The organism is Rhodovulum steppense (assembly GCF_004339675.1).
Taxonomy (GTDB): domain Bacteria; phylum Pseudomonadota; class Alphaproteobacteria; order Rhodobacterales; family Rhodobacteraceae; genus Rhodovulum; species Rhodovulum steppense.
This window is the reverse complement of the sequence record NZ_SLVM01000010.1, coordinates 1-110028: the sequence shown is the minus strand read 5'-3', so window position 1 is coordinate 110028 and position 110028 is coordinate 1. Positions and strand designations below refer to the sequence as shown.

Sequence of the window (110028 nt, the reverse complement as noted above, 5' to 3'; positions counted from 1 at the left end):
GAACGGAGGGAGATGTGAGCGCCACGCCCCTCTTTTATTGCGACGACGAGACCTACGCAGTCGAAATGTTCGATCGGGTCGAGTTCCGGCATGTCGATTGCGGGCGGCTGACCCATGCAGGTGTGGTGACTGCGATCTATCCGCGGAAGCGCTCGGTGAAGGTGCGCTACCAGGACGGCGGCGACTGGAACAAGCAGGGTGAGCCGAGGGTAAAGGTCGCCATCGTCCCGCTGTCCTGCGTCGAGCTCGTCGGGAGGGACTATTGATGGCCCAGAATACCAGCAGCGCGGTCATGCAGCAGCGGCGCGAGCCGAAGGATGCACTGGACGATTTCCCGACGCCGCCCTGGGCGACCCGGGCGCTGTGCAACTGGCTGCGCACCTGGGCGGTCATGGATACCTGCCGCGAACCGGCGGCGAACCGGGGCCACATGGTCCGTCCGCTGCAGGAATACTTCCGGCAGGTGGAGGCCAGCGACGTCCACGATTACGGGGCGGGCTTCCCGGTGTTCGACTTCATCGGGATGGAGAAGCTGCCGCCCGCCGACTGGACGATCACCAACCCGCCCTTCCGCCTCGCCGAGGCGTTCATCGAGCGGGCGCTGGAGACCAGCCTTCAGGGCGTGGCGATGCTGGTCCGCTCCGCCTTTCTGGAGGGGGTGGGCCGTCACGACCGGCTCTTCAAGCCGCACCCGCCCGCCTACATCCTTCAGTTCAGCGAGCGCGTCGTGATGCACAAGGGGCGGCTGTCGCCCGATGGCAGCACGGCGACCGCCTATTGCTGGGTCATCTGGACACACGATTTCGACCCGAATTGGGGCACCCGCTTCGGCTGGGTCGCGCCCTGCCGGAAGCGCCTCGAGGCTCCGGGCGACTATCCGGAGGATCCCGGCCTCCAATGACCCGCGCCCCCGCCTCCACCGACGGCCTGCCGGAGTCGCTGATCGACGTGGCCGAGACGCTCGGCCTGCGGGTCGCGCTGCGGCTGATCGAGGTCTGTGGCGGGCAGGAGGTGAAATTCCCCAAATCCCCGCCTCCGGATCACCCGATCATCAAGGCGCTTGGTGAAGAGGACGGGTTTGCGCTATGCAGGTTCCTGGGCGGCGGCATGATCTATGTGCCCCATGCCCGGGCCCGCGCGGTGCGCCACCAGGTGGGCGCGCTGGAGGGCCAAGGCCTGAGCCGGGCCCAGATCGCCCGCCGCCTGGGGATTTCGCAGCGCCACGTGCGGCGCGTGGCGAACGGGCGGACCGCCCGAAACCCCGACCAGCCTGATCTTTTCCACGACTAGACCGCGCAGGCCGGACAGATGTCCGGACTAGGCAACCATGGCGAGCGGGCATCCCTCGGGAAACACCATTGCCCGGGGCCGACCAATGCAGACCAGTGAACAGGGACGCGCGTTCCTCGAAGGCCATGAGGGTGTCGCCCTGCGGGCCTATCGCTGCCCGGCCGGCAAATGGACCATCGGCGCAGGCCTGACCGCCGCCTCGGGCGTCGTCGTGCCGAAGGCGGGCATGGTCATCACCCGCACGGAGGCCAACCGGTTGCTGGCGCTGGCACTCATGCGGAACTACGAGCCCGCCGTCGGGGCCGCCATGCCGGGGGCGAAGCAACACGAGTTCGATGCGGGCGTGTCGTTCCATTTCAACACCGGGGCGATCGGGCGGGCGACGTGGGTCAAGCGCTGGCGCGTGAAGGCGCCGGTATCGGAGATCCGGGCGGCGCTGGGGGAATGGCGAAAAGGCGGTGGCAAGGTCTTGCCGGGCCTCGTGCTGCGCCGCGCGGAGGAATTCGAGATGCTCGCCTACGGTCGCTACGCGGGCATCGACCGCGTGGCGACGGTGCCCGTGCGGGCGGATGGCCTTGCGCGCTTCGCGGTCCCGGTCAGCGAGGCCGAGATCGCCGAAATCCGCAAGGGCTTCGCCTCGCTGGGATTCGATCCCGGAACGAATGCCCACGGCGTGCTGGCCACCACGGCCCGCGAGTTCCAGCGCCGCTACGGCCTGACGGTCGACGGCATCATCGGGCGGGCCACGCTTTCGGCGCTGCAGCGCGCGCTGGATGCGCGGGTCAAGGTCCAGGCGGGCGTCGTCGGTGCGGGCGGTTCGGCCGGGGGTGTCACTGCCGCCCGCGAGCTGCCCGAGGCCGCGCCCGCCGGGCTGGCCGACGCGCTGAGCGCTGCACCGTGGATCGAGCCCATCATCCTCGGCCTCGGCGCGATCTGGCTGGCCTGGCTCGCCTGGACCTATCGTGATGCGCTGGCCGCACGGCTCGATCGCCGTTTCCCGCGCATCGCCGCCAAGCTTCGGAGTATCTGATGAGCGCTGCCCTGGTTTCCATAGCCGCCCAGGTGGGCGCGCCCGTCGTGCGCAAGATCCTCGAACGCCGGATTGGCGCCGCGAATGCCGAACTTGCGGAGCACGTTGTCGCTGCCATCGCCCGTCAAGCCGGGGTGCGCTACGACGAGGTGGAGCAGCTGGCAACCTATCAGCCTGATCGCGTCTCGGATGCGATCCTGGCCGTCGAGAGCGCAAGCCCGGAACTGCTGGCACTCTACACCGCCGAGCTGGAGGCGAAGGCCGCGATGCTCGCGCGCGAGGACGAGGGGCACTGGCTGCGCTGGCTGTGGCGTCCGTTCTGGATGTACCTGCTGGCCTATCTGTGGTGGTGGAACATCCAGGGCGCGCATGTCGCGAACGCGATCTGGAAGACCGCGATCCCGACCGCCCCGTTCGAGGTCCTGCTGGGTCTGACCGTGTCGTACCTGACGCTCTACATGGGCGGCCATACCGGCAAGGCGATTGCCGCCAGTTTCGGGAAGGGTGCCTCGAAGTGAGCGATTTCCATGCCCAGGCCACGCGGGACGAAGCCGCTCACCAGCGTCTGAACGTGCTCGAACCCCGGGTCGCCAAGCTCGAGGTCGACCGTGCGGTCGGCGAGGAGCGGTTCAAGCACATCCAGACCTCGCTCGACCGCATCCAGTCGTCGACCAGCAAGGTCGTCTGGATCGTCCTGACGGCGATCCTTGGCGGGATCATGGCGTTCATCATCAATGGGGGCCTGAATGGCGGCCAGTGACGATACCCGCCGCAAGGCCAGGTCGGACTATGTCTATCGCCGGATGACGGGGGCCACGATCGCCACCGCCTACGGGATCAACCAGGCCACTTTCGGCCGCTGGAAGAAGACCGCCAAGGCCGCCGGTGATGACTGGGACCTGGCGCGGTCGGCCTCGATCATCGCGGGCGAAGGGATCGAGACGGTCGTGTCCTCGGTGCTCGAGGACTTCATGATCATGGCCCAGTCGCTGCTGGACGAGATCAAGAACGGCGAATTGCCGATGGACCAGAAGGTCCGGCACCTGGTCGCGCTGGCGGACGCGATGACCAAGATGACCGCCTCTGCCGGCAAGCTCGCGCCGAAGATCTCGGAGCTCGGGGTCGCCCAGAACGTGATGCACCACCTTCTGGACTTCGTGCGTCAGCACTTCCCGCAGCACGCCGCCGCGATCCTCGAGATCATCGAGCCGTTCGGGGAACGCCTGACCGGCCTCTATTCGTCATGAGCAAGCGCCCCCAGCTGAAGGCCGCCGTCTCGGCCCGGGACTTCCGGGACTCGCTCGCCACCATGGCGGACGAGTTCGCGCGCTGGATCGAGCTTTCCGTCGATGCCTTCCCGGCCGATCCCGATGCCCGGGCGGCGCGGCTGGCGCGCGTGGCCGATCCCGCGGCCGGATTCCGGTTCTTCATGGAAACCTACCTGCCGCATTACGTGAAGGGCGAGCCGAGCCTGTTTCACGAGCACATCTTCGCGCGGGTGCCCGAGATACTTGCGTCCGAGGCAGGCGTCAGGGATCTGTTCATCGCGCCGCGCGGTTCGTCGAAATCGACCCATCTCTCGCTCGGCTTCGCGCTCTACTGCATCGTGCGCGGGCTGAAGCGCTACATACTTGAGGTCTGCGACGTCTACGCCCAGGCCGCGCTGCTGATCGAGGCGATCAAGGCGGAGCTGACCACGAACCCGCGCCTGCAATACGATTTCCGCGAGGCCTGCGGCGAGGGGCGGGTCTGGCGCGAGGGCGAGATCGTCACCCGCGGCAACGTGCGCGTCGAGGGGCTGGGCGCAGGCCAGAAGATCCGTGGCCGGCGCCACGGCCCCCATCGGCCGGACCTGATGTTCCTGGACGACCTGGAGAACGACGAGGGCGTCCGTTCGCCCGAGCAGCGTCAGAAGCTGCAGCGCTGGGTCGAACGGGCGGCGCTGAAGGTCGGCCCGCCGGACGGGTCGATGGACGTGGTCTGGGTCGGGACGGTCCTGCATTTCGACGCCGTGCTGGTGCGCGCCGCGAAATCACCGGTCTGGCGGGTGACCGAGTTCCAGGCCATCGTGAAATGGCCGGACCGGATGGACCTGTGGGACCAGTTCGAGGAGGTCTTCACCAATGAGGGCGAGGCCGCCGCGCGCGCCTTCCATGCCGCGCACAGGGCCGAGATGGATGCCGGCGCCGTGGTCAACTGGCCCTCGATCCAGCCGCTGCTGTTCCTGATGCTGGAACGCGCGGCGAGCCACGACGCCTTCCAGACCGAGTACCAGAACAAGCCCATCTCGGACGGCAACCCGTTCGGCAAGCTGGTCTTCTGGACCAACAGGCTGCCCGACCTGATCTATTTCGGGGCGATCGACCCCTCGCTGGGCAAGGCGGGCGGCAAGGCACGAACGGTGCGCGACCCGTCCGCGATCCTGATCGGCGGATTCGACCGGCTGACGGGCCGGATGGACGTGGTCGAGGCCTCGATCCGCCGCCGGCTGCCCGACGTCATCATCGCCGACACGATCGCGCTGCAGCGCGAGTACCGCGCGCTGCTGTGGTTCGTCGAGGCGGTGCAGTTCCAGGAGTTCCTGCGCACCTCGCTGATGACCGAGGCGGCGAAGCAAGGCGTTGGCCTGTCGGCCGTGCCGATCACGCCCTCGGCCGACAAGAACCTGCGGATCGAGCGGTTGCAGCCGCCGGTGGCCGCCGGCCTGATCCGGTTCCATCCCGCGCACACCACCCTGATCGACCAGCTGCAACAATGGCCGAACGCAGATCACGATGACGGACCGGACTGCCTGGACATGCTCTGGCAGAACGCTTTGCACTTTGCCGGGGGCGGGGGCGCCGGTATCGGCGGCGGCGTAATGACCGCCGCATCCGACCATATCGACGGCTTGGAGGGCTACAGGCTATGAGCAGACGACGTCGCCGCAGCGCATCCTTCGCCGAACCCGGGCGCCGGAACCTTCCGGCCGAGTCCCGCACGCTGATCGCGAATGCCCGCAACGACATCACGATCCCCTTCTACTCGGGGGTGCTGCAGCACGCCGACGACACGCTGATCCAGCGCGGCGGCGGCAAGGGACTGAAGATCTATGACGAGATCGAGCGAGATACCCATGCCTGGGCGATGCTCCAGAAGCGCAAGAAGGTGCTGACCGCCCGCGAATGGGTCGTCGAGCCGGCCTCGGACGCACCGCGCGACGTCGAGGCGGCCGAGCTGGTGCGCGGCGCGCTCAAGGCGCTGCCATTCGACCGGGTATGCGAAGACCTGCTCGACGCGACGCTGAAGGGCTTCGCCGTCTCGGAGATCGTCTGGGCCCGTCAGGGCTCGCGCATCTTGCCCGAGCGCATCGTGACGCATGATCAGCGCCGATTTGCGTTCGACGAGCAGTGGCGGCCGCGGCTTCTGACCTGGTCGAACATGCGCGAGGGCATCGATCTGCCCGAGCGCAAGTTCATCGTGCATCGACATGGTGTGCAGGGGAACAACCCCTATGGCCTGGGACTGGGAACGCGGCTGTTCTGGCCGGTGCTGTTCAAGCGCGAGGGCGTCGCGTTCTGGCTGCACTTCGCCGAGAAGTTCGCAGGCCCCACGGTCGTCGGCGAGACGCCCTATGGCACGATGACCGAAGAGCAGCGAAAGCTCCTGGGCACGCTGAGGGACATCCGGACGTCTTCGGCCGTGGTCGTGCCGGTGGGCACGGGCGTCAGGTTCCTCGAGGCGGCGCGGTCCGGATCGGTCACCTACCAGGATTTCCTGACGTATTGGGACAAGCAGATTTCGATCTGCGTGACCGGCGAGACGCTGACCACCGATATCGGCGATACAGGATCGCGCGCGGCGTCCGAGACGCATGCCGACATGCTGGCGATGCTTGTCGACGGAGACGGCGACCTGTTGTCCGACACGCTGCGCGAGCAGCTCGTGACCTGGATCGTGGACTACAACCTGCCGGGCGCGGGCGTGCCCAGCGTCTGGCGCGTCCGCCCCGAAAGCGAGCGCGAGAAGGCCGACACGCGCCGCGCCCAGGCCGAGGCCGCGTCCGCCGCGACGGCGGCCCTGCGCGAGGTCCTGTCGCTGGCCGCGTCGATCGAGGACGATGAGGCCGCCCGGGCATTCGTGGTGGCATCGGGTGTCGTGCCCGATCTGTCGGAGGACGAGATCAACGCCCTGGTGGTCATCCGGGCGACGGTCGCACCTCCCGCGGCTCCGACCGTGCCGGGTGATCCCGCCTTTGCCGCCCCGCCTAAAAAAAAAGTCCCTGACCATGTCTGCCTTGCCGCCGGGCCGGGGCCGGCCGAACGGGTCCGCGACCAGCTGACCGAGGCCGTCCGACCGCATTTCGCACGGCGGCTGGCTGCGATCCGCCAGGCCATCGCCGACGCGCCCGACGTCGAGGCCGCGGCCCGATCCCTGCTCGAGCTCGGCGCGCGCTGGACGCCGGATGCGCTGGCCCGGCCGCTGGGCGAGGCGATGGAGCTGGCGATGTACGAGGGGCGCGAGACCGTGTTCCGGGATCTCGGCGGCGAGGTGGCCGACAATGCGATCGAGGTCGCGCCGCAGGCGTTTCGCGAGCAGATCGCGTTCCAGCGCCAGAAACGGCCCGCTCCCACGAAATCCTGGACCGACGCGCTGCGCGGCGTCCACGACCGGAAATTCGTGATCGCGGGGGCGACCGACATGGCGATGCTGGAGGATTTCCAGGAGGCCATTCTCGACTACCAACGGAACGGCCGCTCGATCGAGCAGTTCGGTCAGGACTTCGACCGGATCGCGGCGAAATACGGCTGGGAGTATCGCGGCGAACGGAACTGGCGCATCCGCACGATCCTGGAGACGAACGTGCGCACCAGCTTCATGGCGGGCCGGCTGGCGCAACTGCGCGATCCCGACATGGTCCGGCTGCGCCCCTATTGGCAGTACGTCCACGGTGACAGCCGCATTCCCGCCGAGCCGCGCCCGCAGCATCTGGCCTGGCACGGACTGGTCCTGAGGTGGGACGATCCCTGGTGGGACACCCATTTCCCGCCCAATGACTGGCTGTGCAGCTGCGGGGTCCGGCCATTGTCGGAGCGCGACCTGCGCAAGCTCGGCAAGACCGGGCCGGACACCGCGCCGATGGATGCCACCGTTCCGGTCATCGACAAGGCCACGGGCCAGATGGTGATGAAGCCGCAGGGCATCGGCGCGGGCTGGGACTACATGCCGGGCGACCGGTGGGAACGGGGCCTCGTGCCGTCGGCGCTGATCGAGGAGGCGGGCGGTGTGGCGGCGGGTCGGCAGCTGGCCCTGATCGACACGCCCGATCCGCTGGACGAGCTCCTGGCTGCGGCGCGGCCTTTCGATGGGCCGCTTCTGGACGGCGATCTCGATCCCGACGGGATGATCGCGGCCTTCCTGGAGATGTTCGGCGCCGAGCCGGGGCGCGCGGTGCTGCATGTCGACCAGGCGGGCGGCCGGATGCCCGTCTCGGACGAGTTGTTCCGCGATAGCCGCACCGGCTGGTTCAAGGGCGACAAGCGGAGCCGGGGCCGCTTCATGCTCTGGTTCGCCGAGACCCTGCTCGAGCCCGACGAGATCTGGATGGGTGTCATTGCCAAGCGGGACAACAATACCGGCGCGATCGTCGATGTTGTCGTCGATCGCCGTTACTTCCGCACGGACGGAACGCACGGGCTGATGGTGGTGTTCGAGGCCGGGACCAAACTCTGGGACGCGGTGACGGCCTACGACACGACGGATGCGAAGGGCCGCCCGTCGCTCAGGCTCTGGGACCGGCGCCGCGGCGGCAAGCTGCTCTGGAAACGAAAATGACGGCCGGGGTGATCCGACCGTCATGCCGGGTCCCTTGCAGGAGCATCACCGCTCTTCGGGTTCCCGGACACAGAGAATGTAGGCGTTTCAGCGGGGGTTTTCAATGACCGGCGTCACGATGGCCGTCACGATCGACGACCTGGAGGCGCAGGAGCGGCTGCGCACCCTGGTCGAGCGGATGGACAATCCCGCCGGGTTCTACAAGCAGGTTGGCGAGGAGATCGTACAGTCGACGCAGCGCAACTTCGCGTCCGAGTCCGCGCCGGACGGCACGCCCTGGGCGGCGCACGCCCCCTCGACCATCCGCCAGCGCATCCGGCGCGGCCAGGTGCCCATCACCAAGCTGCGCCGCAACGGCTTCGGCCAGACCCTCTACAACTCGCTGAACGCGCGCCCTTCGGCCGAGGGCGTGACGGTGGGCACGCCCATGCCCTATGGGGCCATCCATCAGCTCGGCGGCACGATCCGGCGGGAGGCGCGCACGGGCCGCCTGTTCGGGCGCGAGAATGTCTCGGTCCGCGCCTACACGATCACGATTCCCGCGCGTCCCTATCTCGGTCTCTCGGCCGAGGACGAGGAGGCGATCATCGAGCTGGCCGACGCCTGGTTGCGCGGCTGATGAGCGCCCTCGCTGAGCGGGCCGGAGAGGCCCCGGGATGGTCCGGGCGTCCCGACGCCCGTCGAAACCCGTGGAGGGCCGTTAACCCCCCGTTAGAATCGCGCTCCGCACCGATCCGGCGGCATCGGTGCCGCATGGCCGCATTCCGCGCTTGAGCGGCAGGCCGATACGGCGCATGCTCTGACCATCGGGAGACCAGGAGGGGCCGGACAAACGTCCGGTCTTTTGCGTTTCCGGGCTGCGCCATGGTGCCACCCAGCAACCACCTGGATGGACCCTGATGGCCCCTGCCGCCCGAACCGCGCGCATCGAAGTCTTCCGCCCCGGCACCTTCACGCCGATGCAGGGCGATGCGCTGACCTATTCCGCCGCCGATCTGAAGGCCGTGGCCGACGCCTACGACCCCGAGACGGCGCCCGCGCCCATCGTCGTCGGCCACCCCGCGACCGACGCCCCGGCCTTCGGATGGATCAAGGCGTTCGAGTACGACGCGACCGAGGGCCGGCTTTTTGCCGAGGCCGACGAGATCGACCCCGCGTTCTCGGACGCCGTGAGGGCCGGGCGCTACAAGAAGGTGTCGCTCAGCTTCTTCCGGCCCGACCATCCGGCGAACCCGGTGCCTGGCACCTGGTACCCGAAACACGTGGGGTTCCTGGGCGGCGCCGCGCCGGCCGTGCCGGGGTTGCGCAACGTGAAGTTCGCGATCCCGGCCGACGAGGCCGCGACCTTCACCGGCGAATTCGCCTGCCGCGCCGGGGACGAGGCCGCGGGCATCCTGCGCGGTCTGCGCGACTTCCTGATCGAGAAGTTCGGCCTGGAGGATGCGGACAAGGCGCTCCCGGCCTATCGGCTCGAATGGCTGGAAAGCATCTCCGCCGATCCGGGCGACAAGCCCGTGGTCGCCGCCCCCGACACCCCGGCCGTCCCCCCTGACCAGAAGAAGGAGCCCGCTGTGAGCCAGCAGCCCGATCCCGCCTTCGCCGAGCGCGAAGCCACCCTGACCGCCCGCGAGGAGCAGCTGAAGGCGCGCGAGCGCGACCTTGCGCATGCCGACAACGTCGCCTTCGCCGAGGGCCTGGTGACCGAAGGCCGCCTGTTGCCGGCCTCGAAGGACAAGGTCGTCGCGATCCTGGACGCGCTCCCGGCCGAGACCTCCGTCAGCTTTGCCGCCGGGGAGGCGATCACTCCCGCCGCCGCGATCCGCCAGGTCCTGGCCGAGCAGCCCAAGGTGGTGAGCTTCGGCGCGCTCGACCTGCCGGAGGCGGGCCAGAGCGACGGGGCCAGCTTCGCGGCCGACGGCAAGCCCGTCGATCCCGCCGGACTCGAGCTGCACCACAAGGCGCTGACCTTCCAGCGCGCCAACCCCGGCACGGCGTATATGGACGCCGTGCGCGCCGTTTCCTGACCGGAGGCCCCCATGCTGCGCACCTATCATTCCATCCTGTCGCTGACCGCCACGGCATCCGCCCTGGTCGCGGCCGGCGATCTGGTCGGGTTCAACGACGCCCCGATCGTTCTCGAGGATCAACCCGTCAAGGGTGTGGCCCAGAACCCCGCAACCGAGATCGGCCTGGACGTGGCGCTGACCGCCATCGGCTTCGAGACCGTGACCGCCTCGGGGCCGATCACGCCGGGCGCGAAACTCGTGTCGGCCGCCGGAGGGGGCGTCAAGGTCGCCGGTGCCGGTGCCGCCAACATCTTCGCCACCGCCCTGACCGCCGCTGCGGACGGGGAACTCGTCCAGATCCTGATCCGCTGAGGAGCGACACAGTCATGAACCAACCCGTCAACCAGCGCACCGCGGCGGTCGTCGATCCGATCCTGTCGACCCACGCCCGCGGCTACCGCAATCTCGAGTTCATCTCGCACCTGCTGTTTCCGCGCGTGACGATCCCGAACCGGTCGATGCGGGTCATCAAGTTCGGCAAGGAGAGCTTCCGCAAGCTGAATACCCGCCGCGCGCCCGGCGCCGACAAGAAGCGCATCCAGTACGGCTATGCGTCCGACCCCGTCGCGCTGATCCAGGATGCGCTGGAGGGCGTGGTGCCGATCGAGCACCAGGAAGAGGCGATGAGCGTGCCGGGCATCGACCTGGGCCAGGGTGCCGTCAACATGGTGCTCGACGTCGTCGATCTCGGCCACGAATACGAGGCCGCCCAACTGGCCCGCAACGCCGCGAACTACGATTCGAACCACAAGCTGCCGCTGGCGGGCTCCGCGCGCTGGACGAGCCCCACATCGGTGCCCTCGGAAGACATCGACGAGGGCAAGGAGGCGATCCGCCGCTCGATCGGGCGCTATCCGAACACGCTGGTTCTGGGCCCCACGGCGTTCAACGGGCTCAAGCGCAATCCGAGCGTCAAGGAGCAGTTCAAGTACACGTCGAAGGAAAGCATCACCGCCGAGATGCTGGCAGCCTATTTCGACATCAAGCGCGTGATCGTCGGCAAGGCGGTCTGGCTGCCCGAGACTGCGGATGACGCGACGCTGGCGACCGATGTCTGGGGCGACGACGCGATCCTCGCCTATGTCCCCGAAGCGGGCGACACGTTCCAGGTCCCGTCCTACGGCTATACCTACGAGCTGCGCGGCTATCCCCAGGTCGAGCAGCCGTATTTCGAGCGCTCGAACGACAGCTGGATCTACCCGATCAAGGTCGAGCGCCGGGTCTACCTGACCGGCGCCGAGGGCGGGTTCCTGTTCCAGGGTGCCGGCGGACCGGCGGCGTGACGATGGCCGAGCGGGTCTCCATCACGCTGATCGGGCGGGCCAAGGTCGACGGCCAGCTCCACCGCGCGCTTGACGTCATCACGGTCTCGCCCGTGATCGCCGCGCAGCTGCGCGCGGCGGGCGTGGTGGCGCCCGAGCAGAATACCCAGCGAGGCGGCGAAGACAGCCCCGAGCCGCAAGGCGCCAGGGCCGAGCCGCGCCTTGAGGCGACCGGCGAAGAACCGGCGCCAGCGGGGGAGGCCGCGGCCTCCCCCGCACCGAAATCCCGGCCCCGCAAGGCCCGGGCGACGAAGGGCTAGCCCTTCCTGCCCGGGGGCGGTCCGCCGCCCCCGGGATCCCGACCAGACAGGACGAGGTACAAGCTGATGAAGCTTCTGAATGAAGAACAGGCGAATGCCATTCTGGCGTTTTTCGAAAGCTTCGACCTTCGCGTGACAGGCGCCTGGGCGCAGGTCGAAGAAGGCATGCGGGAGGATTTCGGCATCGAGGACCCCGAAGCGGCAATCGAAGATGCAAAGGTGGCCCTGCAATGAGCAAGCATGCCGGCCTGCCCGTCCAGGGCTACCGCCCCCAAAGTGGCGATGCCGTCGAGACGGTGAATGTCAACAAGACCTTGGAAGAGCGCGTGTTGCGCCAGCTCGACGCGCTCGCCGCCGATCCCGCGACCGACAAGCGCTGGCTCGCGATCGGTCGCACCGCGATCGAGCAGGGCTTCATGGCCGTCAACCGCGCGGTGTTCCAGCCCGGCCGCATCCCGCTGCCCGAGGACGAGGCCTGAGCGATGGCCCGTCCCGCCCCGATCACCGCCGCCGACCTGCGCCGGGCCGCCGCCCGGGTCCGCGCCCAGGCCGCCCTGGTCGCCCGTGACGGCGGGGCGATCGACGCGGGCGCCTTCAATGTCCGGGTGCGCCAGTCGTCTGGCACGCATGTTGTGCGCGGCGCGGGGATCGTGGCCTCCTGCACGGAGGGCTATCTTCGCGCGTTCCGTGTCTGGGCCGACAAGGCCGAGGCCCGCGCCGTCGAGATGGAGGCGGGCGGATGAGCTATGCCGTCCTGGCTGACCTGATCGCGCGGGCCGGTCACGTCGAAATCCTGCAGGTCGCGGATCGCGACGGTCTGGGCGTCCCCGATCCGGATGTGATCGCCGCCGCCCTGGCCGATGCGGACAGCACCATCAACGGCTATGTCCGCGTGAAATACGCCCTCCCGCTGCCCGGCACGCCGAGGTTGCTGAACACCTGGGCGGTCTCGATCGCGCGGTACGTGCTGCACCGCGACGGCGCGCCCGACCATGTCACCGCGGATTACAAGGATGCCATCGCCGGGCTGAAGGACGTTGCGCGCGGCCTGATCACCTTGCCCGACGCCGCCGGAGAAACCCCGGCCGAGGTTGCCGGCACCCATGTCGCCGCCTCGCCGCGCGAGGTCTTCACGCGCACCCATCTCAGGGGGTGGCGATGATCGGGGCGGTCGTCCAGCGCCTGGTCTCGGCCGCACCGGAGCTGGCCGGGGTCGAGGTCGCCGAGGATGTCGAGGCGCTGGCCAAGGGCACGGCTGCCGCGCATGGCACATGCTTCGTGATCCCTTACCGGGAACGGGCCCGGCCAAACCAGATCGCAACCGGCGGGTATCGTCAGCTCGTCCAGACGCAGATCCTGACTGCCTTCGTCGTGCGCCACCACAACGACGCCCGCGGGGCCGAGCGCGCAGCCATGTTCGACGGGCTCAAGCGCGCGGTCGAGGTTGCGCTGGCCGGCTGGCTGGCCGACGAGTGCGAAAATCCGTTCGAGCTGGTCGGTGGCGAGAGCAGCCCGCTTGCCACAGGCGTCAGCATTTACGTCCAGACGTGGGAAACCACGCGATTTCTGACGGGGGAATGACATGGGCACGACTACCGACCCGACGAAACCGACAAGCGGAGGCAGCTATGTCCGCGATCCCGATACGGGCGCGCTGAGCCGGGAGGGCTCTGCTGCCGCCCCGTCCAATACCGATGACGCGCCGCAGCCGATCCGGCGCATGCCCCGGAAAGGAACCTGACCATGGCCATTCGCCGCCACCGCAAGCTGGCCATCCTGCACAAGATCGAGTCGGGCTACGGCGTCGATGCCGCCCCGGCTGCGGCCGATGCCATCATCGCGACCAACGTGACCATCACGCCGATCGAGGCGGACGAGGTCTCGCGCGACCTGATGCTGCCCTACATGGGCCAGCAGGGCATCACGCTGGAGGGCCAGCACGCCAAGATCGAGTTCGACGTCGAGATCGCAGGTGCCGGTGCCGCGGGCACCGTGCCGCGCTACGGCTCGCTGCTGCGGGTGTCGGGCATGGCCCAGATCATCGATCCCGGCGTCAAGGTGACCTACCAGATCGTCGAGGACGACACCGAGTCGGGCTCGCTCTACTTCGTGTCGGACAAGGTCCAGCATGTGATGCTGGGCTGCCGCGCGACCTGGACGATGTCCTTCGCGCCCAAGGCCATCCCGCGCTTCCGCTTCTCGATGATCGGGATGCTGGGCACGATCACCGACCTGGCGGCAATGCCCGCGGTGACCATGGCGGGCTGGACCACGCCGGCGACGGTGTCGAAGGCCAACACGACGATGACGCTGCATGGCTGGTCCTCGGTCGCCGAAAGCCTGAGCCTCGATCTGGGCAACACGCTCGTGCCCCGGTTCCTGATCGGCGACGAGGAAATGATGATCGGCGACCGCTCGAGCTCGGGCAGCGCGGTTGTCGTCGCCCAGCCGCTGTCGGTCGTGAACTGGTTCGAGCGGGCACAGGCCCGGACGCGCGATGCCCTGTCGCTGGTGCATGGCAAGACGGCCGGCAACATCGTCGAGGCCGCCTCCCCTGCCGTCGAGATCGGCAAGCCCACCCAGGGCGAGCGCGACGGCATCGTCAACTATTCGCTGCCGCTCTCGCTGTGCCCGCTGACCGGCATGGACGAGATCGCGCTGATCGTCCGCTGAGAGGTTGCCATGAAGTTTCGCCTGTCCAGCACCGCGCCGCGCTACTGGTGGCCCGTCAAGGTGCGCATCCCCGATCCTGATCGGCCCGGCGCCGTCGTCACGCAGGAACTGAAGGTCCAGTTCGAGGCCCGCACGCGCGAGGCGACGCTGGCCGCGCAGGAAGAGTACGCAGCACTCACGACGGATCGGGACCGCGCCGCGCATGAACATGCCGAACTGCGCGGCATCGTGAAGAACTGGGACGATGTCGTCGACGACGAGGGCGGGGCCGTCGCCTTCAGCGACGAGGCGTTCGAGGCTGCGCTTCAGCACGTCTGGTTCCGCACCGCGCTTTACCGGGCCTTTGTCGAGAGCTCGGCCGGCGAGGAGGCGCGTCTGGGAAACTGAGGGAGGCGGCGCGCGCCTGGGCGCGCGACCGCCTCGGGATCGCAGACCCGGCCAGACCCGCGTCGATCGACGCCGATCTGGCCAGCGATTTCGCGGCGATGGGCGTGGACCTGGCCGAAACGGGGATCGAGACGGAAGAGGACGAATTCGAGGTGTGGCAGTCGAACTGGGACAGCGTTGTGGCATTTCTCGCCTGCGAGACCCAGTGGCGTCTGGCCGCGGGTCTGGCGGGCGCGGTCTGGCTCGGGCTGGACTATGGCGCGGTCGACATCGTGCTGCGTCACCATCACCTGCCCTCCGGCGTGTTCGTGGACATCCAGTTCATGGAGCGCGCGGCGATGGCCGTGCTGAACGGGGCGCGCGATGGCTGAGAAGCTGGTCTATTCCATCTTCTTCACGGCCAAGGCCGACCAGGTCAAGGCGGCCGCCAACGATGTGAAGCGCGACCTGGCCGCCGTTGCTGGAGAGGCGCGCGGCTCGGCCGAGGCGGCCCGCCACTATTCGCAGGCCATCGAATCCAGTTCGGCCGCAGCGCGTGCGGCGGCCGTCGCCACCCAGACCGGGGCGGGCGCGGTGAAGCAGATCGGCCAGGCCAGCGCGCTCAGTGCCGGACAGGTCGCAAACCTGGGCTACCAGTTCAACGATATCGGCGTGATGCTCAGCGCCGGGCAATCGCCCCTGATGCTGGCCATGCAGCAAGGCACGCAGGTCGCCCAGATCCTGGGCCCGATGGGGGCGGCCGGTGCTGTCAGGGCGCTCGGGGCCGCATTCGTGCAGGTGCTGAGCCCGGTCAACCTGGTCACCATCGGCACGATCGCCGCCGGCGCGGCGCTGGTGCAGTGGATGACAGGCGCGCGCGACGAGGCACTGTCGCTGGCCGACGCGGTCGACCGCCTGGCCGACACGACCAAGTCCTGGCGGGACGCCGTCGATCAGGGCGGTCTGGACAAGCTGTTCAAGCAGTTCGGCGACGTCACCCCGGACATCATCCGGATGAATCGCGAGTTGCAGGATCTCCGCCTGCGCCAGCTGGCGCTCGATGCGGCCGAGGCGGCCAAGACCCTCTCGGACGTGTTCGAGCGCGACGGCTTCCTGAAGACCGGCGCCCGGCAGCTGCAAGACCTGTTCGGACTGTCGCTGGGCCAGCTCGCCCAGATGCAGGCGCTGATGCGGCGGATCGGCGAGGCCGACACGATCGAGGCACAGATCGCCGCGATCGACAGGATGCAGGCCGCCATTCTCGGGGCGACCGGCGGCGTCGAGAACATGACGCGAGAGCAGGCCGAGTTCTATTCCGAGACGCTGAGGGCTGAAGAGGCGCTGCGGGCCGCGGCCGCCGCGACAAGCGGTGCGATCGGACAGACGGACGCCTGGGCCTCGGCGATGGCCGGTGTCAGGTCCGAGGTCGATGCCATCCTGGCCTCGCTGTCGAGCCTGGGCGGCACCGCCCTGAGCAATGCCTCGAAACAGGCGGAGCTGCAGGCACTGCAGGCCGGCAAGAGCGTGCGGGAGGCGGCGCGCGCGGCCCAGGAGTTCCGCCGCGAGGCCGAGTTCGACGCCCGGGCGCAGGGTGCCAACTGGTTCGAGCGCCAGGTCATCGAGTTCGAGCGCGGCGTTGCGCGATACGGCGATGCGCTCGACCGCCAGCTCGACCAGGAGCGCGAGGCCGCGCGCGAGCGGGATCGTCCGGCCCGGTCCGGCGGTGGTGGCGGATCGAGCGGGGTCGATCTCGGACTCGCCGACGCACAGCGCCTTTACGACCAGACCCGGACGGCGGCCGAGCAATACGCCGCCGAGGTCAAGCGCATCAACGACCTGCACCGTCTCTTCCCATCCATCGTCACCGAAGACGTCAAGGGGCGCGCGCTCGACAAGCTGAAGGAGGATTACACGGAGCTTGGCCAGTTGGGAAAGGATGCCGCGGCCGCCATCCGTCAGGCATTCGACGGCATCTTCGACGATCCGAAACGGGCGGCGCAGGACCTGGCCGCCCAACTCGCCAAGATGGCGCTCTTCCAGCAAATGGCCACCTGGTTTCCGTCCGTCTTCGGGGCCAGCGGCGCGGTGCCGCTGGTCTCGCGTGCCGGGGGTGGCCCGATCTCCGGGCCCGGCACGTCCACCTCGGACAGTATCCTGATGTTGGCCTCGGATGGCGAGTACATGGTCAATGCCGCCTCTACCGCGCGGTATCGTCCGCTGCTCGAGGCGATCAATTCCGACCGGACCGGCCAGATGCTGCATGCGCTGCCGCGGCGCGCGGCGGGCGGTATCGTTGGCGGTGGGGCAGCCTGGGCGGCACCCGTGGCCGCGCTGAGAACGGCCTCCGGGCAGACCGCGGCCAACGCCGGACAACGCGGAACCGTGGTGCAGGTGAACAACTACGGCACCGATCCGGCCACAACCGAACGCCGAACGGGACCGAACGGCGAAGAGCTGATCGAGGTGGTCGTCGGACGGCAATGGGCGCGCGGGCGCTATGACAAGGCCGCGCGGTCCCGGCACGGCGTCGCGCCCGAACCGGTGCGGAGGTAAGGGATGGCTCTGCCCCTCTGGCCCGTCGACCTGCCCCAGGCCCCCGAGCGCCGCTCCTGGAGCGGCGGACCGCGCGAGGATCGCGCCGTTTTCGAGCCGGACGTGGGGCCCCCTTTGCTGGCAGCGCGTACCACGGCCGATACCTGGGAGTGGAACGGTACGTTTCCGATGCTGACCCGCGCTCAGGTGCAGATCTTCTACGCCTTTTGGGGGGTGGACCTGCGTCGCGGAACGTTGCCGTTTCTGTGGATCGACCCGGTCCTGCACGACGAGGCCCGCTGGATCTTCGGGGCGGCACAGGATCGTGCCTGGTCGATCATCGCAAGCGGCGGGCGCCATTTCGACCTGTCGCTGACGCTGATCCGGTTGCCGGGGTGACGCCATGAGACCGATCCCCGCGACCATCCGCGAAACCCTCGAACGCTCGTCGATTCCTGACGCCCTGCTCGCGTTCCTGACGATCGAGCACGAGAACCTGCCCGAACCGATATTGGCCGTCAGCGATGTGCTCGACTATGTGTGGCGCGGGCATGTCTTCCAGGGCGTTCCGTTCGGTTTCAGGCTGGCCTCGGACAACGATGCCGCGCCGACGGCCGAGCTGCGCGTGAAGAATGTCGACCGCGTCCTGGGCGAGGCGGTGCGCAGGCTGCCCGGCCGGGCGCGGATACGGGTCGAGCTGCTGTCATCGGCCGATTTCGACCTGACCGCCGTGCCCCGCACCGAAATCGGGACCGCGACACCGATTTACGCCATGCGACATTTCGAGCTGATCGACGTAACCGGCCAGCCGATCGAGGTGACGGGGACGGTGATGCTGCGCGACTATGCGCAGGAGCCGTGGCCGGGCGTGTCAGCCACGGCTTCGCGCTGCCCGGGGCTGTTCCGATGAGCTGGTGGGCAGGATATGTCGGGATCCCGTTCGAGGACGGCGGGCGCGGGCGGTGCGCCTGCGATTGCTGGGGTCTGGTGCGGCTGGTCCATGCCGAATGCCTCGGGGTCGAGCTGCCCTCCTATGGCGAGATCAGCGCGCGCGACCTGGTCCGCGTGGCGCGCGCGATCGGGGCCGGGCAGGCCGATCCGTGCTGGGAGGTCGTGGACATCCCGGCGGCATTCGACGTCGTGCTGATGCGGGCGCGGGGCGATTCCCGATCCGTCGCGCATGTCGGCATCGCCGTCGATGCCGACAGGCTCCTGCATACCGAGGCCGCGACGGGCTCGGTTGTGGTGCCGCGGTCGCATCTGTCGGTCGCCGGGCGGGTCATGGGCTTCCGGAGGTACCGGAAATGACCGTTCTGGCCGTTCACCGCCCGCCCTTCGCCTTCGAGCCGCAGGTCGCCTGGCTGCCCGAGGGCCTGAGCCTGCTCGAGATGGTCGGGCGCATGCGCGGTCTGCCTGAGGATTTCAGCGAGCGCGGGATCATCTGCATCAACGGCCACCCGGTCCCGCGCGCGGCCTGGGCGCTGGTGCGGCCCAAGGCGCAGGCCAATGGCCGGCCGGTCGAGGTGACCTTCCATGCGGCGCCAATGGGCGGGGGGCGGGACGGCAAGAACGTCTTTGCCGTGGTGGCGAGCTTCGCGCTGATGGCCGCCACGGGCTGGATCGCGGCGGGCGGGTTGAAGACCGCCGGGGGACTGTTCGCCGCGGGCAGCCCCAGCGCAACGCTTCTCGCAGCGGGCGTCAGCTATGCCGGGTCGCTGCTGCTGTCGTCGCTGGTGTCGACGCCCATGGCGCGCCAGCAGCAACGCAAGACGCGCAATCCGGGCGATGCCGGTGCGGCGGGCAACCTGCTGGAGGCGAACGCCCCTGTCCCGCGGGTCGTCGGCGAGATGAAGGTCTTTCCGCCGCTGGCCGCCGAACCGCTGGTCTATTTCGACGGCCCCGACGAGGTGGTCGAAGCGGCATTCGTGCTCGCCGGGCCGCATCGGATCGAGGATATCCGCGTCGGAACCGCCGCAATCGGCACGCTCAGCGGTGTGGATTACGAGGTGCGCGAAGGCTGGCCGGGGGACTCGCGCATATCCCTGCTGCGTCGCCAGGCCCGGACCGAGGCGCTGCAGACCGAACTGCGTGGTCACCAGGTGGGCGACGACGGGCTGACGCTGGACAGCGCCACCGGCGATACGGCCAGTGCGTTGCCGCAGGCCGTGGCATTCGCCACGCGCGATGCGCCGGACGAACACTGGCTGCACCTGGTGTTCCCGGGCGGGCTGCATCGCAACGGCGACGATGGGCTGGCCCTGCGCGTGCCCCTGCGGCTCCGGATGCGGCGGCTCGGCACCGAGAACTGGATCGAGCTGCCCGAACTGCATTTCCAGGGCTCGGATGTCCGGCAGATGCGCAGCACGATCCGACTGATCTGGGCCGATGACGCCACGACCTCGCCTGGCGCCTCGCCCGGCGAAGGCTGGGTCCATGCCCGCGTGACGGCGCCGGGCCAGACGGTTGCGCCCGCCTCGGACGACTGGGCAGCGCATCCGTATTTCGCGGGCGCGGGCGATCCGTGGCTCGATGCCGGCAATATCGGCGGCACCGGCGTCCGGCATGTGATCATGTCGCGCTACGAGGCACGGATCATGCTCGATCCTGCCGTGTTCCCGAAGGGGCGCTACCAGATCGAGATCCGCCGCGGGGCGGCCTTCCGGGCATCGACCTTCTCGGCCGCGGGCTACACGGTGGACGGGTCGGTGTGGGATTTCTGGGGCGTCAGGGGGACGCCCGGGAAGATCGTCTACAACCGGAACGGCGTCATGGATACGCTGCAGCTGGTGCGCTCGGTCTCGGTCTGGAACGAGCACCCGCTGCCCACCGATGCCCTGGCCATCGTGGCGGTGCGCGCACGCAACCGCAATCTCGAGTCGCTCAGTTGCCGGGCGGGCGGCTATGTGCGCGACTGGAACGGCTACGCCTGGGCCGACTGGACGGTGACCGACAACCCCGCCCCGCACCTTCGGGCGATCTGGACCGGCGCGCAAAACCTGGACCCGGTTCCGGCCGACATCATCGACGATGACGACCTCGTCCAGTGGCGCGCGGCCTGCGACGATCTGGGCTACCGTTGCAACGCGATCTTCGACGGGCAAACCGTCATGGAAGCGGCCGAGATCGTCGCAGGCTGTGGCTATGCCAAGCCCCGCATGTCCGAACGCTGGGGCGTTGCGCGCGACCTGGACCGCTCGGCCGAGGCCCCCGTCCAGATCTTCACGCCCCGGAATTCCTCGGGCTTCGAGTGGACGAAGGCTTTCCCGCGCCTGCCGCACGGGTTCCGCGTCAGCTTTTCTGACGCCGAGCGGGACCATGACACCCGCCAGATCATGGTGATGCGGCCCGGCTACAGCGACGATTCCGGGCTGGTCGAACAGGTGCGGTACGCCGGGCTGGTCACCGAGGCCGAGGTGCGCAAGCGCGCGAAATACGACCTCGCCCAGGCCGACATGCGCGGGGTCTATTACACGCTCTCGGCACCGGCCGAGGCAATCGTCTGCAGGCGCGGCGACCTGGTCGGTGTCGTGCATGACACGCTCTCGGCGCAGGCCGGGGCCGGTCGGGTGATGGATGTGGCCCTCGACGGGGGCAATGTCGCCGCGATCCGCCTGGACAACCCTGTGCCCGTCTCGAACGAGCCCGACCTGCTGGCTGTCACGGACATGCTGGCTGTCACGGACATGCGGGCCATCGGCCGGCGCACCGGGGCCGCGATCCGGCGCACAACCGGCACGGTCACCGTGCATGCCGTCGCGGGCGGCACCGGCGAAACGGATGTCCTGGAGTTCGACCCGCCGATACCGGCCGCCGGGATCGCAGAGGACGTGCTGGTCGCGGTGGGCGATCTGGGGCGCGAGATGCTGCGTGCGGTGGTCTTCGCGGTCGAGCCACGGGCGGATTTCATGGCCAGCCTGACGCTGGTCGACGAAGGAAAGGAGCTGTGGGCCTGATGGGAACGCGCGACATCTTCTCCGGGTCTTCGGCCGGACCGATTCCCGGCCCGAGCTTCCTGGATCAATACGCGATGCACATGGCGGCGCTGTACCGCGCCAGCTGCTTCCCGCTGACGGGGGTGGCGGGGGTGAACACCATCACGGCCACGCTGGAGCCGCCGCTGGGGGCCAGCGGGCTGATCGACGGCATGCGGTTCGGGATCAGCTGGGCGTCGGTCAACACGGGCGGCATGACGCTGTCGATCGGGGGGCTGCCGCCGGTGCCGGTGCTGGATGCCGAAGGCGCGACGCTTCTCCCGGGCTCCGTCAGCGCGGGGCTGCGCAGCACGCTGGAATATGTCGGCGGGGCATTCCGGGTGCAGAGCCCGTTGTTGGCCGGTGCGTCAGCCGACGCGGGCTCCTTCTACTGGCAGTTCGAAGTGTCCGGGACGTGGACCAAGCCGGGCGGGTTGCACGATAATCGGTTGGTGCGGGTGCACGCGATCGGTGCGGGTGGCGGCAGCAGCGGCTATACTCCGGGAGGTGGCGGCGCGTGTGCGATAGGGATTTTCCGTGCGGCGGAGCTTCCCGGTACGGTCAGCATATTGATAGCCGCTGGTGGCGTTGGGCGCACAGACAACAACCCTGCGGGCAGCGCAGGCGACACCACTTTCGGATCGCTTTTGACGGGCTACGGCGCTGGGGCGATGGCCTCGGGCTCCTCGCAGCCAGCCACTCCAGGGGGGATGTTTGCGCGCGGCTTGGGCGGTGGCTGGAACGCCTATCACTGCGGCGGATATTCCGATCCGGCGGATGAGGGCAGGAAGCATAGCTGGTGGGGCGGGGCCGGTGGGGCGCGCGGGACCGATGGGGGTGGCCTATCCGCATTCGCCGGGCGGGGCGGCAACCTCAACGAGGGCGGAGTCGCGCCCGGCGGTGGCGCGGGGCGGCGCACGTCGGGCGGGCCGTATAACGGCGCGCGTGGCGAAGTGAGGATCTGGATATGAGGCTGGCACAGGTCGAGGCAGGCGTCGTTGTCAACGTGATTGAGGCTGCACCCGGCGCGGTGCCCGACTGGGCCGCAGGCTGGCCCGAGGCGGGCGAGGCCGGGCCGGGCTGGTCCTATGCCGACGGCGTGTTCACGCCCCCGCCTGAACCCCCGCCCGCGGTGCCCGAGACGATCCGGGTGATCCAGTTCGTCCGGGCGATGCGGCTGACGCGCCCCGACGGGTCCGAGATCGACCCGGACACGGGATATGCGGGCCCGACCGCCTGGGACACACATCGCGCCACGATCGAGGCGCATCCGGACTGGGGCTACATCACCGATATCCCGCGCCACGACCCGCTGACGCTGGCCGTCGCGGCGACCATGGGGGCGTCGGCCGAGCAGATGGACGCGATCTGGATCAGGGGGGCGGCGCTGTGATCCGCACCCCGCCTGAAAACCTAGCGACAAAGGAGACCAACAGATGACCACCTATTCCAATGGCCTGTACGACGCGGGGCTTCAGGTGCTTCGCGATGCCGTGACGCCTCGTCTGCACCTGTGCAGCCAGGAGCCGACGACCTATGCGCAGGCTGCGACCACCTACAAGCTGGGGACCAAGATCGCCCCGTCGATCAGCGCACAGGCGAACCGGACCGGCGGCGGGCGGAAGGTGGACATCGCCACCTTCACGGACGGGACCATCGACGCGACCGGCACAGGCACCCATTGGGCGCTGGTCGATGCCTCGAACAGCCGTCTGCTGGTCACGCTGCCCGTCCCGGCGCCCCAGGAGGTGACCGAGGGCAACCCGATGGCACTGACCAGCGCCATCGAGATCGGCTTCGCACCGGCGGCGTGATGACGAATCCGCGGGCGCCAGTCGGGACCGGCAGGCCGGGTCGCGCCCGCGACCCGGTGGCCGCTTTCCGCGCCACGCTCGAGGATATGCGCCCGCGCGACGCGGTGGACCACGCCGTCCACGTTTTCGCAGAGCTGACCGGGCAGGCCAGCGCGACCGTCGGGGTCTGGCCGGACCGGCACCTGCCCGGGATGGAGCGCGCCCTTTTCTGTCTGCTCTATCGCCGCGAGGGCCGGATCGTGTCGGGCGAGGCGCTGCGCGCCGCGCTCTGGCCCGACAGAGACGACGGCGGCAGCGACAACGGGCTGCGGGTGCTGGCCCACTACCTGAAAAAGCGAATGCGCGGCGTCGCTGTCATCGAGTGCGTCATTGGCGAGGGATACCGCCTGGTGCGCGCCCCCGGAACCCTTTTTCCATGGGAGACTGACCTATGAGCCTATCGAAATTCCCTGCCGTCATGCCGCAGGCCGCGGCGGCCGTGATCGAGGCGGCCGATGCGCTGCGCTATATCCAGTCCAGCACGGGCGATCTGCGACTGCGGGACATCGACCGGGCCAATGACGCGATGCGGGCGGCGAAATCCCTGTGTCTGTCGGCTCTGGTCGAGGGGCAGAAACAGCCCGCCGCGAGCGCGGCGTTCATGGCCAGCATCGGCGGCCCGGGCACGCTGGCCGAGTTCGCCGGGCATCTGGCGCAGATCGACGCGGCCGCGACCACCTGGAATGACGCATGGTCGGGGTGGCTGGACACGCTGGAGGTCAGCGACCTGATCCAGTCCGCCACGCTGGATCGCGACGGGATCGAGACGCGCTATATCGCCCGAACCGAGGTGATCGGGGACGCCAAGGCCGCGCCTCTGCGCGGGTCGCAGGCGCTGGCCGATCTGGTGGCCGCGCTGGCGGGGGTGGGGGCGTGAAGGATAGCCTGCCCGCCCCTGTCGCTGCGCTGGTGCGGATCATGCCGCCGTGGCTGCGCGGCCTGTTCCTGACGCCCTCGGCTTTCCCGGACGATCCGCGGAAATATGCCCGCAATCAGGTGCTCCACTTCGCCCTGGTGGGCGCCCTGCCCGTGGCCCTGATCGGCGCGTGGTTCGCCCCCGTCTCGCTCGCGCTCTATGCGGGCTGGGAGTGGCTGCAATGGCGCTATCTGGGCGGCGAACTGTCCGATGGGCTGGAAGACATGGCGTTCCAGAGCGCAGGCGTGATCCTGTGCGTCACGCTGGTCTGGCCGCTGCTGGTGCCGATGGGGCTGATCCTCGGCGCGGGCGTGGCGCTGCGACGGGGGCTGTAATCCATGGCCTATGCCGTAATTTCCGGGTTCTCTGGCGTCGGGGCCAGCAAGACGACCGTCGAAATCGGCGGTGTCAGCTACGATGTCTATGAGTTCCCGGCCGATGGCTCGGTCGAGGTCGAGACGCCGGGGGACGTGGATTACCTGATCGTCGGCGGTGGTGGTCGCGGCGGGGTTGGGCGCTACGGTGCTGGCGGGGGCGGTTCGGGCGGGGATGTCCTGACGGGGACGGTATCCGTATCGCAAGGGGCGCACTCGCTGATTGTGGGTGCCGGTGCTGCTGGCGCTGGGTCGCTGACGCTGGCGACAATCAAGGGCGGAAATACCTCTGCATTAGGCATGACCGCGCTGGGGGGTGGTTGGGGAGGCGGTGATCCAAACCTGCCATCAGCGCATCAGGCGCCATCAGACGGTGGTGGCGGTGGTGCCCGTAACGACAACGCCAGCCTGTACGGGGCCGATCATCCGACAGGATTTTTTGGTGGCGACGGTGCTCGCCCCGCGGTCAGTGGACGGGGCGCCGACCCCCAGCGGGCAAGCGGCGGAGGTCGCGGCGCTGGCGGTGATGGTGGCGATGGCATCGTCGGCATTTCTGGGGGGGCTGCTGGTCCGGGTGTCGTCAGCACGATCAACGGCCTGACGATAGAGTATGGTCGAGGGGGTGCCGGGAGGATCTCATCAGAGCGGGATGTGGGCGCCCCCGGCGCTACTCCGGGTAGCGGCGGGGGTGGAGGAGCACACGACCTTGGTGTGGCTGAAGTGCGACAAGGCGGCTCCGGCGCAGATGGCATCGTCATCCTGCGCGTTGCCACGCCGAGCGGCGAGACGACACCCGACGAAATCGGCGGCGGATCGGTCGCATCGGCGGCGAGCGTCGCGGGCGGATCGCTGGGGCAGACCCATCTGATCGCAGGTGCAGCTATTGCCGCGCTGGCGGTCATTGCTGGCGGCGGGCTTGGGCAGTCGCACGCGGTCGCTGGCGGGGTAGTCTCGTCCGCCTCTGCTGTAGCGGGCGGCGGGCTTGGGCAATCCCACCTGATCGGTGGGGGCGCAGTCGCGGCCGCCGCAGCATCATCCGGCGGGGCAATCGGAGCCATCGACGAAATCGACGGCGGGGCCGTGTCCTCTGACGCTGTCGTGGCGGGCGGCGGGCTTGGGCAGACCCATCGGATCGGCGGGGCCGATGCCGTGGCGCGGGCTGCTGCTGCTGGCGGCGGGCTGTCGCCCATCGACGAGATCGACGGCGGGGCGATTGCATCGGCGGCGAGCGTGATCGGCGGTGCGCTGGGGCAGGTGCATGCCTTTGCCGCGGCGGTCGCAGCCTCGCCCATCGCAGTCGCGGGCGGCGCGCTGGGTCAGGTGCACCGGATCGGTGGCGCAGCAACCGCAGCCCCGGCCTGGGTCGCGGGCGGCGCGTTCGCCGTTGGCGCTCTGTCCGCCCGCCGCTGGGCCCAGCCGGGCCAGACCGGCGGCATGGGATCGGTCCGCGGATACAGGAGCTGAGATGACCACGACATTCGAGATCAAGCGCGGCGATACCAGTCCGGGGTTGGAATACAAGCTGCCGATCTATTCCGAGGGCAGCGGCGTGCTGACAGGCGCCAGCGTGCGGTTCCTGATGCGTGATCGGGGGTTCAACCAGGTGGTCGACGCCCCCGCAGACATCCATGACGAAGGTGGCGTGGTGCGCTACGCTTGGGCCGATGGCGACACCGACGCCTCGGGCGTGTATTTCGCCGAATTCGAGGTCACCTATGCCGACGGCGCGGTCGAGACATTCCCGGCCGGGGGTTGGCTGACGGTGACAGTCATGCCTGATCTTGGAGGGGCGGCGCCGTGACCTTTTTGCTCACGGCGCCCAGGTTCGCGTCGCGCAGTCACCCGTTCAGATACCCCTGCACGACCGCCTCTATCGCTGCGGCATGCTTGTAGAGATCAGACGGCCCCTCGACGCGCACCTTCGTCTCGGTCTTCCCGGCGTCGAACAAGCCGACGTTCTTGGTGGTCGGCGAGTTGAAGTAGAGACGACAGATCGGGCGGCGGTTGTTGTCGTCCATCAGGATGGCGCAGTAGCTTTTGGCGTCCCGCATCGTGATCCGCTCGATCGGGGCGATCCTGGCAGCAATGGCTCGGACGATCATGAAGCCCTCGCGTTCTTCGTCGGTCGTCTCGATGTCGGCATCGTCCAGCACCCGCACGGGCTCAGTCTTCTCGGCCGAGGGAGAGTGATCGCCCCGCAGCTTGATGCTCAGGGTGTCCTGGATGCGATCACGGACGATCTCGTCGAGGGCCGCCTGGATCGCGGGTTTCAGCTGCTCGGAAACGGTCTTGGTAATCGAGCCGTCATGGATTTGGCGCCCGACGAGGCGCACGAACTCGTCGTCGGGGTTGTCCATCTGCTTCTTGAGATAGGTTGCTGCGGCGCGTGTATACTTGAGGTTCGAGGCTGCCTCGATGATCGAGTCGATGGCGAAGCAGCTCTTCTGAAAGCGGGCGAGTTCCTGCACCTGCGCCTTGTCATGCTTCTGGAAGTCGAAGGTGAAGAACGGCCGCTTATCCATTTTGTTCGGCTCGTCGGTATCCGAGAAGAACCAGGCTTCCTTGCCATTTGTGAGAATGGCGAGCCGCGCCTCGGTGACATGGAAATAGCGGAAGAGCTGGTTGAACTGCGTGTCACCGAGCTTGCTGTTGATCGGCTTGGCCTCCACCAGCATGGCGATCTTGCCATCGATCCTAATCGCGAAGTCGACCTTCTCGCCCTTCTTCATGCCCACGTCGGCGACGAATTCGGGCATCACCTCTTCGAGGTTGAAGACATCGAACCCGAGCGTCTGGATAAAGGGCAGAACGACGGCGGTCTTCGTGGCCTCCTCGGTAAGTGCCTGGCGTTCGGCTGCTCTGGACCGAGCCGCCAGCGCATCAATCTTTTCGAGGAATTCGACCATAAGACCCTCCAATCGCAGTTCGATTCGCGCAATGGGGTGAGCGTGGAGCAGGCCAACGAAAGGAGTCCAGCGATTTCCCCCGAAGCGTCAGCCACGCCAGTCGGTGCGATATTCCTGACGCCCTGCGAAAATTGCCGTGCAGAAGCTGCTGCCAATCCGTGCAAAAGCTGGCGCCGCGCTACAGGATCGCGGTTCTGTTTTTGCACCGAACCCGATGCACTCGGCTAGAAATGATACCCGACTGATACCCACGCGGCAGAACGGGTAACTCACGAGCGCACAAAATGCTATTAAGTCATTGTATTTATTTAGTGTTTATGGTGCCCGGGGGCGGAATCGAACCACCGACACGAGGATTTTCAATCCACTGCTCTACCCCTGAGCTACCCGGGCACGGGTGAAGCGGTGTCGCTTCGGGTGGCGCGTTTCTAGACGGGCGAGAGGGGGCTGTCCAGAGGGTTCGGGCAGAAAATCAGTGCGGTTTCGGGGGAAGCTCGGACAGGGCGCGCGCGGCCTCGTCGCGGTCGTCGGGGCTGTCGGAGGGCACCGCGTAACTGCCCGAAAGCCACTTGCCCAGATCGACATCGGCGCAGCGGCGCGAGCAGAACGGGCGATAGGCGGGGTCGGCCGGTTTCTTGCAGATCGGGCAGGTCATGGGGCAAGCGCCTCGGAAAGCGGCAGGCGTTCGCGCTTGCGCGTCAGTTCGGCATGGCCGAGCGGGGTCCAGCCGATCAGCGTGGTCTCGACCGGGTCGGCGCGGAAGGCGGCACTCAGCACCTGTTCCAGGGCGGCGCGGTCCTTCTTGGCCATCGGCGCGAAGTCGATCACGATCTGGCCCGCAAGCCCCCTGAGCCGCAACAGGCGCGGCAGGGCGCGGGCGGCGGCGATATTCGCCTTGAGCCCGGCGGCTGGCGAGGTGTCGGGGCCGGTATTCACGTCCACGGCCACCAGCGCACGGGTCGGCTCGACGAAGATCGTCCCCCCGCCCGGCAGCCGCTCGGGCCCGGAAAGCGCGGCAAGCGCGTCCAGAACGCCGGTTTCTGCAAAGCTGCCGGGGCGGTCGATCACCTCGTCGGGGTCTGGATCGGCCCAGTCGCGCCAGGCGCGGGTATGGGCGTCGGGCGCGTCGAGCAGAAGTTCGGGTGCGCCATCTACGGGTTCGGCCAGAATGTCCTGGGCCAGACCGCGCATGATCGCGATATCCTCGGCGATGGCCGCATCGGCAACACCGGCGCAGGCCGATCGCAGGATCACGCCCAGTTGATCGGCCGCCCCCGCCATCGCGTCATGGAGAATCTCCAGCAGGCGGTCACGCTCGTCCTCGTCGCGGATCGTGCGCGAGACGTTGAAGCCGGGCGCATCGGGGGTGACGATGGCATAGCGGCTCTTGAACAGAAGGCGGGGCGTGACGGGCACGGCCTTGCCCGGTTCGGCATGGCCCGTGACCTGCACCAATAGCCCCTGACCGGGACGCAAACCCTTGGCCTGGCGCAGAAAGGCCGATCCGCCCGGCAGCCGCAGGAATACCCCGCCCTGCCCCTTGACCTGCCGATCGACCACGGCACGCAGGATCGCGCCCGGCGCGGGGCTGTCGCCGGGCGGGTCGATGAACAGATCGTCCAGCCGCCCGTCGACCATCAGCGCAGCCGCCTTGCGGCCCGCGATCTCGTCCAGGATGACGCTGCGCCCCTTCATGCCTGCCCTCCATGCAGCGGATAGCCCGCCCCCGCCAGCAGCGCCGCGGTCTCGGCCAGCGGCAGCCCCACCACGGCCGAGAACGAGCCGTTGATCCAGGGCACGAAGGCCCCGGCCATGCCCTGGATACCGTAGCCGCCCGCCTTGCCCTGCCATTCGCCCGAGGCGAGATAGGCGTTGATCTCGGTATCCGACAGCCGCTTGAACCGGACCGCACTCACCACGTCGCGCTCCCAGATCCGCTCGCCCAGACGCAGCGCGACGGCGGTGATGACCCGGTGACGGCGGCCCGACAGGGCCAGCAGGAATTCCGCCGCCTCGCCCGCGTTTTCCGGCTTGCCAAGGATGCGGCGGCCAAGCGCCACGGTGGTATCGGCGCAGAGCACCAGTTCATCCGGCGCGGCCGCGACGGCGCGGGCCTTTTCGATGGCCATGCGCGCGCAATAGGGGCGGGGCAACTCGCCCCGGCCGGGGGTCTCGTCGATATCGGCGGGGCGCACCTCGTCGGGCACGACCCCGATCTGCGCCAGCAGGTCCCTGCGGCGCGGGCTTGCGGACCCGAGGATCAGCCGCAAGCTACTTGAAGCGATAGTTGATCCGACCCTTGGTCAGATCATAGGGGGTCATCTCGACCTGAACGCGGTCGCCGGCCAGAACGCGGATGCGGTTCTTGCGCATCTTGCCTGCCGTATGCGCGATGATCTCATGGCCGTTCTCAAGCTCGACCCGGAATGTCGCGTTCGGCAGGAGTTCCTTCACGACGCCGGGGAATTCGAGCATTTCTTCCTTGGCCATGAACACTCCATCGAAGGTTACCCGGCTTTTCGCGGGCGCCAAGTAGATGCGCCCGATCCGTTCATATTTCAAGTCGTAAATGCATCGAACGGCGCGGAAACGACAGGCGCCGTGCGCGCGTCCTGCTCGGGCCAATGCGCGGCATTCAGCACCGCCCCTTCGGCGCGGACCCGGGCGATGGCATCGCGGTCAGCTTCGCCATAGACCCAACCAGGGGCGTTCAGGGCCCCCTCGGCCAACACGCCGGTCGGCGGAAAGCCCAGGTCGGGCGGGCCGTAAATCGCGGCTGCGCCGACATTTTCGTCGACGGCCGGGCACCAGGCGGCGGGGCCCACGGTGGGGGCCTGCACGACGACGCACTGCCCTTCGAGGGCGCGCGCCATGGCGCCCACGCGCACCCGCCAATACCCCGCCAGCGCATCGGTGCAGGACGGCACCAGCAGGATCTCGGCCTCCGCCGCGACAAGGGCGCGCGCCAAGAGCGGGAATTCGGAATCATAGCAGATCAGCACGCCGATCTTTCCCAGCCGGGTCTCGAACAGCGTCAGCGGTCCGCCGGGGTGGACATCCCAGGTCTCGCGTTCGAAGCGGGTCATGATCTGCTTGTCCTGATGGCCGACCTGCCCCTGCGGACCAAAGAACCGCGCGCGGTTCACCGGGCGCGCGCCGCGCCAGACCGGCGCGCTTGCAGCCAGGATATGCACGCCATGCGAGATCGCCAGCCTTGCATGCAGCGCATCCGCAGCCTCGACCCGATCCGCGACGGCGCGCAACGAGCGTTCCAGATCCCCGGCCGCCTCCGCCCCGGCAAGCGAGGCCAGTTCCATCGCGCCATATTCGGGGAAGACCAGCAGTTCCGCCCCCTGCCCCGCGGCCTCGTCCACCCAATGGGACAGCTTGTCCTCGTAGCTGGCCCAGCTTTCGTGCCAGTCGAGTGGCCAGGCGGCGGCGGCGATCCTCATAACGGCTTGATCCAGAATTGCAGGTCGTGGCTTGTGGCGCCGGGCTGGTCGATATCCTTCCACTCGAACTGCGCGACCACGGCATCGAGCCGCTCATAGCCGCGCTTCGTCCAGAAGGCATCGAGCGGGCTATAGGCGGCGGACTTCAGCGGGTGATCGGCCGGGCGCAGCACGCTGCAAAAGGTGCAGAAGCGTCGGCCCAGGCGGCGACCGTGATCCTCGCGCGCAGCGAAAAAGGCATGCCCCGCCCCCTGCCCGCGATACTCGGGCAAGAGCACGCTTTCGGCACAATAGAAGATCTCGGCCAGATCGTAGCCCGTGCCCGCAAAGGCGGCGGCGAAATCGTCGGCATGATCCTCCAGCGGCGTGCCGGTCGAGGCGCCGACGATCCGGCCGCCATCGAAGGCCACAACGAGGATCGCGCGCGGATTGTCGCGATAGCTGGCCAGATAGCGCCGCTCATAGGCCGGATCGCCATCGTAGAGATAGGGCCAGTCGCGAAACACCCGGATGCGCAACGCGGCCAGATCGTCGAGGGCGGCCTCGACCTCCGGCCCCGTCAGCACCCGGAAGTCCAGGCTCATTTCACCTGCCTCAGCCAGTCGGCAAGGTTGTAATAGGTGGTCACGCGGGCGATCTTGCCATCCTTCAGCGTGAAGAACGACCCGGCGGGCAGCACATAGGTCTGGCCACGCGCTTCGGGCAGGCCCGAATCCGTCTCCAGATAGGTGCCGTTCACGACATATTCGGCAGCTGCCCGCGTGCCGTCCTCGGTCGCGAAGGTCACCATGTCGGTCAGGGTCTCGCGGTAGCAGCGGGACATATGGGCGCAGAACTCGGCAAAGGCGGGCTTGCCGCGGCGGATCACGCCCTCGTTGACATGATGTTCGACATCCTCGGCCAGTTCGGCCAGCATTCCCTGGGTATCGCCCGCGTTGAAGGCGGCGAAATAGCGTTCGATCACGTCCCGGCTCATGGTTCTCTCCCTTGCATAGGCGGGCCGAAGCGGCCGATCAGCCGCTCGACGATCTGGTCCCGTGTCTGGCGATAGGCGGCAAGTTTCGCCTCGCGTGTCTCGCCCAGGCCGGTCGGGTCCAGTACCGGCCAGTATTCGACGTCAAGATGATAATAGCGCGTCAGTTCCTGCGCGCGCCGCAGGCTGGCAGGACTCATCGCGATGATGAGGTCGAAGCCCGACAGATCGTCCCCCCATTCCTCCATCTCGTCGAAGGAGCGGGTCTGGTGGCGGTCGATCTCGACCCCGATCTCGTCGCAGACGGCCACGGAAAAGCCGTCCACCTCGCGGTCGTTGCGCACGCCCACGGACTGGACGTAGGTGTCGCTTCCATAGAACTTCTTCGTGATCCCCTCGGCCATCGGTGAACGGACCGAGTTGTGATCGCAGCAGAACAGGACCGACGAGGGAAGCGGCCCGCTCAAGTCAGCCCCCGAAATGCAGGACGCAGACCAGGGTGAACAGCCGCCGGGCGGTATCGATGTCCAGCTCGGCCTTGCCGTCGAGACGCTCCTGAAGGATGCGCGCACCCTCGTTGTGGATGCCGCGCCGGGCCATGTCGATGGCCTCGATCTGGCTGGGCGGCAGGCGCTTGACGGCGTCGAAATAGCTTTCGCAGATCTGCCAGTAATCCTTGACCGCCTGTCGGAAGGGCGAAAGCGACAGGTGGAACTCGGCCGCGGGATCGCCGGTTTCGGTGCGCACATCGAAGACCAGCCGCTTTTCCCGGATCGACAGCACCAGCCGGTAGGGACCGTCCGGCGCAGGCCGGTCGTCGCGCCCGGGCAGCGCGAAGGAATTGTCCTCCATCAGGTCGAACAGCGCGACCTTGCGTTCCTGCTCGATTTCCGGCGTCGGCGGCGGCAGGTTCGAATCGTCCAGTTCCACATGGATCAGACGGGCGAGGGTCATGGCTGGTCCCCGTTCAGGCGGTCAAGCCGCGCGCGGACGGAAAGCCCATGCGCCTCAAGGCTTTCCGAAATGGCAAGCGTCTCGGCGGCAGCGCCAATCGCCTTGAGGGCGGCGGGCGTCATGCGGGCGATCGTTGTTCGTTTCATGAAATCCAGAACCGACAGCCCGGACGAGAAACGGGCCGAACGCGCGGTGGGCAGGACGTGGTTCGGGCCGCCGACATAATCGCCGATCGCCTCTGGCGTCCAGGCGCCGAGGAAGATTGCACCGGCATGTGTGATCTTCGCCGCCAGCGCATCGGCGTCGGCCACGCAGAGTTCCAGATGCTCGGGCGCGACGCGATTGGACAGCTCGGCCGCTTCGTCCAGGTCGCGCACGGTGATGATCGCACCGAAATCGCGCCAGCTTGCCCCGGCGATGGCGCGACGTTCCAGCGTTTCCAGCCGCTTGTCCACCGCCGCGGCGACCGCCCGGCCGAACGCCGCATCGTCGGTGACCAGGATCGACTGGGCGCTTTCGTCATGTTCGGCCTGCGACAGCAGATCAAGCGCGATCCAGTCGGGATCATTTTCGGCATCGGCGATCACCAGAATCTCGGAGGGTCCCGCGATCATGTCGATGCCGACCTTGCCGAACACCCGTCGCTTGGCCGCCGCCACATAGGCGTTGCCCGGGCCGGTGATCTTGTCGACGGGCCGGATCGTCTGCGTGCCATAGGCCATCGCCGCAATCGCCTGCGCGCCCCCGATGCGATAGATTGTGTCAACGCCCGACAGCCGCGCGGCCAGCAGCACCAGCGGGTTGACCTTGCCATCCGGTGTCGGCGCGCAGATCACCAGCCGCTCGACCCCCGCTACATGGGCGGGGATGGCGTTCATCAGGACCGACGAGGGATAGGAGGCCAGCCCCCCCGGCACATAAAGCCCCGCGGCCGAGACCGGAGTCCAGCGCCAGCCCAGCATCGCGCCTTCGGGATCGGTCCAGTGCACATCCTGCGGCATCTGGCGGACGTGATAGGCGCGGATGCGCTCGGCCGCGCGTTCCAGCGCGTCACGCTCGGCGGCGGGCACCTTCGTACATTCGCGCTCGATCTCTTCGGGGGAAAAGGCCAGCGTCTCGGGGCTGAGCGCCAGCCGGTCGAAGCGCGCGGTCAGTTCGATCACCGCGGCATCGCCCAACGCGCGCACATCGGCAATGATCTCGGACACGACGGCATCCACATCGGGGCTGTCCTCGCGCTTGGCGGTCAGAAGTGCCGCGAACTCTGCCTCGAACGTCGCCGCCGTACTGTCCAGGAAAACCGGCATGTCGTCCCCCATGAGCCTCACGCGCCCGTGTGTAGCGGCAATCCTTCGCCGGGGGAACACCCCAAAGGGGATGCGTGCATCGCCCGGCGACAACGGCGGACAGGCCGGTGCAGGGAGTCAGGGATGGTCGGGCGCCTTCCCCGAGGGCGCCTCGTAGGGGCGGGTGACATCGTAGAGCGACACCTCCAGGCACTCGACCTCGACCGCGACGGCGCCGTCACCCGCCAGCGTCAGCAACACCCGGCCTGCGCCGTCCTCGCCCGGCTCGAAGCCGATCGACAGAAACGACAGCACGAGATCGGGATCGGTCCGCTCGACGCCCTGGCTGGCCACGCTGCGCACATCCTCGATGCTCAGCACCGATTGCACCCGTTCATAGGGGCGGCCGCGGCGTTCGGCGGCCTCGCGGTTCTCCCAGCGAAAGCGGTTCAGCAGCATCGCCAGCCGCCGCCCGCGCCGGTCCCAGCGCATTTCGGTCGCGGGCAGCACCGCATCCTGCACCAGTGCCGAGATCACCTGCAGATCCTCGGGTGCAAGGGCCAGAAGGCGCAGCGGCCGTTCCGTCCCGTCGGCAAAGCGCGCGTCGTCGCCCGGCCCGGTCATTGACCGCTGACCCTTTCGATATGCACCCCGCAGGCGCCAAGCTTCTGCTCGACCTTCTCGTAGCCGCGATCCAGGTGATAGACCCGGCTGACCAGCGTTTCGCCCTCGGCCGCCAGCGCCGCGAGGATCAGCGAGACCGAGGCGCGCAGATCGGTCGCCATCACCGGCGCCCCCTTCAGCCGCTCGACCCCGCAGACGGTCGCGGTGCCGCCATGCACCTCGATCCGCGCGCCCATCCGGATCAGTTCGGGCGCATGCATGAAGCGGTTTTCGAAGATCGTCTCCTCCAGTCGGCTTTCGCCCGACGCCGTGCACAAGAGCGCCATCATCTGCGCCTGAAGATCGGTCGGAAAGCCCGGGAAGGGTTCGGTGCGCACATCGACGGCCTTGACGGCGCCATTGCGGCGGCTGACGCGGATACCGGCCGGGGTTTCCTCGCAGGTGACCCCCGCTTCTTCCAGCTTGTCGGCAAAGGCACGCACCAGATCCAGCCGCCCGCCCAGGCAGGTGACCTCGCCGCCGGTGATCGCGGGCGCCAGCATGTAGGTGCCCAGTTCGATCCGGTCGGGCACGACCGCATGCGTGGCCCCGCCCAGGCTGTCGACCCCCTCGATGGTGATCGTGCCCGTCCCCTCGCCCTCGATCCGCGCGCCCATCGCGCGCAGGCAGCGGGCCAGTTCCACGATCTCGGGCTCGCGCGCGGCATTGCGGATCTCGGTGGTGCCGCGGGCCAGCGTGGCCGCCATCAGCGCGTTCTCGGTCGCCCCGACCGACACTTGCGGGAACGCGATCACAGCGCCCTTCAGCCCGCCGGGCGCACGCGCGTGGACATAGCCGTCGCGCAGGTCAAGCTCGGCGCCCATCGCCTCGAACGCCCTCAGATGCAGATCGACCGGCCGCGCGCCGATGGCACAGCCGCCGGGCAGCGACACCTCGGCATGTCCGCAGCGCGCCAGCAGCGGCCCCAGCACCAGGATCGAGGCGCGCATCTTGCGCACGATGTCGTAATCCGCCCGCGTGCCGGTCAGATCATGCGAGGACAGCGCCAGAACCTTGCCCCGGTGCAGTGCCGAGACCTCGGCGCCCAGCGACTGCAACAGCGTCGTCATGGTGCGGATATCCGACAGCCGCGGCGCGTTGGTCAGCGTCAGCGGCGCGTCCGTCAACAGCGTCGCGGGCATCAGCGCAAGGCAGGCATTCTTGGCCCCCGCGATCGCGATCTCGCCATGGAGCGGCCCGCCCCCCCGGATCAGTATCTGGTCCATCAGCCCTGCTCTTTCTGCCCTTCGGCCTTGTCGGCCCCGCGCGCCTTGGCCTGCGCCTTGCGCCGGGCGAGGTTCGCCCTGAGCGCCTGCTTCAGCCGTTCCTCACGCGCGGCGGCAGCCTTGTCATGGCCGGGTCTCGGGGTTTTTCCAGTCATGCCGCCCTCTCTAGCGCAGGGGCGAAAATGCGTCCAGATAGCGCTTGCGTCGCGGGGCGAATGCGTCTAATCAGCCGCCGACGCAAAGGCCGCACGGGCTCGACGGCGGAACATACCTGCGGCGATCAGGGGTTCTGACCAAGGGAGCGGCCGGAGCGAGGGGCATTTCCAGGGCCCACCCGCTTCGGGGCAACACCCGGGGCAGAGATCTGGAAACGGTAGGCTGTGGTAGCTCAGTGGTAGAGCACTCCCTTGGTAAGGGGCGGCTCTACCGGGCGACGGCGCTGAAACTAAAGGGCTTTTCCAGAGCCCGCTTGACCCGGGGTAACGCCCGGGGTAGCTATCTGGAAGGACATAGGCTGTGGTAGCTCAGTGGTAGAGCACTCCCTTGGTAAGGGAGAGGTCGAGAGTTCAATCCTCTCTCACAGCACCATCTTTCCGAATGCAGAAAACGAGGTCGGCACCGCTTGATGCCGCCCCTTGCCGATCCCGGGTGATCCGCAAACTCGCAGGGTTTTGCCCGCCGCCGACGTCAGGATGCGCGTGTCGGCGACGGGAGGACGATCATCTCAGAACGTGAAGGTGGTCGAGATGTTGAAGCTGCGGCCCACCTGTTCCAGCCCGTTGGGATAGATCGTGTAGGCCCGGTCGAACAGGTTGTCGACGCCGACCCGCAGCACCATGTCGCCCAGCGGCCCCGCCCCCGGTGCCCATGTCGCGTAGAGGTCGAGCAATTCGTAACCCGCGCCCGGCGTGCCCGCCGCGGGCACCCTGTCCTGCCGTTTGGCAAAGGTGGCCCGCGCCCCCAGTTCCAGCCCCGCCACCGGGCGCAGCCCGAAACTTGCGGTCAGCCGATCCTGCGGGATCGAGCCCAGCCATTGGCCGTCCTCGCGCTGGCCCCGCGCGATGCCGAGCCCCGCGCCGATGAACCAGTCCTGCGCATCGTAATCCAGTTCCGCCTCCAGGCCCCAGAGCTTGCCATCCACATTGCCGAAACTCGTGGTGCCGCCGGGAATGTTGACCACCTGCTCGATGTAATCGTCGACATCGGCGTGATAGGCGCTGACCGAGAAGGCAAGCCGGTCGCCCTCGCGCCACAGCCCGCCACGCTCGAACCGCGCACCGATCTCGACCTGGGTCGAATCCTCGGGGTCGAGATCGGGGTTCGGCACGAAGAAATTGCCCGGGAAATGCATCCCGCTGTTGTAAAGCTCGGTCAGCGACGGCGCGCGATAAGCCCGTGCGATATTGCCGTAGATCTGCCAGTCGGCGGTGGGACGGTAGCTCAGCCCGATCCGCGGCGACCAGAATTCGTTGCTGACATCCTGCAATCCGGCGTCGTCGGGCCTGCGTTCGTAACGGTCGAAGCGCAGCCCCGCGATCAGGTCGAGACCGGGCGTCAGGCTGGCCGTCGCCTCGGCGAAGGCGCCGAAGGTTGTCGCCTCGGCATCGGGGAAGGCGGGGCGGGGCGCGCCGTCGCGCAGCCCTTCCTGGGTATCGCGGAGCGCCGACAGGCCATAGACCAGATCGACCGGCAGGCCAAGGTCCAGCTTCGAGCGGTTGGTGATCTCCAGCCCCAGCGTGTCATAGCGCGTCTCGTCGCGGCGCGGTGCGGACACGCGGTCTTCGGTGATCTTCAGCCAGTCGGCATGGAACAGCACCGACAGATCCACCAGGTCCGAGCCCTCGGGCGCGTAATCCCAGCTCAGCCGCAGGTTCCGCGTCCGCGCCTCGCGGTCGACCAGCGGATTCGATGCGTTCGGGATGCCATTCGAATTCGCCGCGGTCTGGCCCTCGTCCTCGAAGATCGAATAGCTCAGTTCCAGCCGGTTGCCCTCGGTCGGCTGATAGCCGAGTTTCAGCATCCCGCTGGCCTGGTCGATCTGCGAGAACGGGATCGCGCCGCCCGAGCCGTCCTCGAGGTCGTCGCCGATATTGCGCCCGCCGAGGAACAGCAGCGCGTCCCAGTCGCCCCAATCGGCAAAGACCGTGGTCGAACCGGACCATTGCGCGCCATTCGAATCGTAGCCCAGCTTGATCCGCGCGCCCATGGTCTGGCCGGGCGCCAGCAGGTCGGCGGCATCGACCGTCTCGAACGCGATCACCCCGCCCAGCGCGCCCGAACCGTAAAGCGTGGAGCCGCCGCCGCGCACCACCTCGACCCGGCGCAACAGGTCGGGGTCGATGAAGAACCGGCCGCGATGGCCCTGGCTGTAGTTGAACCGCCCGCCATCGAAGCGCAGCACGATCTGCTGGTCGCGGAAGCCACGGATATTCGGCTCCTGCGAGATCGCGCGCGGCCCGCCATAGATCGTGACCCCGGGCATGTCGCCGATCAGGCCCTGGATGTCGCTGGCCTGCCGGTTCTGAAGCTCCTCGCGGGTCCGGACCGAGGCGGAAACCGGCGTGTCCAGCAACGCACGCTGGTCGCGGAAGGCCGTTTCCAGAAAGATCGGATCGAGGACAAAGGTGACGTCCTGGGCCGCGGCCCCGCTGGCGGCAATGGTGGCGGCAATCGAAATGGCGGTCCGGCGCATGGTCCCTCGCGTTCTGGCTGGTTGCGCGTGGCCTGCCGACGGGTGGGACGCTGATCCTGATGCTGTTAATATACCCTACCGAAAGCGTCAAGTATCGCCAGCCCCTCACATTGCCGCCAGCCCCCTTGCGCGGGCGGCGCGTTCGGCCGACAGCTTGGCGGGCAAAGGGGGGATGGCGATGCTCGACGGGATCATGCGCCGGTGGATCGACCCGCCGCTCGACCGGGCGGGGCGGGCGCTGGCCGCGCGCGGGGTCACGGCGGATGCGGTGACGCTGGCCGGGCTGGCGCTGGGGCTGGCGGCGGCGGGGCTGATCGCGCTGGGGCTGACGCTTCTGGCGCTGGTCCCGCTGCTGGCCAGCCGTCTGGCCGACGGGCTGGACGGCGCGGTGGCGCGCGCCAGCCGCAAGACCGATTTCGGCGGCTTTCTCGATATCGTCAGCGATTTCCTGTTCTACGGCGCGGTGCCGCTGGGCTTCGTGCTGCTGGACCCGGCCGCGCACGGGGCGGCAGGCGCGTTCCTGCTGCTCAGCTTCTATGTCAACGGGGCCAGCTTTCTGGGCTTCGCCATCCTGGCCGAGCGACGAGGGCTGGAAACCCGCGCGCGGGGGGTGAAATCGCTCTATTTCACCGGCGGGTTGCTGGAGGGGACGGAAACCATCGCCTTCTTCGTCGCGCTCTGCCTCTGGCCGGGCTCGTTCGCGCCGCTGGCCTGGGCCTTCGGCGCGCTGTGCTTCGTCACCGCGGGGGCGCGGGTGCTGCTGGCGCGGCGGGTCTTTCCGCCGGAAGACTAGCCCCCCGGGGTCGGGCGGGCCGGGTCATAGCCGATCGGATGGGCGTCCAGCGCGGCGCGCTGGCTGTCCGTCAGGCTGTCGAAGGCGACGACCCAGGTATGGATCGAAAAGACCACGGCGCCTGTCACAGGCAGCCGGACCAGCACCTGCCGCTCGCTGCGCAGGAAGGGCGCGGGCCCCTTCACCTTGGCGCGCGGCGCGGATTCGGGGCGCGGCTGGAACAGCGCGGGGTCGGTATAGTAATGCGCGTTCGCCCGCCACAGGGCACGCCCCGGGCGCAGACCGGCGAACAGCCGCTCGACCCGCGCGGCAAGGGCGGCATCATATTGCGGCACCGGGGCATGGATCGGCCCCAGCGGGCGGCCGAGCTTTTCCGCCAGCATCCAGCTTGCCGGAAAGCACAGGATCGCGCCGCTCAGCACCGGCAGCCCCCCCTCCCCCGGCTGCAAGAGGCAGAAATCCTCCTGCACCAACCGGCCCAGCGTCAGCAGCGGCGCCGCCCGGTCGAGCGGCACGCGGACGCCATCGGGCCGGGTCACCGCGTCGCGCGCGACCGCGAAATCGCCGCGCCCGGCCAGCAGGGCCAGAACCGTGTCGAGCAGTTCCCCGGCCGCCGCCCGCGCGCCTTCGGTCAGCGCATGAACCTCGGCGGGCCGTGTCGCGATCAGCCGGTCGCGCGCGGCCATCTGCCCGGCATGGGCGTCGTCGATCACCAGCCAGTCCGCCATCTCCAGCGGCTGGATGCCCGGCAGGCGCCGCATGGCAGGCTCGGCCCAGGGCGTATGCGGCAGGTGGCTCTGCAGGATCGGATCGGCGGCGGACATGGGCCGATCAATCCCGATCCCGGCCGCCGACGCAAGGGCCATCGGGGCCGATCAAGGGCACCGCCCTGTGCTTCTTCTTGGCAAAAATACCCATGGCACCACGGTCCCGACTGTCCCGAACGTCAAGGGGGCGCGGCCCGGTCGGCCACGCCCCCCCTGCATGTCGGTCGGGAAAGATCAGCCGCGCGCGCGGCCGATCAGCGCCCAGAGCCCCGGGATCAGCAGCGCCGCCAGACCCAGCTTCAGCGCATCCCCGATCAGGAAGGGCGTCAGGCCCCAGGCCAGGATCGGCTGCTCCCAGCCATAGAGGTGGCCCAGCCACAGCAGGCCCGGCACATAGATCAGCGCGTTGCCCAGAAGCAGCGCCGCCGCCATCCGGCCCGCCGAACGGTCCCATCCGGCGCGCGCCGCCATGCCCAGCGCCACGACCGCCAGCACATAGCCGACCAGATAGCCGCCGGTGGCGCCCGTCATGTAGGTCAGGCCCGCCACCTCGGCGCTCGATCCCACGAACACGTCATAGCCCAGCGCGCCGACCAGCATGTAGCCAAGGATCGTCACCAGACCCAGACGCGGTCCGTAGGCCGCACCGATGGTCAGCACCGCAAAGGTGCCCATGGTGATCGGCACCGGCCACATCGGCACCTTGATCTTCGCGGCGATGGCAAGGGCGGCGATGCCCGCCACCACCAGCAGCGCCTGTTTCACGCGCAGCGCAACGCCGCCTTCGGGCAGCAGGGTTTCGGCAAGAACCTTGCCGGTCAGGGCCTTGGCCATCTCGGTCTCTCCGTTCGGCTGGTTTTTTCTCTTCATTCGACTTCTGCCCCAGCCCCGCCCCCCGCGCAAGCCCCGAGCCGCGTATGGACCGAGCGCATGGCATAGTCCTTGCGCGGCCCCGTGACGCGCCAGAGGCTGGACCAGTCGGGCCAGCGGGCGAAATCATAGCCGACCTCGTAACGGTCGGGCGGGCAGTCATGCAGCGCCTGCGCGCGGGGGCCGGGCGCGATGGCGTGAAAGAACCGCCCGTCCTCGAAAAAGACCTCGATGCCTGCGGCGCCCTGCCGCCAGAGATAGCGCCGCTCGGCCATCATCGGCGCCTGCCCCGGCAGATGCAGCCGGCCACTCTCGGCATGAACCAGCCCCGCCGCGTCCGGGGAAAAGACCGCTCGCCCCTCGAACCGGGCGACATGGCCCGCCCGGGCATCCTCGATCACCCGCTCGATCCGCCATTCCCCGGCAAACGCCTCCAGATCCGGCATCCCCGCCCCCGCTTCTTGTCGCGCCCCGCCCCAACGGGTATCAGACCGCGCATCCCCAGTCCAAGAGGCCGCCCATGATCCCCCGCTATGCCCGCCCCGAAATGACCGCCATCTGGGAGCCCGCGACCCGGTTCCGCATCTGGTTCGAGATCGAGGCCCATGCCTGCGACGCCATGGCCGAACTGGGGGTGATCCCCAAGGAAAACGCCGAAGCCGTGTGGAAGGCCAAGGATGTGGAATTCGACGTCGCCCGCATCGACGAGATCGAGGCCGTGACCAGGCATGACGTGATCGCCTTCCTCACCCATCTGGCCGAGCATGTCGGCAGCGAGGAGGCGCGCTTCGTCCATCAGGGCATGACCTCGTCGGACGTGCTGGACACCTGCCTGAACGTGCAGCTGACGCGCGCCGCCGACATCCTGCTGGCCGATCTGGACAAGGTGCTCGCCGCGCTAAAGCGTCGCGCCTACGAGCACAAGGACACGGTGCGGATCGGGCGCAGCCACGGCATCCATGCCGAACCCACCACCATGGGCCTGACCTTCGCGCGTTTCTACGCCGAGATGGACCGCAACCGCGCCCGCCTTCGGGCCGCCCGGGCCGAGATTGCCACCGGCGCGATTTCCGGCGCGGTCGGCACATTCGCCAATATCGACCCGCGCGTGGAAGAGCATGTCTGCAAGATGCTGGGCCTGACGCCAGAGCCGATCTCGACCCAGGTGATCCCGCGCGACCGGCATGCGATGTTCTTCGCCACGCTGGGCGTGATCGCCAGTTCGATCGAGAACATCGCCATCGAAGTGCGCCACATGCAGCGCACCGAGGTCCTGGAGGCCGAGGAATTCTTTTCCGCCGGCCAGAAGGGCAGTTCGGCCATGCCGCACAAGCGCAACCCGGTGCTGACCGAGAACCTGACCGGCCTTGCCCGGCTGGTGCGCGCCACGGTGATCCCGGCGCTGGAGAATGTCGCGCTGTGGCACGAGCGCGACATCAGCCATTCCTCGGTCGAACGCGGGATTGCGCCCGATGCGACCGTGACGCTGGATTTCGCGCTGAACCGGCTGGCGGGGGTGATCGACAAGCTGGTGATCTATCCCGAGGCGATGCTGAAGAACATGAACAGGTTCAAGGGGCTGGTCATGTCCCAGCGGGTGCTTCTGGCGCTGACGCAGGCGGGCGTCTCGCGCGAGGATGCCTATCGGCTGGTGCAGCGCAACGCGATGAAGGTCTGGGAGGAAGGCAAGGATTTCCGCGAGGAACTTCTGGCCGACGCGGAAGTGACCGCGGCGCTGAGCCCCGCCGAGATCGACGAGAAATTCGACCTCGGCTATCACACCAAGCATGTCGACACGATCTTTGCCCGGGTTTTCGGCGAACCGGCATAGCCTTGCGCATGATCGGTCACGCAGGTTTGGAAATCGCGTGGGCTGTGCTACATTGTGCCACACCTCACCAGGGAGATGCACCATGACCTTCAAGACGATCCTTTCGGCGGCGGTTCTGACGCTGGCCCCGACTCTGGCGCTTGCCAATGGCTGCGGCTGGGAAAAACGGATGAACGCCAGCCAGTGCGCCGACGGCAAGGTGTTCGATTCGGCCTCGGGCACCTGCGTCGATCAGGCGACGAGCTGACGGGCCGGACATTCCCGGACCGGACGCGGCGCGGGTCCAGACCGCGCCGCTTTTTTGATGCCGGTGGGCGGCCATCAACCCCGGCTTAACGCTCCTGCGCCAATCTGGCGCCGTTGCAGACGGAGCGTGGTGTGACCAGCCTTACCCCCAGCCTTCCCGGGCATATCCGGTCGGCCGTCGGCCTGACGCGTCGGCGCAAGGCGGCGATCATCGTGCGGCTGCTGCTGAACGAGGGGGTCACGCTGCCGCTGGGCGATCTGCCGGCCGAGCTTCAGACCAGTCTGGCCGACGAGATCGCGGCGCTTCGCTATATCGACGCGCCGACGCTGGAATCGGTGGTCGAGGAATTCCTGGCCGAACTGGAACTGGCCGGGCTTGCCTTCCCCGGCGGCATCGACGGCGCGATCGAGTTGCTGGGCGAGCATCTCAGCCCCGAGGCCGCGGCCGCGTTGCAGGCCCAGCTTGCCGGGGACCGGCCGACCGATCCCTGGGTGCTGCTGTCCGAACAGGACCCGAAGAAGCTGGCCGAGCTTCTGATGTCCGAAAGCCCCGAGGTGGCGGCGATCGTGCTGGCCAAGCTGCCCAGCCAGATCGCCGCCGCGGCGCTTGGCCAGATGCCCGGTCCCGAGGCGCGGCGCATCGCCTTTGCGATCTCGCGCACCTCGGGCGTGCCGCCCGCGGCGATCGCCCGGATCGGCGCGGCGCTGGCGCGCCGCCTGCTCGATGCGCCGGTGCGGGCCTTTGAAATGCCGACGGAAAAACGCATGGGCGCGATCCTCGATGCCGCCCCCGCCGCCACCCGCGACGACGTCCTCCAAGGTCTGGCCGAGACCGATGCGGATCTGGCCGAACGCGTGCGCCGGGCGGTCTTCACCTTTGCCGACATTCCCGCCCGGCTGGCGCCGCTGGATGTGCAGGCGCTGACCCGAACCGTGGATCAGCCCGTCCTGATCACGGCGATGGCCGGGGCCGACGAGAAGAACGCCCCGACGGTGGAGTTCATCCTGTCCAACATGTCCCAGCGGATGTCCGCCCAGCTGCGCGAGGAGATCGCCGAGCGCGGCCCCCCCTCGACCGAAGAGACCGAGGCCGCCATGTCAGAGATCACCGCCGCGCTGCGCGGGCTTGAGGCCGCGGGCGAGATCAGGCTGAAGGCGGCCACCGGCCAAGGGTAGGACCGCCCCAAGCTGCGCAAGGCGGGGCCGGGGCGTCCTGCTTGTGATCGCGGGGCGCGGGTTCTATGTCTGCCCACGCGCCGCGGCGGGGCGCGGACAGGGGAATGCAGGGGGCCATGGCCAGCGGCGGCAGGACATCGGACAAGGGAAGGCGGGGCGCGACGGACTGGCTTGCCGACCGCGCGATCCGCGCCGTGATCGCGCTTGCCCTTGCCCTGCCCTATGAGCGGCGGGTCCGGTTCGCGGGATGGGTCATGCGCCGCCTGATCGCGCGCCCGGCGGGCTATCTGGCCCGCGCCGAGGAGAACCTTGCCCTGATCTGGCCCGACATGCCCCCCGCCGAGCGGCAGCGGATCGCCCGGGCGGTGGCCGACAATGCGGGCCGCACGCTGATCGAGAATTACTCGACCCGGGATTTCCTTGCCCGCATGGCCAGCGCCGAACCGCGCGGCCCCGGCCTTGCGGCGCTCGAGGCGGCGCATGCCGCCGGGCGTCCGGTGATCCTGGTGACCGGGCATTTCGGCAATTACGAGGCCGCCCGCGCCGCCCTGGTCGCGCGGGGCCATGCGGTCGGCGGGCTGTACCGGCCGATGCGCAACCGGTTCTTCAACGCCCATTACGTCCGCACGATGGAGGCGTTCGGCGGCCCCGTCTTCGCGCAGGGCCGCCGCGGCACCGGCGGCTTCGTGCGGCACCTGAAATCGGGCGGCGTGCTGGTCCTGCTGATCGACCAGCATCACCGGCGGGGCGCGTCGCTGGATTTCATGGGGCAGCCCGCGCTGACCTCGCTCTCGGCGGCCGAGCTTGCCCTGCGCTACGGGGCCGAGCTGATTCCCTTTTACGCGACGCGCCGCCCCGACGGGCTGAGCTTCGACATCGCGCTGGAGGCCCCGGTTCCGGCCGGGACGCCCGAGGCGATGACGCAGGCGCTGAACGACAGTCTTGCCGCGCGGGTGCGTGCCCATCCCGAGCAATGGTTCTGGATCCACCGCCGCTGGAAGGCCCCGCGCCCGCGCGGGCGGAGCCGCGCCGGGACCGCCTGATCAGCGCAGCCGCGCCGCCGCCAGGATGCGCCCGGGCCCGGCCTTCTGGATCAGCGCGACGATCGGCTGCTCGCCCTCGATCTGCACCGTCACGACCAGCGGCAGCGCGCCGTCCCAGCGGGCGACCGCGTTCCAGGCATCGACGATGTTGGTATAGACATAGCGTTGCCCGGAATTCTCGCCCCGCGTGATCTCGACCGCTTCGGACGGGCGGTAGCGCACCACCTGAAGCACCACGTCCTCCTCGAAGGCGGTCTCCGAGCGGGCCCGGATCGTGACCGTATCGCCCTGCCGCTCCATCGTCAGGGTCACGGGGCTGGGTGTGCCGCGATGCGCCTCGATCAGGCGGACCACGTCCATCGGGCTGTAGCCGACGACGTGATCCTTGCCGCCCACGATGATCTGCGGGGTATAGACCGACCGCTGGCCCGCCGCCCTTGCATAGGCCTTCTGGCGCCGGGTGAAGGCGGGATCGGCAAAGACATCCTTCCAGCCGATATAGTCCCAGTAATCCACATGCAGCGCCAGCGGGATGACATCCTCGCGCTTGGCCAGTTCCGCGATCAGCGCGTCGGCGGGCGGGCAGGAGGCGCAGCCCTGCGAGGTGAAAAGCTCCAGCACCACCGCCCCCCCCTCGGCCCGGGCCGTTCCCGAAAGCGCCAGCCAGGCCGAAATCAGAACCGTGATGAAAGCCCGCATATGCCCTGCCCTGTCCGCCTTGTCCCCGACCTTCCTACAGAACCCGCCCCTCCCCTGCCAATCAAGGATTCGGGAGGGTGCGACAGCTTGGCCTCCCCCGGGATCCGCAATCTGTGCACCACGGTATACTAAAAAATACCGTGCCCCCTTGATCGCTTGCGGCCGTTAGGGCAAGAGCATCCTGAAGAGATGCGCTGAGCCATGGAGACCGCCCCACATGCCGATCGTCGTTGGACAGGACACCGCCCGCACCCGCCGCACGCTGACCGCCGGCGGGGCAAGCGTTGCGTATTACTCGATCCCGGCCGCCGAGGCCGCCGGGCTGGGCCAGTTCGCCCGCCTGCCCGCCGCGCTGAAGGTGGTGCTTGAGAACCTGCTGCGCTTCGAGGATGGCAAGACGGTCAGCGTGGACGACATCCGCGCCTTCTCCGACTGGGCGACGAATGGCGGGCGGTCGGATCGCGAGATCGCCTATCGCCCGGCCCGCGTGCTGATGCAGGATTTCACCGGGGTTCCCGCGGTCGTGGACCTGGCCGCGATGCGCGACGGGATCGTGGCGCTGGGCGGCGACGCGCAGAAGATCAACCCGCTGAACCCGGTCGATCTGGTGATCGACCATTCCGTGATGATCGACGAGTTCGGCAATCCGCGCGCCTTCCAGTTGAACGTGGACCGCGAATACGAGCGCAATATCGAGCGCTACACCTTCCTGAAATGGGGCCAGAAGGCGTTCGACAATTTCCGCGTCGTCCCGCCCGGCACCGGCATCTGCCACCAGGTCAACCTGGAATACCTGGCCCAGACCGTCTGGACCGATACCGACCAGAGCGGGGAAACCGTGGCCTATCCCGACACGCTGGTCGGCACCGACAGCCATACCACCATGGTCAACGGGCTGGGCGTGCTGGGCTGGGGCGTCGGCGGCATCGAGGCCGAGGCCGCGATGCTGGGCCAGCCCGTGTCGATGCTGATCCCCGAGGTGGTGGGGTTCCGGCTGACCGGCGCCATGGTCGAGGGCACGACGGCCACCGATCTGGTGCTCAAGGTCGTGGCGATGCTGCGCAAGAAGGGCGTCGTGGGCAAGTTCGTGGAATTCTACGGCCCCGGGCTGGATCATCTGCCGCTGGCCGACCGGGCGACCATCGCCAACATGGCGCCCGAATACGGCGCCACCTGCGGCTTCTTCCCGATCGACGACGAAACGCTGCGCTATCTGCGCCAGACGGGCCGCGACGAGGGCCGCATCGCGCTGGTCGAGGCCTATGCCAGGGAAAACGGCCTGTGGCGCGGGCCCGATTACGCGCCGGTCTATACCGACACGCTGGAACTGGACATGGGCGAGGTCGTGCCCGCGATCTCGGGGCCGAAACGGCCGCAGGATCACACGCCGCTGGATCAGGCCGCCGACAGCTTCTTCCGCGTGGTGGCGGAATATCGCGGCGAGGACGAAAGCGCCGCCGCCCATGACATGAGCGCCGAAGGGCCGGTGCCCGACACGCTGCTGGACCCGCGCCGGTCGGCCGCGGTGGCGGGGCAGGATTACGCGCTGCGCGACGGCTCGGTGGTGATCGCCTCGATCACCTCCTGCACCAATACCTCGAACCCCTATGTGATGATCGGCGCGGGGCTGGTGGCGCGCAAGGCGCGCGCGCTGGGGCTGCGCGCAGCGCCCTGGGTCAAGACCTCGCTCGCGCCCGGCTCGCAGGTGGTCAGCGAATATCTGGAAGCGGCGAACCTGCAGGAGGATCTGGACGCGCTCGGCTTCAACCTGGTGGGCTATGGCTGCACCACCTGCATCGGCAATTCCGGGCCGCTGGCCGAGGAGATCTCGAAGACGATCCATGACAATGACCTGATCGCGACCAGCGTCCTGTCGGGCAACCGCAATTTCGAGGGCCGGATTTCCCCCGACGTGCGGGCGAACTACCTGGCCTCGCCGCCGCTGGTGGTGGTCTATGCCATCGCGGGCGACATGAATGTGGACCTGACCCGCGATCCGATCGGCACCGGCAAGGACGGCAAGCCGGTCTTCATGAAGGACATCTGGCCGACCAGCAAGGAGATTGCGGAACTCGTCGAACAGACCGTCACCCGCGCGGCCTTCCTTAAGAAATATGCCGATGTCTTCAAGGGCGACGAGAAATGGCAGGCGGTCGAGACCACCGACAGCGAGACCTATGACTGGCCCGCCGCCTCGACCTATGTGCAGAACCCGCCCTATTTCCGCGGCATGGCGACCGAACCGGGCGTGATCGCCGATATCGCGGGCGCCCGCGCGCTGGCGATCCTGGGCGACATGGTGACGACCGACCACATCAGCCCGGCGGGCAGCTTCAAGGACAGCACACCCGCGGGCCGCTACCTGGTGGACCGGCAGGTGCCCGTGCGCGAGTTCAACTCCTACGGCTCGCGGCGCGGCAATCACGAGGTGATGATGCGCGGCACCTTCGCCAATATCCGCATCCGCAACGAGATGCTGCAAGGCGTCGAGGGCGGCTATACGCTGGGCCCGGACGGCGCGCAGACCTCGATCTATGACGCGGCGATGGCCTGGCAGGCGCAGGGCGTGCCGCTGGTGGTGATCGGCGGCATCGAATACGGCGCGGGCAGCTCGCGCGACTGGGCGGCCAAGGGCACGGCGCTGCTGGGCGTCAAGGCCGTGATCGCCGAAAGCTTCGAGCGCATCCACCGCTCGAACCTGGTGGGGATGGGCGTGATCCCGTTCGAGTTCACCGGCGGCGACAACCGCAAGACGCTGGAGCTGAAGGGCGACGAGAGCTTCTCGATCAGCGGTCTGGCGGGCGACCTGAAACCGCTGGCCGAGGTGCCCTGCACCATCCGTTCCGCCGATGGCCGGGAACGCACGATCACGCTGAAATGCCGGATCGATACCGCCATCGAGAAGGAATATGTCGAGCATGGCGGCGTGCTGCATTACGTCCTGCGCAACCTCGCCCGCGCGGCCTGACACCCGCATCACGGCACGACAAGACGCCCCCGTCCGAAAGGCGGGGGCGTTTTTCATGGCAGCGCGGCGGGTTTACTCGGCGGCGGCGGCCCGTTCGATGGCCGGGCGCAGGCTTGTTTCGATGACCGCGGCGGTCAGCGGGCCGGGATGGCGCAGCACGACGCGGCCCTGCCCGTCCAGCACGAAGGTTTCCGGCACGCCATAGACGCCCCATTCGATCGCCGTGCGCCCCGCCGGATCGGCCGCGATGCCCGCATAGGGATTGCCCAGCTGGTCGAGGAAGCGCAGCGCGTTCGCGGGCTTGTCCTTGTAGTTGATGCCGTAGATCGCCACGCCCTCGGCGGCCAGCGCCTCGAGCAGCGGATGCTCGTCGCGGCAGGGGCCGCACCAACTGGCCCAGAAATTCACCAGCGTCACCGCGCCCCCGCGCAGCACCCCCTCGTCGAAGATCTCGCCATACAGCGGCTCGACCGCCAGCGCGGGCGCGGGCTTGCCGATCAGCATGGAGGGCAGCGCATCCCGGTCTTCGCGGCCGACGCCGATGAAGAACAGCGCAGCAAGGCCGAGAAAGATCACCGGCGGCAGGAACATCAGGGGAGAGACGCGCTTCTTGTCAGCCATCGGACGTCCTTCGGGATTCGACCTCTTCGAGTTGCCGACGGACCCGCGCGGCGCGCCACAGCGACAGCACGACGAGAACCGCCAGCAGCGCCAGCGAGATCGCGTAGGACGAAAGCACCGCGCCCGCGTATTTGCCCAGATCGGGGATCATGCCATCCGCTCCCGCGCGATCAGCGCCTTGATCCGGCGGGCGCGAATCTCGGTCCGCGTGCGTTCCAGCACGAGCGCCACGAACAGCAGGATGAAGGCCCCCATGCAGACCAGAAGCGGAAACCAGAACACGTTGGCGATGTTCTCCTGCTTGTCGAGCGACAGCGTCGCCCCCTGGTGCAGCCCCTGGTTCCAGAAATTCACCGCGTAGCGCGACAGCAGCGCGAAGACCGAGCCCACGATGCACAGCACCGAGGTCAGATCGGCCGCGGCGTCCGGGTTCTCGATCGCCTCCCACAGCGCGATATAGCCGAGATAGAACAGGAACAGGATCAGGAACGAAGTCAACCGCGGATCCCAGGCCCAGTAGGTGCCCCACATCGGCTGGCCCCAGATCGCGCCGGTGACCAGCGCGATCACCGTCATCGTCAGCCCCACCGGGGCCGCGGCCCGCGCCGCCAGTGCCGAGACGTGGTGGCGCCGGATCAGCCAGATCAGCGAGGCCACCAGCATCATCACCCAGGCATTGATCGCCATCATCGCGGCGGGCACATGCAGGTAGATGATCTTGACCGTCGAGCCGAAATTCTCGGCCTCGGGCGTCAGGAAGAAGCCCCAGACCAGACCGACCACCATCGACAGCGCCGTCAGACCCCAGATCACGGGCAGAACGGCCTGCGAGGTCTGCATGAACTTTTTCGGATTGGCATATTCCCAGAGCGACATGAGCGTTTCCTAGAGGGCTTTTCCCGAGGTCTCAACTGAATAGCGCGTGAACCCTAGCGCAGGTTGATGCGGATCGCCGCAGCCGCCGCAAAGGGCAGAAGCGCGAGCGTGGCCAGCGTGATCCCCGCCAGCATCAGAAGCGGCGTCGCATTGGACTGCCCGGCCGCGCCGCGCACCACCGCCTCGGCGCCGAAGATCAGGGTCGGGACGTAAAGCGGCAGCACCAGCAGCGACAGCAACAGCCCGCCGCGCTTCAGCCCCACGGTCAGCGCCGCGCCGAAGGTGCCGATCATGCTGAGCGCGGGCGTGCCGAGGGCGAGCGAGAGCACGAGCCAGCCATAGGCGGCCGGATCGAGGCTCAGCAACAGGCCAAGCCCCGGCGCGGCCAGGGTCAGCGGCAGGCCGGTCGTCACCCAATGCGCGGCGGCCTTCATCGCCACGACGCCTTCCAGCGGGATCGGCGCGGTGGCCAGCAGGTCGAGCGAGCCATCCTCGAAATCCAGCGCGAAGATGCGGTCGAGCGACAGGAGGCAGGCCAGCAACGCGCCCACCCAGAGGATGCCGGGCGCGATCCGCGACAGGATCGCGCTTTCGGGGCCGACGCCGAAGGGCACCAGCACCACGACGATCAGGAAGAAGGCCAGCCCCAGCCCGAATCCCCCGCCCGCCCGGATCGCAAGGGCAAGATCGCGGATCAGCAGCGCGATCATGCGAAGGCCTCGTCGAACCGGTCCATCGCACGGGGACGCGCGCGGAAGGGGGTGAGGTCAAGCTCTTCGGCCTCGAATCCCAGATGGATATGGGTGGCGATCAGTGCGGCCCCGCCCATGCGCAGGTGATGCGCGACGGCCGCCCCGAACAGCGCGACCGAGGCGGTATCGAGCGAGACGGTCGGCTCGTCCAGCACCCAGATCGGCCGCCCGGTGACCAGCAGGCGGGCAAGGCCCAGCCGCCGTTTCTGACCGGCCGACAGGTTCTGCGCCGGGCGGTGGGCGAGGTCGGCCAGGTTGAACTCGTCAAGCGCGCGGGCGATGTCGCGCTGGCCAAAGACCCGGGCCCAGAAGCGCAGGTTCTCCTCGACGCTGAGCGTCGGCTTGAGCCCGTCGGCATGGGCGGCATAGGCCATCGCCTCGGGCGGGGCCGAGATGGTTCCGGACAGGGCGGGTTGCAGCCCCGCGAGCGTGCGCAGCAGCGTCGTCTTGCCGATGCCGTTCGGCCCGCGCAGCATCAAGGCCCGGCCCGGGCGCAGGGTGAAGCCGACCCCTTCGAGCACGGGCAGGCCGCCGCGGGCACAGGCGAGGTCTTGCACGGTCAGATCCATGCGTTTCGCATAGCCGATCGGCGGGCGGGCGGGAAGCGGGAAAGGGGGCACTCCCGCCCCCGGCCGGCGCAGGGCGCAGGCGCCCCGCTTGTCCGGGGTTGGGCCTGGCCGCGCGCGTGCCGCGCGCGGCGCCTCCGGCGGGGGTATTTGGACCAAGAAGAAGGCTCAGGGCGGCGGGACGGCGGAGACGGGGATCAGGGCGGCGGCGACGCGGCGGCCTTCGGCGAGCAGGATGTTGTACCCGCGCGCCGCCGAGGGGCTTGACATGATCTCGACGCCGAGCCCGGCCGCTTCGAGCCGGGACTGGAGAGCACCCGGCAGCGGCAGGAGGCTGTCGCCGGTGCCAATGAGCAGCACGTCGATGCGGCCGACAAGTGCAAGGAGCGGCGCGGGGTCTTCGGGGCCGGTCCAGGCGAGCGCCCGGCCCTCGGCGACGAGCACCGCCCCTTCATGCACGCTGCCCGCGATGCGGAAGAAGCCGGGGCCGTAGCCGTCGACGGGAAGGCCGGCGGGCGGCTGGATCTCGGTCAGGCGCATCGGACCCTCCCTCCGGTCGCTGGGGGTCGGTTCCCCCGTGATGGCAGCGCGCGGCGGCGGATCAGCCCTCGGCCCTGGCGAATTGCGTTCCCGCGCCACCGTCCTGATCCTTGGACCAGTCGCGCTTGACGCCGAGGAACAGAAGGATGTTCGAGGCCACGAAGACCGAGGAATAGGTGCCGACCACGATCCCCCAGATCATCGCGAAGACGAAGCCCCGGATCACGTCGCCGCCCAGCACGAACAGCGCGATCAGCGCCAGCAGCGTGGTGACCGAGGTCATCACCGTGCGCGAGAGCGTGTCGTTGATCGAGAGGTTCAGCAGATCCCGCAGCTCCATCTTCTTGTATTTGCGCAGGTTCTCGCGCACCCGGTCGAACACCACCACGGTGTCGTTGAGCGAGTAGCCGACGATGGTCAGCAGCGCCGCGATGATGGCCAGGTCGAAGCGGATCTGGAGGGCCGCGAAGACCCCGATGGTCAGCGTCACGTCATGGACAAGTGCGGCCACCGCGCCCAGCGAGAACTGCCATTCGAAGCGCAGCCAGATATAGACCAGCACGGCGAGGATCGAAAACGCCACGGCGAGGATCGCGGTCCGCACAAGCTCGGCCGAGACCTTGGGGCCGACGCTTTCCACCGAGGGGAAGGTGATCGAGGGATCGACGGTCTTCAGCGCGGCCTCGACGGCGTTGATGACCTGGGGCGTGATGCTTTCCTCGCCGTCCTGGGCCTGGATGCGCACCTGGGCGACGTTGCGTTCGGGGCCGAAGCCGGGGTCGAAGACCTGGGAAATGGCCACATCGCCCAGATCGAGCGCGGAAAGCGCGGCGCGATAGGCGGCGACATCGACGGGCTGGGTGCTTTCGGTGCGGATCGTGGTGCCGCCGCGGAAGTCGATCCCGTAATTCAGCCCCATCAGGAAGAACAGCACCACCGAGGCCACCATCGCCACCACCGAGGCGCCGAAGGTGACGGTCGCGAACCGGAAGAAGTTCCAGTTGGTGTCCGAGGGAACGAGTTTCAGGCGCATGCGGATCCCCTCACACGATGATGGTCTTGGGACGGCGGCGTTCCATCCACATCACGACCATCAGCCGGGTGACGAAGATCGCCGTGAAGACCGAGGTCAGGATGCCCAGCCCCAGCGTCACCGCAAAGCCCTTGACCGGGCCCGAGCCCATGGTGAACAGGATCGTCGCGGTGATGAAGGTTGTGATGTTGGCATCAAGGATCGCCGACAGCGCCTTTTCATAGCCAAGCTCGATGGCGCGGGCCGGGCCGCGGGCGGATTTCAGTTCCTCGCGGATCCGCTCGAAGACCAGCACATTGGCATCGACCGCCATGCCTATGGTCAGCACGATCCCGGCGATGCCGGGCAGCGTCAGCGTGGCGCCGATCAGCGACAGCAGGCCGAAGATCATCGCCACGTTCACGATCAGCGCGATATTGGCGAAGATCCCGAACAGCCCGTAGCTTGCCGCCATGAAGAACAGCACCGCGACGAAGGCGACGATACAGGCGATCTTGCCCGCGGCGATGCTGTCGGCGCCCAGTTCGGGGCCGATGGTGCGTTCCTCTAGGAAAACCAGTTCCGCGGGCAGCGCCCCCGCCCGCAGCAGGATCGCAAGCTGGGTCGATTCCTCGACATTGAAATTGCCGGTGATCTGGCCCGAGCCGCCCAGGATCGCCTCGCGGATCACGGGGGCCGAGATCACCTCCTCGTCCAGAACGATGGCGAAGGGCGAGCCGACATTTTCCTGCGTGTAGCGACCGAACTTGCGCGCACCGGCGGGGTTGAAGCGGAAGGTGACCGAGGGCAGCCCGTTCTGGTCGAAGCCGGGCTGGGCATCGGTCAGTTCCTCGCCCGAGACGACGGGCGTGCGTTCGAGGATGTAATAGACCCCCGCATCGTCCATCGAGGGGTAGATCACGTTGCCCGCGCCGGGCGCGTCGTTCGGGTTGTCGGTGCGCGAGACGACCGGGTGGAAGGTCAGCCGCGCGGTGGTGCCGATCAGCGCCTTCAGTTCCTCGGCCGAGCCGATGCCGGGCACCTGGATCAGGATGCGGTCGGTGCCCTGGCGCTGGATCGTCGGCTCGCGGGTGCCGACCTCGTCGACGCGGCGGCGCACGATTTCCAGCGATTGCTGGATCGTGCGGTTGTCGGTGGCCTGCTTCTCGGCCTCGGACAGTTGGACGATCAGCAGATCGCCCGCGCCGCGCACCTCGATATCGGAACTGCCCACCCCGGTCAGCGTCACCGTGGGGCGGGCGATCTCGCGCACGGCGGCGAGGGCGGCGGCCATGCCCTCGGGCCGGGTAATGTTCACATGCAGTTCGGCGGGCGGCGAGTCGGCGCGCCGGATCGGCCCCACCTCGTCGCGCACCGCGCGCAGCGCGTCGCGCACATCGGGCCAGAGCGCATCCATGCGGTCGGCATAGACATCCTCGACCTTGACCTCGGCCAGGAGATGCGCGCCGCCGCGCAGGTCGAGGCCGAGATTGACCAGCCCCGAGGGCAGCCAGCCGGGCCAGGCGTCCCGGTCGGCCACAAGCTCGGGCATCGCGCCCCGGAGTTCGATCGCCTGAACGGCGTCGTTATGCCGTTCGACCCGTTCGTAGAACAGGTTCGGCATGGCCAGAGCGAGGCCGATCAGGACAAGCGCCCAGATCGTGGCCCGCTTCCAAAGCGCGAATTGCAGCATCTGCGGTTATGCCTTCTCGGCGGGCTCGGTCTTGTTCAGCACCTGGACGATGGTGTGGCGGACGACGCGCACGCGCACGTTCTCGGCGATCTCGACCTCCAGTTCCTCGTCGTCCTTGACCTTGGAGACCTTGCCGATCAGCCCGCCCTGGGTGACGACCTGGTCGCCGCGGCGCAGCGCCTCGACCATCTGCTTGTGCTGCTTCATCTTCTTCTGCTGGGGCCGGATCAGCAGGAAATACATGATCAGGAAGATCAGGATCAGCGGAAGGAAGGTCGCAAAGGCGCCCCCGGCGCCGCCGCCACCGGCCGCTTGCGCAAAGGCAGGCGTGACAAACATCGTGAGAATCCCCGTTGTTCTGCGGGCAGGTGCGCTGCCCGGGTCCTTGGTCGCGGCGCACCCTATTCGGTGCCCCCCTGCTTGGCAAGGCGAAGCCGCGCGGCTTTGACCTCGGGCGGGTCCGGCGCATATCTGGGGCATGAAACGCGCGTTCCGCCTTGTCGTGCTGCTGCTGGCCTGTCTCGCGCCCGGAATCGCCGCCGCCGACGGGGGCGCGCCGGTGCGGCTGAGCGATGCCGAGCACCAGCCCTGGCGCGCGATCGGTCGCATCAATGTGACCGGATTCGACACGGGCGGCATGTGCACCGGCACGCTGATCGCGCCCGATCTGGTGCTGACCGCGGCGCATTGCCTGTTCGCGCTGAACCCCAACCGCGTGGTCCGGCCCGGTCAGGTGCATTTCCTCGCGGGCTGGCTCAAGGGCGGATATGCCGCGCACAGGGTCGCCGCCGAAATCAGGCTGCATCCCGATTACGATCAGGCCAACGGCATCAATTTCCAGACCCTTGCCACCGATCTGGCCGTGCTGCGCCTGGCCGAGCCGATCCCGCCCGGCGAGGTGCCCCCCCTGCCCGCCGATCTCGGCGCGGCCGATGGCGGCGCGCTGTCGCTGATCGGCTATCGCCGCGACCGGACCAGCGCGCTCAGCCGACATGACGATTGCCGGGTGCTGAACCGCTGGCCCGGCATCCTGGGCCTGGACTGCCCGGTGGTCTTCGGCACCTCGGGCGCGCCGGTGCTGGTGCAGACCGCGGCGGGCTGGCGGGTGATCGCGGTGGTTTCGGCGGGCAGCACCGGGCCGGGCCGGATTCGCACCGTCGCCGCCCGCCCCGACGCGGCCTTCCTGACGCCCGAGTGACCGGCGCGGCGATTCCCGGTTCAAAACGCCGTGCGGCTGGGGCATACGGGGCCGAAGACGGTCCCGCCGCCCTGCAACGGAGCCCCCATGCACGACATCCGCGCCATCCGCGAAAACCCCGACGCCTTCGACGCCGCGCTGGCCCGCCGGGGCCTTGACCCGGTCTCGGCCGGGATCCTTGCCATCGACACCGCGCGGCGGGCCCGGATCCAGGCCGCCGAAGAGGCGCAGGCCGAGCGCAACGCCGCGTCCAGGGATGTGGGCGCCGCCAAGGCCGGCGGCAACGAGGCCGAGTTCGAGCGGTTGCGCGCGCTGGTGGCCGAGAAGAAGGACGAGATCGCCCGGCTGGAGGAAGAGGCCAGGGCCGAGGATGCCCGCCTTGCCGACCTGCTGATGCGCCTGCCCAACCTGCCGCTCGACGACGTGCCGGACGGGGCCGACGAATCCGACAATGTGGAACTCCACCGCTGGGGCAGCCCCCGCGCCTTCGATTTCGCGCCGCGCGAGCATTTCGAGATCCCGGGCGTCCTGCCGGGGATGGATTTCGAGGCGGCGGCAAAGCTTTCGGGCGCGCGCTTCGTGGTGCTGAAGGGCGCGGTCGCCCGCATCCACCGGGCGCTCGCGCAATTCATGCTGGACACCCATGTCACCGAGAACGGCCTGACCGAGGTCAACGCGCCCGTGCTGGTGCGCGACGAGATGATGTATGGCACCGGCCAACTCCCGAAATTCGGCGAGGACAGCTATCAGACGCGCGAGGGATGGTGGCTGATCCCCACCTCCGAGGTGACGCTGACCAATACCGTGGCGGGCGAGATCCTCGACGCCGCCGACCTGCCCCGCCGGATGACCGCCCATTCGCTATGCTTCCGCTCCGAGGCGGGCAGCGCGGGCCGGGACACCCGCGGCATGCTGCGCCAGCACCAGTTCGAGAAGGTCGAGATGGTCTCGATCGTGGCCCCCGATCAGGGTCGCGCGGAACTCGACCGGATGACCGGCTGCGCCCAGGGCATCCTTGAACGGCTGGGCCTGCCCTACCGCACGGTCGTGCTGTGCACCGGCGACATGGGCTTCGGCGCGCGGCGGACACATGATATCGAGGTCTGGCTGCCCGGCCAGAACAGCTATCGCGAGATCTCGTCCGTGTCCCTTTGCGGCGATTTCCAGGCGCGGCGCATGAACGCCCGCTTCCGCCCCGAGGGCGGCGGCAAGCCGGAATATGTCCACACCCTGAACGGCTCGGGCCTGGCGGTGGGGCGCTGCCTGATCGCGGTGCTGGAGAACGGCCAGCAGGAAGACGGCTCGGTGACGCTGCCCGCGGCGCTGGGGCCGTATCTGGGCGGCCGGACCACGCTGACGGCAACGGGGGAACTGGCCTGATGGATCCGGTCAAGGCGATCCTCGTCTTCGTCGCGACGCTGTTCTTCGTGCTGTCGCCGCTGATGTCGGGCGGCTTTTCGGGCTTCGAGCCCGGCCAGTTCCCGATCCCGCAGGACGACCCGCCGGTGCAGCCGGCGGGCTATGCCTTCGGCATCTGGGGGCTGATCTATGTCTGGCTGATGATCTCGGCCGGGATGGGCCTGTTCCAGCGCGCCAAGGACGAGACATGGGAGCCCGCGCGCCTGCCGCTGATCCTGTCGCTGGCGCCCGGCGCGGCATGGATCGGGGTCGCGCAACTCTCGCCCCTCTGGGCCTCGGTTCTGTTGTGGTGGATGCTGGCCATGGCGCTCTGGGCGCTGGCGCGCACGCCCTTCACCGACCGCTGGACCCTGCAGGCGCCGGTGGCGGTCTATGCGGGCTGGCTGACGGCGGCAAGCTGGGTCGCGGTGGGCCTTCTGGGCGGGGGCTACGGGCTGTTCTTCGGCCCGGTGGTCTGGGCGCTGATCGCACTGGCGGGCGCGCTGGTGACCGGCGCGCTGGTGCTGCTGGCGCTGGACCGCGCGCCCGAATATGGCGGCGCGCTGATCTGGGCGCTGGTGGGCGTGATCGTGGCCAATGCGACCACGACGCCGATCGTCGCCTTTGCCGCCATCGCGGGCGCGGTGCTGATCGGGCTGCTGACGGTCCGGACGGCGACCTAGCCGCCCAGCGGCCCCTTGCCCAGATGCTTGCGCAACCGCGAGGGCGTCTTTTTCTTCTTTGTCCGGAACGGGTTCTGGTCGCCCTGCCCGCGGAAGGTTAGCCGGATCGGCGTGCCCGGCATGGCGAAATCCTCGCGCAGCCCGTTCACCAGATAGCGCCGGTAGCTTTCCGGCAGCTTCTCGGGGTTCGAGGCCATCACGACGAAGCCCGGCGGCCGCGTCTTGACCTGGGTCATGTAGCGCAGCTTGATCCGGCGGCCGCCCGGGGCGGGTGGCGGGTGCAGTTCCAGCATGCCCGCGAGCCAGCGGTTCAGCTTTGCCGTGGAAACCCGGCGGTTCCAGACCGCATAGGCCGACATCACCGCCTCGTTCAGCCGGTCGAGACCCCGGCCGGTCAGCGCCGAGACGGTGACCAGCGGCGCGCCCTTGATCTGGGGCAGCGCGCGGGCGAATTCCTCTTTCAGTTCCTTGAGCTTGCCCTGCCGGTCCTCTTCCAGGTCCCATTTGTTGACCGCCACGACCACCGCGCGGCCCTCGCGCTCGGCCAGATCGGCGATCTTCAGATCCTGCGTCTCGAACGGGGCCTGCCCGTCCAGCAGCACCACCACGACCTCGGCAAACTTGATGGCGCGCAGCGCATCGCCCACCGACAGCTTCTCGACCTTGTCCTGCACGCGCGCCTTCTTGCGCATGCCCGCGGTGTCGAAGACGCGCATCGGCACGCCCTGCCAGTCCAGCACCACGGAAATCGCGTCGCGCGTGATCCCGGCCTCGGGGCCGGTCAGCAGACGATCCTCGCCGAGAATCGCGTTGACCAGCGTGGACTTGCCCGCGTTCGGGCGGCCCACCACGGCGATCTGCAAGGGTTTCGCGCGGGTCGGCACGCGGGGGCCGGTCTCCTCGTCCTCCTCGCCCACATCGACATCGGTCTCGGGCGCGGCCTCCTCGATCTGGCGGGTCTCGGCCTCTTCGACCAGGGGCGCGAGGGCTGCGTAAAGATCGCCCATCCCCTCGCCATGCTCGGCCGAGATGCGCACCGGCTCGCCCAGGCCCAGCGCATAGGATTCGATCACTCCCGCGTCGGAGGCAGCCCCTTCGGCCTTGTTGGCGGCCAGAATCACATGGGCCGACTTGCGGCGCAGGATCTCGGCAAAGATCTCGTCGCTGGGCAGCACGCCCGCCCGCGCGTCGATCACGAACAGGCAGGCATCCGCCATGCCGACCGCGCGCTCGGTCAGCTTGCGCATCCGTCCCTGAAGGCTTTCGTCGGTCGCCTCTTCCAGACCCGCGGTGTCGATCACGGTAAAGCGCAGATCGCCCAGCCGCGCCTCGCCCTCGCGCAGGTCGCGCGTGACGCCCGGCTGGTCGTCGACCAGCGCCAGCCGCTTGCCGACAAGGCGGTTGAACAGCGTGGACTTGCCCACATTGGGTCGGCCCACGATGGCGAGGGTAAAGCTCATCTTTCCCAACTCCGGACGGATCGAACCGCCCGCCTACACCAATCCCGCCTCAGCGGAAAGCGTGGAGTTGCCCGCGCGTCGAGACGACGTAAAGCGTGCCACCCGCCACAACGGGACGCGAGGCCGCACCGCCGGGCAGGTCGACCGTCTGCACCAGCGCCCCGCTTTCCGGGCTGAAGGCGCGCAACAGCCCGTCATCGGAGGCCACCCACAGCCGCCCACCGGCCAGAACCGGCCCGTAATGGGCATGGATCGCCTTGAACCGCTTGGGCTTTTCCTTGGTGAAATAGGGCAGCTCCACCGTCCAGACCGTGGCGCCGCTTGCAGCATCCAGCCGCACCAGCCGCGCCTGATCCGAGACAAGGAAGACCGAGCCCCCCACCGGCAGCACCGCGCCATAGGCGCCTTCCTCGGCGGTCCAGAGCCGTTCGCCCGAACTGGCGGCCAGCGCGACCGTCCGGCCCGACTGGTTGCCGACGTAAAGAACCTCGCCCGCGATCACCGGATCGGCGACCAGGTCGGTCACATTCGCATAGACAAGGCCGCGGCGCTGGCCCGCCACCGTCGCCTGCCAGACCCGCACGCCCGACTGGCGCAAGGTCGCCACCAGTTCGGCCGAGCCGAAGGGGAAGACCGCCAGCCGGTCGGACACCGCGGGCGCCGCGGCCCCGGTCATGCCCGCGGGCGAGGGCGTTCCGGGCAATTGCCATTGCACGCGCCCATCCTCGGCCCGGACCGCCCAGGCGCGGCTGTCGCGGCTGACCACATAGACCAGCCCGTCGCGATAGGCCGGCGCGCCCGAAACCGGCGCGTCGGTGCGTTGCGTCCAGAGTTGCGCCCCGGTGGCGGGATCGAGCGCGACCAGCGAGCCGAAGCCCGTCGTCGCGAACAGCCGCCCGTCGCCGAAGGCCAGCCCCCCGCCCGTGGCCGAGCGCGCGCGCTCCGAGGGCGGCGTCAGATCGGCCGCCCAGAGCACCTGCCCCCCGGTCGAGACGGCGGTGACCCGGCTTTGGGCGTCCAGCGTGAAGACCCTGCCCCCCGCCACGACCGGGCTGGCGGTGATGCGGTGGCGGCGCGTGTCGCCCTGCCCGATACTGGCCGACCAGATCCGCGCAGGTGCGGCCGAAAGCGCCGCATGTTCGGGCAGATGGGTGGCACTGCCGCCGGGCTGGGTATGATCGGCGCGGGACACGGGCGCGGGCAGCGTGATCGCGACGGCGACCGGGGCCGCCGGGGCGCTGCCGCCCTCTTCCAGGCCCAGCGCCTCGCGCACGCCAAGCCGCTCGCCCGGCAGGATCGGCTCTTTCTGGCCGCATCCGGCCAGAAGCGCGACCGCTGTCAGGGTTCCGATTGCAGAAGCGAATTTCACCGCGCGAGTCCCCTCGTCAAACCAGAAACCGGGCCGTCAGCCCTCGTCGGACCCGCCGCCGAGCGCCACAATCAACTGAGAGGCGCGCTGACGCAAGCCCGCGCTCGCGCCCGCATCCTCGACCAGCGCGCGCAGATGACCAAGCGCGGCGGACGTATTGCCCGCGTCGATCTCGGCCAGCGCCATCTGTTCCAGCGCAAGCGGGCGGAACGGCCGCCCCGGTTCGGCCAGCGGCGCAAGGCTTTGCAGACGCGCATCGGGCGCGGCGCCGCGCCCCTCGATCATCACCAGCTTGAGCGCGGCGAGATGGGTGTAATGCAGCGGCAGCGACGGATCGTCCGCCATCGCCCGCAATTCGGGTGCCGCCTCGGCGCCGATCTCGCCCGCGATCAGCAGCTTGACCAGCCCGCGCGCCTCGCCCGTTGCGGTCAGCGCCTCAAGTGCGGCCACCCGCGCGGCCGGATCGGGCAGTTCCAGCGCGGTCAGGATGCCATCGCCCAGCGCCTCGGCCGCGGCCCGGTCCTGCGCGGCGCGCCATTCCCGCCAGCTTGCGCCGCCCACCAGCAGCAGCACCGCCAGCACGGCGATCCAGCCATAGCGGCGCATCAGGCGGAAAAGCCGGTCGCGGCGCACCTCTTCGGTGACTTCCTCGATGAAACTGTCGGGGTTGCTCATCCTGCCTCGCTCGGCCCGCTCGATCTGGCGTCGGGCCTGTCATACCCCAGCCCGGACGGGATTGCAAAGCCCCGCCGGAACGCGCGTCCAAGGCTTGAATGAATGCAGTTTGCGCTATAATCTGAACCGATTGGTTCACCCGATTGAAACCACCCCGTCCGATGCCGGGCGGCGGCGTCGAGCGCGGGGAGGAATGCGCTCGACGCGGGAAAGCGACGGAAGAGGCAAGGACCGGATGCGTTTGATCCCCATGCTTACCGCGGTGCTGGTGAGCGTCTCGCTCTATCTTCTGCTGATGCAGCGCGACCGGGTGCTGGCCTTCGCGGGCGCCGAACCCGTCGCCGCCACCGCCGAGGACACCGTTTTCGAAGCGGATCGCCGGGTCTCGGTCGTGGTGCAGAAAAGCCGCGCCGAGACGGTGCAGGGCGCGGTGCGCGTGCGCGGCGAAACCCAGGCCGCGCGCCAGGTCGAGGTCCGCGCCGAAACCGGCGGACGGGTGATCTCGGAGCCCTTGCGCCGCGGCGCGACCATTGCCGAGGGCGCGGTGCTGTGCGAACTCGATCCGGGCACGAGGGCCGAGACGCTGGCCCAGGCCGAGGCCGCGCTGGCCGAGGCGCGGGCGCGCCTGCCCGAGGCGCGGGCCAATGTCGTTCTGGCCGAGGCGCGGCGGTCCGAGGCCGAGATCAACGACCGCGCGGCGCAGCGGCTGGCCGAGGGCGGCTTTGCCTCCGACACCCGCGTCGCGGGCACGCAGACCGCCGTCTCGACCGCCGAGGCGGGCGTGGCCTCGGCCCAGGCCGGGCTGGAGGCCGCCGAAGCCGCGATCCGCGCGGGCGAGGCCAATGTCGCCGCCGCAAGGACCGAGATCGGGCGGCTGAAGATCGCCGCGCCTTTTGCCGGGCTGCTCGATGCGGACACGGCCGAACTGGGCACGCTGATGCAGCCCGGGTCGCTTTGCGCGACGGTGATCCAGCTCGATCCGATCTACCTTGTCGGCTATGTGCCGGAAACCGAGCTTGACCGGATCGAGATCGGCGCGCTGGCGGGGGGGCGGCTGGCCTCGGGCCGCGAGATCGTGGGCCGGGTCAGTTTCGTCGCCCGCACCGCCGATCCCGCGACACGCACCTTCCGGGTAGAGATCGCGGTCCAGAACGAGGCGGGCACGATCCGCGCGGGCCAGGCCGTCGAGATGATCATCGCGGTCCCGGGCCAGAGCGCGCATCTGGTGCCGCAATCGGCGCTGACGCTGGACGATGCCGGGCGGCTGGGGCTGCGGCTGGCGGATGCCGACGGCACCGCCCGCTTCTTCGCGGTCGAGATCCTGCGCGACACGCCGGACGGGTTCTGGGTCGCGGGCCTGCCGGACGAGGCCGAGGTGATCGTCGTCGGCCAGGAATTCGTCACCGATGGCGTGCCGCTGGCCGTCAGCTATCGCGGAGCGGCCGAATGACCGGGATCATCGACTGGGCCGCCAGCCGCGCCCGGATGGTCGTGGCCTTCGTCATCATGTCGATCGTGGCCGGCACCATGGCCTATGTCGGGCTGCCCAAGGAGGGCGAGCCGGATATCGAGATCCCCGCCCTGTTCATCTCGGTCCCCTTCCCCGGCATTTCGGCCGAGGATGCCGAAAAGCTGCTGGTCAAGCCGATGGAGACCGAGCTTTCCGATCTGGACGGGCTGGACAAGATGACGGCGACGGCGCGCGAGGGGTTCGCCGCGGTCGCGCTGGAATTCGAGTTCGGCTGGGACAAGACCAAGATCATCGCCGACGTGCGGGACCGCATGAACACCGCCGAGGCCAAGTTTCCCGAGGGCTACGAGAAATACGCGATCACCGAGATCAACTTCTCGGAATTCCCGATCATCATCGTGAACCTGTCGGGGCCGCTGCCCGAACGGACGCTGCTGCGCGTCGCCAAGGACCTGCAGGACCGGCTGCAGGGCCTCGACCCGGTGCTGGATGTCGTCCTGAGCGGCCATCGCGACGAGATGGTCGAGGTCATCATCGACCCGCTCCGGCTGGAATCCTACAATGTCACCGCGGGCGAACTGATCGAGGTGGTGCGCAACAACAACCGCCTGATCGCCGCGGGCGAGGTCGATGCCCCGCTGGGCACGTTCTCGGTCAAGATCCCGTCCTCCTTCGAGGGCGTTCAGGACATCTATGCGCTGCCCGTCAAGGTGAACGGCAACCGGGTGGTGACGCTGGGCGACCTGACCGAGATCCGGTTGACCTTCGAGGATCGCAGTTCGACCGCGCGCTTCAACGGCGAGCCGACGGTCGCGTTGCAGATCGTCAAGCGCAAGGGCTTCAACATCATCGACACCGCCGACCTGATCCGCCGCGAGGTCGCAGCCGCACGCGCCGCCTGGCCCGAGGATCTGCGCGACGCGGTGACCGTGGGCACCTCGAACGACCAGTCGCATACGGTCGACTCGATGGTGCGCCAGCTCGAAGGCTCGGTGCTGACCGCCATCGCGCTGGTGATGATCGTGGTGCTGGCCTTTCTCGGCACGCGCTCGGCGCTGCTGGTGGGCTTCGCGATCCCGACCTCGTTCCTGCTGTGCTTCGTGCTGTTCGGCGTCCTGGGCGTCGCGATCAACAATATCGTGATGTTCGGGCTGATCCTTGCGGTGGGGATGCTGGTCGATGGCGCCATCGTCGTGGTCGAGAATGCCGACCGCCGGATCTCGGAAGGGGTCGGCCCGATGACCGCCTTTTCCGAGGCCGCCAAGCGGATGTTCTGGCCCATCGTCAGTTCCACCGCGACCACGCTTTGCGCCTTCCTGCCGATGCTGTTCTGGCCCGGCGTGGCGGGCGAGTTCATGGGGATGCTGCCGATCACGCTGATCTTCGTGCTGTCGGCCAGCCTGATGGTGGCGCTGGTCTACCTGCCGGTGGTGGGGGGCGTCGCGGGGCGGTTCTCGCGCATCCTGTGGCGGATCACCGCGCGCGTCCGTCCCTGGCCGCTGGCCGCGCGGGCCGGGCTGATGGCCTTCGCGCTTGCGCTGACCTTCCTTGCGGCGCTCAGGATGCTGAACCCCGCCTTCCCGGCGCCCTCGACGGGGCCTTCGGGGCTTGCCGACACGCTGCCCGGCGTGGCGCTGTTCATGGCCGGGCTGGTGCTCTGCTCGATCGGCGTGAACGCGCTGAAGACGCCGCGCCGGGCGCCGGTCCGCGCGGGCTATCGCCGCACCGCCTTCGGCCATGTGACCCGGGCCATCGTCGGCAATCCGGTCATGCCGATCGTCACGGTGGCCGCCGTCATGGCCTTCGTGATCGGCGTGTTCCTTTATTTCGGAAAGCATAACAACGGGGTGGAGTTCTTCGTCGAGAGCGAACCCGAACAGGCCATCGTCTATGTCCGCGCCCGCGGCAACCTTTCGCTCGACGAGAAGGACGCGCTGTTGCGCCAGGCCGAGGCGGTCGTGCTGGCCGAACGCGGCGTGCGCAACGCCTTCGCCTTCGCCGGCGAGGGCGGGCTGAACTCGAACACCGCAGGCGCCAGCCCGCCGCTGGACACGGTCGGCCAGATCCAGATCGAACTGGTCCCCTGGGAGGACCGCGCCGACATGCCCGAACTGGACGGCAACCGCGTGCTGGACCGCATCATGCAGGGGCTGGCCACGATCCCGGGCATCCGCGCCGAGATCCTGGACCTCGCGATGGGGCCGTCCTCGCCCAAGCCCGTCCATCTGCGCCTGATGGGCGAGGATTGGGACAGCCTGACCGCCGCCGCCCGGATGGCCATCGCCCGGTTCGAGACGACCGAGGGGCTGCGCGACATCGAGGACACGCTGCCCCTGCCCGGCATCGACTGGCAGATCGACGTCGATGTGGAAACCGCCGGACGCTTCGGCGCCAGCGCGTCCAGCGTCGGCGCGATGGTCCAGCTTGTCACCCGCGGCATCCTGCTCGACACGATGCGCGTGCCCAGTTCCGACGAGGAGATCGAGATCCGCGTCCGCCTGCCCGACCAGGACCGGCTGCTGTCCACCCTCGACACGCTCAAGCTGCGCACCTCCGAGGGTCTGGTCCCGCTTGCGAATTTCATCACGCTGACCCCGGTGGAGAAACTCGGCCGGATCAACCGCGTGGACGGCAAGCGCTATTTCGACGTCAAGGCCGCGGTGGCCAGCGGCCTGACCAACGAGGCAGGCGCCCCGATCAATGCCAATGAACGGATCGCGACCCTGACCGAATGGCTGAACACCAACCCGCTTCCGGCGGATGTGACATGGGAATGGACCGGCGACCAGGCCGACCAGCAGGAAAGCTCGGCCTTCCTGTCCAAGGCCTTCGCCGCGGCGCTGGGGCTGATGTTCATCATCCTGCTGGCGCAGTTCAACAGCTTCTACAACGCGGTCCTGGTGCTGCTGGCGGTGGTGCTGTCGACCACCGGCGTCCTGATCGGGATGCTGGTGATGAACCAGCCCTTCTCGATCATCATGACCGGCACCGGCATCGTGGCGCTGGCGGGCATCGTGGTGAACAACAACATCGTGCTGATCGACACCTACCAGGAATATTCCCGTTACATGCCCCGGATCGAGGCCATCGTGCGCACCGTCGAGATGCGCCTGCGCCCGGTCCTGCTGACCACGGTGACGACCATGGCGGGGCTGTCGTCGATGATGCTGGGGGTCAGCTTCGATTTCGTGAATGGCGGCTATACCGTCGACAGCCCGACCGCGCTGTGGTGGAAACAGCTTGCGACCGCGGTGGTCTTCGGGCTGGGGATCGCGACGCTGCTGACGCTGGTCTTCACACCCTCGCTGCTGGCGATCCGCGAATGGTTCTGGGCCGGAGTCTACGGCTCGTTCAGGCGCTTCCGCGCCGCACTTGGCGGCCCCGACAGCCAGGCCGCGCGCGAACTGGCGCTGAACCACGCCGCCCGCGGCGTCGGCTCGCCCCAACTGTTGTGGTCGGACCTGCCCCCCGACGGCCCCGAGCCGGAAGTCCAGAGCACCGACCCCGAACGGCCGCTTCGCGCGGCGGAGTGAGCGGCGTCACCGGCCGCCCGCTGGCGCCGCTCGCCATATGGCCCTGGTAGCCGCGTCCGGGGGCGCCCCGCCTTCACCCGCTCGGGCGCGTCCGGGCTCGGCCACCGCGACGCGGCACGATCCCCGCGCCGCCTCCCCGGCCTGGTGCCGCTGCATCCCCGCGCCGCGCACGGCCCGCGCGACTGCGCCGATGCCCGAACGCATCGCGCGCGCGCCTGAAAAACAGGCAGAAAAAGTCATATGGAATTCATATGGAAATCATATGGAATTCATATAGCGGAAATCGCGCCTCAGGCCGCCTCCACGTCCTCGTCCTCGCCCGCCTGCTGGCGTTGCCACATCGCAGCATAGCGCCCGGCCCGGGCGACCAGCCCCTCATGGGTGCCGCGCTCGACGACCACGCCATCCTCCAGCACCACGATCTCGTCGGCATCGACGATGGTGGACAGCCGATGCGCGATGGCGATGACCGTGCGCCCCTCGCCCATCGCCTTGAGCTGGGTCTGGATGTCCGCCTCGGTCTCGCTGTCCAGGGCCGAGGTCGCCTCGTCCAGCAGCAGAATCGGCGGGTTTTTCAACAGGGTACGCGCGATCCCCACGCGCTGCTTCTCGCCGCCCGACAGCTTCAGCCCGCGCTCGCCCACCATCGTCTCGTAGCCCTTGGGCAGGCCCGCGACGAAGTCGTGGATCTGCGCGGCGCGCGCGGCGGCCTCGATCTCGGCGCGGCTCGCCTCGGGGCGGCCATAGGCGATGTTGTAATAGATCGTGTCGTTGAACAGCACCGTGTCCTGCGGCACCACGCCGATCTGTGCATGCAGGCTGTCCTGCGTGACATCGCGCAGATCCTGCCCGTCGATCAGCACCGCCCCGCCCGTGACGTCGTAGAACCGGAACAGAAGCCGCCCGATCGTGGACTTGCCCGCCCCGGACGGCCCGACAATGGCGACCTTGCGCCCGGCGGGCACCTCGATCGTCACGCCCTTGAGGATCGGCCGATCCGGGTCATAGCCGAAGCGGACATCGCGGAACGAGACCGCGCCGCCCGTCACCGCCAGCGCGGGCGCGCCGGGCTTGTCCAGCACTTCGGCGGGCTGTTCCAGCAGGGCGAACATCTCGCCCATGTCAACAAGGCTCTGGCGGATCTCGCGATAGACCGTGCCGAGGAAGTTCAAGGGCATGGTGATCTGGATCATGTAGGCGTTGACCATGACGAAATCGCCCACGGTCAGCTTGCCCGCCTGCACGCCCATCGCCGCCATCACCATCACCGCGATCAACCCCCCGGTGATCAGCAGCGCCTGGCCGAAATTCAGCACGGCCAGCGAGATCGAGGTCTTGATCGCGGCATCCTCGTAGCCCGCCATGGCGCGGTCGTAACGCTCGGCCTCGCGGGTCTCGGCGCCGAAATACTTGACGGTCTCGAAATTCAGCAGGCTGTCGATCGCCTTTTGGTTGGCGTCGGTGTCCTGGTCGTTCATCTTCTTGCGGATCTTCAGCCGCCATTCGGTCACGGCGAAGGTGAACTTGACATAGGCCGCGATGGTGACCGCCACGACCGCCAGATACCAGACATCGAAGGCGACGTAGAAGATGACCCCCACCAGCGCCAGTTCGATCACCAGCGGGCCGATCGAGAACAGCAGGAAGCGCAGCAGGAAATCCACGCCCTTGACGCCGCGCTCGATGATGCGCGACAGCCCGCCGGTCTTGCGGGTGATGTGGTAGCGCAAGGACAGCCGGTGGATATGGGTAAAGGTTTCCAGCGCGATCCGGCGCAGCGCGCGCTGCCCCACCCGGGCAAAGATCGCATCGCGCAATTGCTGGAAGCCGGTATTCATCAGCCGCGCCATGCCATAGGCGACGGTCAGCCCCACCGCGCCCACCGCCATCAGCATCGCCTCGGGCGCGCCCTCGCCGGTCAGGCTGTCGACGGCGGCCTTGTAGAAGAAGGGCGTCACCACCGCGATCACCTTGGCCAGCACCAGCGCCAGCATGGCCAGAACCACGCGCCGCTTTGCCCAGCCCTGCCCCTCGGGCCAGAGATAGGGCGCGACCTTGCGGATCGTGCGCAGCCCCTGCCCGCGGTCGACGGTGGAGAAATCGGCAGTGGTGGGGCGGCGTCCGCGGCGCATGGGCAAGGTCCGGTTGGGTCAGGCTTCCCAACCTAATCTGCGCAAGGGGGAAAGGCCAGTGACGCAGTCACATGTGCCTTTTACTCGGGCAGGGCGAAGACCTGGCCGGGATAGATCAGGTCGGGATCGCGGATCTGGGCGCGGTTGGCGCTGAAGATCTTGACGTATTGGAACCCGCTGCCATAGGTCCGGTCCGCGATGCCCCAGAGGGTAAAGCCCGGCTGCACGGTGATGACCCGCGCCTCGGCCTGTCCGCCGGAGGCGGCTACGGACGCACGGGCGGCGATTTCCTCGGGCGGCTCGCGCCGGAACGGCGTCTCGAACCGCGCCGAGACGCTGCCATCGGGGTTCAAGAGGTCGGCGCGCAGCATGTAAAGCCCCGGCGCCACCGCGTCGAGCCGCTGCGCCCAGCGGCCCGAGGCGTCGATCAGCCCCCCGGCGATGGCGGCATTGTCCAGGTAAAGCCGCAGCGCGCCCCCGGCCTGACCGCGCCCCGACAGCGCCACGGCGCCATCCGCCTCATAGGCGATGGCCTCGATCAGCACCCCTGCCCGGCCAGGCGGCAGATCGCCTTCGGGTGCCTGAAGCACCCGCACCCCGCCCGCATCCGACAGCAGGATTTCGGGCGCGCGGTGCGGGGCGGGTTCGGGCACGGCGGGGGACGGCACCTCGGCCAGTTCCGCGGCGGGCGGCTCTGGCGCGGGCGGTTCGGCGGCGCTTTCGGCTGGCCCGGGCACGGGCGGGGATGTTGGCGCCAGAAACACCGTCGCGCCCGACGCGATGGTGCGCCCGTCGGCAAGCTCCATCCGCAGCGACAGCGCGCGCGGCGCGTCGGCGGGCGGCAGATCCGCGAACAGGCTGAACGCGCCGTCGCCGTCCGCCTCGGCCCGCGCCACCTCGTCGCCCTCGACCAGCAGCACCACCGCGCTGCCCGGTTCGGCCCGCCCCGCGATCAGCGCATTGCCCGCCGGATCGACGCGCACCACGTCGAAAGCGGGCGGCGCGGGTATCTCGGCCTCGGCCTGCGCCTCGGCGGGCGCGGGGGCATCCACGGCCGATTGCCCGGTGACCGCGGGCGCGGGCGCCGGGGCGTCCTTGTCCCGGCTGAGAAACCAGTTCAACACCATGAGCACGATCACGATCTCGCCCACGATCAGGGTCCAGGCCAATGGACCCAGTTTCCGCTTGCCATCCGACATCGCCCGGCCTCCATGGCGCTGCGCCCGCGCTTGCCGGACCATAGCAACCCCGTTATCACGGGTCCAGAAATCCCATGACAAGGGCCTGCCCATGACCCAGAAGCCCCCTTCGATCTGCGTCTTCTGCGGCTCGCGCGACGGGCGCGATCCGGCCCATGCCGCCGCGGCCGAAACCTTCGGGCGGGCCCTGGCCGAGGCAGGCTGGCGGCTGGTCTATGGCGCGGGCGATGTGGGGCTGATGGGGCGCGTCGCGCGCAGCGCGCAGATCGCGGGCGGGCAGACCTTTGGCGTGATCCCGGTGCATCTGTTCGACCGCGAGGTGGGCAAGCGCGACCTGACCACCTTCATCGTCACCGAGAACATGCATGAGCGCAAGAAGGTCATGTTCATGAACTCGGACGCGATCGTGGTGCTGCCCGGCGGCGCGGGCTCGCTGGACGAGTTCTTCGAGGTGCTGACCTGGCGGCAGCTGGGCCTGCATGCGAAACCGATCTTCCTGCTCTCGACCGACGGCTTCTGGACGCCGCTGACCCGGCTCATCGACCATTTCATCGCCGAGGGCTTTGCCGAGCCCAGCCTGCGCGACTATTACGGCGTCGTATCCGACGTGCCCGACCTGATGGAGGCCCTGCGCGCCGCCCTTTCGCCGCGCAGGCTTTCGGCCGAGTAAAGCGCCAGCGCCGCCCAGATCAGCCCGAAGGCCATGGCGTGCCACGGCGTGAACGCTTCGCGGAAAACCAGCGTTGCGACAAGGAATTGCAGTGTGGGATTGATGTATTGCACCAACCCCACCGTGGCATAGCTGACCCGCCGCGCGGCATAGGAGAACAGGATCAGCGGCGTCGCGGTCAGGGGGCCTGCCAGCATCAGCAGCAGGCTGTCGGACAGGTCATGGCCGAAGGTGGCCAGGTGGCGGCCGGTCAGTCCGGTCCAGCCCTGCGCATGCACCCCCCAGAGCCAGACCAGCGCCAGCGGCGCCAGCAGCACCACCTCGGCGGTGACGGACACCACCGGCCCCGCCGCCACGCCGCGCTTGACCAGCCCGTAGATCCCGAACGTGCCCGCCAGCGCCAGCGAGACCCAGGGCGCGACCCCAAGCCCCCAGGTCAGCCCGGTGACCGCGACGCAGGCCAGCCCGACGGCCACCCATTTCGGGGCGGAATGACGCTCGCCCAGGAACAGGAAGCCCAGCGCCACGGCAACCAGCGGGAAGATGTAATAGCCAAGCGACGCCTCGACCGCATGGCCGATCTGGATCGAGTAGATGAACAGGAACCAGTTGGCCGAGATCATCAGCGCCGCCAGCGCCACCAGCGCCAGCGCGCGCGGCCGCGCCATCAGCGCCCCGATTTCCGCAAGCCGCCCCTGCCCCGCCAGCACCAACCCGAAGAAGACCAGCGACCAGAGCGTGCGATGGCCCAGCACCTCCTCGGGCGGGACATGGGCCAGCAGCTTGTAATACATCGAGGACAGGCCCCAGATCACGCAGGCCGCGACCATCGCTAGAACGCCCTTGCGCGCCTCCTCCACTCAGCGCGCCGCCATGAAGCGGGAAAGGCGCGCAAGTCCTTCCTCGATATCCGCGGTCGAGCGCGCATAGGAAAAGCGCAGCGTGCCCGCGCCGCGCAGGGGATCGAAATCCAGCCCCGGCGTGACCGCAACCCCGGCCTTTTCCAGGATCTCGGCGGCAAAGGCGCGGCTGTCGTCGGTCAGGTCCGAGACATCCGCATAGACGTAGAACGCCCCGTCGGGTGGCGCGATCCTGGTGAAGCCCGCCTTGGGCAGCCCCTCCATCATCAGCGCGCGGTTCCGGCGGTAAACCGCCATGTTGGCCTGCAACTCGTCGGTGCAATCGAGGGCGGCCAGCGCGACCACCTGGCTGGCATGGGGGGCGCAGATGAACAGGTTCTGCACCAGACGCTCGATCCGGCGGATGTGATCCTCGGGCACCACCATCCAGCCGACGCGCCAGCCGGTCATCGAGAAATACTTGGAGAACGAGTTGATGACATAGGTCTGATCGGTGATCTCCAGCGCCGTGACCGCCTTCCGCTCATACTCGATGCCGTGATAGATCTCGTCCGAGATGAAGGCAGCACCCCGATCCGCACAGGCCCCGATCAGCGCCGCCAGCGCATCGCGGTCCAGCATCGTGCCCGTCGGGTTGGCGGGCGAGGCGACCAGAAGCCCGTCCAGATCGGCGGGCAGATCCGCGGGCACCGGCTGGAACCGGTGCTGCGCCTCGGTGCCGATCATCACGGTTTGCAGCCCCAGCGCCTGAAGGATCGCCTTGTAGGACGGATAGCCCGGCGCGCCGATGCCGACCCGCGCGCCCACGTCGAACAGCGCGGTGAAGGCCAGCGTGAAGCCGCCCGACGAGCCCGGCGTGATCACCACCCGCTCGGGGTTCAGATCGACGCCATACCAGTCGCGGTAAAGCCGCGCGATGCGGGCGCGCAGCGCGGGCAGGCCCAGGCCCACGGTATAGCCGAGCGGCCCCGTCTCCATCGCCTGCGCCAAAGCAGCCCGCGCGGCGGCGGGGGCGGGCGTGCCGGGTTGGCCGACCTCCATATGGATGATGTGCCGACCAGCGGCCTCGGCCCGGGCGGCGGCCTGCATCACATCCATCACGATGAAGGGATCGACATCGCCGCGGCTTGAAACCCTCATGCCCGACTCCTTAGGGTGCCTGTCATGCAGGCTTTCTTCCAGCGCGGGGGAACAACGTCAATGGCAGCCATCCGGCATGTCCTCGGGCTGGCGCTGGCGCTGACCCTTGCCCTTGCCCCGCTTGTCGCCCGCGCGCAGGGCCTGATCCGCGATGCCGAGATCGAACATGCGCTGCGCCAGCTTGCCCAGCCGCTGGCCGCCGAGGCGGGGATCAGCCCCTCGGCTCTGCGCGTCCTGCTGATCGCGGATGACAGGCTGAACGCCTTTGTCGCCGACGGGCAGACGATCCTGATCAATTCGGGGCTGGTGCTGCGGCTGGAAAGTGCCGCCCAGCTTCAGGCGGTGATCGCGCACGAGATCGCGCATATCGCGAACGGGCATATCACCCGCAGGCTGGCGAACATGCGCAGCGCGCAATCGGCCGCGGCCTTGGGGCTGATGATGTCGCTGGCGGTGGGGGCGGCCACCGGCAGCGGCGAGGCGGGCGCGGGGCTGGCCATGGGCACGTCCTCGTCGGCGCAGCGGCTGTTCTTTGCCCATACCCGCGCCGAAGAAGCCTCGGCCGATCAGGCCGGTCTGCGCTACATGGCGCGCGCCGGGATCGACCCGCAGGCGATGGTCGAGGTTCTGGACCTGTTCCGCGGTCAGGAGGCGCTGAGCGCCGCGCGCCAGGATCCCTATGCCCGCACCCATCCCCTGTCGGCCGAGCGGGTGCGCGCGCTCAAGGGCTACGCGGCGGCCTATGGCGGGCAGACGCAGAAGAACGAGACGGCCGAGTACTGGTTCGCCCGCGCCAAGGGCAAGCTGGGGGCATTCCTGCAAAACCCGCGCTACACGCTCAGGCGGGCCGAGCGCGACCAGAGCGCGGTCGGGATGATGCGCCGTGCCGTCGCCCATCACCGCACGCCCGCCCCCGACAAGGCGCTGGCCGAGATGGCAAGGCTTGAGGCGGCGCGGCCGAACGATCCCTATGTGCATGAGCTCAAGGGCCAGATCCTGCTGGAATCCCGCCGCGTGGGACCCGCGGTCAATGCCTATGCCCGCGCCGCCGCGCTTGCCCCGAACGAGCCCCTGATCCTTGCAGGCCATGGCCGAGCCCTGCTGGCGCTGGAGACCGCCGAGGGCAACCGGCAGGCGCTGGCGGTGCTGGAACGGGCGCGCGGCCGCGATCCCTACGATCCGCGCATGCTGCGCGATCTGGCGCTGGCCTATGCGCGGGCAGGAAATAACGGCATGGCCTCGGTCGCGACGGCCGAACGCTATGCGCTGGGCGGGCGGATGGATACGGCCGCAACGCACGCCACGCGAGCGGCGGGGCTTTTGCCGCGCGGCTCGCCCGGATGGCTGCGGGCGCAGGACGTGCTGAGCGCGGCCGAAGGGGCGAGGCGTCGGCGGTGAGGATCGTGCTTGCGCTGGCGCTTGCCGCCCTGCCCCTGGCTGCGGCGGCATCGGGTCTGGACCCAGCGGCGCGGGCGGCCTTTCGCGCCGAGATCCGCGCCTATCTGCTGGAGCATCCCGAACTGATCGACGAGGTGCTGGCCGAGGCCGAGCGGCAGCGGCAGGCAGAAGCCGTCTCGGGCGATCTTGCGCTGATCGAGGCGCATCGCGCCGCATTGTTCGACGCCCCGGACGACTGGACCGGAGGCAACCCCGAAGGCGATGTGACGGTGGTGGCCTTTGTCGATTACGCCTGCGACCGCTGCGGCCCCGCGCTTTCGGCGGCCCGCGCGCTGGCGGCCAGCGATCCGGGCCTGCGCCTTGTGGTCAAGGACGCGCCCGGCCCGGGTGGAGAGACCGCCGCGCGGTTTGCCCGGGCGGTGCTGGCGCTGGCCGGGCCCGACGCCTATGCGCGCGCGCAGGACGCGCTGTTCGCGGCACCGGACATGCAGCCCGGCACGCTGGACGGAATCGCCCGCGCGCTGGGGCTCGACCCCGCGACGGTCGCCGACCGGATGGCCGATCCCGGGATCGCGGCCGCCCTTGCCGTCAACCGCGCGCTTCTGGATGCGCTCGACCTTGAAACCGCCCCCGCCTATGTGTTCGAGCGCAGCCTTGTGCGGGGCGATCTGCCCGAGGTGGCGCTGGCCGCCATCGCGCAGGCGATGCGCCGCAAGAATTGAGCCGAACGGGCGAAAATGACCATTGGCCCGCGCCGCGCGATGTGCTGCAACGGGAACAACCCGGAAATGGAGATTGCCAGATGACCCGCCTGCCCGCCGCCGCCCTGCTGAGCCTTGGCCTTGCCCTGCCCGCCCAGGCCTTCGACCTTGCCGCGATGTCCGAGGCCGAGCGCGAGTTGTTCCGCGCAGAGGTGCGCAGCTACCTTATGGAAAACCCCGAGGTGCTGATGGAGGCGATCGGCGTGCTGGAACAGCGCCAGGCCGAGGCGCAGACGGCCAATGACGAGGCGCTGGTCCGGGTCAACGCGGCCGAGATCTTCGAGGACGGCCATTCCTGGGTCGGTGGCAATCCCGAGGGCGACATCACGCTGGTCGAGTTCGTCGATTACCGCTGTGGCTATTGCCGACGCGCCCATGACGACGTGGCCGAACTAGTCTCCAGCGACGGCAATATCCGCCTAGTGATGAAGGAATTCCCGATCTTGGGCGACCAGTCGGTTCTGTCCGCCCGCTTCGCCGTGGCGACGTTGCAGATCGCCGGGCCGGACGCCTATGAGAAAGCGCATGACGCGCTGATCACCTTCCGCGGCAATGTCACCGAGGACAGCCTGAAAGACCTTGCCGCCACGCTCGGGATCGACGGTGCCGCGATCCTGGCCCGCATGACCGCGCCCGAAGTCGACGCGGTGCTGGCCGCGAACCAGAGCCTTGCCCAGCGGATGCAGATCTCGGGCACGCCGACCTTCATCGTCGGGCCGCAGATGCTGCGGGGCTACATGCCGCTCGACGGCATGCGCCGGATCGTGTCCGAGATTCGCGAGAACTGAGGCGCAACGCTCACCGCGGGGCTGGGCCAAGAAAATTCAAGTTTTCTTGGCCCCGTGGCGGGTGGCGCGCCTTACTCTGCCGCCTCGGCCTCTGACGCCGCGCGCGCGGCGTCGATCTCGGCGGCCTTCTTCTCGACCTCGGCGACAATGCGCTCGATCATTTCCTCGTTGGCAATGCGGTGGTCCTGCTTGCCGGCAAGATAGACCATGCCATGCCCGGCCCCGCCGCCGGTAAAGCCCACATCGGTCATCAGCGCCTCGCCCGGGCCGTTCACCACGCAGCCGATGATCGACAGGCTCATCGGCGTCTTGATATGCTCAAGCCGCTTCTCCAGTTCGGCAACCGTCGAGATCACGTCGAAACCCTGCCTTGCACAACTGGGGCAGGAGATGATGTTGACGCCGCGATGGCGCAGGCCCAGCGATTTCAGGATCTCGAAGCCGACCTTGACCTCCTCGACCGGGTCGGCCGAAAGCGAGACGCGGATCGTGTCGCCGATCCCCGACCACAGCAGGTTGCCCAGCCCGACGGCCGACTTGATCGTGCCCGACACGAATCCGCCCGCCTCGGTGATGCCCAGGTGGATCGGCGCATCCGTCGCCTCGGCGATGCCCTGATAGGCGGCGGCGGCAAGGAAGACGTCAGACGCCTTCACGGAAATCTTGAACTCGAAGAAATCATTGTCCTCGAGGATGCGGATATGGTCGAGCGCGCTTTCGACCATCGCCTCGGGGCAAGGCTCGCCATACTTGTCGAGAAGGTGCTTTTCCAGCGAGCCCGCATTCACCCCGATCCGCATCGAACAGCCGTGATCGCGGGCGGCCGCGATGACCTCGCGCACGCGTTTCTCGTCGCCGATATTGCCCGGGTTGATCCGCAGGCAGGCCGCGCCCGCCTCGGCCGCCTCGATGCCGCGCTTGTAGTGGAAATGGATGTCGGCCACGATCGGCACCGGGCTTTCGGCGACGATCTCCTTCAGCGCCCTGGACGACGCCTCGTCGGGGATCGAGATGCGCACGATGTCCGCGCCCGCCTCGGCCGCGCGCTGGACCTGCTCGATCGTGCCGCGGATGTCGGTGGTGACCGTGTTGGTCATGGTCTGAACCGAGATCGGCGCGTCGCCCCCTACGGCAACGGGGCCCACATGGATCTGGCGGGACTTGCGGCGTTCGATATGGCGCCAGGGGCGCACGGCATGCAGCGACATCGGGTTATCCTGTCCGGCGGAGACTGATTTCGCCCCATGGATAAAGGATTGGCCGAGTCGCCGCAACGTGCGCCCTGTCGCGCTGGCGTCATTCCGTTCCGGCGCCGTCCCCGTTCATCGCCAGCGCAACCGCAAGGTCCGGATCGGCGGCCACATTGGCGATCTGGAACCGTTCGGTCAGCGCCTCGGCCGACAGTTCGACATTGCGCGCGACCTGCGCGCCGGGCGCGGCCGGGCCGTAGGTCTGGCCGTTCACCGCGAAATAGACAGCGCCCGAATTGCCCGCCCGCAGCCGCGCCGGCTGGTCGGTGTCGGGCAGCACATAGCGCTCGCCCGCATCGAGGATCTTTTCCAGAAGGACCGATCCGTCCGCCGCGGACACCCGGACCCAGGCGGGCCGGACCGCGATGATCGCCAGTTCGGGCAATTGCGACTCGGCCACGACCTGCACCTGCCCTGGGGAGACCGCAGACTCTGCCAAGGCAACGGCGTCCACGACACGCCGTTGGGCGGGCGCCTCGGCGACCAGGACACCGATCTCGCCCGGATCGAGCGTGGCGATGGGCCCGTCGCGTGGCACGAGGACGGGACGGTCCAGCACCTGCGGGCGGTAGAGCCGGTCCATGGCTTCGGTCGTGGGCGGGGTCACCGGCGCCTCGGCCAGAAGAACCCCGTCGGTGGTTCCGAGCGGGGCCACATCGGCCACCAGCCCGGGCTGGTGATCGAGCGGGGCGAGCTTGACCTGCTGGATCTGCTGCAGCACCGTCCAGCCGCCATAGCCCAGCACCGCCATCAGCGCCACGAGCACGGCAAGCGAGCCGATTGCGCCGGGCTCGATCCGCGCCAGGAATGCCTCGCCGCGGGGCACGAAGATGGCGTTGGGATCGGCCAGCGGATCGCGCACTTCCGAAGGTTTGCGCCGCTGCGCGGGTTTCGGTGTGGTGGCGGCCGGGCTCATCCCGTGAACGGTGGCGAAATTTCCCTCGTCGCAGAACCGCCGATAGGCCCATTCCGGGTCCAGCCCCAGATAGCGGGCATAGGACCGGACATAACCCGCGATGAAGCCGGGGGTCTCGAAGGCGGTGGGATCGGCGTTCTCGATGGCGGCGATATAGGTGGCGCGAATCTTAAGCTCGCGCTGGACATCCAGGAGCGACTTGCCCAGCGTTGCACGCTCGCCGCGCATGACATCTCCCAGACGCAACTCATAGGCGTCAAAACCTTTGGGTATGTCCCGAGAGCCCTCAGCCGCAGCGCGCGGCTGCTTGCGCCTGATCATCAAAACCGCCCCGTGCCTGCCTTTTGTTGCCTCGAAGACAGCGACGATCCCTTGGGAATCGCCGCTGAACTACTCGCAACCTATCACAAGCGCGGGATAACTGCACCCGCAGAACGTGATCAGGCAGTAAGCTCGGCGCGATTCAGCGCACAATGCGACCAGTATTCGTCCATCGCGCGGACCAGTAGGTCCATCTGCTCCTGCGTGTGCACCGGAGAGGGCGTGAAGCGCAGCCGCTCGGTGCCGCGGGGCACGGTGGGGAAGTTGATCGGCTGGACATAGATGCCGTAAAGTTCCAGCAGCTTGTCCGAGATCAGCTTGGTGTGGACCGGGTCGCCGACGATCACCGGCACGATATGGCTGCCATGGTCGATGACCGGCATCCCCAGCCCCTTGAAGCGGGCCTTGAGCACGCGGGCGCGGTCTTGGTGCTTTTCGCGCAGCCGCGTATCGCCCTTGAGGAACCGCACCGAGGCCGCAGCGCCAGCCGCCACGGCAGGCGGCAGCGAGGTCGAGAAGATGAAGCCCGGCGCGTAGGACCGCACCGCGTCGCACATCTTGGCCGAAGCCGCGATATAGCCGCCGAACACGCCATAGGCCTTGGCCAGCGTGCCGTTGATGATGTCGATCCGGTGCATGAGGTTGTCGCGCTCGGCCACGCCGGCGCCGCGGGGACCATACATGCCGACGGCGTGAACCTCGTCGATATAGGTCAGTGCATCGAACTCGTCGGCGAGGTCGCAGATTTCCTTGATCGGGCCGAAATCGCCATCCATCGAATAGACGGATTCAAAGGCGATCAGGATCGGCCGCCCCTTCTCGATCTTTTCGAGGATTTCACGCAGATGCGCGACATCGTTGTGGCGGAAGATGTGCTTTTCGCAACGCCCGCGCCGGATGCCCTGGATCATCGAGGCGTGGTTCAGTTCGTCCGAGACGATCACGAGGTTGGGAAACAGGACCGGCAGCGTCGAGAGCGTCGCATCATTCGCATTGTAGGCCGAGGTGAAGACCAGTGCGGCCTCTTTCTGGTGCAGGTCGGCCAGTTCGGCCTCGAGTGCCTTGTGATAGACCGTGGTCCCCGAGATGTTGCGCGTGCCGCCCGACCCGGCGCCGGTGGCGTTCAGCGCGTCCTGCATCGCGTCCAGCACGACCGGGTGCTGGCCCATGCCCAGATAGTCGTTGCCGCACCAGACCACGATATCTTGCTGGCCGCCATCGGGACGGCTCCATACGGCGTTGGGGAACTGGCCATTCCGGCGCTCGATGTCGATGAAGGTGCGGTAGCGCCCCTCGTCGTGAAGCCGGTTGATGGCCGTATCCAATGCTGCGGTATAGTCCACCGGGTCTCTCCTTCGTTTTCGGACCCCCAAGGGCCTCTGGCTGACCGGCGATCGCTCCCTGCGGCGCAGGGGCCGTCCGGGTCCTCCGTTTTATTTGCCGGGCGCCTTGCGGCACCCCCCTCGTGGCTCCTGACGTATCCTGGCGGGACACGCGGCGGCGCCGCTCCTCTTTCCCTATGCGTTCCTCTTAGCCGAAAAACGCCGTCTGTCTAACCGTGTTGCCGCAGATTTCACCCGTCGTCAGCAGTCGATCGCCGCATTCCGCCCGCCACGCATTCCGATCGAAACCCCCTGAACTGCGGGGCAGCGCGGCGTCGGAGATACAGCGCGATTCCACAGGTGGGGTGGGTCGCGCGCTCCACATCTCCCTCCAGTTAATGGCAACCAGCATCGCCAGACTTTGACCTCTGTCAAGTAGAACTGACATGATTGCTGTCAATTGAACTGGACAGAGGGCATCAGCGGTCCGCCACGACGACGCGGCAATCGTCGCGTCCCGATTGTCGGGCGCAGCTTGCCACCGCCTCGCGACCGGCCTCGGGGCCAGTGGCAACGGCCCAGATGCCCGTCGCGGGCGAGATCGCCAGCGCCTTGGCTCCGCGCGCCGGGCGGTAGGTCTTGCGCAGCCCTTCGCTGGCATCGGCACTGAGGCTGAGCTGCCGGGGCGCCCAGCCGATCGGGCGGATCTCGGCGACAATGACGCAACGCGGGCCGCCCTTGCGGGCCGAATCGCAACTTTTCAGCGCCGCGGCGCGGGCGGAATCGACATCGTGGTAGTTCGCGGCTGCCACGGTTGCCTCTGACAGGAGCCCCTCGCCCGGGGCTGCCGCGATGGCGCCGTAATAGTTCTGCTGTGCCCCGGCGAATTCCAGCGCGGTCCGGTCCCGCGCCGTCAGGAAGTCCTGCGCGATCACCGTCACCTCGACCCCGGACGGGTCGAAAAGCTGGGCGCGTGCCGCCTTGCCGTCCAGCGGCTCGGCCGCGCCTGCACCGGCGACAAGCACCGCAGCCACACCCAGACAGACCGCCCGCATCCTCGCCTCCGATCCCAGGCCCATCGACCATCCGGGGCGCAGCCTAGCGCGCCGCGCCGGGCGCGGCCAGCCCTCTGGACAGCGCCCGCACCGCTGTTAGGCTCCGCCCGACCCTGCGAACCCGGAGCCCCCCATGACCCTCGACGCCGTGCTGTCCCGAATCGATGCCGACCTGCCGCATGCGCTGGACCGGCTGATGGCGCTGATGCACATCCCCTCGATCTCGACCGACCCGGCCCATGCCGCCGATTGCGCCGCCGCCGCCGACTGGCTGGCCGAGGATCTGCGCGCCATCGGCTTCGACGCCCGGCCCTGCCCCACGCCCGGCCATCCGATGGTGCTGGGCACGGGGGGCGAAACGGGGCCGCATCTGCTGTTCTATGGCCATTACGATGTCCAGCCCGTCGATCCGCTGGAATTGTGGCACCGCAATCCGTTCGAGCCCGCGATCGAGGAAACCCCGCGCGGCCGGGCGATCCGCGGGCGCGGCGCTTCCGACGACAAGGGCCAGCTGATGACCTTTGTCGAGGCCTGCCGGGCCTGGAAGGCCGTTCACGGCAGCCTGCCCGCGCGCATCACGATGTTCTTCGAGGGCGAGGAGGAATCGGGCTCGCCCTCGCTGGTGCCGTTCCTCGAACAGAATGCCGATGCGCTGAAGGCCGATATCGCGCTGATCTGCGATACCGGGCTTTTCGCCGAAGGCACGCCCGGCATCGTGACCATGCTGCGCGGGCTGGTCGGCGAGGAGGTCACGATCACGGGTCCCGCGAAGGATCTGCATTCGGGCATGTATGGCGGGGCGGCGATGAACCCGATCCGGGTGCTGGCGCGCATCATCGCCGCGCTGCATGACGCGGACGGGCGGGTGACGGTGCCCGGCTTCTATGACGGGGTGCCGGAACTGCCCGAAGAACTCGCCCGGCAATGGCAGGGCCTCGGCTTCGACGCGGGCGCGTTCCTGGGCGAGGTGGGACTGTCCCATCCCGCCGGCGAAAAGGGGCGCACGCCGCTGGAAATGATCTGGTCGCGCCCGACCTGCGAGGTGAACGGCATATCGGGCGGCTATGCCGGGGCGGGGTTCAAGACGGTGCTGCCCGCCAGGGCCTCCGCCAAGATCAGCTTCCGCCTTGTCGGCCACCAGGACCCGCTGGCAATCCGCGAGTCGTTCCGCGCCATGGCGCGCGCCATGCTGCCGCCCGACTGCACGGTCGAGTTCCACGGCCATGGCGCCTCGCCCGCGGCGCAGATGTCGATCGCCGATCCCGCCTTCGAAAAGGCCCGCACCGCGCTGTCCGCGGAATGGCCGAACCCGGCCGCCTTCATCGGCTCGGGCGGGTCGATCCCGGTGGCGGGCCATTTCAAGGAGATCCTCGGGATGGATTCGATGCTGATCGGCTTTGCCCATGCCGACGACGCGATCCACTCGCCGAACGAGAAATACGATGTCGCAAGCTTTCACAAGGGCATCCGCAGTTGGGCGCGCATCCTCGCCGCGCTGGCCGCCTGACGCGCCACCCGGACCGGGCGCGAGCGCGCCGCGCCTCTGGCGCGGCGCCGGGCCCAACCGCAGGCGGCGGCGCAAGCCGCCAACGGAGGGCGGGAGGCGTTCCTTGCTCGCGAAAACGGTTCGGGACCGGATTGGCCCGCGGTTCCATAGCCGTGGAGGCGTCGTGGAGGATTCATCTCGTGACCTTGGCAGAATGACCCGGACGCATGAGCGGACCCGGACCTCCGCCCCCCGGGATCGGGACCGGCCTGCCCGGTGGACCTTTTCGCGAGGGGCAGCCGTTCGGACCGAACACCGTCCCGCGCGTGCCGTCACTACCACAGACCCTTTTTCCGGTTCCTTATTCGGCCTAGCCGACGGACTTCCGGGACCCGAGAAACTGAATCATCTCGGCCTTTGCCTGGCCGATGATGCTTTCGGCGAGGGCGTTCTCACGGGAATCTCCGACAATTCCGACCGACGTGTCAACACCGGCCTCGGCAGAAAGCCCGGTGTATCGGATTGACAGATTCTGGCCAGCCTCAACTGGTCGTCGCAACAGCAAGTATACGGAGGTTGGGATCGGACGAAGACACAGATATTCGACAAGTTCCGGACGCGCGCCGATCTGTTCGCCCGAAAGGCCGGGCGTGGCGCGTGGGTCGGCGGCAGTTCTGGCCGCTGATTGCACCGGGGAAAGGCGCGCGAAGATGATACGGAACATGCCTTCGCAATGTCTCTCGGACCGTTGGCGATCCATCGGCTCACCCTTCTTCAGGATCCCGTTTGGCGGTGCGCAATTCCCGGACCTCGCGCTCCTGTTGCCTCATACGGTCCTTCTCGGCCTTCGTCCGGCTGGCATTACGCTGAGCCTGTCGGCACCGGACACGCAGGCCGTCGGACGGACAGCCAGGCTTCGGCGCAACCGGTGCGGTTCTGTCTAAACAGCAGACCGCCGCGTTCGCGTGGTTCGGTCGTCCAGGCGGGCATGGCTCCCTGCCCTGTCATGGGGCTTATCCTTCGAGCGTTTCGCGCTATGGCAAAGCCGGGGCGGCTCACGACGCCCACCTGCTCGCCGTTCGATGGGCTCTCGATCCGTATGAATGCAAGCGCCAGTCCCGCTCGGCGGGCTGAAGGCCAACCCCTTCCAGGGCCGGGCGCCTTCGGCTCGTGGGTATTTGGACCAGGAAGAAGACCAGGGGCGGGGCAAAACCCTTCGACGGGGTGGGCCGGTCATGCTAGCCTTTCCGGGGAAGATCCTTGGAAATGGCAAATGCTCGGGGCGTTACCGGCTTGCCTGCTCCTGGTTCCGGCGCTGGCGGCGGCCGATATCCTGGCCTGTGATATCCTCCTTCTGAGCGTCGATGCCACGGACCCGGAACTGGCGGAGCATGTCTGCGACGTAGCGATGGCCGCCCTGCCGGTGCTTGCCGCCTGTCACCTGCCGCTGGACAGGCCCGTTCACATCGCGATCGGCGCCGAAATCCTGTTCGTCGGTCTGCCCTGCCCGGGCAGGTATCATTGCGGGCAGGACCGGATCCGAGCTGATGGAGCCCGGGAACCTCGCCGATCCGGGCCTCGGGCTGGACGGGCCGTTTCGGACCATCCCGGCGGCCACCCGGTTCGACAGCCTGATCGTGCATGAACTGACGCATGCTCTTTACGACGCGGTCGGAACGCCCGGCACGCAGTCCTTCGCCAATGACGAATACATCGCCCATGCCATGCAGTTGCAAAGCCTTGATCCCATCCACCCCGAGACGCTGCTGGCCGCGGTCGGCCCGCATCTCGGCGGACTATGCCGCGCGGGTCTGGCGGCATTTCGACAGCCCGGGCAATGGCTGCGATTTCGTCGCCGAGATCGTAGCGGGCCGGGTCGATCTGTCGCTGCCCTCCCGGTGAGGGGTCAGACTTCCTCGACGATCACCAGATCACGCTCCGAGGCGCCGCGGGCGTGGTCCAGCGCCTGCTGGTATTTCGGGGAGTTGTAGCAGGCTTCTGCCGCTTCGAGGCTGGGAAAGCGCGCCACGACATTGCGCGGACGGTCCCGGCCCTCGAGCTGGACGTAGCGGCCGCCGCGCGCCAGGAATACCCCGCCATGTTCGGCGATGGCCTCGGTCGCGAGGGCGGCGTACCGTTCGTAGGCGGCTTCGTCGGTGACGCGGACATTGGCGATCCAGAGCGCAGGCATCCCTCAGCCCTCCAGCAGGGTTTCGGCGGCGCGGATCGCGGCCTCGGCATTGGCGATGTCGCGCGCGCCGCCCTGGGCCATGTCGGGCCGCCCGCCGCCGCCCTTGCCGCCCAGTTCGGCAACCGCCGCCTTGACCAGATCGACGGCCGAGACGCGCGCGGTCAGGTCGCCCGTCACGCCCGCGGCGACCGCCGCCTTGCCCTCCGCCTCGGCGATCAGGAGGATCGCGCCCGAGCCGAGCCGGGCCTTGTGCTCGTCGATCAGCGGCGGCAGGTCCTTGCCCGAGACACCCGTCAGCACCTGGGCGAGGAAGGGCACGCCGCCCACCTGACGCGCCTCGGGCGCCGCAGCGGGACCGGCCAGCGCCAGTTCACGACGCAGGGTCGCCACCTCGTTTTCCAGCGCGCGGCGCTCGTCCACCAGCGCCTTGACGCGGGCGGCCAGTTCGGCGGGCTGGGCGCGCAGGATCTCGGCCACCTCGGACAGGCGGGCCTGCTGGGCGATCAGATGCTCGAGCGCGCCCTGCCCGGTCAGCGCCTCGATCCGGCGCACACCGGCCGAGGAGGCGCTGTCGCCCAGCACCACGCACAGCCCGATATCGCCGGTGCGTTCGACATGGGTGCCGCCGCACAGCTCCAGCGACCAGGTGTTGCCGTCCTGCCCCTTGCCGGTGGGCGCGCGGCCCATCGAGACCACGCGCACCTCGTCGCCGTATTTCTCGCCGAACAGCGCCTGCGCGCCGATGGCGCGGGCGTCGTCCGGTGTCATGATGCGGGTTTCGACCGGCGAATTCTGGCGGATGAAGGCGTTGACCTCGCTCTCGACGGCGGCCAGTTCCTCGCGGCTCATGGCCTTGGAATGCGAGAAGTCGAAGCGCAGCCGGTCGGGCGCGTTCAGCGAGCCCTTTTGCGCGACATGCTCGCCAAGCGTCTGGCGCAGCGCCTCGTGCAGCAGGTGCGTGGCCGAGTGATTGGCCCGGATCGCCGAACGGCGGGCGTGATCGACGCGCAGTTCCAGCGGGTCGCCGACCGACAGCCCCCCCTTGGCGGGCGTCACCTTGTGGGCGAACAGCCCGCCGGGCATCTTCTGGGTGTCATGGATCACGCCCGAGGCATCGGGTTTCAGCCATGTGCCGCTATCGCCCACCTGCCCGCCGGATTCGGCATAGAACGGGGTCTGGTTGACCACCATCCAGCCGGTCGCGCCTTCGGAAAGCGAGGCCACCTCGGCGCCCTCCACGACCAGCGCCAGCACCTGCCCTTCGGCCACCTCGGTATCGTAGCCCAGGAATTCGGTCGGGGCGACGCGCTCGGCGATCTCGTACCAGATGGTCGCCTCCTTCGCCTCGCCCGAACCGGCCCAGCTGGCGCGCGCCTTGGCCTTCTGCTCGGCCATGGCCGCGTCGAAGCCCGCCACATCGACCCCGCGCCCCATCTCGCGCAGCGCGTCCTGCGTCAGATCGAGCGGGAAGCCATAGGTGTCATAAAGCCTGAACGCCGCCTCGCCGGGCAGTGCCGCGCCCTCGGGCAGGCGGCCAAGTTCGTCGTCCAGCAGGCGAAGGCCGCGGTCGAGCGTCTGCTTGAAGCGGGTTTCCTCCAGCTTCAGCGTCTCCTCGATCAGCGCCTGCGCGCGGCGCAGTTCGGGATAGGCCGCGCCCATCTGGGTCACCAGCGCCCCCACCAGCCGGTGCATCACCGGATCCTGCGCGCCCAGCAGATGCGCGTGCCGCATCGCGCGGCGCATGATCCGGCGCAGCACATAGCCGCGCCCGTCATTGCCGGGCATCACCCCGTCCGCGATCAGGAAGGAGGTCGAGCGCAGGTGGTCCGCGATCACCCGATGGTGGACATTGCCCGGCCCGTCCGGCTCGGACGAGGTCGCATGTGCCGATGCCTCGATCAGCGCGCGCATCAGGTCGGTGTCGTAATTGTCGTGCTTGCCCTGCAACAGCGCGCCGATCCGCTCCAGCCCCATGCCGGTGTCGATCGACTGCATGTCGAGGGCGCGCATGCTGCCATCCTCGAACTGCTCGTTCTGCATGAAGACGAGGTTCCAGATCTCGATGAAGCGGTCGCCATCCTCGTCCTTGCTGCCCGGCGGGCCGCCCCAGATCGAGGGGCCATGGTCGAAGAAGATCTCCGTGCAAGGGCCGCAGGGGCCGGTGGGGCCCATCATCCAGAAATTGTCGTTGGTGGGGATGCGGATGATCCGCTCGTCGGGCAGGCCCGCGACCTTCTTCCAGATCGCGGCGGCCTCGTCATCGGTGTGATAGACGGTGACCAGCAGACGATCCTTTGGAATGTCGAAATCGCGGGTCAGCAGCTCCCAGGCATAGGGGATCGCGTTTTCCTTGAAATAGTCGCCGAAGCTGAAATTCCCCAGCATCTCGAAGAAGGTATGATGCCGGGCGGTATAGCCGACATTGTCCAGATCGTTGTGCTTGCCGCCCGCGCGGACGCATTTCTGCGAGGTGGTGGCACGGGTGTAGTCGCGCTTCTCGACCCCGGTGAACAGGTTCTTGAACTGCACCATCCCCGAGTTGGTGAACATCAGCGTGGGGTCGTTGCGCGGCACAAGGGGCGAGCTGTCGACCACCTCGTGGCCGTTCTTCTGGAAATAGCTCAGAAAGGTCGAACGGATGTCGTTCAGGCTGGGCATGTCGGTCGCGCCTCGGGGTCTTCGGAATTTCCGATCCGATGTATCGCCGCGCGCGGGGGCTGTCCATGGCCAAGGCGGCGCTGCGCCCGCCTGCCCCTCAGCCCGCGGTGGCGCGCAGCAGCCGCTTGCGGGCAGGCGGGATCGCGCGGATCTCGAGCCCGGTAAAGACATGCAGCGTGTTCAGGTCGCGATCGACCACCGCATGATCGCTGACCCAGCCGCCCATCACCAGATAGCTGCGCAGAAGCGGCGGCATGCCCAGCATGGCGCGTTTTGCGTCCGGCTTCACCAGTCCCAGCATCTGCGCGAACCGGAACACGTTCGGCGCCTTGACCCGCGGTAGCCAGCGCTTGGGCGCAAGATGGCGCTCCTTGAGCAAGGCGAAGGCATCCATGTAGGTTTCGGCCTCGGTGCCCTTGAAGGACGAACAGCCGAACAGCATCTCGACGCCGGTTTCGTCGACAAAGCGCGTCATCGCGCCCCATGCGACGCGCAGGATGTCCGGGTCGCGCCAATCGGGATGGATGCAGAAGCGCCCCATCTCGACCATCGGCCCGTCGAACTCGGCCAGCGCCGACAACTCGTAATACTGCGCCGAATAGCTTTGCCCGATCTCGGCCCCGCCCTTGAGCGGCATGAGCCGGAAACAGCAGACCAGCGTGCCGCTGCGCACGTCCTCGACCAGCATATGACGACAGAGCGCGTCGAAGGCATCGGCATCCAGCCCCTCGGGGACGTCGGGCGTCGCGCGGAAGGTCAGGTAGCGCAGACGCTGGGCGGCCTCGATTTCGTCCGGGGTCCGGGCGAGGCGGGCGGCATATCGACCCTTGCGAAGTGACGGCATCGTGACCGCTCCCGCGGACTGGCGGACGCGACGCGCCCGACTATCTATAATCACGACGGCGTTAGCACAGAATTTGTGACAACTGAAGGACAGGGCGCACGAGGCAAGATGACCCAGAAGATCACCAGAACAGATGCGGAGTGGCGCGCCGAGTTGTCGGACCTTGCCTACAAGGTCACCCGCAAGCACGGCACCGAGCGGCCCTTTACCCATGACGATTTCCCGAAACGACCGGGCAGTTTCCGCTGCATCTGCTGCGGCGCGCTCCTGTTCGATGCCGGGGACAAGTTCGACAGCGGAACGGGCTGGCCGAGTTTCACCCGCCCCGCGGATCCGGAGGCGGTGGGGGAAACCACCGATCGCAGCTTCTTCATGAAACGGACCGAGGTGCATTGTGCCCGCTGCGACGCCCATCTGGGCCATGTCTTTCCCGACGGGCCCGCGCCCACCGGGCTGCGCTATTGCATCAACGGGGTTGCGCTGGATTTCGAGGAAAGGGGCTGAACTGCCCTGCCTTCGGGGGCCGGGCCGCTAGCGCGGCCCCAAAGCATCCTCGGCGCGGAAATTGCCCAGGTTGCGGAACAACTGGCCGAGGAAGGTGATGCCCTTGACGTTCGATTCGGTCACCCGCCGATTGAGCGCAATCACCCGGCCCTGTTCCAGACCGAAGCGCTCGACATTCTCGACCGTGCCGTTCGAGGCAAAGGAGATCGCTACCACCTGCCGCTCGATATTCTCGGGCGCGCGGGGGCCGACCGTCTTCCAGGTGTTCTCGACGTAATACCACGCCTCGTCGCGCATCACGCCATTGACCGAGGGGGTGCCGACCAGTTCGGCCACGCTGTCGCGGGTATCCACGCCCACCACGATTGCGGACAGATCCTCCTCGGAGGGGGCGTAGCCGTTCTTGCGCATGATCGGGGAACAGCCCGCAATCGACGCGCATAGAACGACGACGAGCGCCAGTCTGGCGGAACCTGCCCGGGGCCTTGCCATGCCAACCTCTTGTCACAAGGGCTCTTGCCTCCTAATCCGCTTACATCAGAGAGCCACCCGGGTTCAAGGAAGGAACGTCGCCATGACCGATACCGGGCCCATCCCGATGACGATCCGGCTTGCCGCACTGTCCGGCCGTGCCGCCCTGCCGCTAAGCGTGCTGCCCGATGCCACGGCGCAGGAGGCAATGGCCGCGCGGCTGGGACTGCTGGGGCTGAGAAAGCTGCGCTTCGAGGGCGAACTGGCACCCGAGGGGCGGCGCGACTGGCGGCTGTCGGGGCGACTGGGCGCGACCGTGGTCCAGCCCTGCGTGGTCACCCTGGCCCCGGTGACGACGCGGATCGAGACCGATCTGCTGCGCCTCTACCGCGCCGGGATGGCGGCGCCGGCCCCGGGCAGCGAGATCGAGATGCCCGAGGATGACAGCGAGGAGCCCCTGCCCGACCGGCTGGAACTGCTGGCGGTGATCGAGGAGGCGCTGGCACTGGCGCTGCCGCTTTATCCGCGTGCCGAGGGGGCCGAGAGCGGCGAGGCCAGCTTTGGCCCGCCGGGGGTGGCGGCGATGCGGGACGAGGACACCAGGCCCTTTGCCGCGCTGGCCCGGCTGAAGGGGCACAAGGACGGGGCGGACTAGCGGCACCCGCCCTGCGGGTTTCGCCTCGCTTGCGCGAGGCGACCGGGGCCGGGGGCTGCGCCCCCGGCCTTTTGGGTATTTGGGCCAAGAAGAAGAGGCAGGCGTGGATGCGGGGCTACCAGCGTCCGGTCAGGCTGCGGATAAGCAACCCTGCGCGGCGGTGGAATTCCGAGGTCGCAAGTCGGCCCTCGGCCACCCTTGCAGGCTCGGCCGCGGCGCGGCTGAGGATCGCGCCCGCGCGCCAGGCGCTCAGCGCGGCGGGGGTCGCGGCGGGGGGAATCGCGGCGCGCTGGCGGCGGACGGCGGCAAGCCGGGCAAGGCCCTGGCGGGCCAGGGCTGAGACGGCTTCGGGGCGGCCATCGACCAGCGGCAGGCGGCCGCGCACCTCGAGATCGGGCACCGCAACGAGCCAGTTGGCGATGCCCTGGGCGAAGGCCAGATCGCGCAGCGCCCGCTCCCCCGTTGCGGCGCCCAGAACCCGCGCCGCGACCCACATCAGCGTGCCGAAGCCTGCGTCGATATGCGCCTCGAACGCCGCCTGATCGGCAAAGGGTGCGCGGGTGCAATCCCAGCGGCGCGCGGCCACGAGAGTATCGAGCAGAATTGCGCCCTCGGGATCGAGCACCTGCGCCAGCGGTGTCGCGACCTCGTGGCGACGGACCGGGCCGCCGCGCGCGATCTCGTCCAGCACGTCGCGCCACCATTGCAGGCGCATTTCGGCAATCAGCGGCTCCTGGGTCAACCAGGGCGCGCGCGCCACCTCGACATTGAAGGCGTAAAGCGGCAGCAGCCTTTCGCGCGCCGCAACCGGCGCCGTCATCGTTGCGAGGAAACGGTCGGGATCGCCCCGCCGGACGATCTCGGCGCAGGCGTCAAGGCTCATCGCGGCCGGGCCACGGTCAGCAGATAACCGTACTCGGCCCGGCAGGCGCGCCAGGTGGCGATCTCATCCTCGGCCGCCGCCAGCACATCGGCAAGCGCGGCCGACGCGCCGGGGCTGAGGGTGGCGATCTGGCGTTCCATCGGCTGGAAATAGCCCTCCCATGCCGCATCGGACAGGGGGCGCTGACCAAGGACCGTGTATCCCGCCGCCTCGACCTGCGCCGCAATGCCTGCCGCGTCTGTGATCTGGGGGTATTCCCGATCCCAGAAGGCGCGCGCCCGGGCCGAGGGCGTCGCGGTGAACCAGCAGGCTTCGGAAAACGCCACCGCGCCGCCCGGGGCCAGCGCGGCGCGCCAGCGGCTCAGCCCCTCGGTCACACCGAGGAAATAGAGCGCGCCGGCCGACCAGATCAGATCGAAGGGCCCGGTCAGCGCGCCCATGTCGCCCTGCCGCACCCGGACCCGCGGCTCGTCCGCGAAACGCGCCGCCGCGCGGTCGGCATAATGGGGGTGCAGTTCGACCGCCTCGACCCGGCCGCGCGGCACATGGGCCAGCAGCGCCGCGATATCCGCCCCCGGCCCGCAGCCCGCATCGCAGATCGCGCCATCTGCGGGCACGCCTGCCAGCGCCAGCGCCCAGTCCAGGCTGTCACCGTCGCTCGGCCCGCCGCGGGGCAAGTCGTCGTAAAGCGTGAAGAAGGCTTCCATGTCCATCAGGCTTTCCCCGATACCGGCGCCCCGTCGCGCACCAGTTTCCACACGACCGCATCCAGAAGCGCCTCGAAACTGGCATCGACGATATTGGGCGAGACCCCCACCGTGGCCCAGCGCCGCCCCTGCCCGTCCTCGCAGTCGATGATGACGCGGGTCACCGCCTCGGTGCCGCCGTTTGTGATGCGCACCTTGAAATCGACCAGCTTCATGTCGTCGATGATCGACTGGTAGGGCCCGAGGTCCTTGGCCAGCGCGCGCGACAGAGCGTTGACCGGGCCGCGGTCGTTGCCCTCGGCATCGAGGCTTTCGGACACCGACAGCTTGCGCTCGCCCGCAATGTCGACCACCACAACCGCCTCGGAGAGTGTCACCGTGCGGTCGGGCGGCAGACGGCGGCGTTCCACCGTCACGCGGTAGCGTTTCACCGTGAAGAACGTGGGCAGTTGCCCCAGGATGCGGCGGGCGGCGATCTCGAAGCTTGCCTGCGCGGTGTCGTAGGAATAGCCCTGCCCCTCGCGCGTCTTGATCTCGTCGAGGATCAGGGGCAGGCGCGGGTCGTCGGGGGCAACCTCGATGCCGGCATCGGCCAGACGGCTGCGCAGGTTCGACTGCCCCGCCTGGTTCGACATCGGGATCACGCGGGCATTGCCGACGAGGGCCGGGTCGATGTGTTCGTAGGTCGTGGGATCCTTGAGGATGGCGCTGGCGTGCAGCCCCGCCTTGTGGGTGAAGGCCGAAGCGCCGACATAGGCCGCGGCCTTGCGCGGCACGCGGTTGAGGATGTCATCCAGAAGCCGCGAGGCGCGGGTGAGCCCCGCCAGCGCCTCGCGCGTCACGCCGGTCTGGAACCGGCTGGCATAGGGTTCCTTCAGCAGGAACGTGGGGATCAGCGTGGTCAGGTTGGCGTTGCCGCAGCGTTCGCCCAGCCCGTTCAGCGTGCCCTGCACCTGCCGCGCCCCGGCGTCCACGGCGGCCAGGCTGCCCGCCACCGCGTTGCCGGTATCGTCATGGGTATGGATGCCGATGGTCGTGCCGGGGATGCCGCGGGCGATGACCTCGGCGGTGATCTCGCCCACCTCACGAGGCAGCGTCCCGCCGTTGGTGTCGCACAGAACGATCCAGCGCGCGCCGGCCTCGTGCGCGGCCTTGAGGCAGTCGAAGGCATAGGCCGGGTCGGCCTTCCAGCCGTCGAAGAAATGTTCCGCGTCAAACAGCGCCTCGCGCCCCTCTCGCACCACATGGGCGATGGAGCGGGCGATGTTCTCGACGTTCTCCGCCAGCGTGATGCCCAGCGCCGTGGTGACGTGGAAATCGTGGGTCTTGCCGACGAGGCAGACGCTCTGCGTGCCCGCGTTCAGGACGGTGGCCAGCACCTCGTCGTTCTCGGCCGACCGCCCGGCCCGCTTGGTCATGCCGAAGGCGGTCAGCCGCGCGCGGGTCTTGGGCGCGGTCTCGAAAAAGGCGCTGTCGGTGGGGTTCGCGCCGGGCCAGCCGCCCTCGATGTAATCGACGCCGAGGGCGTCGAGCGTCCGGGCGATCCGGCATTTCTCGTCGGTCGAGAACTGCACCCCCTGCGTCTGCTGCCCGTCGCGGAGGGTCGTGTCGTAGAGGTAGAGGCGTTCGCGGGTCATCGGATAAACCGCGCTCCAAGATCATTCCGTCCGGGCCGCAGGCCCGGACAGCGCCCGACCCGCCCCCCAGGGGCGGGCGCTTTCAGCCCCCACCCCTCGGGCCGGGCGCTGGGGCAAGTGGCTTGCGACGAAGCTATCATTTCAGCGCCTCAAGCTTAGCCGGGTCGAAATGGTCCTTGATCTCAGCATGAGCGTCACGCTCCTTCGTCGCGCGCAGTTCCAAGCCCGAAAAGCCAGCAGATGCCCTCAGGTCGTCGGCCGCAGCATATTCTTTACGCTTGCGAAGATTTGCCCATTGAAAAGCAAGCGCGCTCGCAAGCTCGATCTGTTCAGGAGGCCGGACGCCACTCCATGAAACACCGATGCTCAGACCATCGCTCGTCCTTTCGTCTCGACCCTCCCGCCACCAATCGGAACTAGGATCAAGGCCCAGCAAGTTGAGCGCATAGCGGAGAGCCGCACCTTGACCATTGGCGGCCAACGCATGCAGAGCACCAATCGCCTCGGCCGTGTTTAGATCATCGGCAAGATGGGGCAATACGCAGTGGAGACCGTAACCGTCGGGATTTTCCGGTTCTGACAAGCGGAACCAATTCCGCAGGGTATCTTTGGCGTTTTCAGCCTTCTCCACCGTCCAGTCCATCGGGCTGCGGTAATGCGTGGACAGGAACACGAAGCGGATCACCTCGCCCGGCACTTTCCAGCCTCCGCTCCAATTTCCGTCCAGCAGGTCGCGCACGGTGAAGAAATTGCCAAGGCTCTTGGACATCTTCTTGCCCTCGACCTGCAGCATCTCGTTGTGCATCCAGACCCGGGCGAAACCGCCCTCGGGGTGGGCGCAGCAGCTTTGGGCGATCTCGTTCTCGTGGTGGGGGAATTGCAGGTCGATGCCGCCGCCATGGATGTCGAAGGACGCCCCCAGCAATTCATGCGCCATGGCCGAGCATTCGATGTGCCAGCCCGGCCGCCCGCGGCCCCAGGGGCTGTCCCAGCCCGGCAACTCGTCATCCGAGGGCTTCCACAGGACGAAGTCCATCGGGTCTTCCTTGAACGGCGCCACCTCGACCCGGGCGCCCGCGATCATGTCGTCGACCGACCGGCCCGAAAGCGCGCCATAGGCCGCATAGGACCGCACCCGGAACAGCACATGGCCTTCGGCCGCATAGGCATGACCCTTGGCGATCAGCCCCTCGATCATGGCGATCATCGCCCCGATCCACTCGGTCGCGCGCGGCTCATGGCTGGGCCGCAGCGCTCCCAGCGCATCCATGTCGGCGTGATACCAGCCAATGGTCTCGTCCGTCCGCTCGCGGATCAGGTCCTCCAGCGACCGCGGATCGCCCGCCGCGCGCCGCGCCTGCGCGGCGGCGTTGATCTTGTCATCGACATCGGTGAAATTGCGCACATAAGTCACCGCGCCCTCGCCATACACATGGCGCAACAGCCGGAACAGCACGTCAAAGGTCACCACGGGCCGCGCATTGCCCAGATGCGCGCGGTCATAGACGGTGGGCCCGCAGACATACATCCGCACATTCGCGGGGTCGAGGGGCTCGAACGTCTCCTTGCGGCGCGTCCTGCTGTTGTATAGGCGGATCTCGGTCATGGCGTGGTCCTTCGCGCGCGTCCCGGGCCGGGTTCTGGCATATCCGGGCCGCGATGGGAATATGCCGACCGGCTTGCACAACCGCGCGCCACGGGGCACCCTGCCCGCATGACCGAGGATCAGATCATCGCCTTCTGCGACGCGCTGCCCGGCGCCACGCGCGAGCAGCCCTTCGGCCCCGAGGCCGAGGTCTGGAAACTCGGCGGCAAGATCTTCGCGATCCTCGCGCTCGGTCAGGGCCGCGTCTCGCTCAAATGCCCCGATCCCGCCTTTGCCGAAATGCTGATCGAAACCGGCCGCGCCACCCGCGCCCCCTATCTGCCGCGCGGCGGCTGGATCGCGTTGCCCGCTTCTGACCCCGACCTTGCCCACCGCCTGACCGAAAGCCACGCCACCATCCGCGCCAGCCTGCCCAGACGCCTGCGCGACAGCCTCGGCTGAGACGCCGCGCCCCCTTGCCCCTTCTTCTGGCCCCAAATATCCCCGCCGGAGGCATCCGACAGGAGACAGGGGCGATGGACCACGACGATCTGGCGCATTGGTCGAAACGCGCCGCCGACTGGGCGCGCGACTATCACCGGGGGCTGCGCGACCGCCCCGTGCGCGCACAGACGCCCCCCGGCGCCACCGCCGCCCGCCTGCCCGCCGCACCGCCCGAGGCCGCCGAACCGATGGAAACGATCTGGGACGATTTCCAGGCGCTGGTGCCCGATGCCATGACCCATTGGCAGCATCCCCGCTTCTTCGCCTATTTCCCGGCGAACGCCGCCCCCGCCTCCATGCTGGCCGAGCAACTGGCCAATGCGATGGCCGCGCAATGCATGCTCTGGCAGACCGCCCCCGCCGCCACGGAACTTGAACAGGTGACGGTCGACTGGCTGCGTCAGGCGCTGGGGCTTGCCCCCCGCTTCACCGGCACGATCCATGACAGCGCCACCACCGCCACTCTCTCGGCGGTGCTGACGATGCGCGAACGCGCGCTGGGCTGGGCGGGCAATGCGCAGGGGCTGTCGGGCCAGAAGCGGCTGAGGCTTTATGCCAGCGCCCAGACCCATTCCTCGGTCGACAAGGCGGCGCGGCTGTCCGGGATCGGGCAGGAGAACCTGGTCAAGGTGCCGACGGACGCGACCCATGCGATGGATCCCGAGGCGCTTGATGCCGCGATCCGGGCCGATCTGGCGGCGGGCCACCTTCCGGCGGGCGTGATCCTGTGTGTCGGCGGCACCGGGATCGGCGCCATCGACCGGGTCGCGGAAACGCTGGCCATCGCCCGGGCGCATCATCTTTACACCCATGTCGATGCGGCCTGGGCGGGCTCGGCGATGATCTGCCCGGAATTCTGGGCGCTATGGGAAGGGATCGACGGGGCCGATTCCATCGTCACGAACCCGCATAAATGGCTGGGCGTGCAGTTCGACTGCGCGGTGCAGTTCCTCGCCGACCCCGCGGCACAGGTCCGCACGCTGGGGCTGCGGCCCGATTACCTGGAAACGCTGGGCCAGTCGGATGTGACCGATTTCAACGAATGGACGGTGCCGCTGGGCCGTCGGTTCCGGGCGCTGAAGCTGTGGTTCGTGCTGCGCGCCTATGGGCTGGAAGGATTGCGCACCCGCATCCGGAACCACGTCGCCTGGGCCGCCGAGGCGCGCGACGCCATCGCCGCCCTGCCCGGTTTCGAGATCGTGACCGAGCCGCGGTTGTCGCTGTTCACCTTCGCGCTTGGCGACGATGCCGCGACCGAGGCGCTTCTGAAACGGGTCAATGATGACGGCCGCGTCTACCTGACCCAGACGCGGCATCAGGGCCGGTTCGTGATCCGGGTGCAGGTCGGGTCGTTCGACTGCACGCACGCGGACGTGATGATGCTGCCCCGCGTGCTGGCGAAGGTGAGCGGGGCGGCCTGACGCCGCCCCGGCCCCCGGTTCAGAACCGGAACGACGCGCGCAGCGTCGCGGTGGTGGCATCGCCACCCACACCCGAGCTGCCGAACTCGTCGAAATCGTGGTAGAGAACCTCGCCACCGATGATCCAGGATGGCGACGGCTGCCAGGCAAGCCCCACACCGACGAACGGGCCCGTCTCGTCGCCGAGCGAGGTGCCGGCACGCGCCGCGCCCGCCGTGCCGTAGAGCATGGTCGACCCCATATCGTAACCCACCTGCCCCTTCAGCCGCCAGACATCTTCCAGCTCCTCGGTGCCGCCCGCGAGGCCGATATCGGCGCGGTCATAGTCCAGCTCGATGCCGGTCACCAGCGTGCCCATGTCCCAGCGATAGCCGACATGAAAGCCATAGATCTCGCCATCGCCGCCGCTCGCACCCGAGACATTCACATCGGCATAGCCCAGTTGCAGACCGGCATAGGCGCCGCCCCAATCGCCGCTCGGGGCAGGCACCGGCACGGGCGCCGCGGCAATGACCGGCTGATCGGCCGGGGCGGGGCTGTAGCTGCCGGCCAGCGCCGGGGTGACCGCAACGGCGCCGAAAGTCAGCGCCAGCGGAAGCGTGAAACGATTCAGTTTCATCGGAATTCTCCTTGCCTCTCTATCGTCCTCGGAATTCGGCCCGATAAAGGGCCAGGCGTCCGAACCGGCGCCTCTCGATGATACTGTAAAAAGGGCTGCATCGCCTGCAGTGAAAGGGACGAACACGGGGATGTGACACAGCCCCTGTTCCACGCTCCCCGCCCGGCGGCTTTCCGCCGGGCGGGGGCTGGACAAGCGGCAGCCGCTCGCCCAGCCTCCGGACAATCGCTCCCCGCCTCCCCGGAGACCGCCCATGGCCCGCCGACTTGCCCTGATCCTGACGATCCCGCTGCTGGTCGCGCAGGCCCCGGCACTTGCCCAGACCGGCAACTGGCCCGCGCCTGACGATCTTTTTGTCAACGACCATGCCGCGATCATCGAGGCCGCGGCCGAGGACCGCCTGCGCGCCGCGCTGTCCGCGCTGCGGGCCGAAACCGGGGTCGAGATGACCGTGGTGACCATCGCCCGCCGGTCCGATTACGGGTATCTTGGCCTGTTCGAGGATTTCGCGACGGACCTTTTCAACGCCTGGAGCGTGGGCGATGCGACGCGCAATGACGGCATCCTTGTTCTGGTTGCCCATCGCGACCGCGAGATGCGGCTGGAACTGGGCGCGGGTTACGCGCGCGACTGGGACCGCGTGGCGCGCGATGTGGTCGAGGAGAGCTTCCTGCCCCTGTTCCGCGAGGACCGCTATTCCGAGGGGATCGAGACCGGCACCATGGCCGCCATCGCCCGCATCGCCCGGCCCCATGCCGCGGGCAAGCCGCCCGGGTCCGGCTCGGGCACGGGCGGATGGGGGGCGGGGCTTCTGCCGCCGCTGCTGTTCGCGGCCTTCTTTCTGGCGGTCGCCTTCCGGCGGCGGCTGGGCGATCTGGGCCTGCGGGTCCGGCGCTGCCCCGGTTGCGGCCATCGCGGCCTGCACCGGAGCCGCGAGGTGATCCGCCCCGCCACTGGCGCCGAGGTCGGCGAAGGCCGACAGGTCACCTCCTGCCCCGCCTGCGGGCGGCGCGACACGAAAACCTACCCGATCTCGCACCCCGGCGGGTCGAGCGGCGGCTTCGGCGGCGGCAAGTCTTCGGGGGGCGGCGCCAGCGGGCGCTGGTAGGCCGCAAGGACGCATGGACAAGCCGCGCGCGTCGCGGCTAGCACTGGCCGGACGGGCCGAAAGGGAGGGGAAACCATGCGGATCAGCGAAACCAGGGCCATCGTGACCGGGGGCGCCTCGGGTCTCGGGGCGGCGGCGGCGCGCGCACTTTGCGCGGGCGAGGCGGCGGTGACCATCCTCGACCGCGACGCCGAGCGCGGCATGGCGCTGGCGGCCGAGATCGGCGCGGGCTTCCAGCCGGTCGATGTCACCGACGAAACCTCGGTCGCCCAGGCCATCGGCGAGGCGGTCGCGCAGATGGGCGGGCTGACCGCCTGCATCAACTGCGCCGGCATCGCCACCGCCGAGCGGGTTCTGGGCCGGAACGGGCCGCACGCCTTGGAAAGCTTCCGCCGCACCGTCGAGATCAACCTGATCGGCAGCTTCAACGTGCTGCGCCTGGCCGCCGCCGAGATGGCCGGGAACGATCACGAGGCCGATGGCTGCCGCGGCGTGATCGTCAACACCGCCTCCATCGCCGCCTTCGACGGGCAGAAGGGCCAGGCCGCCTATGCCGCCTCCAAGGGCGGTGTCGCTGCGATGACCCTGCCGCTTGCCCGCGACATGGCGAATCTGCGCATCCGCGTGATGGCCATCGCGCCCGGCGTCTTCCGCACCCCGATGCTCGAAGGTCTGGGCCAGGAGGTGATGGACGGGGTGGCTGCCGACGTGCCGAACCCGCCCCGGCTGGGCGATCCGGCGGAATTTGCGGCCCTTGTCTGCCACATCATCGAGAATTGCTATCTGAACGGCGAGGTGATCCGGCTCGACGGCGCGCTGAGAATGCGCTGAGGCCGCCCGATCCGGCCTCGCCGGGAAAACCCCGAACCCTGCTTCTTCTGGCCGCAAATATCCCGGGGGGAGTCCGAAGGACGGGGGGGCAGCGCCCCCCACCCGGTAGCCCCGGCGCAAGCCGGGGCGAAACCGCTCTCCCCGGCTAGCGTTCCGCCGCCTCGGCCTTCTCAGCCAGCATCAGCCAGTCCTCCTCGGCCTCGGACAACGCCGCCTGTCGTTCGGCCAGCGCCTCGCTCGCCCTCGCGAATTTCGAGGGATCGCGCGCAAACAGCTCCGGATCGGCCAGCAGCGCCTCGATCCTGCCGATCTCGGCCTCCAGCCGCGCGATCTCCGCGGGCAGCGCGTCGAGCCTGTGCCTTTCGGTGAAGCTCAGCCCCTGCGCGGTCCTTTCCGCCTTCCTGGGCACCTGTTTCGGAGCCGGGGCGGCAGGCTTCTCGGATGGCCGCGCATCGCTCACGCCCCCCCGCTGGCCACGGTAATCGGACCAGCCCCCGGCATAGACCACGGCCTTGCCATCGCCCTCCATCGCGATGGTGGTGGACGCCACCCGGTCGAGGAAATCGCGATCATGGCTGACCAGCAGCACCGTGCCGTCATAGTCCGACAGCAATTCCTGCAACAGATCCAGCGTCTCGACATCCAGATCGTTCGTCGGCTCGTCCAGAACCAGAAGGTTCGACTCGCGCGCCATGATCCGCGCCAGCAGAAGCCGCGCCCGCTCGCCGCCCGACAACGCGCGGACCGGCGCGCGGGCCTGCGCCTCGTCGAACAGGAAGTCCTTGAGATAACCGACCACATGGCGGGGCTGGCCGCGCACCAGCACCTGGTCGGCCTTGCCCGAAACGCGCATCTCCGGATCGCCGGTCAGGCTTTCCCACAGCGTCATGTCGGGGTCCAGCGCGGCGCGGTTCTGGTCGAACACCGCCATCTGCACGTTCGAACCCAGGACCACCTCGCCGGTATCGGGCGCCAGTTCGCCGGTCAGCATCCGCAACAGCGTCGTCTTGCCCGCGCCGTTCGGTCCGACCAGCGCCACACGCTCGCCCCGGTGGATGCGCAGGCTGAAATCGCGCAGGATCGCACGGTCGTCAAAGCTCTTCGAGATACCCCTGGCCTCGATGACCCGCTTGCCCGATTGCGGCCCCGAGTCCAGCGCCATCGCCGCGGTGCCCTGCCGCCGGATCATCGCCGCGCGGTCCTCGCGCATCGCGGCAAGCGCGCGCAGCCGTCCCTGGTTGCGCTTGCGCCGGGCCGATATCCCCTCGACCGCCCAGCGGCCCTCGGCCTTGATCCGGCGCTCAAGCTTGTGGCGCGCCTCGTCCTCCTCGGCCCAGATCCTGTCGCGCCATTCCTCGAACGCCTCGAAGCCGCGTTCCTGGCGGCGCACCTCGCCGCGGTCGATCCACAGCGTCGCCCGCGCCAGCGCGCGCAGGAAGGCCCGGTCATGCGAGATCAGCACGAAGGCCGAGCGCGTCTCGCCCAGCTGCGATTCCAGCCAGGCAATCGCCTCGATGTCGAGATGGTTGGTCGGCTCGTCCAGCAGCATCAGCGACGGCGCCTCGGCCAGAAGACGGGCCAGCGCCGCCCGCCGCCGCTCGCCGCCCGAGGCGGTCGCGACCGGGGTGGCGGGGTCGAATTTCAGCCCCTCGGCCACCATCGCCACGCGGTATTCCTCGCCCGGCGGCAATGTGGCGGCGGCGAAATCGCCCAGCGTGGCAAAGCCCGACAGGTCGGGATCCTGCTCCATGTAGCCGACCGTGGTGCCGGGCGAGAGGATACGCGCGCCCGCATCGGGCTCGACCAGACCGGCCATCACCTTCATCAGCGTCGACTTGCCCGATCCGTTGCGCCCCACCAGCGCCACCCGGTCGCCCGGCTGGATCACCAGATCGAGACCCGCAAAAACAGGGTTGCCGCCAAAGGTCAGCGAGATGCCGGAAAGCTGCAGAAGGGGTGCGCGCGCCATGGGCGCTGGCTACTGCGCCCTGCTCCCGCGGTCAAGCGACCGCCTTGCGGCCAGCAAAAGACCCGCCGGCACGCGCCGACGGGTCCAGAGGATCGGTCGCGGACCGGCTCAGGCTTCCATCACGTCGTCGCCGCCATCGTCATCGCCCATGTGGAAGTCGAGACCATGCGCGGCCCGGATCTTGTCCTCGATCTGCATCGAGACATCCGGGTTGTCCTTCAGGAACTGCTTGGCATTCTCGCGGCCCTGGCCGATGCGTTCGTCGCCGAAGGAATACCAGGCACCCGACTTGTCGACGACACCGGCCTTCACGCCCAGGTCGATCAGCTCGCCGGTCTTCGAGATCCCCTCGCCATACATGATGTCGAACTCGACCTGCTTGAACGGCGGCGCGACCTTGTTCTTGACCACCTTGACGCGGGTGGCGTTGCCCACCACCTCGTCGCGGTCCTTGATCGCGCCGATCCGGCGGATGTCGAGACGGACCGAGGAATAGAATTTCAGCGCATTGCCGCCCGTGGTGGTTTCGGGGCTGCCGAACATCACTCCGATTTTCATGCGGATCTGGTTGATGAAGATCACGGTGCATTTCGACCGGCTGATCGAGCCCGTCAGCTTGCGCATCGCCTGGCTCATCAGCCGGGCCTGCACGCCGACATTCGAATCGCCCATATCGCCTTCAAGCTCGGATTTGGGCGTCAGCGCAGCCACCGAGTCGACCACCACCATGCTGACCGCGCCCGAACGCACCAGCGTATCGACGATCTCGAGTGCCTGTTCGCCGGTGTCAGGCTGCGAAATCAGCAATTCGTCCAGATCGACGCCCAGCTTGCGGGCATAGATCGGGTCGAGCGCGTGTTCGGCATCGACAAAGGCGCAGATGCCGCCCTTCTTCTGTTCCTCGGCCACGCAATGCAGCGTCAGCGTGGTCTTGCCCGAGCTTTCGGGGCCGTAGATCTCGATGATCCGTCCCTTGGGCAGCCCGCCGATCCCCAGCGCGATATCCAGCCCCAGCGACCCGGTCGAGGTCGACTCGATCTCGGCAACCGGGTTGTCGGCGCCGAGCTTCATGATCGAGCCCTTGCCGAACTGCCGTTCGATCTGCGCCAGCGCCGAGTCCAGCGCCTTCTGCTTGTCGGAATTCCGCTTGTCCACCATGTCGAGAAGGTTCGCTGTGCCCATGTGTCCTATCCTTATTCCACACCCCAAAGCGGGCGGCAATGATCACTCTTGTTCGCCCCTTGTTCTCATATCCATCGGATCAAATAGAGAACATTTCAAGTCAAATCCGAGCATGTCGAGAATTCGCGGAAACGGTTAACAAATGGTTCACTGGACCGAGGCATGAACGGCCACGCCTCAAAACAATCTGCCAACAGGCCAATTTTTTGTCATATCGGCACGGAGGAACATGTCCGACCAGCGCACATGGCGCTTCGGAGGGATGCTGCAACGCTGCGGAAGGAGCGCCACGGAAGGCAGCGGTGTCGGGCGCACACATGCCCGCTATGGGGCGTTGCCCCCGTCCGGAGGCACTTCGGTCGTGGCGGCCCCTATGAAGGGGGCCTGCAACTGGCGCTGAACTGTGGCGGTCAGATCGGCAAGCGAGAAGGGTTTCGGCAGGTAGACCGAGTTCGGAATGCGTGCGCGAATCTCACCGAAATTGTCTTCGGCGTAGCCCGAGACGAACACGATTCTGGTGCCGGGTCGCTCCTTCAGCGCCTTAGCAACCCATCCCGGCCCGTCAAGTCCCGGCATAACCACGTCGGTCACGAAGACATCGACCCTGAGCCCCGGATCGGCAAGAATTTCCAGCGCCTCATCGCCACTCTCGGCCTCGATCACGGTATGCCCGTGCATCGTCAATGCGCGCGACGCGAAGGAGCGCACCGGGGCCTCGTCCTCAACCAGCAGCACAACGCCGCTGTCTGGCGCCTTGTCCTCGGCCTCGACGGCACAAGGCTCCGCCCCCTTCGTTTCGCCGCGATAGGTCGGCAGATAAAGCGTGAAGGTGGAGCCCCGGCCCGGTTCGCTGTCGACGAAGATGAATCCGCCTGTCTGCTTGACAATGCCGTATACGGTCGAAAGGCCGAGCCCGGTGCCTTCGCCCGGACGTTTCGTCGTGAAGAAGGGCTCGAAGATCTTGGTCAGGCGGTCGGGGGGGATACCCTCGCCCTCGTCGATCACTCGAACCAGAGCATATGGACCGGCGGGCACCACCGCACGATCTCGCCTCAGATCGCTTGCCAGTTCGACCGCCTCGGTCTCCAGTCGAATCTCGCCTCCACCGGGCATCGCATCGCGGGCGTTGACCACAAGGTTCATCACCACCTGTTCCAGCTTGCGCTTGTCCGCACGGATCGGCGGCAGGCCCTCGCCATTGCGGATGCGCAGACGCACGCGTTCACCCACCAGCCGGTCGAGCAGATGCGCAAGCTCGCCCATCGTGTCGCGCAGGTCCAGCACCTCGGGGCTGAGCGTCTGCTTGCGCGAGAAGGCAAGCAACTGACCGACAAGGCTGGCCGCGCGGTTGGCGTTCTGGTGGATCTGCACGAGATCGGCGTAATCGGGATCGCCCGGATCGTGGCGCAGCATCAACAGGTCGCAATGGCCCGAGATCGCGGTCAGCAGGTTGTTGAAATCATGCGCGATCCCGCCGGCAAGCTGGCCGATTGCCTGCATCTTCTGGCTCTGGGTGAATTGCGCCTCAAGCGTCTTCATCTCGGTCACGTCATGCAGCACCGCCACCAGTCCGCTGCCCGACATCCGCGCCAGCGCCACCTGTACGAACAGCTCGCGGTCGTCGCGTGCCACGCGCAGCACCTCGGCCATGTTGCTGGCCCGCCCCTCGGCAGCCTCGGCAAGCCAGTCGCTGACCGGCCGACCCAGCCCTTCGAGCCGTTCGCAGAGGTTGAGTGCCTCGCCAGGCGAACCGACGAGCAATTCACGCGCGCGCGCGTTCGCCAATCGCACCGTACCGTCGATATCGAGTTGCAGGATTGCCACTGGCAGCGCGTCGAGCAGACCTTCGGGTGGCTGCTCCACGCCCGCTCCGCTCCCGGCGGGAAGCAGATACAGTTCGCGCAGCCCGTCCCGCCCCGGCAGCGCCATCAGCCGACGACGCACAGGGCCGTCCGTGGTGTCGATCTCGATCTCCTCGCCATCTGGATGGGCGCCGGGCGGCCGTCCACGGCGCAGGGCTTGCAGCGACGCCGGGACATGGCCCAGCAGCTCCCGCGCGGCCTTGTTCAGCGACATCACCCTGCCGTCGGGATCGAGCCGCAGCATCGGCAATGCATTGTCGGATGCGGGGGCTTCGTCCCCATCGAGATGCCACATGAAGACTCCGGGCGCTGCACGCTCGACCCTCACATGCAGTGCGGCCCCGACCCCGGTGCTGACATGCAAGGCGCTTTCGCCCCGCGCGGCGGCCGCGATCAGGTTTGCAACCGCGCGCTCGGGATCGGCGAAGACTGCCGCGAATGCTGCGGCGATCGGCTGGCCGCGATCCACCGTCACCTGCCTGAGCGCCGCAGGATTCGCAATCAGCACCCGCCCGTGGCCATCAGTCAGCACGCAGGCACCCGGCGCCCCGGCACAGAGGCGTCGAAGCCGCCCGGCGGGCAGCTTGCGGCCCCACATGTCGGCGATCCTGATGAAGCTCGCCAGAGCCGCCAATGTCGCGGCGGCAGACAGCAGCAGCACCGCAAGCCAGGGCATAGGCACGGAGCGCGCGATCAGCGCTAGCGCAATTCCGCACAAAAAAATGGCCCAAGCCCGCTCTGCGTAGGCAGCGGCATTCTGGCCGAGGCTGGAAAAGGCGGGGGCGAGGCGCGGCACGAGGCGGGCTCCGACAGGATTCGGGTCAGTGCCACAGTCTGGGGCCGTGCCGGTTAACTACATGTTAACGGAACGTGCCCGCGTTTACGAATGCGTCAAGTTCGGTACATCACTGCCGCATAGAGGCCGTCGCCACCATCAAGTGGGGTCAAGCGGCGGTCGGCCATGCGGACCCAGCATGGATGGCGCATCCGAAAGGACGCAACCTGCGCGCGGTTTTCGGCTTCGATCAGCGAACAGGTGGCATAGCCAAGCGCGCCGCCCGGTGCGACCAGCGGCACCGCGCGGTCGAGGATTCCGGCCTGAACCGTCAGAAGCCGCGCGAGGTCGTCGGGGCCGGTCCGCCACTTCGCCTCAGGGCTACGCCGCCAGGCTCCGCTGCCGGTGCAGGGGACATCGCACAGCACCAGATCGAAGAGACCGGCCCCGCCCAGATCGTCGGGTCGCAGCACCGTCACTTCAACCCCCGCACGCCCGGACCGCGCGGGCAGATCGCTCATCCGTTCGGGCGCGGCATCATGGGCGAAGAACCGCGCCGAAACCCGCCCCGCCAGGGCCAGCGTCTTGCCCCCACCCCCGGCGCAGAAATCCAGCACGCGCCCGCCCTCGGGCACCGGCATCAGGTCGGCCACTGCCTGCGAGGCGGCATCCTGCAACTCGACCAGCCCCTCGCGCCAGGCACGCGATTGCTGGACGCGGCGGGCATTCGCGGTCACCTCCAGCGCGGTGGGCGAGAGCGGATGCGGCCGGGTCTCGATCCCCTCGGCGGCCAGCGCCGCGGCGGCCTTGTCCCGCGTGGTGCGGCGGAGATTGGCGCGCAGGAAGACCGGCGCGCGGTGGCGCAGCGCCTGCATGACGGGGAGGAAATCGGCCCCGAGGCTGTCGCGCAGCACCGCGGCCAGTGCGTCGGGGCAGTCGCAGGCGATCTCTTGGGGCAGGTCGGCAGGGGAGACGGCCTGTTCCGCCGCGGTCAGGGGCGAGGGGGCATGACCCTCGCCGGTGAAAAGCGTCCCGGGCGCGATCCCGTCCGCGCGCAGCAACCCCAGCATCAGGCCGCGTCCGGTATCGCTGCCCCCGAGCGCGGCAAAGGACCGGCGGCAGCGCAGCGCGTCAAAGACCAGATCGCGGATCGCCGCGCGGTCCTTTGCGCCGGCATACCGGTTCTGCCGTCCCCAGGTGGTCAGGAGCCGCTCGATCGGCGCGCCGGCCAGCCAGGCATCGAGCAGGCCGATCGCCGCGGCGATCCGCGCTGCGGGCGTCATGGTCGCAATCTCGGGTTCAGCATGAAGATCGGCCCGCAAATCCCTGATATAATTGTTTTAGGATCGCCCTACATCACCCTGTAATTCGGGCTTTCGCGGGTGATCTGCACGTCATGGACATGGGATTCCTTGAGCCCCGCGCCGGTGATCCGCACGAAGCGGCACTTGCTCCGCATCTCTGCGATGGTCGCGCAGCCGGTATAGCCCATCGCCGCGCGCAGGCCGCCCACAAGCTGGTGAATCACGGCCCCTGCGGCCCCCTTGTAGGGCACCTGACCTTCGATCCCCTCGGGCACCAGCTTGTCGCTGGCCGCGTCCTTCTGGAAATAGCGGTCGGCCGAGCCGCGCGCCATGGCGCCAAGGCTGCCCATGCCGCGATAGGACTTGAAGGACCGGCCCTGGTAGAGGATGACCTCGCCCGGGGATTCATCGGTGCCCGCGATCATCGAGCCGACCATCGCGCAGGAGGCGCCTGCCGCGATCGCCTTGGCGAAATCGCCGGAATACTTGATGCCGCCATCGGCGATCACCGGCACATCGCCCGCCTCCCGGGCGCAATCCATGATCGCGGTCAGTTGCGGCACGCCGACGCCCGCCACCATCCGCGTGGTGCAGATCGAGCCTGGCCCGATGCCGACCTTGACCGCGTCCGCGCCCGCGTCGATCAGCGCGCGCGTCGCCTCGGCGGTGGCGACATTGCCCGCCATCACCTGCACGGAACTGCTGGCCTTGATCCGCTCGACGGCGCGCGCCACCCCCTCGGAATGGCCATGGGCGGTGTCGATCACGATCAGGTCCACGCCCGCGTCGATCAGCGCCTGCGACCGCTCGAAACCCGCATCGCCCACGGTCGAGGCGGCCGCGACCCGCAGCCGGCCCAGCTCGTCCTTGACCGCCTGCGGGTTCAGGACCGATTTCTCGGTGTCCTTCAGCGTCAGCAGGCCCGTGAGCCTGCCCACCTCGTCGGAGATCAGAAGCTTCTCGATCCGCCGCGCCTTCATCAGGTTCAGCGCCTCGGCGCGGTCGACCGGTTCCTTGAGCACGGCGAGGTTCTCGGCGGTCATCATCGCATGGACCGGGGTCGCGTCGCTGGCGGCGAAGCGCATGTCGCGGTTGGTGACGATGCCCACCACATGGCCCTTGCCGTCGATCACCGGGAAGCCCGTGAAATTGTAACGCTCGATCAGCGCCTTGGCGTCGGCCAGCGTCTGGTCGGGGGTCAGCGTGATCGGGTTGTAGACCACGCCGCTCTCGGAGCGCTTGACGCGGCGCACTTCGCGCGCCTGTTCCTCGATGGTGAGGTTGCGATGGATCACGCCGATCCCGCCCGCCTGCGCCATCGCGATCGCCATGCGATGCTCGGTGACCGTGTCCATCGCCGAGGACAGAAGCGGGATGTTCAGCCGGATCGCGCGGGTGACGAAGGTGGCCGTGTCGGCCTGGTTGGGCAGCACCGAGCTTGCGCCCGGAACCAGAAGCACGTCGTCGAAGGTGAGCGCCTCGCGAATCTCCATGGGGATCTCCTGGGGAGTCTTCGTTTGGCGCTTCCCTATTTCACGGGGGGGCGGAAAAGGAAAGGGTCAATCGCGGGGCGTGGACGGGGCGCTCCCGCCCCCGTCCGGCGCAGGGCGCAGGCGCCCCGCTTGTCCGGGGTTGGGCGTGGCCGCGCGCGGCGCCTCCGGTGGGGGTATTTCGGCCAAGAAGAAAACCGGGGGGTCAGCAGCAGGTCTGTTCGAGATCCCACAAGAGATCGAGCGCGTCAGTGTCGCCGGTTTCCTCGAAGAAGGCCAGAAGCGCGTTCACCTGGCTGCCGACGAAATGCAGGTTGTCGGCGCCCATGCGCGTCTTTTCGGCAAGCTTGCGCTCGAAATAGCCGGTCCAGCGCGAGTCGGTCCTGTCGATACGGGCGGCAAGCATGTCCATCAGGCGGTCGGCCTTGCCGGTGCAGTCGAGCCCGAGGAAGCTGACATAGCGGTCGGGGGTCTGGTCGGTCATCTCGGCATCATCCCAATGGCGATCTCCGGCATGGCACGCCAGAACTCGCGGATCGCAAACGCCAAGGACTGTAGCCGGGGATTCGCATTCTGTCTGTCAGACAGCCGACAGCTCGGCCAGTTCCGCAAGCCGTTCGGGGCGCAGCAGCCGCACCTGGCGGCGTCCAATGCGTTCGATCAGCCCCTCTCGGATGAACCGGTTCAGCAGGGTAGACAGGGTCTGGCGCGAGCTGCCGAGCACCATTGCCAAGGATTGGGTGCTGTCGACCAGGCGGATCGTGTCACTGCATTGGCGGGCCGACTCGGCCAGCAAGAACCGGGCGAGGCGTGCATCGACCGGGCGAAAGGCGAGGTCCTCGATCAGGTCCAGCGCCCCTGCCAGCAGAACGCCGACCTCGCGGAAGGCGGCAACACCCAAATCGGGCTGGCGGGCGATCAGGCGCAGCATCTCGCCGACGGGCCAGCCGATCACGGTGCAGGCCTCCATCGCCTCGACCCGGGCGCGGGTATGACTGACAAAGACCCCGCCGGGCCGCATGTAGCCCAACGTCAGATCGCGCCCGGTGCCGCTGAGCGAGATGCGTGCAAGGCCCTTCTCGAGGACGAACAGCCGGTCCTGCCCGTCCCCGGGGCATGTGATCGTGGTGCCGGGCGGATAGCTGCGTCGACTGCCGCCGTCGAGTCCGGCAAGCCAGGGGGCGTGGGCGTCGTCCTGCGCGGCGTTGCGGGTCGCACGGCGCGGGACACGGGAGTCAGACGCGCGCGGCATTGGTCCTGGCCCCGAGCCCACCCCGCGCCCAGGCCCGCAGGATCGCGACCAGGATCGGCGGGATCGCCAGCGTTGCCGCCACAAGGATCAGCCCGGCGGCCATGCGGACGGCCTCGCTCTGCCCCACCGCCGCCAACGCAATCGTCAGACCTGCAAGCGCGGCAAGCGGGAAGGAGAACGCACCCCATAGCGGCGAGAATCTCGCCCGCAACAGCCAAGGCAACCGCAGCAGCATTACCCCGGCAAGCAGCGCGGCAATCAGAAGGCATGCCCAGGCAAGGCCGGGCTTGTCCAGCGCCAACGCAACCGAACCCAGAAGGCAAGCCGGCGCGACATGGATGGCAAGCAGCGGGCGCAATGGCGCGGGCACGTCCTCGCGCCAGAACTGCACAAGGCTTGCGCCCCAGACCGCCACCGCAGTCGCGCCGGTCGCGTAAAGCAGTGCACTTGCAAACCCTCCGAATCCCAGATCTAGCGCCGGCAAGGCGGCGACGATGAAGCCGACGAACTGGAGATGCCAGACCGGGCTGACGCGGCGCTGCTCGGCCGGGCCGCGGACCAGCGCGCGCAGCACAAGTGTGACCAGGCCGACATGCAGCGCAAGCCCCGTGCCAAGCACGGCCAGCGCTGCACCCGGCGCGAAGGGCGCAAGCGCTGCGGCGACAAGGTAGACCGATAGCACCATGGCCGAGAGCCCCGCCCGACCCGGCAGCACGCGCAGATCCTCGGATAAGACGCCCGGCCGACGCATGAACTTCAGCGCATAGGCCGCCACGCAAAACAGATAGAGCAGCGTGATCGCGCCAAGGATCATGTCGCCCATCGCAGTCGGAACGGGAAATACCTCTGCCCCCCGGCGCCAAGCAATCCCAAGACCAAGGGCACCGAGTACCGGTGTAAAGACTGTCGGCGGCATCTGTTCGCCGAAGCGCAAACGAGGAGCGATGAGAGGCGGCATCGGGCGCGGCATGGAACCGGTCTGCCATGCGACGCGAGGCGGAGCAAGCGGCGCTCTCGTAACGCGTCGAGGAAGGTGGGGCTGCTCCCGATCAGAAGGCGTGACTGTTTCAATCAAAGCAAACGCAAACCCGCGACCTCTGGCTCTCCGATCAAGAACCGGCTTCCTTGGGAAGGCCCTAACTGTTCGTTCTGAAAATCTAGGCGCAAGGGCGCCCCGCAGACGAGCAGAGGGGCAGTTCTTCCACGCGACAGGATCGGTGCCGTATCGGACGGTTTGGAAGACCGGGGGCGATGTCACGGCCCTGCGGACAAGGATAGATCGCGCTCCCCCACACCTTTAATGGTCCATCGGCGGTGTACTTAGTGAACCGCACCGGGTTTGCCGGAGGCTGATTTCGGTGAGTTACGCGGCCATGTCTTCAGTTTCCAGAGCGGCGTAGAAGTTTGCCTCTGCTTCGG

116 protein-coding genes, 2 tRNA genes and 1 pseudogene (1 of these 119 only partly in view) are annotated in these 110028 nt (G+C 68.4%); 61 read left to right on the top strand and 58 right to left on the bottom strand.

The window, feature by feature from the left end:
- The 37 genes from EV216_RS08675 to EV216_RS08505 form a co-directional block, all read left to right on the top strand.
- Window positions 1–18 carry the 3' portion of a regulatory protein GemA gene (locus EV216_RS08675; RefSeq protein WP_132694669.1) on the top strand. 441 nt of this gene lie to the left of the window's left edge, so only the last 18 of its 459 coding nucleotides appear in the window; the start codon falls outside the window, past its left edge; the stop codon is at window positions 16–18.
- Complete coding sequence (locus tag EV216_RS08670; RefSeq protein ID WP_132694668.1) at window positions 15–266, top strand: hypothetical protein; 252 nt, start codon at window positions 15–17, stop codon at window positions 264–266. The genes EV216_RS08675 and EV216_RS08670 overlap by 4 nt, the downstream gene beginning before the upstream one ends.
- Window positions 266–901: a methyltransferase gene (locus EV216_RS08665; protein ID WP_132694667.1), complete on the top strand. Its 636-nt coding sequence runs from the start codon at window positions 266–268 to the stop codon at window positions 899–901. Before EV216_RS08670 ends, EV216_RS08665 begins: the two co-directional genes overlap by 1 nt.
- On the top strand, window positions 898–1290 hold the full coding sequence (locus tag EV216_RS08660; RefSeq protein WP_132694666.1) for a helix-turn-helix domain-containing protein: 393 nt from the start codon (window positions 898–900) through the stop codon (window positions 1288–1290). The genes EV216_RS08665 and EV216_RS08660 overlap by 4 nt, the downstream gene beginning before the upstream one ends.
- Before the next feature lie 85 nt (window positions 1291–1375).
- The gene (locus EV216_RS08655) at window positions 1376–2320 is read left to right on the top strand and encodes a glycoside hydrolase family protein (protein ID WP_132694665.1); all 945 of its coding nucleotides are present in this window, start codon (window positions 1376–1378) and stop codon (window positions 2318–2320) included.
- Complete coding sequence (locus EV216_RS08650; protein ID WP_132694664.1) at window positions 2320–2838, top strand: hypothetical protein; 519 nt, start codon at window positions 2320–2322, stop codon at window positions 2836–2838. The genes EV216_RS08655 and EV216_RS08650 overlap by 1 nt, the downstream gene beginning before the upstream one ends.
- Complete coding sequence (locus tag EV216_RS08645) at window positions 2835–3080, top strand: hypothetical protein (RefSeq protein ID WP_132694663.1); 246 nt, start codon at window positions 2835–2837, stop codon at window positions 3078–3080. Before EV216_RS08650 ends, EV216_RS08645 begins: the two co-directional genes overlap by 4 nt.
- Window positions 3067–3567: a DUF1804 family protein gene (locus EV216_RS08640; protein WP_132694662.1), complete on the top strand. Its 501-nt coding sequence runs from the start codon at window positions 3067–3069 to the stop codon at window positions 3565–3567. Before EV216_RS08645 ends, EV216_RS08640 begins: the two co-directional genes overlap by 14 nt.
- Window positions 3564–5231, top strand: coding sequence for a phage terminase large subunit (terL, locus tag EV216_RS08635; protein ID WP_132694661.1), 1668 nt, complete (start codon window positions 3564–3566; stop codon window positions 5229–5231). Before EV216_RS08640 ends, terL begins: the two co-directional genes overlap by 4 nt.
- Window positions 5228–8134 (top strand): phage portal protein family protein, encoded by a 2907-nt coding sequence (locus EV216_RS08630; RefSeq protein ID WP_132694660.1) that lies wholly within the window; start codon window positions 5228–5230, stop codon window positions 8132–8134. Before terL ends, EV216_RS08630 begins: the two co-directional genes overlap by 4 nt.
- Window positions 8135–8237: 103 nt before the next feature.
- The gene (locus EV216_RS08625) at window positions 8238–8753 is read left to right on the top strand and encodes a phage virion morphogenesis protein (RefSeq protein ID WP_132694659.1); all 516 of its coding nucleotides are present in this window, start codon (window positions 8238–8240) and stop codon (window positions 8751–8753) included.
- Between the two features lie 280 nt (window positions 8754–9033).
- Window positions 9034–10158 (top strand): hypothetical protein, encoded by a 1125-nt coding sequence (locus tag EV216_RS08620; RefSeq protein ID WP_132694658.1) that lies wholly within the window; start codon window positions 9034–9036, stop codon window positions 10156–10158.
- 12 nt (window positions 10159–10170) lie between these two features.
- A complete protein-coding gene (locus EV216_RS08615; protein ID WP_132694657.1) occupies window positions 10171–10512 on the top strand; it encodes a capsid cement protein in 342 nt (113 codons plus the stop codon).
- Window positions 10513–10526: 14 nt separating this feature from the next.
- On the top strand, window positions 10527–11483 hold the full coding sequence (locus EV216_RS08610; RefSeq protein ID WP_132694656.1) for a major capsid protein: 957 nt from the start codon (window positions 10527–10529) through the stop codon (window positions 11481–11483).
- 2 nt (window positions 11484–11485) lie between these two features.
- Window positions 11486–11782, top strand: coding sequence for a hypothetical protein (locus EV216_RS08605; RefSeq protein WP_132694655.1), 297 nt, complete (start codon window positions 11486–11488; stop codon window positions 11780–11782).
- A gap of 66 nt (window positions 11783–11848) precedes the next feature.
- The gene (locus EV216_RS18255) at window positions 11849–12016 is read left to right on the top strand and encodes a hypothetical protein (protein ID WP_165899206.1); all 168 of its coding nucleotides are present in this window, start codon (window positions 11849–11851) and stop codon (window positions 12014–12016) included.
- Entirely contained in the window at window positions 12013–12261 is a 249-nt protein-coding gene (locus EV216_RS08600) for an Acb2/Tad1 domain-containing protein (protein ID WP_132694654.1), read from the top strand. Before EV216_RS18255 ends, EV216_RS08600 begins: the two co-directional genes overlap by 4 nt.
- Before the next feature lie 3 nt (window positions 12262–12264).
- Window positions 12265–12525, top strand: a complete 261-nt coding sequence (locus tag EV216_RS08595) for a hypothetical protein (RefSeq protein WP_132694653.1) — start codon at window positions 12265–12267, stop codon at window positions 12523–12525.
- Window positions 12522–12944 carry a gp436 family protein gene (locus tag EV216_RS08590; RefSeq protein ID WP_132694652.1) on the top strand — a complete coding sequence of 141 codons (423 nt, stop codon included), beginning with the start codon at window positions 12522–12524 and terminating at the stop codon, window positions 12942–12944. Before EV216_RS08595 ends, EV216_RS08590 begins: the two co-directional genes overlap by 4 nt.
- Window positions 12941–13363, top strand: a complete 423-nt coding sequence (locus EV216_RS08585) for a phage tail terminator protein (RefSeq protein ID WP_132694651.1) — start codon at window positions 12941–12943, stop codon at window positions 13361–13363. Before EV216_RS08590 ends, EV216_RS08585 begins: the two co-directional genes overlap by 4 nt.
- 1 nt (window position 13364) lies before the next feature.
- Entirely contained in the window at window positions 13365–13523 is a 159-nt protein-coding gene (locus tag EV216_RS18250) for a hypothetical protein (protein ID WP_153749926.1), read from the top strand.
- A 2-nt stretch (window positions 13524–13525) separates the two neighbouring features.
- On the top strand, window positions 13526–14455 hold the full coding sequence (locus EV216_RS08580) for a phage tail tube protein (RefSeq protein WP_132694650.1): 930 nt from the start codon (window positions 13526–13528) through the stop codon (window positions 14453–14455).
- Between the two features lie 9 nt (window positions 14456–14464).
- Window positions 14465–14842 carry a hypothetical protein gene (locus EV216_RS08575; protein ID WP_132694649.1) on the top strand — a complete coding sequence of 126 codons (378 nt, stop codon included), beginning with the start codon at window positions 14465–14467 and terminating at the stop codon, window positions 14840–14842.
- Window positions 14843–14940: 98 nt separating this feature from the next.
- A complete protein-coding gene (locus EV216_RS08570; protein ID WP_132694648.1) occupies window positions 14941–15213 on the top strand; it encodes a DUF1799 domain-containing protein in 273 nt (90 codons plus the stop codon).
- Complete coding sequence (locus EV216_RS08565; RefSeq protein WP_132694647.1) at window positions 15206–17374, top strand: phage tail length tape measure family protein; 2169 nt, start codon at window positions 15206–15208, stop codon at window positions 17372–17374. The genes EV216_RS08570 and EV216_RS08565 overlap by 8 nt, the downstream gene beginning before the upstream one ends.
- A gap of 3 nt (window positions 17375–17377) precedes the next feature.
- Window positions 17378–17752 carry a hypothetical protein gene (locus EV216_RS08560; RefSeq protein ID WP_132694646.1) on the top strand — a complete coding sequence of 125 codons (375 nt, stop codon included), beginning with the start codon at window positions 17378–17380 and terminating at the stop codon, window positions 17750–17752.
- 4 nt (window positions 17753–17756) lie between these two features.
- A complete protein-coding gene (locus EV216_RS08555; protein ID WP_132694645.1) occupies window positions 17757–18263 on the top strand; it encodes a DUF1833 family protein in 507 nt (168 codons plus the stop codon).
- Window positions 18260–18661 carry an NlpC/P60 family protein gene (locus EV216_RS08550; protein ID WP_132694644.1) on the top strand — a complete coding sequence of 134 codons (402 nt, stop codon included), beginning with the start codon at window positions 18260–18262 and terminating at the stop codon, window positions 18659–18661. The genes EV216_RS08555 and EV216_RS08550 overlap by 4 nt, the downstream gene beginning before the upstream one ends.
- Window positions 18658–21306 (top strand): phage tail protein, encoded by a 2649-nt coding sequence (locus tag EV216_RS08545; protein WP_132694643.1) that lies wholly within the window; start codon window positions 18658–18660, stop codon window positions 21304–21306. Before EV216_RS08550 ends, EV216_RS08545 begins: the two co-directional genes overlap by 4 nt.
- A complete protein-coding gene (locus EV216_RS08540; RefSeq protein ID WP_132694642.1) occupies window positions 21306–22295 on the top strand; it encodes a hypothetical protein in 990 nt (329 codons plus the stop codon). The genes EV216_RS08545 and EV216_RS08540 overlap by 1 nt, the downstream gene beginning before the upstream one ends.
- Window positions 22292–22717, top strand: coding sequence for a hypothetical protein (locus EV216_RS08535; RefSeq protein ID WP_132694641.1), 426 nt, complete (start codon window positions 22292–22294; stop codon window positions 22715–22717). Before EV216_RS08540 ends, EV216_RS08535 begins: the two co-directional genes overlap by 4 nt.
- A 43-nt stretch (window positions 22718–22760) precedes the next feature.
- Window positions 22761–23138 (top strand): hypothetical protein, encoded by a 378-nt coding sequence (locus EV216_RS08530; protein WP_132694640.1) that lies wholly within the window; start codon window positions 22761–22763, stop codon window positions 23136–23138.
- Between the two features lie 56 nt (window positions 23139–23194).
- Entirely contained in the window at window positions 23195–23572 is a 378-nt protein-coding gene (locus EV216_RS08525; RefSeq protein ID WP_165899205.1) for a helix-turn-helix domain-containing protein, read from the top strand.
- Window positions 23569–24054 carry a hypothetical protein gene (locus tag EV216_RS08520; protein WP_165899204.1) on the top strand — a complete coding sequence of 162 codons (486 nt, stop codon included), beginning with the start codon at window positions 23569–23571 and terminating at the stop codon, window positions 24052–24054. Before EV216_RS08525 ends, EV216_RS08520 begins: the two co-directional genes overlap by 4 nt.
- Window positions 24051–24428: a hypothetical protein gene (locus EV216_RS08515; RefSeq protein WP_132694637.1), complete on the top strand. Its 378-nt coding sequence runs from the start codon at window positions 24051–24053 to the stop codon at window positions 24426–24428. The genes EV216_RS08520 and EV216_RS08515 overlap by 4 nt, the downstream gene beginning before the upstream one ends.
- A gap of 3 nt (window positions 24429–24431) precedes the next feature.
- Window positions 24432–25931, top strand: coding sequence for a glycine-rich domain-containing protein (locus EV216_RS18835; protein WP_341539358.1), 1500 nt, complete (start codon window positions 24432–24434; stop codon window positions 25929–25931).
- 1 nt (window position 25932) lies between these two features.
- Complete coding sequence (locus tag EV216_RS08505; protein ID WP_132694635.1) at window positions 25933–26268, top strand: hypothetical protein; 336 nt, start codon at window positions 25933–25935, stop codon at window positions 26266–26268.
- A gap of 37 nt (window positions 26269–26305) precedes the next feature.
- On the opposite strand, the gene EV216_RS08500 is transcribed toward EV216_RS08505, so the two are convergent.
- The 15 genes from EV216_RS08500 to EV216_RS18245 form a co-directional block, all read right to left on the bottom strand.
- The gene (locus EV216_RS08500) at window positions 26306–27373 is read right to left on the bottom strand and encodes a type I restriction endonuclease (protein ID WP_132694634.1); all 1068 of its coding nucleotides are present in this window, start codon (window positions 27371–27373) and stop codon (window positions 26306–26308) included.
- 318 nt (window positions 27374–27691) lie between these two features.
- Window positions 27692–27766 (bottom strand) — tRNA-Phe (locus EV216_RS08495).
- A 79-nt stretch (window positions 27767–27845) separates the two neighbouring features.
- Window positions 27846–28028, bottom strand: coding sequence for a DNA gyrase inhibitor YacG (locus EV216_RS08490; RefSeq protein ID WP_132694633.1), 183 nt, complete (start codon window positions 28026–28028; stop codon window positions 27846–27848).
- The gene (locus EV216_RS08485; protein WP_132694632.1) at window positions 28025–29068 is read right to left on the bottom strand and encodes a ribonuclease E/G; all 1044 of its coding nucleotides are present in this window, start codon (window positions 29066–29068) and stop codon (window positions 28025–28027) included. Before EV216_RS08485 ends, EV216_RS08490 begins: the two co-directional genes overlap by 4 nt.
- A complete protein-coding gene (locus tag EV216_RS08480) occupies window positions 29065–29643 on the bottom strand; it encodes a Maf family protein (RefSeq protein WP_132694631.1) in 579 nt (192 codons plus the stop codon). The genes EV216_RS08485 and EV216_RS08480 overlap by 4 nt, the downstream gene beginning before the upstream one ends.
- 1 nt (window position 29644) lies before the next feature.
- Window positions 29645–29863, bottom strand: a complete 219-nt coding sequence (gene infA, locus EV216_RS08475) for a translation initiation factor IF-1 (RefSeq protein WP_037209844.1) — start codon at window positions 29861–29863, stop codon at window positions 29645–29647.
- 68 nt (window positions 29864–29931) lie between these two features.
- Complete coding sequence (locus tag EV216_RS08470; RefSeq protein WP_132694630.1) at window positions 29932–30825, bottom strand: carbon-nitrogen hydrolase family protein; 894 nt, start codon at window positions 30823–30825, stop codon at window positions 29932–29934.
- Window positions 30822–31409, bottom strand: a complete 588-nt coding sequence (locus tag EV216_RS08465) for a GNAT family N-acetyltransferase (RefSeq protein WP_132694629.1) — start codon at window positions 31407–31409, stop codon at window positions 30822–30824. The genes EV216_RS08470 and EV216_RS08465 overlap by 4 nt, the downstream gene beginning before the upstream one ends.
- Entirely contained in the window at window positions 31406–31801 is a 396-nt protein-coding gene (locus EV216_RS08460; protein ID WP_132694628.1) for a ketosteroid isomerase-related protein, read from the bottom strand. Before EV216_RS08460 ends, EV216_RS08465 begins: the two co-directional genes overlap by 4 nt.
- Window positions 31798–32265 (bottom strand): arsenate-mycothiol transferase ArsC, encoded by a 468-nt coding sequence (locus EV216_RS08455; RefSeq protein ID WP_132694627.1) that lies wholly within the window; start codon window positions 32263–32265, stop codon window positions 31798–31800. Before EV216_RS08455 ends, EV216_RS08460 begins: the two co-directional genes overlap by 4 nt.
- A 1-nt stretch (window position 32266) precedes the next feature.
- Window positions 32267–32752: a UPF0262 family protein gene (locus EV216_RS08450; protein ID WP_132694626.1), complete on the bottom strand. Its 486-nt coding sequence runs from the start codon at window positions 32750–32752 to the stop codon at window positions 32267–32269.
- Window positions 32749–34059 (bottom strand): histidinol dehydrogenase, encoded by a 1311-nt coding sequence (gene hisD / locus EV216_RS08445; protein ID WP_132694625.1) that lies wholly within the window; start codon window positions 34057–34059, stop codon window positions 32749–32751. The genes EV216_RS08450 and hisD overlap by 4 nt, the downstream gene beginning before the upstream one ends.
- 117 nt (window positions 34060–34176) lie before the next feature.
- Entirely contained in the window at window positions 34177–34662 is a 486-nt protein-coding gene (locus tag EV216_RS08440; RefSeq protein ID WP_132694624.1) for a DUF2948 family protein, read from the bottom strand.
- A complete protein-coding gene (gene murA, locus EV216_RS08435) occupies window positions 34659–35927 on the bottom strand; it encodes a UDP-N-acetylglucosamine 1-carboxyvinyltransferase (RefSeq protein WP_132694623.1) in 1269 nt (422 codons plus the stop codon). The genes EV216_RS08440 and murA overlap by 4 nt, the downstream gene beginning before the upstream one ends.
- Window positions 35927–36082, bottom strand: a complete 156-nt coding sequence (locus EV216_RS18245) for a hypothetical protein (protein WP_165899203.1) — start codon at window positions 36080–36082, stop codon at window positions 35927–35929. Before EV216_RS18245 ends, murA begins: the two co-directional genes overlap by 1 nt.
- A 358-nt stretch (window positions 36083–36440) precedes the next feature.
- On the opposite strand from EV216_RS18245, the gene EV216_RS08430 reads away from it, so the two are divergent.
- A tRNA-Thr gene (locus tag EV216_RS08430) sits at window positions 36441–36515 on the top strand.
- Window positions 36516–36651: 136 nt separating this feature from the next.
- On the opposite strand, the gene EV216_RS08425 is transcribed toward EV216_RS08430, so the two are convergent.
- Window positions 36652–38619, bottom strand: coding sequence for a TonB-dependent hemoglobin/transferrin/lactoferrin family receptor (locus EV216_RS08425; RefSeq protein WP_132694622.1), 1968 nt, complete (start codon window positions 38617–38619; stop codon window positions 36652–36654).
- A 178-nt stretch (window positions 38620–38797) separates the two neighbouring features.
- Between EV216_RS08425 and EV216_RS08420 the strand changes: the two genes are divergently transcribed.
- Window positions 38798–39412 (top strand): CDP-alcohol phosphatidyltransferase family protein, encoded by a 615-nt coding sequence (locus tag EV216_RS08420; protein WP_132694621.1) that lies wholly within the window; start codon window positions 38798–38800, stop codon window positions 39410–39412.
- Here EV216_RS08420 and EV216_RS08415 read toward each other — a convergent pair.
- The 3 genes from EV216_RS08415 to EV216_RS08405 form a co-directional block, all read right to left on the bottom strand.
- Window positions 39409–40236, bottom strand: coding sequence for a heme-dependent oxidative N-demethylase family protein (locus EV216_RS08415; RefSeq protein ID WP_132694620.1), 828 nt, complete (start codon window positions 40234–40236; stop codon window positions 39409–39411). The two genes, EV216_RS08420 and EV216_RS08415, sit on opposite strands and share 4 nt — an antisense overlap.
- Window positions 40237–40413: 177 nt before the next feature.
- Window positions 40414–41013, bottom strand: a complete 600-nt coding sequence (locus EV216_RS08410) for a biotin transporter BioY (RefSeq protein ID WP_132694696.1) — start codon at window positions 41011–41013, stop codon at window positions 40414–40416.
- 32 nt (window positions 41014–41045) lie between these two features.
- Window positions 41046–41495, bottom strand: coding sequence for a DUF6314 family protein (locus EV216_RS08405; RefSeq protein WP_132694619.1), 450 nt, complete (start codon window positions 41493–41495; stop codon window positions 41046–41048).
- Between the two features lie 74 nt (window positions 41496–41569).
- Here EV216_RS08405 and purB point away from each other — a divergent pair, with 74 nt between their 5' ends.
- From purB to EV216_RS08390, 4 genes are all read left to right on the top strand, one after another.
- Window positions 41570–42880, top strand: a complete 1311-nt coding sequence (purB, locus tag EV216_RS08400) for an adenylosuccinate lyase (RefSeq protein ID WP_132694618.1) — start codon at window positions 41570–41572, stop codon at window positions 42878–42880.
- 82 nt (window positions 42881–42962) lie between these two features.
- A complete protein-coding gene (locus EV216_RS18240) occupies window positions 42963–43127 on the top strand; it encodes a hypothetical protein (RefSeq protein WP_165899202.1) in 165 nt (54 codons plus the stop codon).
- 131 nt (window positions 43128–43258) lie between these two features.
- Complete coding sequence (locus tag EV216_RS08395) at window positions 43259–44302, top strand: flagellar motor switch protein FliG (RefSeq protein WP_243642023.1); 1044 nt, start codon at window positions 43259–43261, stop codon at window positions 44300–44302.
- Between the two features lie 104 nt (window positions 44303–44406).
- On the top strand, window positions 44407–45345 hold the full coding sequence (locus tag EV216_RS08390) for a lysophospholipid acyltransferase family protein (RefSeq protein ID WP_424511178.1): 939 nt from the start codon (window positions 44407–44409) through the stop codon (window positions 45343–45345).
- Here the strand turns inward: EV216_RS08390 and EV216_RS08385 are convergent, their stop codons facing one another.
- Window positions 45346–46044 carry a DUF1223 domain-containing protein gene (locus EV216_RS08385; RefSeq protein ID WP_132694616.1) on the bottom strand — a complete coding sequence of 233 codons (699 nt, stop codon included), beginning with the start codon at window positions 46042–46044 and terminating at the stop codon, window positions 45346–45348.
- 217 nt (window positions 46045–46261) lie between these two features.
- Here EV216_RS08385 and acnA point away from each other — a divergent pair, with 217 nt between their 5' ends.
- A complete protein-coding gene (gene acnA / locus EV216_RS08380; protein WP_132694615.1) occupies window positions 46262–49012 on the top strand; it encodes an aconitate hydratase AcnA in 2751 nt (916 codons plus the stop codon).
- Between the two features lie 72 nt (window positions 49013–49084).
- Here acnA and EV216_RS08375 read toward each other — a convergent pair whose 3' ends face one another.
- From EV216_RS08375 to yajC, 9 genes are all read right to left on the bottom strand, one after another.
- Window positions 49085–49633, bottom strand: coding sequence for a DsbE family thiol:disulfide interchange protein (locus EV216_RS08375; protein WP_243642022.1), 549 nt, complete (start codon window positions 49631–49633; stop codon window positions 49085–49087).
- The gene (ccmD, locus tag EV216_RS08370) at window positions 49626–49784 is read right to left on the bottom strand and encodes a heme exporter protein CcmD (RefSeq protein WP_132694614.1); all 159 of its coding nucleotides are present in this window, start codon (window positions 49782–49784) and stop codon (window positions 49626–49628) included. The genes EV216_RS08375 and ccmD overlap by 8 nt, the downstream gene beginning before the upstream one ends.
- Window positions 49781–50509, bottom strand: coding sequence for a heme ABC transporter permease (locus EV216_RS08365; protein WP_132694613.1), 729 nt, complete (start codon window positions 50507–50509; stop codon window positions 49781–49783). The genes ccmD and EV216_RS08365 overlap by 4 nt, the downstream gene beginning before the upstream one ends.
- A gap of 53 nt (window positions 50510–50562) precedes the next feature.
- Entirely contained in the window at window positions 50563–51219 is a 657-nt protein-coding gene (gene ccmB, locus EV216_RS08360) for a heme exporter protein CcmB (RefSeq protein WP_132694612.1), read from the bottom strand.
- Window positions 51216–51830, bottom strand: a complete 615-nt coding sequence (gene ccmA / locus EV216_RS08355; protein ID WP_132694611.1) for a heme ABC exporter ATP-binding protein CcmA — start codon at window positions 51828–51830, stop codon at window positions 51216–51218. Before ccmA ends, ccmB begins: the two co-directional genes overlap by 4 nt.
- A 165-nt stretch (window positions 51831–51995) precedes the next feature.
- The gene (locus EV216_RS08350; RefSeq protein ID WP_132694610.1) at window positions 51996–52367 is read right to left on the bottom strand and encodes an Mth938-like domain-containing protein; all 372 of its coding nucleotides are present in this window, start codon (window positions 52365–52367) and stop codon (window positions 51996–51998) included.
- 61 nt (window positions 52368–52428) lie between these two features.
- Complete coding sequence (secF, locus tag EV216_RS08345) at window positions 52429–53400, bottom strand: protein translocase subunit SecF (protein ID WP_132694609.1); 972 nt, start codon at window positions 53398–53400, stop codon at window positions 52429–52431.
- A gap of 10 nt (window positions 53401–53410) precedes the next feature.
- A complete protein-coding gene (gene secD / locus EV216_RS08340) occupies window positions 53411–55072 on the bottom strand; it encodes a protein translocase subunit SecD (protein ID WP_132694608.1) in 1662 nt (553 codons plus the stop codon).
- Window positions 55073–55078: 6 nt separating this feature from the next.
- Window positions 55079–55411, bottom strand: a complete 333-nt coding sequence (gene yajC / locus EV216_RS08335; protein WP_132694607.1) for a preprotein translocase subunit YajC — start codon at window positions 55409–55411, stop codon at window positions 55079–55081.
- 139 nt (window positions 55412–55550) lie between these two features.
- On the opposite strand from yajC, the gene EV216_RS08330 reads away from it, so the two are divergent.
- The 3 genes from EV216_RS08330 (at window position 55551) to EV216_RS08320 (ending at window position 58351) form a co-directional block, all read left to right on the top strand.
- Window positions 55551–56270, top strand: coding sequence for a trypsin-like serine peptidase (locus EV216_RS08330; protein ID WP_132694606.1), 720 nt, complete (start codon window positions 55551–55553; stop codon window positions 56268–56270).
- A gap of 87 nt (window positions 56271–56357) precedes the next feature.
- Window positions 56358–57650 carry a serine--tRNA ligase gene (serS, locus tag EV216_RS08325; protein ID WP_132694605.1) on the top strand — a complete coding sequence of 431 codons (1293 nt, stop codon included), beginning with the start codon at window positions 56358–56360 and terminating at the stop codon, window positions 57648–57650.
- The gene (locus EV216_RS08320) at window positions 57650–58351 is read left to right on the top strand and encodes a hypothetical protein (protein ID WP_207893987.1); all 702 of its coding nucleotides are present in this window, start codon (window positions 57650–57652) and stop codon (window positions 58349–58351) included. Before serS ends, EV216_RS08320 begins: the two co-directional genes overlap by 1 nt.
- Here EV216_RS08320 and der read toward each other — a convergent pair.
- From der to EV216_RS08305, 3 genes are read right to left on the bottom strand one after another with little or no spacing between them, the layout of a single operon-like run.
- Complete coding sequence (gene der, locus EV216_RS08315; RefSeq protein WP_132694604.1) at window positions 58348–59811, bottom strand: ribosome biogenesis GTPase Der; 1464 nt, start codon at window positions 59809–59811, stop codon at window positions 58348–58350. The genes EV216_RS08320 and der overlap by 4 nt on opposite strands.
- A gap of 49 nt (window positions 59812–59860) precedes the next feature.
- On the bottom strand, window positions 59861–61180 hold the full coding sequence (locus tag EV216_RS08310; RefSeq protein ID WP_132694603.1) for a PQQ-like beta-propeller repeat protein: 1320 nt from the start codon (window positions 61178–61180) through the stop codon (window positions 59861–59863).
- 36 nt (window positions 61181–61216) lie between these two features.
- Entirely contained in the window at window positions 61217–61855 is a 639-nt protein-coding gene (locus EV216_RS08305; RefSeq protein WP_132694602.1) for a hypothetical protein, read from the bottom strand.
- A 235-nt stretch (window positions 61856–62090) separates the two neighbouring features.
- Between EV216_RS08305 and EV216_RS08300 the strand changes: the two genes are divergently transcribed.
- A complete protein-coding gene (locus EV216_RS08300) occupies window positions 62091–63305 on the top strand; it encodes an efflux RND transporter periplasmic adaptor subunit (RefSeq protein WP_132694601.1) in 1215 nt (404 codons plus the stop codon).
- Window positions 63302–66859 (top strand): efflux RND transporter permease subunit, encoded by a 3558-nt coding sequence (locus EV216_RS08295; RefSeq protein ID WP_132694600.1) that lies wholly within the window; start codon window positions 63302–63304, stop codon window positions 66857–66859. The genes EV216_RS08300 and EV216_RS08295 overlap by 4 nt, the downstream gene beginning before the upstream one ends.
- A gap of 290 nt (window positions 66860–67149) precedes the next feature.
- Here the strand turns inward: EV216_RS08295 and EV216_RS08290 are convergent, their stop codons facing one another.
- Together EV216_RS08290 and EV216_RS08285 are read right to left on the bottom strand one after the other, a co-directional pair.
- Entirely contained in the window at window positions 67150–68991 is a 1842-nt protein-coding gene (locus EV216_RS08290) for an ABCB family ABC transporter ATP-binding protein/permease (RefSeq protein ID WP_132694599.1), read from the bottom strand.
- 80 nt (window positions 68992–69071) lie between these two features.
- Complete coding sequence (locus EV216_RS08285; protein WP_132694598.1) at window positions 69072–70190, bottom strand: LysM peptidoglycan-binding domain-containing protein; 1119 nt, start codon at window positions 70188–70190, stop codon at window positions 69072–69074.
- A 91-nt stretch (window positions 70191–70281) separates the two neighbouring features.
- Between EV216_RS08285 and EV216_RS08280 the strand changes: the two genes are divergently transcribed.
- Complete coding sequence (locus EV216_RS08280; RefSeq protein ID WP_132694597.1) at window positions 70282–70860, top strand: LOG family protein; 579 nt, start codon at window positions 70282–70284, stop codon at window positions 70858–70860.
- On the opposite strand, the gene rarD is transcribed toward EV216_RS08280, so the two are convergent.
- Together rarD and EV216_RS08270 are read right to left on the bottom strand one after the other, a co-directional pair.
- Window positions 70779–71720, bottom strand: a complete 942-nt coding sequence (gene rarD, locus EV216_RS08275) for an EamA family transporter RarD (protein ID WP_132694596.1) — start codon at window positions 71718–71720, stop codon at window positions 70779–70781. The genes EV216_RS08280 and rarD overlap by 82 nt on opposite strands.
- On the bottom strand, window positions 71721–72860 hold the full coding sequence (locus EV216_RS08270; RefSeq protein WP_132694595.1) for a pyridoxal phosphate-dependent aminotransferase: 1140 nt from the start codon (window positions 72858–72860) through the stop codon (window positions 71721–71723). It abuts the gene before it with no gap.
- Window positions 72861–72920: 60 nt separating this feature from the next.
- Between EV216_RS08270 and EV216_RS08265 the strand changes: the two genes are divergently transcribed.
- The 3 genes from EV216_RS08265 (at window position 72921) to EV216_RS08255 (ending at window position 75807) form a co-directional block, all read left to right on the top strand.
- On the top strand, window positions 72921–74258 hold the full coding sequence (locus EV216_RS08265) for a M48 family metalloprotease (RefSeq protein ID WP_132694594.1): 1338 nt from the start codon (window positions 72921–72923) through the stop codon (window positions 74256–74258).
- A complete protein-coding gene (locus EV216_RS08260) occupies window positions 74255–74980 on the top strand; it encodes a DsbA family protein (RefSeq protein WP_165899201.1) in 726 nt (241 codons plus the stop codon). The genes EV216_RS08265 and EV216_RS08260 overlap by 4 nt, the downstream gene beginning before the upstream one ends.
- Window positions 74981–75060: 80 nt before the next feature.
- The gene (locus EV216_RS08255) at window positions 75061–75807 is read left to right on the top strand and encodes a DsbA family protein (protein WP_132694592.1); all 747 of its coding nucleotides are present in this window, start codon (window positions 75061–75063) and stop codon (window positions 75805–75807) included.
- 71 nt (window positions 75808–75878) lie between these two features.
- Here the strand turns inward: EV216_RS08255 and ispG are convergent, their stop codons facing one another.
- The 4 genes from ispG to EV216_RS08235 all read right to left on the bottom strand — a co-directional run bounded on the left by ispG (window position 75879) and on the right by EV216_RS08235 (window position 80695).
- Window positions 75879–77015 (bottom strand): flavodoxin-dependent (E)-4-hydroxy-3-methylbut-2-enyl-diphosphate synthase, encoded by a 1137-nt coding sequence (ispG, locus tag EV216_RS08250; RefSeq protein WP_132694591.1) that lies wholly within the window; start codon window positions 77013–77015, stop codon window positions 75879–75881.
- An 88-nt stretch (window positions 77016–77103) separates the two neighbouring features.
- Window positions 77104–78297, bottom strand: coding sequence for a helix-turn-helix domain-containing protein (locus EV216_RS08245; RefSeq protein ID WP_424511177.1), 1194 nt, complete (start codon window positions 78295–78297; stop codon window positions 77104–77106).
- A 116-nt stretch (window positions 78298–78413) separates the two neighbouring features.
- Complete coding sequence (gene hemA, locus EV216_RS08240) at window positions 78414–79637, bottom strand: 5-aminolevulinate synthase (protein ID WP_132694589.1); 1224 nt, start codon at window positions 79635–79637, stop codon at window positions 78414–78416.
- A 458-nt stretch (window positions 79638–80095) separates the two neighbouring features.
- Window positions 80096–80695, bottom strand: a complete 600-nt coding sequence (locus tag EV216_RS08235) for a DUF4189 domain-containing protein (RefSeq protein WP_243642020.1) — start codon at window positions 80693–80695, stop codon at window positions 80096–80098.
- 109 nt (window positions 80696–80804) lie between these two features.
- On the opposite strand from EV216_RS08235, the gene EV216_RS08230 reads away from it, so the two are divergent.
- Complete coding sequence (locus EV216_RS08230; protein ID WP_132694588.1) at window positions 80805–82178, top strand: M20/M25/M40 family metallo-hydrolase; 1374 nt, start codon at window positions 80805–80807, stop codon at window positions 82176–82178.
- Window positions 82179–82560: 382 nt separating this feature from the next.
- Here EV216_RS08230 and EV216_RS18665 read toward each other — a convergent pair.
- Window positions 82561–82722 (bottom strand): annotated as a pseudogene (locus tag EV216_RS18665) (IS3 family transposase); the annotation flags it as partial.
- Between the two features lie 1175 nt (window positions 82723–83897).
- On the opposite strand from EV216_RS18665, the gene EV216_RS18235 reads away from it, so the two are divergent.
- Window positions 83898–84059, top strand: coding sequence for a hypothetical protein (locus EV216_RS18235; RefSeq protein WP_165899200.1), 162 nt, complete (start codon window positions 83898–83900; stop codon window positions 84057–84059).
- A gap of 4 nt (window positions 84060–84063) precedes the next feature.
- On the opposite strand, the gene EV216_RS08215 is transcribed toward EV216_RS18235, so the two are convergent.
- From EV216_RS08215 to EV216_RS08205, 3 genes are all read right to left on the bottom strand, one after another.
- Window positions 84064–84348 (bottom strand): DUF1330 domain-containing protein, encoded by a 285-nt coding sequence (locus tag EV216_RS08215; protein WP_132694585.1) that lies wholly within the window; start codon window positions 84346–84348, stop codon window positions 84064–84066.
- 3 nt (window positions 84349–84351) lie between these two features.
- A complete protein-coding gene (alaS, locus tag EV216_RS08210) occupies window positions 84352–87006 on the bottom strand; it encodes an alanine--tRNA ligase (protein ID WP_132694584.1) in 2655 nt (884 codons plus the stop codon).
- 97 nt (window positions 87007–87103) lie between these two features.
- A complete protein-coding gene (locus EV216_RS08205; protein ID WP_132694583.1) occupies window positions 87104–87850 on the bottom strand; it encodes a GNAT family N-acetyltransferase in 747 nt (248 codons plus the stop codon).
- Window positions 87851–87958: 108 nt separating this feature from the next.
- On the opposite strand from EV216_RS08205, the gene msrB reads away from it, so the two are divergent.
- Window positions 87959–88354, top strand: coding sequence for a peptide-methionine (R)-S-oxide reductase MsrB (msrB, locus tag EV216_RS08200; RefSeq protein WP_132694582.1), 396 nt, complete (start codon window positions 87959–87961; stop codon window positions 88352–88354).
- Between the two features lie 27 nt (window positions 88355–88381).
- Here msrB and EV216_RS08195 read toward each other — a convergent pair whose 3' ends face one another.
- Window positions 88382–88846 (bottom strand): outer membrane protein assembly factor BamE, encoded by a 465-nt coding sequence (locus EV216_RS08195; RefSeq protein ID WP_132694581.1) that lies wholly within the window; start codon window positions 88844–88846, stop codon window positions 88382–88384.
- An 82-nt stretch (window positions 88847–88928) separates the two neighbouring features.
- On the opposite strand from EV216_RS08195, the gene EV216_RS08190 reads away from it, so the two are divergent.
- Entirely contained in the window at window positions 88929–89480 is a 552-nt protein-coding gene (locus EV216_RS08190) for a YceD family protein (RefSeq protein WP_165899199.1), read from the top strand.
- A 115-nt stretch (window positions 89481–89595) separates the two neighbouring features.
- Here EV216_RS08190 and EV216_RS08185 read toward each other — a convergent pair whose 3' ends face one another.
- From EV216_RS08185 to cysS, 4 genes are all read right to left on the bottom strand, one after another.
- The gene (locus tag EV216_RS08185) at window positions 89596–90363 is read right to left on the bottom strand and encodes a squalene/phytoene synthase family protein (RefSeq protein WP_132694580.1); all 768 of its coding nucleotides are present in this window, start codon (window positions 90361–90363) and stop codon (window positions 89596–89598) included.
- On the bottom strand, window positions 90360–91076 hold the full coding sequence (locus EV216_RS08180) for a class I SAM-dependent methyltransferase (protein ID WP_243642019.1): 717 nt from the start codon (window positions 91074–91076) through the stop codon (window positions 90360–90362). The genes EV216_RS08185 and EV216_RS08180 overlap by 4 nt, the downstream gene beginning before the upstream one ends.
- Entirely contained in the window at window positions 91076–92707 is a 1632-nt protein-coding gene (gene cimA / locus EV216_RS08175; RefSeq protein ID WP_132694579.1) for a citramalate synthase, read from the bottom strand. The genes EV216_RS08180 and cimA overlap by 1 nt, the downstream gene beginning before the upstream one ends.
- 136 nt (window positions 92708–92843) lie before the next feature.
- Window positions 92844–94313 (bottom strand): cysteine--tRNA ligase, encoded by a 1470-nt coding sequence (gene cysS, locus EV216_RS08170; RefSeq protein ID WP_132694578.1) that lies wholly within the window; start codon window positions 94311–94313, stop codon window positions 92844–92846.
- 108 nt (window positions 94314–94421) lie between these two features.
- Between cysS and EV216_RS08165 the strand changes: the two genes are divergently transcribed.
- Window positions 94422–94754, top strand: a complete 333-nt coding sequence (locus EV216_RS08165; protein ID WP_132694577.1) for an MmcQ/YjbR family DNA-binding protein — start codon at window positions 94422–94424, stop codon at window positions 94752–94754.
- A 74-nt stretch (window positions 94755–94828) separates the two neighbouring features.
- Entirely contained in the window at window positions 94829–96217 is a 1389-nt protein-coding gene (locus tag EV216_RS08160) for a pyridoxal phosphate-dependent decarboxylase family protein (protein ID WP_132694576.1), read from the top strand.
- Between the two features lie 19 nt (window positions 96218–96236).
- Here the strand turns inward: EV216_RS08160 and EV216_RS08155 are convergent, their stop codons facing one another.
- Window positions 96237–96836 carry an outer membrane protein gene (locus EV216_RS08155; protein ID WP_132694575.1) on the bottom strand — a complete coding sequence of 200 codons (600 nt, stop codon included), beginning with the start codon at window positions 96834–96836 and terminating at the stop codon, window positions 96237–96239.
- A 253-nt stretch (window positions 96837–97089) separates the two neighbouring features.
- Between EV216_RS08155 and EV216_RS08150 the strand changes: the two genes are divergently transcribed.
- Together EV216_RS08150 and EV216_RS08145 are read left to right on the top strand one after the other, a co-directional pair.
- Window positions 97090–97944, top strand: a complete 855-nt coding sequence (locus EV216_RS08150; RefSeq protein ID WP_132694574.1) for a TPM domain-containing protein — start codon at window positions 97090–97092, stop codon at window positions 97942–97944.
- A 75-nt stretch (window positions 97945–98019) separates the two neighbouring features.
- Window positions 98020–98775 carry an SDR family NAD(P)-dependent oxidoreductase gene (locus tag EV216_RS08145; RefSeq protein WP_132694573.1) on the top strand — a complete coding sequence of 252 codons (756 nt, stop codon included), beginning with the start codon at window positions 98020–98022 and terminating at the stop codon, window positions 98773–98775.
- Window positions 98776–98920: 145 nt separating this feature from the next.
- On the opposite strand, the gene EV216_RS08140 is transcribed toward EV216_RS08145, so the two are convergent.
- The 8 genes from EV216_RS08140 to EV216_RS08105 all read right to left on the bottom strand — a co-directional run bounded on the left by EV216_RS08140 (window position 98921) and on the right by EV216_RS08105 (window position 109525).
- On the bottom strand, window positions 98921–100744 hold the full coding sequence (locus EV216_RS08140; protein ID WP_132694572.1) for an ABC-F family ATP-binding cassette domain-containing protein: 1824 nt from the start codon (window positions 100742–100744) through the stop codon (window positions 98921–98923).
- A 108-nt stretch (window positions 100745–100852) separates the two neighbouring features.
- Complete coding sequence (recA, locus tag EV216_RS08135; RefSeq protein ID WP_132694571.1) at window positions 100853–101926, bottom strand: recombinase RecA; 1074 nt, start codon at window positions 101924–101926, stop codon at window positions 100853–100855.
- Window positions 101927–102250: 324 nt separating this feature from the next.
- Window positions 102251–104464, bottom strand: coding sequence for a hybrid sensor histidine kinase/response regulator (locus tag EV216_RS08130; protein ID WP_132694570.1), 2214 nt, complete (start codon window positions 104462–104464; stop codon window positions 102251–102253).
- Window positions 104465–104679: 215 nt separating this feature from the next.
- Complete coding sequence (locus EV216_RS08125) at window positions 104680–105846, bottom strand: RsmB/NOP family class I SAM-dependent RNA methyltransferase (protein ID WP_132694569.1); 1167 nt, start codon at window positions 105844–105846, stop codon at window positions 104680–104682.
- 68 nt (window positions 105847–105914) lie between these two features.
- Complete coding sequence (gene guaB, locus EV216_RS08120; RefSeq protein WP_132694568.1) at window positions 105915–107360, bottom strand: IMP dehydrogenase; 1446 nt, start codon at window positions 107358–107360, stop codon at window positions 105915–105917.
- 202 nt (window positions 107361–107562) lie between these two features.
- Window positions 107563–107841 (bottom strand): N(2)-fixation sustaining protein CowN, encoded by a 279-nt coding sequence (gene cowN / locus EV216_RS08115; protein ID WP_132694567.1) that lies wholly within the window; start codon window positions 107839–107841, stop codon window positions 107563–107565.
- A 96-nt stretch (window positions 107842–107937) separates the two neighbouring features.
- Window positions 107938–108609, bottom strand: a complete 672-nt coding sequence (locus EV216_RS08110) for a Crp/Fnr family transcriptional regulator (RefSeq protein ID WP_132694566.1) — start codon at window positions 108607–108609, stop codon at window positions 107938–107940.
- Window positions 108593–109525 carry a TDT family transporter gene (locus EV216_RS08105; protein ID WP_243642026.1) on the bottom strand — a complete coding sequence of 311 codons (933 nt, stop codon included), beginning with the start codon at window positions 109523–109525 and terminating at the stop codon, window positions 108593–108595. Before EV216_RS08105 ends, EV216_RS08110 begins: the two co-directional genes overlap by 17 nt.
- Window positions 109526–110028 lie beyond the last annotated feature (503 nt).

Coding starts and splice junctions, on each gene's coding strand:
- EV216_RS08665 (WP_132694667.1), top strand. CDS start 266: ATGGCCCAGAATACCAGCAGCGCGGTCATGCAGCAGCGGCGCGAGCCG.
- EV216_RS08660 (WP_132694666.1), top strand. CDS start 898: ATGACCCGCGCCCCCGCCTCCACCGACGGCCTGCCGGAGTCGCTGATC.
- EV216_RS08655 (WP_132694665.1), top strand. CDS start 1,376: ATGCAGACCAGTGAACAGGGACGCGCGTTCCTCGAAGGCCATGAGGGT.
- EV216_RS08650 (WP_132694664.1), top strand. CDS start 2,320: ATGAGCGCTGCCCTGGTTTCCATAGCCGCCCAGGTGGGCGCGCCCGTC.
- EV216_RS08640 (WP_132694662.1), top strand. CDS start 3,067: ATGGCGGCCAGTGACGATACCCGCCGCAAGGCCAGGTCGGACTATGTC.
- terL (WP_132694661.1), top strand. CDS start 3,564: ATGAGCAAGCGCCCCCAGCTGAAGGCCGCCGTCTCGGCCCGGGACTTC.
- EV216_RS08630 (WP_132694660.1), top strand. CDS start 5,228: ATGAGCAGACGACGTCGCCGCAGCGCATCCTTCGCCGAACCCGGGCGC.
- EV216_RS08625 (WP_132694659.1), top strand. CDS start 8,238: ATGACCGGCGTCACGATGGCCGTCACGATCGACGACCTGGAGGCGCAG.
- EV216_RS08620 (WP_132694658.1), top strand. CDS start 9,034: ATGGCCCCTGCCGCCCGAACCGCGCGCATCGAAGTCTTCCGCCCCGGC.
- EV216_RS08615 (WP_132694657.1), top strand. CDS start 10,171: ATGCTGCGCACCTATCATTCCATCCTGTCGCTGACCGCCACGGCATCC.
- EV216_RS08610 (WP_132694656.1), top strand. CDS start 10,527: ATGAACCAACCCGTCAACCAGCGCACCGCGGCGGTCGTCGATCCGATC.
- EV216_RS08605 (WP_132694655.1), top strand. CDS start 11,486: ATGGCCGAGCGGGTCTCCATCACGCTGATCGGGCGGGCCAAGGTCGAC.
- EV216_RS18255 (WP_165899206.1), top strand. CDS start 11,849: ATGAAGCTTCTGAATGAAGAACAGGCGAATGCCATTCTGGCGTTTTTC.
- EV216_RS08600 (WP_132694654.1), top strand. CDS start 12,013: ATGAGCAAGCATGCCGGCCTGCCCGTCCAGGGCTACCGCCCCCAAAGT.
- EV216_RS08595 (WP_132694653.1), top strand. CDS start 12,265: ATGGCCCGTCCCGCCCCGATCACCGCCGCCGACCTGCGCCGGGCCGCC.
- EV216_RS08590 (WP_132694652.1), top strand. CDS start 12,522: ATGAGCTATGCCGTCCTGGCTGACCTGATCGCGCGGGCCGGTCACGTC.
- EV216_RS08585 (WP_132694651.1), top strand. CDS start 12,941: ATGATCGGGGCGGTCGTCCAGCGCCTGGTCTCGGCCGCACCGGAGCTG.
- EV216_RS18250 (WP_153749926.1), top strand. CDS start 13,365: ATGGGCACGACTACCGACCCGACGAAACCGACAAGCGGAGGCAGCTAT.
- EV216_RS08580 (WP_132694650.1), top strand. CDS start 13,526: ATGGCCATTCGCCGCCACCGCAAGCTGGCCATCCTGCACAAGATCGAG.
- EV216_RS08575 (WP_132694649.1), top strand. CDS start 14,465: ATGAAGTTTCGCCTGTCCAGCACCGCGCCGCGCTACTGGTGGCCCGTC.
- EV216_RS08570 (WP_132694648.1), top strand. CDS start 14,941: ATGGGCGTGGACCTGGCCGAAACGGGGATCGAGACGGAAGAGGACGAA.
- EV216_RS08565 (WP_132694647.1), top strand. CDS start 15,206: ATGGCTGAGAAGCTGGTCTATTCCATCTTCTTCACGGCCAAGGCCGAC.
- EV216_RS08560 (WP_132694646.1), top strand. CDS start 17,378: ATGGCTCTGCCCCTCTGGCCCGTCGACCTGCCCCAGGCCCCCGAGCGC.
- EV216_RS08555 (WP_132694645.1), top strand. CDS start 17,757: ATGAGACCGATCCCCGCGACCATCCGCGAAACCCTCGAACGCTCGTCG.
- EV216_RS08550 (WP_132694644.1), top strand. CDS start 18,260: ATGAGCTGGTGGGCAGGATATGTCGGGATCCCGTTCGAGGACGGCGGG.
- EV216_RS08545 (WP_132694643.1), top strand. CDS start 18,658: ATGACCGTTCTGGCCGTTCACCGCCCGCCCTTCGCCTTCGAGCCGCAG.
- EV216_RS08540 (WP_132694642.1), top strand. CDS start 21,306: ATGGGAACGCGCGACATCTTCTCCGGGTCTTCGGCCGGACCGATTCCC.
- EV216_RS08535 (WP_132694641.1), top strand. CDS start 22,292: ATGAGGCTGGCACAGGTCGAGGCAGGCGTCGTTGTCAACGTGATTGAG.
- EV216_RS08530 (WP_132694640.1), top strand. CDS start 22,761: ATGACCACCTATTCCAATGGCCTGTACGACGCGGGGCTTCAGGTGCTT.
- EV216_RS08520 (WP_165899204.1), top strand. CDS start 23,569: ATGAGCCTATCGAAATTCCCTGCCGTCATGCCGCAGGCCGCGGCGGCC.
- EV216_RS18835 (WP_341539358.1), top strand. CDS start 24,432: ATGGCCTATGCCGTAATTTCCGGGTTCTCTGGCGTCGGGGCCAGCAAG.
- EV216_RS08505 (WP_132694635.1), top strand. CDS start 25,933: ATGACCACGACATTCGAGATCAAGCGCGGCGATACCAGTCCGGGGTTG.
- EV216_RS08500 (WP_132694634.1), bottom strand. CDS start 27,373: ATGGTCGAATTCCTCGAAAAGATTGATGCGCTGGCGGCTCGGTCCAGA.
- EV216_RS08490 (WP_132694633.1), bottom strand. CDS start 28,028: ATGACCTGCCCGATCTGCAAGAAACCGGCCGACCCCGCCTATCGCCCG.
- EV216_RS08485 (WP_132694632.1), bottom strand. CDS start 29,068: ATGAAGGGGCGCAGCGTCATCCTGGACGAGATCGCGGGCCGCAAGGCG.
- infA (WP_037209844.1), bottom strand. CDS start 29,863: ATGGCCAAGGAAGAAATGCTCGAATTCCCCGGCGTCGTGAAGGAACTC.
- EV216_RS08470 (WP_132694630.1), bottom strand. CDS start 30,825: ATGAGGATCGCCGCCGCCGCCTGGCCACTCGACTGGCACGAAAGCTGG.
- EV216_RS08465 (WP_132694629.1), bottom strand. CDS start 31,409: ATGAGCCTGGACTTCCGGGTGCTGACGGGGCCGGAGGTCGAGGCCGCC.
- EV216_RS08460 (WP_132694628.1), bottom strand. CDS start 31,801: ATGAGCCGGGACGTGATCGAACGCTATTTCGCCGCCTTCAACGCGGGC.
- EV216_RS08450 (WP_132694626.1), bottom strand. CDS start 32,752: ATGACCCTCGCCCGTCTGATCCATGTGGAACTGGACGATTCGAACCTG.
- hisD (WP_132694625.1), bottom strand. CDS start 34,059: ATGCCGGTTTTCCTGGACAGTACGGCGGCGACGTTCGAGGCAGAGTTC.
- EV216_RS08440 (WP_132694624.1), bottom strand. CDS start 34,662: ATGACCGGGCCGGGCGACGACGCGCGCTTTGCCGACGGGACGGAACGG.
- murA (WP_132694623.1), bottom strand. CDS start 35,927: ATGGACCAGATACTGATCCGGGGGGGCGGGCCGCTCCATGGCGAGATC.
- EV216_RS18245 (WP_165899203.1), bottom strand. CDS start 36,082: ATGACTGGAAAAACCCCGAGACCCGGCCATGACAAGGCTGCCGCCGCG.
- EV216_RS08425 (WP_132694622.1), bottom strand. CDS start 38,619: ATGCGCCGGACCGCCATTTCGATTGCCGCCACCATTGCCGCCAGCGGG.
- EV216_RS08420 (WP_132694621.1), top strand. CDS start 38,798: ATGCTCGACGGGATCATGCGCCGGTGGATCGACCCGCCGCTCGACCGG.
- EV216_RS08415 (WP_132694620.1), bottom strand. CDS start 40,236: ATGTCCGCCGCCGATCCGATCCTGCAGAGCCACCTGCCGCATACGCCC.
- EV216_RS08410 (WP_132694696.1), bottom strand. CDS start 41,013: ATGGCCAAGGCCCTGACCGGCAAGGTTCTTGCCGAAACCCTGCTGCCC.
- EV216_RS08405 (WP_132694619.1), bottom strand. CDS start 41,495: ATGCCGGATCTGGAGGCGTTTGCCGGGGAATGGCGGATCGAGCGGGTG.
- purB (WP_132694618.1), top strand. CDS start 41,570: ATGATCCCCCGCTATGCCCGCCCCGAAATGACCGCCATCTGGGAGCCC.
- EV216_RS18240 (WP_165899202.1), top strand. CDS start 42,963: ATGACCTTCAAGACGATCCTTTCGGCGGCGGTTCTGACGCTGGCCCCG.
- EV216_RS08390 (WP_424511178.1), top strand. CDS start 44,407: ATGCAGGGGGCCATGGCCAGCGGCGGCAGGACATCGGACAAGGGAAGG.
- EV216_RS08385 (WP_132694616.1), bottom strand. CDS start 46,044: ATGCGGGCTTTCATCACGGTTCTGATTTCGGCCTGGCTGGCGCTTTCG.
- acnA (WP_132694615.1), top strand. CDS start 46,262: ATGCCGATCGTCGTTGGACAGGACACCGCCCGCACCCGCCGCACGCTG.
- EV216_RS08375 (WP_243642022.1), bottom strand. CDS start 49,633: ATGGCTGACAAGAAGCGCGTCTCTCCCCTGATGTTCCTGCCGCCGGTG.
- ccmD (WP_132694614.1), bottom strand. CDS start 49,784: ATGATCCCCGATCTGGGCAAATACGCGGGCGCGGTGCTTTCGTCCTAC.
- EV216_RS08365 (WP_132694613.1), bottom strand. CDS start 50,509: ATGTCGCTCTGGGAATATGCCAATCCGAAAAAGTTCATGCAGACCTCG.
- ccmB (WP_132694612.1), bottom strand. CDS start 51,219: ATGATCGCGCTGCTGATCCGCGATCTTGCCCTTGCGATCCGGGCGGGC.
- ccmA (WP_132694611.1), bottom strand. CDS start 51,830: ATGGATCTGACCGTGCAAGACCTCGCCTGTGCCCGCGGCGGCCTGCCC.
- EV216_RS08350 (WP_132694610.1), bottom strand. CDS start 52,367: ATGCGCCTGACCGAGATCCAGCCGCCCGCCGGCCTTCCCGTCGACGGC.
- secF (WP_132694609.1), bottom strand. CDS start 53,400: ATGCGCCTGAAACTCGTTCCCTCGGACACCAACTGGAACTTCTTCCGG.
- secD (WP_132694608.1), bottom strand. CDS start 55,072: ATGCTGCAATTCGCGCTTTGGAAGCGGGCCACGATCTGGGCGCTTGTC.
- yajC (WP_132694607.1), bottom strand. CDS start 55,411: ATGTTTGTCACGCCTGCCTTTGCGCAAGCGGCCGGTGGCGGCGGCGCC.
- EV216_RS08330 (WP_132694606.1), top strand. CDS start 55,551: ATGAAACGCGCGTTCCGCCTTGTCGTGCTGCTGCTGGCCTGTCTCGCG.
- serS (WP_132694605.1), top strand. CDS start 56,358: ATGCACGACATCCGCGCCATCCGCGAAAACCCCGACGCCTTCGACGCC.
- EV216_RS08320 (WP_207893987.1), top strand. CDS start 57,650: ATGGATCCGGTCAAGGCGATCCTCGTCTTCGTCGCGACGCTGTTCTTC.
- der (WP_132694604.1), bottom strand. CDS start 59,811: ATGAGCTTTACCCTCGCCATCGTGGGCCGACCCAATGTGGGCAAGTCC.
- EV216_RS08305 (WP_132694602.1), bottom strand. CDS start 61,855: ATGAGCAACCCCGACAGTTTCATCGAGGAAGTCACCGAAGAGGTGCGC.
- EV216_RS08300 (WP_132694601.1), top strand. CDS start 62,091: ATGCGTTTGATCCCCATGCTTACCGCGGTGCTGGTGAGCGTCTCGCTC.
- EV216_RS08295 (WP_132694600.1), top strand. CDS start 63,302: ATGACCGGGATCATCGACTGGGCCGCCAGCCGCGCCCGGATGGTCGTG.
- EV216_RS08290 (WP_132694599.1), bottom strand. CDS start 68,991: ATGCGCCGCGGACGCCGCCCCACCACTGCCGATTTCTCCACCGTCGAC.
- EV216_RS08285 (WP_132694598.1), bottom strand. CDS start 70,190: ATGTCGGATGGCAAGCGGAAACTGGGTCCATTGGCCTGGACCCTGATC.
- EV216_RS08280 (WP_132694597.1), top strand. CDS start 70,282: ATGACCCAGAAGCCCCCTTCGATCTGCGTCTTCTGCGGCTCGCGCGAC.
- EV216_RS08270 (WP_132694595.1), bottom strand. CDS start 72,860: ATGAGGGTTTCAAGCCGCGGCGATGTCGATCCCTTCATCGTGATGGAT.
- EV216_RS08265 (WP_132694594.1), top strand. CDS start 72,921: ATGGCAGCCATCCGGCATGTCCTCGGGCTGGCGCTGGCGCTGACCCTT.
- EV216_RS08255 (WP_132694592.1), top strand. CDS start 75,061: ATGACCCGCCTGCCCGCCGCCGCCCTGCTGAGCCTTGGCCTTGCCCTG.
- ispG (WP_132694591.1), bottom strand. CDS start 77,015: ATGTCGCTGCATGCCGTGCGCCCCTGGCGCCATATCGAACGCCGCAAG.
- EV216_RS08235 (WP_243642020.1), bottom strand. CDS start 80,695: ATGGGCCTGGGATCGGAGGCGAGGATGCGGGCGGTCTGTCTGGGTGTG.
- EV216_RS08230 (WP_132694588.1), top strand. CDS start 80,805: ATGACCCTCGACGCCGTGCTGTCCCGAATCGATGCCGACCTGCCGCAT.
- EV216_RS08215 (WP_132694585.1), bottom strand. CDS start 84,348: ATGCCTGCGCTCTGGATCGCCAATGTCCGCGTCACCGACGAAGCCGCC.
- alaS (WP_132694584.1), bottom strand. CDS start 87,006: ATGCCCAGCCTGAACGACATCCGTTCGACCTTTCTGAGCTATTTCCAG.
- EV216_RS08205 (WP_132694583.1), bottom strand. CDS start 87,850: ATGCCGTCACTTCGCAAGGGTCGATATGCCGCCCGCCTCGCCCGGACC.
- msrB (WP_132694582.1), top strand. CDS start 87,959: ATGACCCAGAAGATCACCAGAACAGATGCGGAGTGGCGCGCCGAGTTG.
- EV216_RS08195 (WP_132694581.1), bottom strand. CDS start 88,846: ATGGCAAGGCCCCGGGCAGGTTCCGCCAGACTGGCGCTCGTCGTCGTT.
- EV216_RS08190 (WP_165899199.1), top strand. CDS start 88,929: ATGACCGATACCGGGCCCATCCCGATGACGATCCGGCTTGCCGCACTG.
- EV216_RS08185 (WP_132694580.1), bottom strand. CDS start 90,363: ATGAGCCTTGACGCCTGCGCCGAGATCGTCCGGCGGGGCGATCCCGAC.
- EV216_RS08180 (WP_243642019.1), bottom strand. CDS start 91,076: ATGGACATGGAAGCCTTCTTCACGCTTTACGACGACTTGCCCCGCGGC.
- cimA (WP_132694579.1), bottom strand. CDS start 92,707: ATGACCCGCGAACGCCTCTACCTCTACGACACGACCCTCCGCGACGGG.
- cysS (WP_132694578.1), bottom strand. CDS start 94,313: ATGACCGAGATCCGCCTATACAACAGCAGGACGCGCCGCAAGGAGACG.
- EV216_RS08165 (WP_132694577.1), top strand. CDS start 94,422: ATGACCGAGGATCAGATCATCGCCTTCTGCGACGCGCTGCCCGGCGCC.
- EV216_RS08160 (WP_132694576.1), top strand. CDS start 94,829: ATGGACCACGACGATCTGGCGCATTGGTCGAAACGCGCCGCCGACTGG.
- EV216_RS08155 (WP_132694575.1), bottom strand. CDS start 96,836: ATGAAACTGAATCGTTTCACGCTTCCGCTGGCGCTGACTTTCGGCGCC.
- EV216_RS08150 (WP_132694574.1), top strand. CDS start 97,090: ATGGCCCGCCGACTTGCCCTGATCCTGACGATCCCGCTGCTGGTCGCG.
- EV216_RS08145 (WP_132694573.1), top strand. CDS start 98,020: ATGCGGATCAGCGAAACCAGGGCCATCGTGACCGGGGGCGCCTCGGGT.
- EV216_RS08140 (WP_132694572.1), bottom strand. CDS start 100,744: ATGGCGCGCGCACCCCTTCTGCAGCTTTCCGGCATCTCGCTGACCTTT.
- recA (WP_132694571.1), bottom strand. CDS start 101,926: ATGGGCACAGCGAACCTTCTCGACATGGTGGACAAGCGGAATTCCGAC.
- EV216_RS08130 (WP_132694570.1), bottom strand. CDS start 104,464: ATGCCCTGGCTTGCGGTGCTGCTGCTGTCTGCCGCCGCGACATTGGCG.
- EV216_RS08125 (WP_132694569.1), bottom strand. CDS start 105,846: ATGACGCCCGCAGCGCGGATCGCCGCGGCGATCGGCCTGCTCGATGCC.
- guaB (WP_132694568.1), bottom strand. CDS start 107,360: ATGGAGATTCGCGAGGCGCTCACCTTCGACGACGTGCTTCTGGTTCCG.
- cowN (WP_132694567.1), bottom strand. CDS start 107,841: ATGACCGACCAGACCCCCGACCGCTATGTCAGCTTCCTCGGGCTCGAC.
- EV216_RS08110 (WP_132694566.1), bottom strand. CDS start 108,609: ATGCCGCGCGCGTCTGACTCCCGTGTCCCGCGCCGTGCGACCCGCAAC.
- EV216_RS08105 (WP_243642026.1), bottom strand. CDS start 109,525: ATGCCGCCGACAGTCTTTACACCGGTACTCGGTGCCCTTGGTCTTGGG.